The organism is Exiguobacterium sp. s59 (genome assembly GCF_018617475.1).
In the GTDB taxonomy this organism is placed as follows: Bacteria; Bacillota; Bacilli; order Exiguobacteriales; family Exiguobacteriaceae; genus Exiguobacterium; species Exiguobacterium aestuarii.
Genome location: NZ_JACSKG010000004.1, coordinates 288,358 through 401,187, shown reverse-complemented (window position 1 = coordinate 401,187; position 112,830 = coordinate 288,358). Strand labels below are relative to the sequence as shown.

Here is a 112,830-nt window from a genome sequence, read left to right as displayed (position 1 = left end):
TCCAGCGAGAGTGACGTTATCTCGCTCGATATGTAGCCCTACGATGGAAGACGATCGTTTTCGAATGCTCGCGGTCGCAATGGATAAAAAGAAGAAAGCGGAGTTAAAGAAACGATTCTCGTTCGGAAAACCACAAGTAGTGTACGGGTTGATGTTCATTACGTTTTTAGTCATGTGGCTGGCTGAATCCGTCGGTTCGACGCTCGATCCGAACACTTTGATTGCATTCGGTGCGAAAGTGAACCCACTCATCGACGAGGGGGAGTGGTGGCGGTTGATTACGCCGATGTTTTTGCATATCGGATGGTTTCACTTTGCCATCAATATGTTTGCGCTCTGGTCACTTGGTCCGCTCGTTGAACGGATGTATGGGTCGATCCGGTTTTTTATCATATACGTGGTTGGTGGCATTCTAGCGACGACGGCATCGTATGCGTTCAGTGAATCGATTTCAGCCGGGGCATCAGGAGCATTATTTGGTCTGGTCGGCGCGCTACTCTATTTTGGACTTCGTGATCGCTCCCTCTTTATGAAGACGCTCGGACCTCCGCTGTTTATTATGTTAGGATTAAATGTGGGACTTGCGTTTGTACTAGGCGCGAGTTTGGACCACTTCGCGCATGCGGGTGGGTTACTTGGTGGATTCGTCGTCTCTGGGGTCGTCGGATTGCCCGATGAAAAAAATCGCAAGCAACGTATCTTATTTTCTGTGCTCGCGACCGTGTTATTTGGTCTACTATATGGGTACGGTTCTTGGTAAGGAGAGAATATGATGATTGATACACTGAAAACATTAGTTGAAATTCCAAGTCCGTCTGGTATGACGGAGGAGGCGATTCGTTTTGCAGAAAAAGAGCTTCAGTCAATCGGTGTCAAAACGTCTCGGCTACATAAAGGGGCATTACTGGCCACATTCCCGGGTCGTTCGAAGGAGGCGCGTCTATTGACGGCGCATGTCGATACACTTGGAGCGATGGTCAAGGACATTTTGCCAAGTGGACGCCTACGACTCACTCAAGTTGGAGGGTACGCTTGGACGGCAATTGAAGGTGAGAACTGTCTCGTTCATCGTGAGGAAGGCGAGGCAATCGAAGGGACCATCCTCATCCATCAATCGAGTGTGCATGTCTATAAAGACACGAATTCTGCAGAGCGCTCTCCATCAAACATTGAAGTTCGGTTGGATGAGAAAGTTCATTCTCGTGAAGATGTGACGGCACTTGGAATCGAAATCGGTGACTTTGTATCATTTGATCCACGATTCAAGGTGACGACTTCCGGATACGTGAAATCACGTCATTTGGATGATAAAGCATCCGTAGCTATTTTATTAGACTTGGCTAAAGATTTGGTTAGCTACGACCTGCCTCACCCGGTTCACTTCTTGATTTCGAATTATGAAGAAGTTGGATTCGGGGGCAATGCAGGCATTCCGGAAGAGGTTGTGGAATACATTGCCGTCGACATGGGAGCGCTCGGAGATGGTCAACATTCAGATGAATATACAGTCTCAATTTGTGCCAAAGATTCATCTGGACCATATGACATCAATCTTCGCAGAAAGTTTACCTCATTATGTAAGGAGCATGACATTGCATATAAGGTAGATATCTATCCTTATTATGGATCGGATGCATCGGCTGCCATTCGCGCAGGCTACGATGTAAAGCATGCTTTGATTGGTCCAGGGATTGAGTCGAGTCATAGCTATGAACGGACACATGTGTCATCTATGGAAGCGACAAGAGAATTGTTAAATCGTTATGTCCAGTCCACGATGGAGGAAGAAGCATGAAAAACTTTTATGATGTCCAACAGTTTTTAAAGTCGTTCGGAACCATTATTTATATCGGGGAACGGGATGCAGAAATCTCACTGATGATGATGGAACTCGACGAGTTGTATGAGGGGGGCATCATCGAACAGCGTGTTTATGACACAGCGAAAATCATTTTGACCCACGAATTAAAAAATTCAACAGATTGACAGAAATCCCCTTAGTGCAAAGGGTTGCACTAAGGGGATAATAGTGTACACTATTCAATGAAAGCGATTTAGTTGAGATGAGGAGTGAACGGTATGAAATGGTTATTAGGAATCGACATCGGTGGTACAACGGTGAAGATGGCTGTTTTAGACATGAATGGCATCATTTCTGATAAGTGGGAAGTTAAAACGGATATTCGAGAAAACGGTGTACATATTCCAAAAGACATCGCAGCCTCATTTGAAACGTATTTAGAGACATCAGGGAAGAAAAAAGAAGATTTCGCAGGTGCAGGAATCGGGGCACCTGGATTCATTAGTTTCACAGAGGGTGTTGTCGAATATTCACCGAACATCGGGTGGAAAGATTTCGCACTCGTGAGTGAATTCGAAAAGGCGGTCGGTCTTCCGGCAGTCCTCGAAAACGATGCGAATGCTGCTGCCCTCGGTGAAATGTGGAAGGGTGCCGGAGAAGGTGCATCAGAACTACTCGCCATCACGCTCGGAACAGGCGTCGGTGGAGGCGTCATTACGAACGGGAACATCGTTCATGGTACGGCTGGAATGGCCGGAGAAATCGGTCATATTACCGTCGAGCGAGATGAGGCGAAAGCAGTGAAATGTGGTTGTGGTCGTCTAGGGTGTATCGAAACGATTGCCTCTGCGACAGGTATTTCTCGTTTAGCCCTCCAAAAACGAAAAAATCAACATACTACATTGAACGAATTGAAAGAAGTAACGGCACGTGACGTGTTTGAAGCATATAAAGCCGGAGACACGATAGCGACAGAAGTCATCGATGAGATGACAGAATACCTCGGATTGACGATTTCGAATATCGCAAACACGCTCAACCCGAAAATGATCGTCATCGGTGGTGGCGTCTCAAAAGCGGGTGCAGCATTGCTTGAACCGCTTGATGCTCAGTTCAAGCGCTTTGCGCTCGAACGTGTATATGAGTCGACGTCGTTTAAAATTGCTGAACTCGAAAATGATGCCGGTGTGATTGGATGTGCTTGGCTCGCACGCAAACACTTCCTTCCGACTCGCGTATAAAACGGACACGTCTGCACATTGCAGGCGTGTTTTCTTGTGGGAAAGGGTATGGGATATTGTAAAATTTGTAACGTCACAGTTGATTTTTTATTAAAAAAGGGGTAAGATTTGGACTTGATACTGGACGTGTACTATTCATATTGAATTGTACAACGATTGAACAAATATAAAAAAATAATGGCTAATAAAAACATGCCGAAAACTGAAAAGAGGAGGAGACCGTCAGATGAATTCATCTCAACGCTTCTCGAAGCTATCGACGAGACTGAACGATACGGTCCGCGCTTCGTTTCAAGAATATCGTCTATTTTGGATTTTTACGTTATTGCTTTGGACGAAGACGTATATCGTCTATCAATTTTTCTTTAACATTCCGATTGAAAATACCGCGCAAGCCTTTATCTTGCTGATCAGCCCGATCAGCTCGACACTATTCCTGTTTGCCTTTCATTTCTTCTTTAAAGGAAACAAACAAAAATGGGTGCTCTACACACTTTATGCGCTCGCCTCATTCATCTTGTTTGCGGATGCCGTGTACTATCGTGAATTCACGGACTATTTAACAATGCCAGTCATTATGCAACCTTCGAACATGGAGACGTTGTCGACATCGTTCACATCACTTCTTGAATGGAAAGACTTAATCATTCTTGGCGATGTATTCGTCTTACCATTTATCTTGTGGCGTATGAACATGAAAGAGAATGCCGCTTCACATAGACGCGCACTCGTCACGTTCGTTGCCGCTGTATCGGTATTCTTGTTCAACCTTTCATTGGCTGAAACAGAACGACCTGAATTGTTGACTCGTTCATTCGACCGTGAATTATTAGTGAAAAACATCGGAACATTTAACTTCCATGTATATGATGCGATGCTTCAAACGAAAACATCTGCTCAAAAAGCGATGGCTGATGAATCTGAGCTCGCAACAATCGAACAGTTCACCCGTCAAAACTATGCTGCACCGAACCCAGATTTGTTTGGTAAGTATAAAGGGAAGAACGTAATTGTTGTTTCGTTTGAATCAGCACAGAATTTCACACATAACATGAAAGCGCCGAACGGTGAATATATCACGCCAAACTTGAACAAGCTGATTGAAGAGTCTCACTATTGGCCAAACTACTACCATACAGTAGGTCAAGGGAAGACATCGGATGCGGAGTTCGCGCTCGATAACTCACTATACGGCTTACCGCGTGGTGCTGTGTACTTTACGAACGCGGATAACGAATATCAAGCACTTCCAGAGTTGATTAAAGAAGATAACTATTATTCGGCCGTATTCCATGCGAACAATAAATCGTTCTGGAACCGTGACCAAATGTATAAAAATATTGGTGTCGACCAATTCTTCGATGAGAAGAGCTACGATCTTGGAAATCCAGAAGACATGACAGAATGGGGTCTCTTAGATGATAGTTTCTTCGAACAATCGATTCCGATGCTTCAAGAATTGCCTGAGCCGTATTATGCGAAGTTCATCACATTGACGAACCACTTCCCATATACGATGCCAAGCGAAGACTATGAACTCGTACCGAAGTTCGAGACAAGTTCAACAACGTTAAACAACTTCCCACAGGCGCTTGCTTATCAAGACTATGCACTCGGTCTCTTCATCGATCAATTGAAAGAGAACGGAATGTGGGATGATACGATTTTTGTCGTATACGGTGACCATTATGGTATCTCGACGAACCACAACAATGCGATGGCAGAGTTGCTCGGTAAGGAAGAGTTGACGCCATATGACGTGGCGAAATTGCAACAAGTACCGTTCGCTGTTCACTTGCCAGGTCAAGACAAAGGTGAAGTGCATGAAACGATCGGAAGTCATGTCGACATGAAACCGACAATCCTGCATTTACTTGGAATTGACACGTCGGACACAATTGGATTCGGGAATGACTTATTCTCTGAAAACCGAAACAGCCGTGCAATCTTCCGAGATGGTACGGTCGTGACCGATGAATATGTGTGGACACAATCGACGTGTTACAATGCTACATCTGGAGAAGTAGTGGAAGACACGACACTTTGTGGCCCAATGACGGAAGAAGCAGAAAAAATCTTACAAATGAATGATGATTTGATTTACTCTGACTTGCTCCGTTTTAAAGAACAAACGAATGAATAACGTAATGACGAACCAAACCACAATGTGATTTGGTTCGTTTTTTTGGTTTTTTCTTAAACAACGTAGAATGTTTATCCTTTAGCACACTTTCATAAAATGTTGATTCGTTTTTAGGCACAAAAAAAGCGACCGAAGTCGCTTGATGATTGCTTGATGCGAATCCATTAACCTGGAATACCACCGTAGATCAACGTGGCAACACCAAAGAATCCGAATACGAGTACAGTTAAACCTGCAACTGCGAGCGGAAAGAATTGGCGTTTTTTGAATGAACGAATCATTCCCCATACAGCCACAATCGCGACGATGACAGAAATCCATCCGAACGGTTCATACAAATGCATGACGAGTTCCCCCTTTAATTATACGTCATGAAATTCATAAAAATTTCACTGAAATATCATTATTATTTTATCCGATTATTGAGGCGCTGTCGAGCAAAGGTTGACATCGATACAATTTTGCCACAATATTGTTTTGAATAAGAGAGGGGGATCAATCACATGCAAGTAAAGAAGATTACGTCTGGCTTAGCGCAAGAGAACGGATATGTTCTTGAAAAAGAAGGGACTGTCATCATCATCGATCCAGGGACGGATGACCCAAGATTTTTCGAGACAATCGATCGCCTCGGAACACCTGCGGCGATTCTGTTGACCCACGCGCATTTCGATCACATCGGGGGGATTGATTCACTCCGTGAACGCTATCAAATCCCTGTGTACGTGCATCGTCTTGAGAGCGATTGGTTGATTGATGGAGAAAAGAACGGTGCAACAGCCTTCAATCTTCCTGTACCTGCGATGAAACGGGCAGAGAAAGTATACGAAGGTGATCAGTTGGTCATCGGCGATTTCACATTCCATCTATATCACACTCCAGGTCATTCTCCTGGTAGTGTCGTATTATATTTGGCGGATGAAGGTATTGCATTTTGTGGGGACTTGATATTTAAACAATCAGTCGGTCGTACCGATTTATTCGGAGGCGATCAGGCGACGTTAATGGGATCCATTGAACGAATGAAGCACGTGATGCCGGGTGCGACGGTCCTTTACCCAGGTCACGGGCCAAAGACGACGCTTGAGGAAGAAAAGCAAACGAATCCATTCTTCAAGCAATAAAAAAGATTGTCTCCGACGAGACAATCTTTTTTACATTTGGAAGTTGCTCCAATACGTAAAGACAACGAAGAAAATTGTCAAATACGCGCCGAAGACGTATACATATGTTTTTTCAGTAAGCTTTAAGTAGCCAAGTGCAACGAAGAAAATCGTTTGTGCTAAGAAGACAAGTCCCATAACGATAAAGTCACCAGTATGTTCACTACTACTTTGGTCGCCGCCTAGTGCGCCTACGAAAGCAAGTGCCGCCACTAGCCCAGTCCAGAAGCCTAGGACACGAAACATTCTTGCCATGTTAATCCCCCCATACGTGCATTATTCCATTCTCATTCACTATTTTACCAACACATTCGAAAAAATGCTATGGAAACGTGAGAATTGAGCAAAATAATCGTGAAAAATATGTGAAATCAATACGGAAAATAAACTTGTACAAAATTTATAAAAAAGTTGTACAAAATATGTACAAACGGGGTATAAGAGATGTATAATCAACTTATACAAAATGAGCGAATTGAAAAGTTGAAATGAGGAGGAACATAAAATGGCATCAGAATTAATGTTTTACACGTACCCGAGCTGTACTTCTTGCCGGAAGACGAAAGCGTTTTTACAGGAACAAGAGCTTCAAGTGAGTGAACGTCACATTTTCAGAGATGCACCAACTGTTGACGAATTATTACAACTCCTTGCGATTAGTGAAGAAGGTGTCGATTCATTATTGGCTACGAGAAGCCAAGCTTTCAAACAACTCGACGTTGATGTGGAAGATTTGAAGTTGAGTGAGCTCCTCAAACTAATGAGCGAAAATCCGAAGTTGTTAAAACGTCCAATTTTAACGGATGGAAAAGAAGTGATTGTCGGATATGACAAAGTTTCAATTGAAACATATGCCCGTCGTCATCATGTCGTTTCGACACAAGTTTCATAATACAAGTCCACTTTAAACAAGGTGGGCTTTTTTTTATGCTTTTCTCGAGGTGAACGAGATGAAACAACTCATTGAACAACTGATGATTGTGGCTCGAGATGCAGGAGCGAGCGATCTCCATTTTATTCCGAGCGCCGATGGAGTGAAGATCCAGATCCGGTCAGATATGAAGCTGCTTGAACTGCAGTCGATGGATGTAGAGCAATACGATCGTCTCACGCTTCACATGCGATATTGGTGTTCATTGCCGGACACGAACCAACGTGTGCCGCAGTCAGGCGTGTACGAACTCGATCAGGAAGTCATCCGAGTTACATTTCTCCCTTCATTCGAACAGACATTGATGTCTTGGAGGATCCCGAATCAAGCGTTTGAGCTTCATCGGTTATTACGACCTAGAGATGTTGAGCGGTTCCAAGAAATGACTGCATCGCGCACCGGCTTGTTGTTGATTGGCGGGGCTACTGGGGCGGGCAAGACGACGATGTTGTACGCCTTATTGAATTATTTAAAGCGGGAGCGGATCGTCACGATTGAAAATCCTCCAGAACAAAAAATTGATGGAGTGATCCAACTTGAAGTGAATGCAAAAGCAGGATTGAACCATCGACAGTTGCTGAAAGAAACGTTACGTGCCGACCCTGACATCATTGTAATAGGGGAAGTGCGGACGGAAGAAGAGCTGATTGTCGCCTATGATGCTGCTCTCAGTGGGCACTTGACGATTACTACGTTTCACACTGCGACAATTCAAGATGGGGAGAAGCGGATCGAACAATTGCTCGGGAAAACATCTGTGAAAAGGCATTGGTGTGTACTTACGCGTGATCAGGAGGTGACTTGTGAATGGGCAACGCTTCAGTAAATCCACCAATTCAATTGATTCACCGTTTTCTACGTCTCCAGTCTCGAGGTGTTTCGTTAAAAGCCACAATGGAAACGCTCGAATATCATGAAAAAGGAAGTAGGAAAATTGATGTGCAACAGATGAGGGCGCGTCTTGAAACGGGCACAAGTTTAGCAGACGTATTCTCGCAAATCATCACGAATCGACAAATGCAAGAAATATTGATGACAGCCGAACGGAATGGCCGATTTATGGATGGGTTATCTCAAGTCGTTTTAGTTTTGGAAATGCGAATGCGATTGAAGGAGGAATTGAAGCGACTCATTCGATATCCTTTGATCATTTTCTTTATCCTCCTCGGTCTTGGAATGGTTTATGCGTTGTATATTTTTCCGAAACTGATGGGTATGGTCGATGTCTCCACGTATGATGGAGCAGGTTCGCTTTTACTATCGAAGTGGTTCTTTCCAGCGCTATTCTCTATTTTCGTGATCCTAGGTATCATCGTTTACGTGTTATATCGACAAGGTGTTGAGCTACCGTTTTACATATGGAACCGTGGTAAGACACTCTATTTAACGTATGTATTTGTCAGTGAGTTGTCGTTGCTCCAACAAACTGAGACGAACATTAGGCAAATCATCAGTCGGCTCGCCAATGAGAGAGGGGAGATGGCTGAAATGGCAAATCGGATTCACAATCGCTTATCTGACGGGGAAGGGATTGAAATGGCGGTCAAAAGTGAACGGTTTATCGACCATGAAGTGGTCAGTTTGTTAGGGGTGGGATCGATGAGCGGGGAACTTGGTGAATTGATGTCGCTCCATCGAGAGCTCGTATTTGAAGAGATGGAGCAGTATAGTCGCCGATTGATTGAAAAGGTAGAACCGGCACTATATGGGGTGCTCAGTGTGATGGTCGCCACTTTATTCTATACGCTCTACTTACCGGTAAAACTCATTATGGCTCAATTATGAAAGGGGACATTTATATGAAGGAAGAACAAGGATTCACTCTCGTTGAGATGGCTGCAGTCTTACTCATTATCTCGATTTTACTATTATTGCTCGTCCCAACGCTGACAGAAGGAAAGTCACGTGCAGACCAGGTGAGTTGTGAGGGGAGTGTACGCATCGTGGAGTCAGAAATCAATTTACACTATGCCGAACATAAATCGTATCCCGCCACATTAGAAGTGATTGAGCGTGCCTCTTCATCAGATCCGCTCGTTTATAGTTGTCAATCGTCAGCCTACCTGTATTCTCCACTCGATGGTTCACTTAAAAAACAATGAAAGGCTATACGTTAGTTGAGATGGCGTGGGTCCTTGTGATCATCTCGTTCTTACTACTAATCAGTAGTCCTGTTGTAAAGCCTTTTGAGCGACTAGAACTATATGATTTTACGGATACGTTAGTGACAAATATTCAAGAAGCGGGGCAATATCCATATATATCGGAAAACGGAAGTTGTGTGCCGAAATTAATTTGGGTGTCGAAACAACAAAGATACTTGATCATGTGTGGAATGACTTTAGTGCGGAGGGTGGACGTACCGAAAGGGATCGATGTATATCTTCCGACTAATAATACAATCACCTTCTCTCAGGCCACGGCTTCCTATGCAGGGCAGTGGAAATTTGTAAGTGGAAAAACATCCGTACTTTTAAAATTTCGGCTCGGAACATATGAACCGGAGGTGATCATCCATGAAGGTGGATGAGACAGGATTTTCATTATGGGAGGTGAGTGTGAGCCTAGCGGTCGTGATGGGCTGGGTACTCATTCTGACATCGTTTGTCACAGAAGGGAATAATCAAGTCGCAAGGTTGCGTGATACCTTGTTTATCTATGAACGATTACAAGGAGAGGTGCTGCTTGAAGCCACTGAACCAACTGGGCGTGAAGAAGTGTGTGAAAAGGGTTTTTGCTTACCGACGCTTTGATTCGGGGTTTACTATGATAGAAATGACTGTAGTGTTATTGATTCTCCCCATCTTTTTATTATTGTTAGTCGAACTGCTTGCGCTCGGTCAACACCTTTACGAACAACCGAAATGGGATCACCATACGACCCCTCAACTCATTGTGCGTCGTTTGCAGAACAGCAAAAATTGTCGCGTCGATGCAGGACGATTGAGAGGTGATTTTCTTAAAACTGATGAAGAAATATGGTCATGGACGATTAAACAATTGAATGGAAACCTAGTCATGGTTGGAGACGAAGGAGGGAACTTGTTATTTTTAAGAGGAATCGATCAGTATCGCGTCGAAACGGTCGGTATAGGGTTTCGTATCTCTTGGACCGATTCGTCTTTCGAGAGGGAGCGGTACGTCATGTGTATGAACGAGGATTCTTTCTAATCACCACTTTGACAATCGTCGTATGGTTACTTGGTGCCGCACTATTTTGGTATACTGATGTAGAACGAACGACGAGACGAATCTCGGATGAAATTCTAGCCATACGTTTTGAATCCCATTTGTTATTGGCGAAAGAACGCTGTGGCAATCAACCAGTAACACTTAACAAACCGACGGGCACTGTGACGTGTCGTCCGATTGCACCGAATCGAGCGGAAGTGGAGATGGTGTTAAAATCTGGTGAACGTCATAGAGAGGTGATTGCTTATGAATAAGAAACCGTTTTATATCGTGGGATTTATGGGTACAGGTAAGTCTACCTTATTCACTTTTATTAGAGAATTTGGTGAAGTCGTGGACCTTGACCGGGAAATCGAAACCATAGTTGGAACCGATATCGCTACATATTTTGACCGATATGGGGAGTCGGCGTTCCGTGATGCGGAAACAAAAGTGCTTCAGGGGATAGATGTTGACTTTGTTCTCACGGGTGGTGGTATTGTCGAGCGCTCTGAAAACATACGTTGGATGCGCGAACATGGCAAAATCATTCATTTAGATTTACCATTTGAGGAATGTTGGGCACGGATTAAAGATTCTAATCGGCCGCTTGTTAGAAAAGGGGAGTCGGAAGTTCGAGCGTTATACAATCGACGGGTCACGCTTTATCAAGAAGCGGATGAGAAGGTTGATGCGTCCCAAGCACCTCGTTGTATTGCAGAACAGATTATCCGAATGAAGGAGGGGAAAGCATGATTTGGATTAACCTTGCAATTCTTGTACTGTCCATTATCGGACTTGCCGTATATGGCTATTTGTTATTCAAAAAACAGCTGAAGCCGACGTTTGGGAGATTGAATCGATTAACGGAACGATTCAAGATTCGTGCCGACGTCATTAACCAACAAGTCACTGAAATCAAAGAGCATGTGGATGCAGTCAATCGATCAATCACTCAAATCAAAGATTTCGGCATCAAGGCGAAAGATGAATCAATTGAGTTGAAACAGGCTGCAGTTGGGCTGACACATGAAATTAAACGGACAGCGGGAATCGAACGCTCTGACGTTTCCACAGAGACAAAAATATGAAATAATGAGGATGAAAACGTTTTCGTTTTTCATCCTTTTTCTTTTTCGCTTTTTTCACTATGCAGAAAGAATAAAACTTGTTAAAGTGGAATGGAAAACGAAAGATTTCAAAAACAAAAGCATTTTATGTTCGGGATTGGGGGATATTATGGAAAAGGTTACTTTGAAACGTACGCCTTTGTTCGATTTGATTGAACCGAAGGCGAAGATGGTTGATTTTGCGGGATTCGAAATGCCGATTATGTTCTCTTCGATTAAAGAAGAACATCAGGCTGTACGTCAAAACGTGGGGATGTTTGATGTATCTCACATGGGAGAAATTCGGATTGAAGGCCCGAATGCTTTAGAACAAGTGCAGAATCTTGTGACGAATGACGTATCAAAGATTAAAGTTGGTCAAGCTCAGTACAATCTTCTCTGTCTTGAAAATGGTGGCGTAGTGGATGACCTACTAGTCTATCGGTTAGATGAAGATGCTTATTGGCTCGTCGTCAATGCCTCGAATATCGAAAAAGATGAGGCGCACATCCGTAAATTTGTCTCTGGTGACGTCACCGTGACGAATGAATCTGACGAATACGGTCAAATTGCCATTCAAGGTCCAAATGCGGAAACTGTTCTACAATCCATTACGAATGTGGCGCTTGACGAAATCGGCTTCTTTAAATTCATGAACGGAGATGTGGCGGGCGTAGCTTCAATCATCTCGCGTAGCGGTTATACAGGAGAAGACGGATTTGAAATCTATGCGCGGGCAGAAGGCATCTCGGCAATCTGGGAAGCGCTTGAAGAAAAAGGTGTCACACCTTGTGGATTAGGTTCACGAGATACGCTTCGATTTGAAGCTTGCCTCCCGCTTTATGGACATGAACTAGATGAAACAGTCACTCCATTCGAAGCGAACCTTAATTTTGCGGTTAAATTAGACACTGACTTTATTGGAAAAGAAGCGCTCGCCCAACAAAAAGAAAATATCCCGAACCGGATGGTGGGCTTGAAATTACTTGGTCGTGGAATTGCACGTCAAGGAGCACAAGTTGAAATTGATGGGAATGTGGTTGGTGTCGTTACTACTGGTACGATGCCTCCGACGGTGAACGAGTCGATTGCATGGGCGCGTGTTGATGCACGCTATAAAGATGAAGAGCAATTTGTCATCGACATCCGCGGCAAAAAGATTGAAGCCGAGCGCGTACCGACACCTTTCTATAAACGATCGAAATGAAACAGGGGGATTCAGAATGAACAGAATGGAATTTCGTTATTTACCGATGACCGAACAAGATGAGCGAGACATGCTACAAACGATTGGAGTCGATTCTATCGAAGGTTTGCTTGCGGATATCCCAGAGTCGCTTCGTGAAAAAGCGTCACTTGCAGCAATCGGCTCGCCACTTCCGGAAGTCGATCTCGTTCGTCATATGACGAAATTAGCGGACAAAAACAAGCACACGAAATCTTACCCAAGTTTCCTTGGAGCAGGGATGTATGATCATCTCTCACCGACCGTGATGAACCATATGCTTTTACGTTCTGAATTCTATACGGCGTATACGCCATATCAACCTGAAATCTCACAAGGTGAGCTTCAGGCGATGTTCGAGTTCCAAACGATGATTTGTGAGTTGACTGGAATGGACGTCGCAAACTCGTCGATGTATGACGGAATCACGGCTCTTGCTGAAGCAACTTATTTAGCGAGTGCACAGACGAAGAAAAAACGTGTTGTCGTTTCCGGGGCGGTGCATCCTGAAGCGAAAGATGTCATTCGCACGTATGCGGATGGACCTGGACTTTCTGTCGAGTATACAAATGTAACAGACGGGGTAACGGATGTGTCGGACCTCGATTTGACAGATGCATCGTGTCTCGTCGTACAATATCCGAACTTTTATGGTCGCATTGAAGACTTGGAGCAATTGGCGAAGCAAGCACATGATGCAGGTGCGCTCTTCGTTGTCTCAAGTAACCCGCTTGCGCTAGGCATTTTGGAATCGCCGGGTGCCCTTGGAGCGGACATTACGGTTGGAGATGCTCAACCTTTCGGGATTCCACAAAGTTTTGGTGGACCGTCTTGTGGATATTTCGCAGTGAAAAAGTCGTTGATGCGTAAACTACCTGGTCGACTTGTTGGACAGACAGTCGATGAAGATGGGAAACGTGGGTTCGTTTTAACGCTTCAAGCACGTGAACAACATATCCGTCGTGATAAAGCGACATCAAACATCTGTTCGAACCAAGCACTTAACGCGCTGGCGGCTTCCATCACGATGTCTGCTTTAGGGAAATACGGAATTCGTGATATGGCCGTTCGAAATATTCAAACTGCCCATTATATGAAAGAGGCCTTAAAGACGGCAGGATTCAAAATCGTTGATGAAGGTCCGATGTTTAATGAATTCGTTGTCGATTTTGCTCGCGATGCAGAAGAAGTATCACGTCACTTGCTTGAACATGGAATGATTGGTGGCCTTCCGCTTGGGGCATATGAAGCGGAGCGTCAGTCACAGATGCTAGTATGTGCGACGGAGTTGCGTACAAAAGAAGAGATTGATCAGTTTGTCGAAGTGGTCGGGGGGATGAAATGATGCAACACGAACAAACACTTATTTTTGAAGTATCACGTGAAGGACGAACAGGATATAACTTACCGACGCCAACCGTTCCGGAAGTAGACCTCGAGTCATTACTACCAGCGACGATGATTCGGAAAGAAGTGGCTGAACTTCCTGAAGTGTCTGAACTCGATGTCGTTCGCCATTACACGGCGCTCTCTACTCGAAACCATGGGGTAGATTCAGGGTTTTATCCACTCGGTTCTTGTACGATGAAATATAACCCGAAAGTGAACGAGGATATGGCGCGTCTTCCGGGATTTGCGCATATTCATCCACTGCAACCGGTCGAGACGATTCAAGGTGCACTTGAATTGATGGTCGACTTACAAGAACAACTTGCCGAAATCACGGGTATGGACGAAGTGACATTGCAACCTGCGGCAGGAGCACATGGGGAATGGACGGGCCTCATGTTGATCAAAGCATTCCACGAACGGAATGGCGATACGGCTCGTACGAAAGTACTCGTTCCAGACTCGGCACACGGAACGAATCCGGCTTCTGCCGTTGTCGCTGGATTTGAGACGGTAACAGTCAAGTCAGATGAGCGTGGTCTTGTTGACTTGGATGATTTGAAAGCGAAAGTTGGCGCGGATACGGCTGCCCTCATGCTGACGAACCCGAACACACTCGGTTTATTCGAGGCGGATATCCTCGAGATTTCTAAAGTGGTTCACGAAGCTGGCGGAAAGCTCTATTATGACGGCGCGAACTCAAACGCGATTCTTGGAATCGCACGTCCTGGAGACATGGGCTTTGACGTCGTTCACTTGAACCTGCATAAGACGTTCACTGGTCCTCACGGTGGTGGTGGTCCGGGTTCAGGTCCGGTTGGCGTGAAACGTGATTTGATTCCGTTCTTGCCGACACCAATCGTCACGAAGACTGATGAAGGATTTGGCTTGGACTACGATCGACCACTCTCGATTGGTCGAATTAAGCCGTTCTATGGAAACTTTGGGATCAATGTTCGAGCATACAGCTACATTAAGACGATGGGCGCAGAAGGTTTGACACGCGTATCTCGTGAAGCCGTGCTCAATGCGAACTATATGTTTGCCCGATTGAAAGATGCCTTCGATGTGCCATACGATACGTATTGCAAACATGAATTTGTCTTGTCAGGCAAACGACAAAAGGCACTTGGTGTTCGCACGCTTGATATCGCGAAGCGCCTGCTCGACTTTGGTTACCACCCACCAACAATTTACTTCCCGTTGAATGTGGAAGAATGTATCATGGTTGAACCGACTGAAACCGAATCGAAAGAAACGCTTGATGCGTTCTGCGATGCGATGCTTCAGATTGCGAAAGAAGCGGAAGAAAATCCAGAAATCGTACAGACGGCTCCACATACGACGGTCGTTAAACGCATGGATGAGACGCTTGCTGCTCGTAAACCAGTCTTAAAATATGAACGTCGTGAGGCGTCATCAGTGAAATAAAAAGAGCGGGTCGATTTGAATCGACCCGCCATTTTTTATGCTTTTTTAATCTTGCCTTTCCAGTTCTTGAAGCCGCCATCAAGCATATAGATATTATTGTATCCGTTCTTCATGAGAAGTTTTGCAGCCTGGTTAGAGCGTGAACTTCCTTGGCAGTAGATCAAGATTGGTTGGTCTTTACGTAATTCTTTCATGCGCATCTTCAATTGACCGACCGGGATGTTTCGTGCACCGACGATGTGACCACCCTTATATTCATTCGGTTCACGTACGTCAATCAATTGTCCTTTGCGGAGTGAAGCGCGGAATTCTTCTTGTTTCATTTTTTTCAACCCGCGAGCTGGCATGAAGCGCCATACGATGTAGGCGATCAAGGCAACCCATAGGAGGATGACGAGGATTGTTTCAATTCCCATAGATGTTCTTCCCTTCTCTTTCAAAGTTACCATATCTCATTATAATGAATTTAAGGTCACGAGACAATGATTGACTGACTGAATCGGAGCTATCCCTTTCGATTTCAGGTTAGTTAGGATAAAATATAAAGTGGAAACCGGAACATTAGGGGAGGTCGTGCCCATGCCGACACCGAGTATGGAAGATTATTTAGAACGCATTTATTTACTCATGTCAGAAAAAGGATACGCACGTGTTTCTGACATCGCTGAACATTTAGGGGTTCATCCCTCCTCAGTCACCAAAATGGTTCAAAAATTGGACCGTGAAGAATATCTCGTGTATGAAAAATATCGAGGTCTCATGCTTACGAAAAAAGGTCAAAAAGTAGGAAAACGATTAGTCGAGCGCCATGCGATGCTCGAGTCTTTTTTACGTCTGATTGGAGTCGACGAAGCAGATGTATACGAAGATGTCGAAGGGATCGAGCATCATCTCAGTTCAAACACGCTCGATTGTATGACGCAGTTTGTGGAATTTTTTGAAGACAAGCCAGAACTGATGGATCAATTCAGAGAATTTCGTGAACAAGAGCGAGCTGCGGAAGAATAACATACTAAAAAAACGTCAATGTAAACGATTGACGTTTTTTTATAGGGTATATCCACCTTAAATACGAACGAAAATAACATTTTATTGTGTAATGTATAACTTTTTACATAAAATATGATAAGATAAATCGTGGATTCAGGAAATAGGGGGTGACGGCGAACATTCGCCGAACTGATGGATATTCAAATTAAAGGTAAGCTGTTTGATGAACAGCAAATTCGAGATCGGGTACAAGAATTAGCAGAAGAAATTGAGAAAGATGCAAATGGGACTCCTATTGTCATCGTTGCAGTTTTAAAAGGGTCAATGGTGTTTGCTTCTGATTTAATGCGTTATATGAAAGGAAGTGTACAGCTCGACACGGTCGCGACGTCTTCATATGGGAAAAAGACTGTTTCGAGTGGCAGTGTACAACTTCGTAAAGACCTTGACTTGGATGTGGAAGGGAAATATGTTGTCATCATAGAAGACATCATCGATACAGGGCAGACATTGAAGTTCTTATGCAAGCATATGGAGCTTCATCAACCAAAACAAATAAAAATCTGTACGCTCCTCGATAAACCGGCACGCCGTCTCGTACAATTGGACGCAGATTATGTCGGCTTTGAAATCCCTGATGAGTTTGTTATCGGGTATGGGATCGACTATGCGGAACAGTATCGTAACTTACCATACATCGGGTATGTGGAGACAACATAAAAGGAGCGCCGCGGCGCTCCTTTTACATGTTTGCTTTCTTTTTCTTCTTCCCTTTTTTCCCCTCGATTACCGTAAGGTGTGGGGGATTGCTCCGATGTACGTTCGAGCGTTTCGACAACTTCGTGACGTTCGAACCCGGTTTTCTATTCTTCTTATTCTTTGTGGCCGCAGATGGTTTAACTTGAGGACCACGGTTACCTTGCATCCGTTTTTTAGAGGCTTGTGCGGTTTTACGATAGCGCATGTCCTCTGGGGACATACGACGCCCGATGAAAACGCGATAGATCACATAAAAGACTAACCCGAATATCCCGATGAACAATAATTGTCTAAATAAGCGACCTGGATCGGTGGCAAGCATATGCCCGACCCCTATGAAGCCTAGGATAAACACGATTGTTGCAGCGATCGAACCTACTCTTTGTCTGATCATGGTGCTTCCTCCTCTTATCCCTCTCTATGAATGACCGATTCTCCTAACTCTTTACGTTCCCATGTCTCAAATGCTTCGATTGCGACTTGGATCTGTTCATCGCTTGGTTCCCGAGTTGTCAATAACTGGAGAGACAGACCTGGCTTGCCTAGGAAAGACAGAAAGCGATGTTCACGGAAACGATTGGTGAATTGAAGGACTTCAAATGAGATTCCGATGACGACAGGTAAGAGCGCGATTCGGCTGACGAGTCGTAGCCAAAGTGGATCGATTGGGACGATCATATACACGCCAATCCCGACAAAGACGGTGAACAAAATAAAGCTCGACCCGCAACGGTAATGAAGACGTGAGCTTTGACGAACTTGTTCGACCGTGATTGGACGTCCGGACTCATAACAGTTGATGACCTTGTGTTCAGCTCCGTGATATTGGAAGACGCGCTTGATGAGTGGCGTCAACGAAATCAAATAGAGGTAACTGAGCAACAATACTAATTTTATTCCCCCTTCAAGGAGGTTTTGAACCACGTGTCCAGAAAATAACGGCACATCTCGAAACATTGCGGCAAGAAGTGCTGGAGTCACGTTGAAAATCAACTTGCCGAAGACGTAAGAGATCACACCGATGATTGCAATGAAGGCGATCATCCAGATGCTCTGCTTCTGTTCCTCGTTTGTGCTGACATCTTCACTCGGGTCGACATCATATCGGTCGCTTGCAAAGTTCATATGCGCCGATCCGTTCTTTAGTGATTCATAAAGCGCGACAATCCCTCTGAGAAACGGTACTTTTTTTAATGATTGGACCCATGGGACGAGGATTCGCGCTTGTTCGAACGTTTCGATGGAACCGTCTTTTCGCCGAATGGCGGATGCGCTCTCGGAGCGGCCTTGGAACATGACGCCTTCCACGAGTGCCTGTCCTCCGACAGGAATGGTTGGTTTAGAATTCATTCACTTTCCTCGATTCTTACAGAGTTGTACTTGAATTATACCGTGTTTTATCAAAAAAACGAAAGTGCGGAAGGCTCGATTCACGTTCTTTCGAGAAATTTGTTACAATAGATAAGACTTGACGAACGAGGGGGAAGAAGATTGCGGATTTTAGTATTGAATGGACCGAATTTAAATTTACTCGGTCGCCGTGAGCCGGACGTGTATGGGGACGTGTCGTTAAAAGGCTTAGCTGCCGAATTGATGCTCGCTGCACCGGAAGAAGTCGAACTTACGTTCAAACAATCGAATCACGAGGGAGAATTGATTGACGCGTTACATGATGCCTATGAGTATGAAGGTGTCATTTTAAATGCGGGTGCTTATACGCACACATCGATCGCGATTCGAGATGCCATATCCGCCATCGCTGCCCCGGTCGTTGAAGTACATATCTCGAACGTGCATGCCCGAGAGGCGTTTCGCCACGAGTCGAAACTCGCAGGCGTATGTTTAGGTGTCATTACCGGGTTTGGGCTCACCAGCTACACGTTGGCACTGCATGCACTAATCGAACATTGGAGGAATCGACATGATTGAACGCGTAAACAAACTGCAAGCACAGTTAGAGGCAAACGAGATTGACGCATTGCTCGTTACAAAACGTGAGAATATTCGTTATTTATCTGGTTTCACCGGATCAAGCGGTGTCATCGTCATCACGGCGAAATCGGCAAGCTTCATCACAGATTTCCGTTACACGGAACAAGCGAACGATCAAGTAAACGGATTCGACATCATCGAACTCGATACATCACTCATTAAATCGGTGGCAGATGTAGTGACGCGTGAGTCAATCACACGACTTGGGATCGAACAGGACGCGATGACGGTCGGTCAATATCGCACGTATGAAAAAGAAGTGGATGCAAATCTTGTCGAGACATCTGGAATCGTGGAAAAACTGCGCTTGATTAAGGATGAATCAGAGATTAAGATTATGAAGGAAGCTGCGGCAATCGCTGATGCGGCATACGCACATATCCAGACGTTCATCCGTCCTGGTCGCACTGAAAGAGAAGTCGCGAACGAACTTGAAATGTTCATGCGCTCTAAAGGTGCTGATTCATCATCGTTCGATATGATTGTCGCCTCTGGTCTTCGCTCGGCACTTCCGCACGGAGTTGCGAGCGATAAAGTCATCGAATCAGGTGAACTTGTCACACTCGATTTTGGTGCATACTACAAAGGGTACTGCTCAGATATTACGCGTACTCTCGCAGTCGGTCCGATCTCGGACGAGTTGCGTCAAATTTATGATACAGTCCTTCGTGCCCAACTTGCTGGTGTCGAAGGGACACGCGCTGGCATTACAGGGATTGAAGCTGATGCATTGACGCGAGACATCATCAAAGAAGCGGGATATGGCGAATACTTCGGTCACTCGACGGGTCATGGTCTCGGTATGGAAGTGCATGAGGCGCCAGGTTTATCTTTCCGCTCGGAAACTGTACTCGAACCTGGAATGGTCGTCACGATTGAGCCGGGTATTTACATCAACGGTGTCGGCGGTTGCCGAATTGAGGACGATGTCGTCATTACGGAAGACGGATGCTACCGTCTGACGCAGTCGCCAAAAGAATTAATTACGATCGAGGCTTGAGTCTCGTCTGAATTTAGGAGGAAATCAACATGGTATCAGTTAACGATTTAAAAACAGGATTGACAGTCAAAACGTCTGACGGTTCGATTTGGCAAGTCATCGAATTCCAACATGTAAAACCAGGTAAAGGTGCGGCATTCGTACGTACGAAAATGCGTAACTTGCGCAACGGAGCGATTCAAGAGACGACGTTCCGTGGTGGAGAGAAAATCGAACGTGCGCATATCGAACGTAAGCGTATGCAATACCTCTATCCAATGGGTGACACGTATGTCTTCATGGATAATGAATCGTACGAGCAACTTGAGTTGACGAGCGAACAAGTGAAAGCAGCGCTTCCTTACTTGCTCGAAAACATGGAAGTTAGCATCGCAGACTACAATGGCGAGATTCTTGGAATCGAGCTTCCGACAAGCGTCGTGTTAACAATTATCGAAGCAGACCCGGGCGTCAAAGGGGACACAGCATCGAACGTGAAGAAAAACGCGACAGTCGAAACAGGACATGTCATTCAAGTACCACTTTTCATCGAACCAGGTGAAAAAGTGACAGTCGATACACGTACTGGAGAATTCATGGGTCGTTACAACGGTTAATCAGACAGAGTGTTCATTCGAATGAATGAGCGCTCTTTTTTTCTCGTTGCATTCATTGGTCTGACCAGTTATAGTGAAGAGGAGATTAGTACCAGGTATAAACAGGGGGTAAGAAAGATGCAAATCGATCAAATTAAAGAGCTCATTCAACTGTTGGACCAGTCTTCGGTCCATGAAATGGAGCTTGAAACATCTGATTTCAAACTGTCATTAAAGAAAGAAGCGCAAGCGGTCATGAGCGCGCCAGTGATGCAGACACAAGCAATCGCACCACCTGCGCCTGCTCCTCAAGTAGAAGAAAACACAGAACAATCGGCGCCAGAAAAAGCGTCTTATCGTACAATCACGTCTCCGATGGTCGGAACATTTTACTCACGTCCAGCTCCGGATAAGGAAGCCTTCGTCAACGTAGGTGATCGAGTGGAGTCGGGGCAAATCGTCTGTATTTTAGAGGCGATGAAACTGTTTAACGATGTGGAAGCGGAAATCAGTGGCGAAATCGTCGAAGTGCTCGTCGCCGATGGCGATCTCGTCGAATTCGGTCAACCGCTCTTCAGCGTGAAGTGAGGTCGTTATGAAATTATTAATCGCTAACCGCGGAGAAATCGCGGTTCGGATCATACGTGCAGCAAAAGAATTGAATATTCCGACGGTCGCCGTCTTTTCGGAAGCAGATCGTGAAGCGTTACATGTCCATTTGGCTGATGAGGCGTACTGTATCGGACCAAACCCATCAAAAGACTCGTATTTGAATATTCCAAACATCTTATCGGTCGCCTGCGCCGTAGACGCGACGATGGTGCATCCGGGATATGGCTTTTTAGCTGAAAACGCAGAATTTGCCGAGATGTGTGAGGCGTGTGGCATCCAATTCGTCGGTCCAAGTAGCTATGCCATTCGTAAAATGGGAATCAAAGACGAGGCGAAACGAACGATGATTGAGTCAGGTGTCCCGGTCGTCCCAGGTTCTAGCGGTGTCGTCACAGATGAAGAGGCAGTCGAACTCGCACGCGAGATGGGCTATCCGGTCATCATTAAGGCGACGGCAGGTGGCGGTGGACGCGGTATTCGTGTCGCCCGCGACGAAGATGAACTTATTCAAGGTTTGATTGCGACGCGCAAAGAGGCGAAGCAGGCGTTCGGTAACGGAGACGTCTATCTTGAGAAATTTATCGAGTCGTTCCGTCACGTTGAAGTGCAGGTCCTCGCTGACCAATTCGGGAACGTGATTCATCTAGGGGAACGCGACTGCACAATTCAACGACGTATGCAAAAACTCGTTGAAGAGGCACCGTCACCTGCGATTGACGAAACTACTCGTCGATTGATGGGAGATGCGGCCGTCAAGGCGGCGAAAGCGATTCAATATTCTGGAGCAGGGACAATCGAGTTCATCTACGTTCCGGAATCGAATGAATTTTATTTCATGGAAATGAATACGCGGATTCAAGTCGAGCACCCCGTCACGGAGATGATCACCGGCTTTGATCTCGTGCAAGCACAACTCGAGGTGGCGCTCGGACATCCGCTCGCCATCTCACAAGAAGACATCACCTTCTCCGGGCATTCGATTGAATGCCGAATTAACGCCGAAGATCCATTCATGGATTTCCGTCCAATGGCGGGGAAAATCGATCAGTATATCGTTCCCGGCGGTATGGGTGTTCGGGTGGATAGCGGTCTCTATGCAGGAGCGATGATTCCTCCGTTTTATGACTCGATGGTCGCCAAGTTGATTGTGCACGCACCGACGCGTGACGAGGCGATTTTGAAGATGTTGCGCGCTTTGGACGAGTTTACGGTTTCAGGAATCAAAACGACGATTCCGTTCCATCAGCAAGTCATGGCACACGAGCAGTTCCGAATCGGCACATTCGACACGAAATTTGTCGAAAAAGAAATGTCATTGGCGAAATAACAACAACCAGGAAGCCCGAACATTATTTCGGCTTCCTGGTTTTTTGTACTGAATTTATGAGTGCTTTATGCTAAACTATCACAATGAAAGCATGTAAAAGGAGAGTAACTGAATGAAACGTCATGAAGCACGAGAGAAAGCGATTCAAACGCTTTTTCAAATCGAAGTATCTAAATTAGAGGTAGACGAAGCAATCGAGTTTGCGTTGGACGGTGAAGAGTCGGATCCGTTTTACGAACAACTCGTCACAGGAACGCTAGAGCATCAAGAGGATATCGACGCCTTACTCGTCGATAACTTGAAAAACTGGCGCTTGGATCGTCTAGGAAATGTGGAACGCACGATTTTACGAATGGCGACGTTCGAATTGTTGTATGTCGAAACGATTCCGGAGAACGTTACCATCAACGAGGCAGTCGAACTCGCGAAAGCGTTCGGAGACGAAGAAGCCGGTAAGCTCGTGAATGGCGTACTCGGCAACATCATTAAAGAAGACTAAAAAATAGAGATAAGACACCAGACCAACTACAGAAAAACCTAAAGACAACGGGGGATGAGAGAGATGGCAGTAGTGATCGACGGGAAACAAGTGGCAGCATCATATCGAGAAACGTTAAAAGAGCGTGTGACAGAACTTCGCGCACGCGGCATCGTACCGAAATTGAAAGTAGTATTGATTGGGGATGACCCTGCAAGTCATAGCTATGTACGCGGGAAAGAACGGGCGGCACAGGAAATCGGGATTGATTCACAAGTGCTCCGTTTTGATGAAACGATTAGCGAGAAAGAATTACTCGACTTGATTGACTTGATGAATGAGGATGAGGAAGTTCACGGGATTCTCGTGCAACTCCCACTACCAAAACAGATCGACGAATCACGAGTCATCATGCGCATTTCTCCTGAAAAGGATGTAGACGGGTTCCACCCGGAGAACGTCGGGAAGATGATGCTCGGTCTGGACACATTGCTGCCATGTACACCTCACGGCATCTTGCATCTCGCAAAGACACAAACTGAGATCGCTGGGAAGCATGTTGTCGTTGTCGGGCGCAGTCAAATCGTAGGAAAACCAGTTGGCATGCTGTTCTTGAATGAATCCGCTACGGTCACGTATTGTCACTCGAAAACAGATGACCTAGGAGCCATGACTCGACAAGCTGACATTTTAATTGTCGCGGTTGGACGTGCAGGGCTTGTAACAGCGGACATGGTCAAACCTGGAGCGCTCGTCATCGACGTCGGCGTCAATCGTGTCGAAGGGCGTCTCGTTGGTGACGTCGATTATGAGGCTGTAAAAGAAAAGGCGAGTGCGATTACGCCGGTTCCTGGCGGTGTCGGTCCGATGACCATCACGATGCTCATGCATAACACGGTCGAGGTAGCGTCACGTGGCTAATCCACTTCCGGTCTCCGAAGTTGTCCGATATGTGAAACGGCAACTCGATGATGATGTATTGCTTCGACAAGTCGCGGTCATCGGTGAGATTTCAAATTTCAAACGCTATTCCTCCGGACACTGTTATTTCACCTTGAAAGATGATGTGTCTCGGATGAAAGCCGTGATGTTTTCTCGAGATGCGAAACAACTTCAGTTCGAACCGAAAGACGGGATGAAGGTCATCGCTGTCTCGAGAGTGACGATGTATGAAGCGACCGGGGATGTACAACTGTACGTTGAACTGATGCGCCAAGATGGCATCGGCTTGTTATATGAACGGTATGAAGCTAGAAAACGTGAACTTGAGGAAAAAGGTTGGTTTGATGCAGAACAGAAACAACCCCTTCCGACGTTTCCGGAGCGCATTGGAATTGTCACATCTCCAAAAGGTGCAGCGCTACATGATATCGCGACCACGCTTCGGCGTCGGGCGCCCCATGTTGCCATCACATTTGCCCCTGTAGCCGTACAAGGTGAGATGGCTGCCCCGCAAGTGGCTTCTGCCATTCGCTGGATGAATGAACGGACCGACTGTGATGTGCTGATCGTCGGTCGCGGTGGTGGCTCGATTGAAGAATTGTGGGCGTTTAATGAAGATGTCGTGATAGATGCCATCTATGCATCGACGATCCCAATCATTTCTGCTGTCGGGCACGAGACAGACTATACACTTTCTGATTTTGTCGCAGATGTTCGGGCTGCTACCCCAACAGCGGCGGCAGAACTCGCTACAGCGATGATCGACGCACAGCGGAAAGATGTAGAACGTTTGGATAATCATCTGCACAAAGCCGTCAGAATTCAACTCGATGATTCACGGACTCGTGTAGAACGTATGATTAACAGTTATGGGTTGAAATCACCACGATATACGATTTCTCAGAAACGAGAGCGGTTTGCCCAGTCAGAAATACGGCTCGAGCAAGGAATGAAACGACACCTCACCGAAGCCACGCATCAACTCCGTCAGTTATCACAACAGCTTGATGTGAAGCGGTTCTCAAAAGAATTGTCTAAGCAAGGTGAGCAGGTCAATCAAATGGTCGATCGACTCCGTCGGACAAAACCGATAGAACAGTCAAAGCAACAATTTGCACAACAGGTTGGAAGATTGCATGCGGTCAGCCCGCTCGCCGTCTTATCACGAGGCTATACGTTTATCGAACAAAACGGGGCATACGTGCAAAATGTGAAAGAATTACGCGATGGGAACATCTCGATTCGTTTTCGGGACGGTCATGCTGTCGCTGAAGTGAAGGAGAGGATTGTTGGTGACGAAACAAGAACAGACGTTTGAAGCAGCGCTTGAACGACTTGAACAGATTGTCGCGCAACTCGAAACCGGTGATGTGCCGCTAGAAGAAGCGATGACTTTATATGAAGAAGGTGTCCGGTTATCTGCTTTGTGCCAGACAAAACTCTCGGCCGCTGAAAAGAAGATGGACGAAATTCTAGAGCTAGATGGCACCCTGCGTGAAAAAGGAGGGTCCTCATGAACCGAACGGATGACTTGAACAAGTGGAAGCGAACTGTCGAAGAATCGATGCGTTTGCTCATTGAGGCGAGTGATATGCCAACGCGGCTTCGCGATGCGATGTCATATTCCTTAGAAGCGGGCGGGAAACGAATTCGTCCTGCACTCGTCTATGCTGTTCTTGAAACATACGGTGTACCACTCGAACGAGGGAATGAGGTTGCGGCGGCACTCGAAATGGTCCATACATATTCGCTGATTCATGACGATTTACCGGCGATGGATGATGATGACCTTCGCCGAGGTCGTCCGACGAATCACCGACAGTTTGATGAGGCGACTGCAATTTTAGCGGGTGACGCGCTTCTGACAGATGCGTTTCGTATTCTCGCACACATGTCGCTCCCTGCCGTAGAAAAAGTTAAAATCATCGAGGCTTTCGGTCTAGCAGCCGGTAGCTCAGGTATGGTCGGCGGTCAGCTGGACGATATGCTCGCTGAAAAGCGAAATGACGTCACGTTACAGGAACTTCAATCCATTCATGAGCGGAAGACCGGAGCCCTTCTTGTCTATGCACTTGAAGCGGGTGGGATCCTTGCCGGCGTATCGGAAGAAGATCGGTCCCAATTAAAACAGTTCGGTCGTCACCTCGGCATTGCGTTTCAGATTCAAGACGATATTTTGGATGTCGTCGGAGATGAACAGACAATCGGGAAACGTGTCGGTTCGGATGAAGAGAATGAAAAAACGACATATCCGAAATTACTCGGATTGGACGGAGCGAAGCGTGCGCTCGATGCAGAAGTTGAGGCGGCGACCTTTGCAATCGAGTCGCTCTCAACTCCAGCTCCCCTGTTATTGGACTTGTTGGCGTTTGTAGTGAAACGAAATCATTGACCTCTGGTGACACGATGAGCACATCGTGTCACCTTTGTTTTGGGGAATGTGTGGCATCTACCGTCACATTCTTGTAAAATGTAAGGTACGAATCAGTAAAATGTGAGGAGAAAGGATGGTCATTATGGACTTGACATCCATTCAAGACCCGTCATTCCTGAAAAGGATGTCTGTAACCGAACTCGAATCACTCGGCTCAGACATTAGACGATTCTTGATTGAAAAATTGGCAGTGACGGGAGGGCATTTGGCGCCAAACTTAGGAGTTGTGGAGTTGACGCTAGCCTTGCACCGTGTATTTGACAGTCCGAAAGACCAACTTGTATGGGACGTCGGTCATCAGGCGTATGTTCATAAAATTTTGACAGGACGTACGAGCCAGTTTGATACCCTTCGACAATACAATGGGTTATGTGGCTTCCCAAAACGTTGTGAGAGTGAACATGATGTGTGGGAAACCGGGCATAGTTCGACTTCGCTTTCAGCAGCTATGGGGATTGCGATCGCGAATGAATTAAAAAGCCGTGCGAACGACCGTGCCATCGCAATCATTGGCGATGGGGCATTGACTGGAGGAATGGCGCTCGAGGCATTGAACCATATCGGTGCCGAGAAGCAAAATGTCATTGTCATCTTGAACGATAATGAGATGTCGATTGCACCGAATGTCGGGGCGATGCATAATATGCTCGGCCGAATCCGTGCTTCGCGTAAATTGAAACACGCGCGTGAAGAGATGGAATCCATTATTAAACACATTCCACTCGTCGGCAACTCACTCGAACGGAGTGGGGAGCGAGTGAAAGATTTATTAAAATCCGCACTCATTCCGGGCACGTTCTTTGAAGAACTCGGCTTCACTTATTTCGGACCGACTGACGGCCACGATTTGAAAGACTTACTTGAAACACTTGAGTATGCGAAAAAAATCGATGGACCTGTTCTCGTTCACGTCATCACGAAAAAAGGGAAGGGTTATCGTCCCGCTGAGTTAGACGGTGTCGGAACATGGCACGGATTAGGACCTTATAAAATCGAGTCAGGTGAAGTGATTAAAGGGAAACCGAAAGGCCCGAGCTACTCGAAAGTCGTTGCCGAGACAATCACGAAAGTGGCAGAAACGGATGAGCGCGTCACATTGATCACGCCGGCAATGAGTGTCGGGTCAAAACTCGACTGTTTCACGAAGAAATTCCCGGAACGCATGTTTGACGTCGGGATTGCCGAACAACATGCGGTAACACTTGCAGGTGGTCAGGCGACACAAGGACTAAAACCGGTCGTCTCGATCTATTCGACGTTCTTCCAACGCGCGTATGACCAACTCGTCCATGACATTTGTCGTCAAAATCTAAACGTCGTGTTCACAATCGACCGTTCAGGACTTGTTGGAGCAGACGGAGAGACACACCAAGGTGTATTCGATATCGCTTTCATGCGTCACGTACCGAACATTCGAATCTTGATGGCGAAAGATGAAGAAGAGTTGCAACAACTCGTTTATTCAGCGCTTCGCTATGATGGTGGACCGATTGCAATCCGTTTCCCGCGTGGGGAAGGGATTGGCGTACCAATGAGTGATACGCTCCAAGAAATCTCTCTTGATGATTGGGAAGTCGAGGCAGAAGGGACAGATGTCGCGATTCTGACGTTCGGACCACAAGTTCAAGACGCTTTGGAAGTACGTTCATTGTTAGAAGGCAAGCTCAGTGTACGCGTCATCAATTGTCGCACGATTAAGCCGCTCGATGATGCAATGCTCGCCTCTTTATATGCAGAAGGCATTCCGCTCGTGACGCTTGAGGAAGCGGCGCTCGCAGGTGGTTTTGGGAGCAGTGTGCTCGAACATGCGAATGAAGCAGGAGCGTTCCCGCGGATTCAACGTCTCGGGATTCCGGACCGGTATATCGAGCACGGTGGTGTCAATCAACTCTTAGAAGAGATTGGTCTCCGACCAAACCAAATGGCAGAATCGATTGAACGGTTCGTCATGGAGACAAATCGACAGAATGTGTGAGGGATTATGGAAAAAAGAACGAAAACAAGATTAGATGTACTACTCGTCGAACGCGGACTCGCTGAAACACGAGAGAAGGCGAAACGTTCTGTCATGGCCGGTCTCGTCTACAGTGGGACCGAGCGCCTAGACAAGGCGGGCGATAAAGTGTTTGACGATATCCCTCTTGAAGTGAAAGGTCAAGTGCTTCCGTATGTCGGACGAGGAGGACTGAAACTCGAGAAAGCACTACAAGTGTTCCCCCTCGACGTCGAAGGACGTGTTGGGATTGATATCGGCTCCTCTACCGGAGGATTTACAGACTGTGCACTTCAAAACGGTGCGACGCAAATGTATGCGGTCGATGTCGGATACAATCAGTTGGCCTGGAAGCTTCGGAGCGATGATCGAGTCGTTGTCATGGAGCGGATGAACTTCCGTCATGCAACAGCCGATCAATTCCCAACCAAGCCAGATTTTGCGACGATTGATGTTTCTTTCATCTCACTTCGTCTCATGTTGCCACCTCTTAAAGAAATTCTAAAGCAGGACGGTGTCGTCATGGCCCTCGTAAAACCTCAATTCGAAGCCGGTAAAGCCGACGTTGGCAAAAAGGGGATTGTGCGGGATCGTGATGTGCATGAGCGTGTGGCGAGCGATATGGTTCGCTATTTCGCATCGGAAGGGTTCTTTGTCGAAGGACTGGATTACTCCCCGATTACGGGTGGAGATGGAAACATTGAGTTCCTGTTATTCGCCCGTTATACGGGAGTAGGGGGCGTCACGCCATCACTCCGAGTCGAAGATGTTGTGGATGCGGCCCACGCCAAATTAAAAGGGTAAGCGATGGCTACAGACAGATTTGTCTGTAGCTTTTTATGATTGTAGAAGAAGAGATGGAGAATGGTGGAAATCACCTCTGGAATGCTAGACCTTTTTTCGACAATACTTTAGAATGATAATGTGTATGTGAAACGAAGAATGAGGTGTCAGCGCTTATGAATAAAGGACAGCGATTGATTAAAATTCGAGACATCGTGACGAATCGTGAAATCGAAACGCAAGATGAACTAGTAGACGAGCTTCGTCGTTTAGGGTATCCCGTCACACAGGCTACTGTATCTCGGGATATTAAAGAGTTACATTTGGTCAAAGTACCTTTGAACGATGGGCGATACAAATACAGCTTGCCTGCGGATCAGCGCTTTAACCCATACGGTAAAATGAAGCGCATCCTCAGTGACAGTTTCGTCTCAGTCGATTCAGCTCAAAACTTGGTCGTCATGAAAGTGTTACCTGGTAATGCGGATGCGATTGGTGTCTTGATTGATCATCTATCATGGGATGAATTGATTGGAACGGTTTGTGGAGATGACACAATTCTCATGATTGCTCGCGATGAGGACAAAGCGAAGCAGATTATTGATCGACTACTCGGAATGTTATGAGGTGAAAGTACGTATGTTAGCAGAACTATCAATCAAACAGTTTGCGATTATCGACGAATTAAACATTCCGTTTAATCGGGGCATGACCGTTCTTACAGGTGAGACGGGTGCAGGTAAATCGATTTTGTTAGATGCGATTGGGTTGCTTGTTGGAGGACGTGGGTCGAGTGAGTTCGTTCGTTATGGTCAGGATAAGGCCGAAATCGAAGGGATGTTCATGGTGGAATCGGATCATCCGGTGATTGAGGCGGCTGAACAATACGGCATCGAAATCGAAGATGGGACAGTCATTTTGCGCCGAGACTTACATAGTAGCGGGAAAAGTGTCTGTCGTGTGAATGGGAAGATGATGCCACTCTCGACGTTGAGAGAATTCGGACGACTTCTCGTGGATATTCATGGACAGCATGAACACCAACACTTGATGGACTCAGAATTTCACTTAGGCATTCTCGACCATTTTGCCGAAAAAGAAGTCGGGCCACTATTAGAGGAGTATCAGACAGCTTATGCAGCCTGGAAACAAGTCGCAGATGAACTGAAACGACTCAGTCAAAGTGAACAAGAGCTCGCGCAACGAATGGATTTGTTATCGTTCCAAACGAAAGAAATTGAGGCAGCTGAGTTAAAAGCAGGGGAAGAACAGGCGCTGACAGAAGAACGTGATGAACTGGCTAACTTCGAACGGATTCATCAACATATTCGTCTGTCTTATGAGGCAGTCGCGGAAGAGTCGAATGGGCTTGACCATATCGGGGTCGCGATGCGTGAAATGGAAGAAGCATCTCAATTATCCTCATCCCTCGCATCTGTATCAGAAACGATTTCAAATGCTTATTATTTACTCGAAGATGCGAAGTTTCAGTTGCGTGATCAACTAGACTCACTCGAGTTCGATCCAATTCGTTTAGATGAAATCGAGTCGCGTCTGGCATTGTTCCAACAGTTAAAACGAAAATATGGAACGACAATTGAAGAAGTCATCGCTTATGGAGAGCAAGTATCTGACGAGTTGAAGTCGATGACGAATCGAGAGGAACTTCTTCAAACTTTGTCAGAGGATCTCGTCCGATTAGAAAAAGTTGCAAAAGAGGCGGGTACAAGACTGTCCGCGGCTCGTAAAGAGGCGGCCGAGTCTCTTCAACACGCCATCCACCGAGAACTAAAAGAACTGTATATGGAAAAAACGGCGTTTGAAGTTCGATTCCGAACGACGACACTAAAACAAGACGGTCTTGACGACGTCGAATTTTATATGATGACGAACGTCGGAGAACCTTTCAAACCACTGGCGAAAGTGGCTTCAGGTGGAGAACTTTCCCGGGTCATGTTAGCCCTTAAGTCAATTTTCTCCCGAACGGTTGGTGTCGCATCGATTATCTTCGATGAAGTTGATACAGGAGTATCTGGACGCGTCGCCCAAGCGATGGGAGAAAAAATCTTCCGTTTGTCTGTCGGTTCACAAGTACTGTGTATCACGCATTTGGCACAAGTCGCTGCGATGGCGGATCAACATCTTTACATCACCAAGACGGAGACGAATGATCGGACGAAGACGAATGTTGCCACTCTCGACCGAGAGAGCCGAATTGACGAGCTCGGCCGAATGATCGCAGGTATACAAATGACCGACTTGACGAAGCAACATGTGGAAGAGTTGCTCGAAATGTCACAGCAAGTAAAACAGAAGTTCATCAAAGGAGTGTCATAAGTGATTACATTATGTATTGCGGACGACAATCGAGAAATCGTCGATTTGTTGAGCCGACAACTAGAATCTGAGCCTGATCTCCGTGTCGTTGGAACAGCGCACGATGGTGAAGCGTGCTTGGATGTCGTCAAGACACACCAACCGGATGTACTCTTACTCGACATAATCATGCCTCATTTGGATGGAATCGGAGTCTTGCAACGTCTACATGAAGAACTCGGTGATGATAAGCCGGAAGTGATCATGTTGAGTGCATTTGGAAAAGATGAAGTGACGAAACAAGCGGTTCAATTAGGTGCCTCTTACTTTCTCGTCAAACCGTTCAATATTCAACAATTGTTAACGAAAATTCGTGAACTGTCGGACGGTGCTAATCGCGAGTTTGAAGGAATGTCTCCAGATGAAATTGAAATTTCGCTCTTGCTCCAACAACTTGGGATCTCTCCTCGAATCAAAGGATTCAAATATATCCGCCAAGCCGTCATCTATGTGCGCGAGCGTCAAGATTTGCTTGGATTGATCACCAAGGAATTATATCCGATGGTGGCAAAAGAGCATGATACGACTTCATCACGTGTGGAACGGGCGATGCGTCACGCGATCAAGACAGCATGGGAGAATGGAATGCGCGACCATGAGATGTTTGAAGGGCGACCTGAGCGTGAACGTAGTCCAAAGAACTCGGAGTTCATTTCATATTTCGTCACGTACTTGTCGTTTAAAAGTAATTGAATCTTTAAAGGTGGACTAAGTCATCAAATGACTTAGTCCTTTTTTTAAAATAATCAATAAAAAATTTTATTTACTTTATGAAAGAAAGCGCTTGCAAAACCGTCGTACTTTGTTATAATAAAGGTGTACCAAGTTACTTGGACAAGCGTCAGATGAACGCTTTTCAATCTTGTTCCGGAGCAATGTTTGAAGAAACAAAATCATCTCGGTTCGCTATCCGACAATAGCTCAGAGGTGGGAACGACATCTCAAGTCGTTAATGTCCCGACGTGAGGTCGCGACAGTCGCTCATTTGCGAGACGATTCTATCATCAACTCGAAGCTAGGGGTTGATATAGGAAAAACAAATCGTTCAGTTAACCAAAAGGAGTGTTGTCAACCGTTGAACAGTTTATGGCAAGCGTTCGACTTCACGATGGATGGTTGGACATGATCCGATAATAAAAAAAAGTTAGTAACTCGAATGGAAATGTTCCGTTCACGCAAGACGGCAGTTACTAAAGTTCTTTCATACTTCTTCATTAAGAAGACGTTGGATATCATGTCAAAGGAAGTAAAGCAGTTGGAAAGGAGATCATCCGTAGTGATCACAATTCAATACGAATAAAAGGTTCCGCACTTGAAATGAAGTCAAGTTAGGGAACCTTTTTTTTGTGTGCTTATGAGTCGAGTCGTTGAACTTTTCCTGTTTTTTTGTCGCGGTTAAATATATAGCCAGCTACAAATCCGATCCCGCCCATGGCGAGCAGAAGTCCGAAAGTCCCCTGCAACATGGAGGCGGCAGCGAGTGAATCAATCCATGTGAACGGTGCGCTCGTCTTCAAAAAGAAGCTGTCGCGAAGCAATTTGATTCCGTAAACACCTAATAAACCAGGGACGATTAAGATTAGAAGCGCGATGAAACGCATGCAATCTCCTCCTTTACCATACATTATTTTAACAGAAATCTGTTCATTCCACACTGTCTATTTTTAGGCGGCTTGCGCATCATGGTGGGATTCAGTAGCATGAAGAAGAGAAGAGAGAAAGATGGGGGAATTCGTATGAATAAACGATTGATGATTGTCGGTGCGGGCAAAGGAGGGACGGAAGTCTTGAACATGTTGATGGACTCCCCGCTCGCGACGATCGTTGCGGTCGTCGACTCCGATGCATCGGCTGAAGGGATTGCCCTCGCCAAAAGTTATGGCATCGCCGTGACGGACGATTGGACGAAATATGCAGAGGTAGCATTAGACTTTGTTATTGAGACGACAGGGCAGCATCAAACGTTCGAAGAGTTGAAAGATCATTACAAAGATGCGGTTGTGTTGCCGGGAGAATTTATTCGAATCGTTGTCGAGCGATTGAAACAAAATCAACAGATGCTTGAAGCAATCATCGAATGTACGAGTGAGGCGATCTCGGTAGCCGATCATCACGGCAATACGATATTGATCAATCCGTCATATACCCGGTTGACGGGATTTAAAAAAGAGGACGTCGTTGATAAGCCTGCCACGGCCGATATCGGTATGCAGGAGAGTGTGCATCTGAAAGTTCTATCGACGGGTCAAGGTGTCCGAGATATTCGGATGCAAATCGGGGCGACGCGACGTGACATACTTGTGAATGCAGAACCGATCATCGTAGAGGGGAAATTGAGAGGTTCGGTCGGCGTCATCCGTGATGTGTCTCAAATCCGTGCACTTCGTGATGAATTGCAAGAAGCGAAAACACGTATTCGAAATTTAGAAGCTAAATATCAATTTGCTGATATTATCGCAACGAGTGATACGATGCGATTTGTCATCGATCAAGCAAAATTGGCAGCGGTGACACCAGTTACGGTATTGATTCGTGGAGAATCGGGAACAGGAAAAGAACTGTTTGCCCACGCTATCCACGGAGAATCTCCACGAAAATTTAAAAAGTTCATCCGAGTAAATTGTGCGGCCATCTCGCCTACGCTTCTCGAAAGTGAATTGTTCGGTTATGAAGATGGTGCATTTAGTGGTGCAAAGCGTGGTGGGAAGACGGGTTACTTCGAGGAGGCGGATGGTGGATCGCTCTTTTTGGACGAAATCGGAGAATTGCCACTCGATGTCCAAGTAAAACTCCTTCGTGTCCTTCAAGAAAATGAGATTGTGCGAGTCGGGGGGACAACGGCGATTCCAATTGATGTCCGCATCATAGCCGCAACGAATGCGGATCTTGAACAAAAAGTGGCGGACGGAACATTTCGTGAAGATTTATACTATCGAATCAACCGGATGCCCATCCATATCCCGCCACTTCGAGAAAGGTTAAATGAACTCGAGGCACTCTGTGACCGCATCGTTCGAAAGTTGAATCAAGAGTATGGCCGAAGTGTACAAGGGGTAGATGAAGATGCGTTGACTCTGTTGAAAAGTCAGCATTGGAAGGGGAATGTCCGCGAACTTGAAAATGTGATTGGTCGCGCAATGATTTATATGGCGAACACGGAACAACAGATTGCTCCACATCACTTACAATTATCACCTCGTACACCGAGCCAGAAAGTCGTCGAGTCTGGAACACTTCATGAAGCCGTGGCGAAATATGAACGTGATTTGATTGAACGAACGATTGAAGAAGCCGGTGGGAATAAGTCAGAAGCTGCCCGGCGGTTAAAAATTTCAATCCGGACTTTATATAATAAATTAGATGCCATGCAATAAAGTGCATGCAATTATATGCACACTAAGCAATTATGTGCATGGCTTCCCGCTTTATAAAGCGCTTACAATTTAGGAAACAAACTTGCTTATGGTATAGTGTAGAGTGCAAGGGGGGACAACGATGAATTTTGAACGGATGCTGACAAACGCAAAACAACTTGAGGGTTGTACAGTATCCATTGCGGGGGCAGCGGACGAAGAGGTCATTCGAGCCGTAAAACTCGCTACGGATCATGGATTGTCACGATTCATTTTATTTGGTGAAGCTCGGGAAATCCGAAAGTTATGTGAACAGTATGGAATCGACGAGTCAGCCGTCGATATTTTACATGCAAAAGGTGACGTTGAGATTGCGAGACGTGCCGCACTAGCCGTAAAAAACAAAGAGGCAGATGTGCTCATGAAGGGGATGGTGTCGACATCGACATTCATGAAAGCCGTCCTTAATCGGGAGGCAGGCCTTCGTACGAAACGAACGCTCAGTCATATCGCGCTATTTCAGATTCCGAATCGGGAAAAATTGATCGGTGTGACCGACGCCGCAATCCATATCGCGCCGACGCTCGAAGAAAAAGTAGAAATCATTCATAATGCGGTAGAAGCGATGCATGACATCGGTTACGTATCGCCTAAAGTCGCAGCGATCGGAGCTGTTGAAGTTGTCAATCCGCAAATGAATGCGACGCTCGATGCCGCATTGCTCAGTCAAATGAATCGTAGAGGACAAATCAAAGGCTGTATCGTAGATGGACCGCTCGCCCTTGATAATGCAGTCGACATGGTCGCAGCGAAACAAAAAGGAATCAATAGTGAAGTAGCAGGGCAAGCTGATTTATTAGTCGTGCCATACATAGAGGTCGGCAACGTCCTTTATAAATCAATCATGTATTTCGCAGAGGCGAGCGTAGCGGCGATTGTCGTTGGCGCGTCAGCCCCTGTCGTATTGACGAGTCGTGCCGATACAGCGGAGGCGAAACTTTATTCTCTCGCATTCGCATTGTTACATGCTAAAAACTAATCGTACTTAACAGGAGGAACTGATCATGATGGAAACAAACACAGAACCACGCTTCCGTATTTTTGACGTCTTACAATCTGAGGATTACGAACAAATCGTATTTTGCCAAGACCAAGCGTCTGGACTAAAAGCAATCATTGCGATTCACGATACAACTCTTGGTCCTGCACTCGGTGGGCTTCGCATGTGGAACTATGAGTCAGAGCAAGAGGCACTCACAGATGTCTTACGTCTCGCTAAAGGAATGACGTATAAAAATGCGGCCGCCGGTCTCAACCTCGGTGGTGGGAAGGCTGTCATCATCGGAAATGCCAAGACGGATAAATCGGAAGCCCTCTTCCGTGCATTCGGTCGATACGTACAATCACTCAGCGGACGTTACATTACAGCTGAAGATGTGAACACAACGGTCGCTGATATGGACTTCATCCATATGGAGACAGACTATGTAACGGGTGTGAGCCCAGCGTTCGGTTCAAGCGGGAACCCTTCACCGGTGACAGCTTATGGTGTCTATCGCGGTATGAAGGCGGCTGCGAAATGGAAGTTTGGGACAGACTCTCTCGCTGGAAAGACGGTTGCAGTGCAAGGTGTCGGAAACGTAGCCTACAACTTATGCCGCCACCTTCATGAAGAGGGTGCACATTTGATCGTGACGGACATCAACGAAGAAGCGCTCAAACGTGCAGAAGCAGACTTTGGTGCGACGGTTGTTAAACCAGATGAGATTTATGGGGTCGAGTGTGACATTTTCGCTCCATGTGCACTCGGTGCAGTCATCAATGACAAAACGATTCCACAGTTGAAAGCGCAAATCGTCGCTGGTGCCGCGAATAACCAATTGGCTGAAGATCGTCACGGGGATGTGCTTGACGAGAACGGCATCCTCTACGCACCAGATTTCGTCATCAACGCTGGTGGTGTCATCAACGTCGCGGACGAACTCGAAGGATACAATCGCGAACGCGCAATGAAAAAGGTCGAACTCATCTATGACAACATGATGCGTGTCTTTGAAATCGCAGAGCGTGACGGCGTACCGACGCATGTGGCGGCTGACAAGATGGCAGAAGAACGTATTCATATGATGTCTCGTTCACGTAGTCAGTTCCTCAAAGTCGAAAAAAGCATTCTAGGGAGACGCTAAGATGACAAAACGGCTAATTCTTGCGATCAACCCAGGGTCGACTTCGACGAAAGTTGGATTGTTTGATGGGAAGGAAGAAGTGCTGACACGTACGGTCCGTCACGAGATGGACGTGACCGGTCTCAGCCTTCCTGAGCAGTTACCTCATCGTGAGCAAGAAGTACGTGCCTTGTTAGAAGAGACTGGCATCGCGGTCAATGACTTGACCGCGGTCGTCGGTCGTGGTGGATTGCTCGCACCGATGACGTCAGGGACATATACCGTTAACGAGCTGATGCAAGAAGACTTGACGAGCGGTCGCTTCGGGATGCATGCTTCGAACCTCGGGGGATTGATTGCATCAAAAATTGGTGAGAACGAAGGAATCCCGAGCTTTATCGTTGACCCGGTTGTTGTCGATGAGATGCATGAATTGGCAAGGAAGACTGGGATGGCTGAGATCAATCGCCGTAGTATTTTCCATGCCTTAAATCAAAAAGCAGTCGCTAAACGTTTTGCGGCCGAAAATGGAAGCGATTACAATGAGCTGAATTTGATAGTCGCTCACCTCGGCGGCGGGATCACAGTCGGCGCTCATTCACTTGGTCGCGTCATTGATGTAAATAACGGACTTGATGGTGACGGACCGCTTGCGCCAGAACGAGCGGGCTCAATTCCTGTTGGACAGGTAGTAGAACTATGTTATAGTACCAGGTATAAAGAATCGGAAATGAAAAAGAAAATTGTCGGTCAAGGTGGTTTGTTCGCGCATCTCGGTACGTTTGATGCGATTGAGATTGAGCAACGGATGGAATCAGGAGACGATGAGGCGAGACTCCTTTATGAAACGATGGCTTATCGTGTCGCACAAGAGATTTCAAAACATGGTGCGACGCTCAGTGGTCAGGTGGATGCCATCTTATTGACAGGTGGAATCGCCTATTCAGAATGGCTAACAGACAAGATTAAAGAGCGTGTCTCTTTCCTTGCGCCGGTTCACGTCTATCCGGGCGAAGATGAATTGAAAGCCTTGGCAGAAGGTGCGCTTCGCGTCATCGAGAAGGAAGAGGCCGCAAAAGAATATGAGGGGGATACACATGGCACGAGAATTTGATGTTGTCGTCATCGGCGGAGGACCAGGAGGATATGTGGCTGCAATCAAAGCGGCGCAGGCTGGTAAAACTGTCGCAATCGTTGAGGCGAGAAAATTAGGCGGCACCTGCTTACATAGAGGATGCATCCCGACGAAAGCTCTTTTAAAAGCTGCCCATGTCTATCAAACGGCGAAACAAGGTGCAACGTACGGCGTAGAAACGGGAGATGTGACGTTTAACATGGAACGGGCACAAACGTATAAGCGCGATCTCGTGGCCGGCCTTGAAAAAGGAATTGAGCATTTGATGAAACAAGGAAAGATTGAAGTGTTTCGCGGGAAAGCTTCGATTCTCGGACCGAGTATCTTCTCGCCACAACCAGGGACCGTTTCTGTTGAAGACGAAAACGGAGAGTCAGAACTTATCTTGCCGAACCAATTGATTATCGCAACAGGTTCGATTCCACGTGAACTTCCTGGGTTGCCATTCGATCATGAGCGGATTTTGAACTCGGACGATCTCCTCAATTTTGAAACGCTTCCTGAATCGATTGCGATTGTCGGCGGCGGTGTCATCGGAGTCGAATGGGCGTCCATGCTCGTCGATTTAGATGTGAATGTAACGTTGATTGAAGTTGGAGATCGTTTACTCCCACTTGAGGACAAGGCGGTCTCTCGCGAAGTGGAACGCTTATTGAAGAAGCGCGGCGTCCGTGTGAAGAAAAGCGTGACAGTCGATGCCGAACGAACGTTAGTTCATGAAGATGCAGTGGAGCTTGCTGTAGGTGAAGAAACGTTGAAGGTAGACTGTGTGCTCGTCTCGGTTGGCCGAGTCGCAAATACGGAAGACTTAGGACTTCAAAACACGTCCATCGTCGTGGAAAACGGAATTATTCAAGTCGATAGCCAGTATCGTACGAAAGAACGTCATATTTTCGCGATCGGAGACTGCATCGGGAAGTTACAACTTGCCCACGTCGCGTCTGCCGAAGGAGTGAAGGCGGTCGAAACGATTCTTGGGCTTGAGCCGACACCACTCGATTACATGCTTATCCCGCGTTGCGTATATAGCGTCCCAGAAGTTGCATCGGTTGGCTTGACAGAGGAAGCGGCAAAAGATGCCGGACATGATGTGAAGACAGGGACTTATCGTTTCAACGGTCTCGGGAAAGCACGAATTGAAGGGCAAGCCGACGGGTTCGTCAAACTTATTTCGGACAAAGAAACAGACGACCTTCTCGGTGTTCATATCGTCGGTCCAAAAGCGACTGAACTGATCACTGAAGGTGGACTGGCACTCGTCTTGAACGCGACTGCTTGGGAGATGGGGCAACTTGTACACCCACACCCTGCATTAAGCGAAGCCTTCCAGGAGGCAGCACTCGCTGTCGATGGATTACCGATTCACGCCTAAGGAGGAACAAGGATGGAACAGATGACTGTGAACTCATATGAAGAGCTTGGATTAACTAAACAAGATTTATTGGCGATGTACGAAACGATGGTGCGTGCGCGTAAAATCGATGAACGCATGTGGAAGTTGAACCGTGCCGGGAAAATCCCGTTCGTCGTCTCGTGTCAAGGACAAGAGGCAGCGCAGGTCGGTGCAGCGTTCGCCTTAGAAAAAGGAATTGACTACGTCTTGCCTTATTATCGTGACGTGGCGGTCGTCCTTCACTTCGGCCAAACATCAAGAGACTTGATGCTGTCGGCATTTGCGAAAGCGGAAGACCCAAACTCAGGCGGTCGTCAGATGCCTGGTCACTTCGGCTCGAAAGAGCATCGGATCGTGACAGGTTCATCTCCGGTCACGACCCAAGTCCCTCATGCGGTTGGAATCGCACTTGCTGCGAAGATGAAAAAGGAAGAACTCGTCACGTTCGTTTCGTTCGGTGAAGGTTCTTCTAACCAAGGTGATTTCCATGAAGGCGCAAACTTTGCAGGTGTCCATAAGTTGCCGGTCATCTTGTTCTGTGAGAACAACAAATATGCGATCTCCGTCCCACTTTCAAAACAGTTGGCGTGTGAGCGCGTATCAGACCGTGCAAAAGGTTACGGAATGCCTGGCGTGACAGTCGACGGGACAGATCCGATTGCCGTATACGCGGTCGTGAAGGAAGCGCGTGAACGTGCCCTTCGTGGAGAAGGACCGACGCTGATTGAAGCAGAAGTCGAACGTCTCGTGCCTCACTCATCAGATGATGACGATAAAGCATACCGTTCAGCCGAAGAATTGGCAGGATTAAAAGAACGGGACGGCATTCAAATGTTCCGTCAACGACTTGTGAACGATGGAATCGCAACAGCGGATATTCTTTCTGAAATCGATGCGAAAATCGATCTTGAAGTAAATGAAGCGACGACTTATGCGGACAAAGCACCATACGCATCGCCTGAATCTGCATTGGATTACGTCTACGAGGAGGAAAAATGATGAAAACGTTTATCGAAGCGATCAATGAAGCGATTCATGAAGAAATGGAGCGCGACGAGAACGTCTTCGTCGTCGGAGAAGACGTCGGCGTACGTGGTGGTGTATTCCGTGCCACACAAGGACTGATTGAAAAGTATGGAGAAGACCGTGTCATCGACGCACCGCTCGCTGAGAGCGCAATCGCAGGTGTTGGGGTCGGGGCTGCTATGTACGGGATGCGACCGATTGCAGAAATGCAATTCGCTGACTTTATCATGCCGGCAGTGAACCAAATCGTATCAGAAGCTGCTAAAATTCGATATCGTTCCAACAACGACTGGACGTGTCCGATGGTCATCCGTGCGCCTTTCGGTGGTGGTATTCACGGTGCACTCTATCACTCACAGTCTGTCGAGGCGATGTTCAGTTCGACGCCTGGTCTCAAAGTCGTCATTCCATCAGACCCAGTTGATGCAAAAGGATTGTTGAAGGCAGCAATCCGTTCGAACGACCCTGTCCTCTTCTTTGAACATAAGCGCGCCTATCGTCTATTAAAAGCAGACTTGCCGACGGACGAATACACGGTTGAAATCGGTAAAGCAGCTGTCAAACGTGAAGGGGACGATATCACAATCATCACATACGGTCTTTGCGTCCATATGGCTCAAGAAGCCGCGAAAACACTTGAAGAAGAAGGTATCAGCACGCACATCCTTGACCTTCGTACAGTTTATCCGCTTGATCAGGACGCAATCATTGAGTCAGTCAAGAAAACGGGTAAGGTGTTACTCGTGACAGAGGACAACAAAGAAGGAAGTATCATCGGAGAAGTTGCGGCGATTATTGCAGAGAAAGCGCTCTTTGAGCTCGATGCACCGATTGAACGCTTAGCAGGTCCTGATGTGCCGGCTATGCCTTATGCACCACCGATGGAAAAATTCTTTATCGTATCCCCAGAAAAAATTGCCGAGCGGGCCCGTCAGCTCGCCGCGTTTTAAGGAGGCGTCTCCATGGAACAAACGATTAAAATGCCCCAACTCGGTGAGAGTGTAACGGAAGGCACGATTACGACCTATCTCGTCAAGCCGGGCGACCGTGTGGAAGAATATGAACCACTCGCCGAAGTCATGACGGACAAAGTCACTGCAGAAATTCCGGCAACGAGCGCTGGTGTCGTGAAAGAATTCCTCATTCCAGAAGGTGAGACGGTCAGTGTCGGGACGCCTGTACTGACGATGGAAGTCGAGAGCGCAGAGGAAGCTGCGGCTGAGACGAAGACGGAGCCGGTCGCCGAAACTGCACCACCAGAGCCGGTTGCAGCGAAGCAAGCTGTCGCGACCGTTCCGAAAAAACAGAGTGGAAACGGTCGTTACTCGCCTGCGGTCATCCGACTCGCCAATGAGAATAATATCGATTTGAATGAATTGAGCGGAAGCGGTCTAGGCGGACGGATCACGCGGAAAGATATTCTTCGTTACTTATCAGAAGGGCGCCCGGCATCGACTCCTGAGCAAGCGACACAAGCACCTGTCCAGGAGACGATGGTACAAACGAAAATGGACGTTCCGACTGAAGCGCCAAGTCCTGCCGTCGAACCTTCACAACCAGTTGCTTCGACTTCTACAGGACGATACGAAACGATTCCGACAGCTGGTGTGCGTCAAGCGATTGCGAACAATATGGTCCGCTCGAAGCATGAGGCGCCACACGCATGGCTCATGATTGAAGTCGATGTGACGAACCTCGTCGAGGCGCGTGCGAAATTGAAAGATGAGTTTATGAAACGGGAAGGTGTCAAATTGACATTCATGCCATTCTTCATGAAAGCGGCCATCGAGGCGCTGAAGAAGTATCCGATGATGAACTCGGAATGGGCAGGTGATCACATCAAAGTGCACCAAGACATTCATCTGTCTGTGGCTGTCGCGGCAAATGAGGCACTCTACGTACCGGTCATTCGTCAAGCGGATGAGAAGAACATCAAAGGCCTTGCCGTGGCCCTTCAAGATGTGGCGTCACGTGCGCGTGAGAACCGTTTGAAAGCTGAAGAGATGCGTGGTGGGACGTTCACCATCAACAACACGGGTGCGTTTGGTTCAATCCAATCGGCACCAATCTTGAACTACCCGCAAGCGGCAATCTTATCGGTCGAATCAATCGTGAAACGTCCGGTCTGGATGAATGGCATGTTTGCGGCACGCGACATGGTCAACCTTTGTATGTCGGTCGACCATCGTGTCCTCGACGGTCTCGTCGCAGGTCAGTTCTTGCAAGCGATCAAGCAGTCACTCGAGTCAATCGACCCGAACACGTATACAGTCTATTGATGTATTAAAAATGGAGGCGCTCCTAGTGGGGCGCCTCCATTTTTCATGAGTTATAGCCAATGAATAGCGTGAAGAAGAAACTTGCAGCTGAGATAAGTAAGAGAAGGAACGACATGGACATGCCCATGATGACGAGTCCTTTGGAGAATCGTTGTTTGGTTTTGTAGAGCGCATACGCAAACATGAGACTGAATATGCCGAGCGTCGTGAATAGCGTCAGAGGGATTGCTCGGTCGTAAAGAAGGTGAAGTATATCCAATGGTAAGTCGTCCTTTCTAGTCTTGCACTTTCTCGAATTGTCGTTGATGGACGCGATCCATCGATTTGATGGTCACAACAAACACGAGAAGGAACATCCAGTATACGAAGGTATAGTCTAAGGCAAATTCGGGAACCCCATCATGTCTGACCGAAGAAATCCAGAGAAGAACGAGTGAGGCTGGAAAATGAAACAGTAAAACAAAATATGGAACGAACTTTATGAAGGATCGGGCATTCGCAGACGGATTGCGTATGATGAAGATCGCAATCATACCGATGAAAAATCCGATGCCACCAAGCGTGAAGAAAGCGAGCGAATCAGACGTGCTAGTCTCTAAAATGGGCAAAGCAAGAATCGTAAGACCGAGACTCCCGATTAAGATACAGACGAATAAAATGACGTCACCTCCCGAAAGTTTTTGACTCCCTATAATAATTGTAAGATATTGGATGTAAGAGTTCAACGTCTAAAAAAACACGCCATTTCGATGAATGACGTGTCAGTAAGTTCCTTAAATCGATTGTTCAATCATCGATTCGATGTCTCGACGAACTTCAGCTGCCGACAAGCGCGCAGCATCATAGCGTACACGATGTGTCGATTCGTCCGTCCCCGTCAAGTCCGCAAACAGACTACCGAGATCATGGACGCTGCGATCGACTTGGATGAGCAATTCGATCGCGTCCTTGTCTTGTAAGATGACGACTTCGACCTCATCTAACTGACGACCGAAACGCGAACCGTTCGCAGAATACTCGAGTTCTTGTGCAATCGGAAGACGACCTGAACGATGACGTGCCGGGAGCATCTCTGTATCAGCCTTCTTCAGACGGAAACCGAGCTCGTCCATCGCATCTAAAATGACTTGTTGTGCCGCGTTCGGTTGAACGGTAATCGCATCTTCATCTTTCGGATCTACGGCTTGGGCGATATCGAGTCCTGTCTCAATCCATGATTTCGATTGGCTCACAGAGAGTGGCGTATTGAATGGAACGTTGACTGTGAATGGGATTTCTTTCACTTCCCCGGGACCAATCATGAACGGTGCTTCATTCAACAAGATTTTTTCAATCGTGAACGTCGAGTATGTCGACTTGTCGTTGACTTCGTGTTTATACAGCGTGTTGAAGAAAAGATAGATGCTGTCGACTGATTGTTCGACCGAACCACCTTCGATATGGACGACCCCATTGAGTTCTCCACCAGGCGTACAGTGGCTCTCATTCAGGCGTGTATCCACTTTTGCGGCACCAATTCCGATTGATGATAAAATCTTTTTAAACATATGTGTATCCTCCTTTGACGTAACGTCGTCTTCGTGTAATAGTATGTACGGACAGGTGAAACAATATGTTTCAAAATTTCTAAAAAAGGATTGAATCCATTGGAATATAAAGCGTTACAAGAGCGTCTAGAAGACGTGATCCAATCAAATCATCTCGTGTCGGCGACAATCAGTCAACCCCGTCAAAAATCAAGTGATCTCAAACGGGTCAAATTGAAACCGGTCATGCTTCGGAATGCGTATCATATCCAGTTCGAGTACCAGTATGAACGGGTCATGAATCATAAAAATCTGACACCGGATGAAGCCGTGACAGAATTGTTCGAACTTCTCGAAACGTTTAGACAAGGACAGTTCCAACTAAAGGAATCTGACCTCCAATTCCAGTTATCGAAAAAGTTCAAAGTGACATTGAAAGAAAAGCAGACGGCACAAAAAGAAATCCAGTTGAGCCATAATCGGGAGAAGCAATATGTACTCCCGCTCGATGAGCCGGTCCCGTTCTTGATTCGACTTGGCATCCAATCGAGTGACGGCAAAGTGAAGCGACAAAAGTACGACAAATTCAAACAAATCAATCGTTTCCTTGAATTCATTGAGGATTCGCTCAAACATTTACCGACAGACCGGACCGTTAGAATTTTGGACTTCGGTTCAGGGAAGTCGTACCTGACGTTTGCGCTCTATCACTTCCTTCATGAGATGAAAGGGTATGACGTGCATATCACTGGACTCGATTTGAAGAAAGAAGTTATCGAAGAGTGCGCGTCAATCGCAAAAGATTTGGGATATGAACGGCTTGAGTTTTTAGTCGGGGACATCAATGAGTATGAAGGAGAGACGGCTGTCGATATGGTCGTGACCCTACATGCTTGTGATGTGGCGACAGACATGGCGTTAGCACGTGCCGTCCGCTGGGGGGCGAAAGTCATTTTGAGCGTCCCTTGCTGTCAAAAGGAATTGAATCGCCAACTGCAAGCACCTAATTTAGACGTGATGCTTCAACATGGGTTGATTAAAGAGCGGTTCGCTTCGCTCGCGACCGATTCGATTCGGGCTGAACTCCTCGGACTTGTCGGCTATGATGCACAATTGCTTGAGTTCATCGATCTTGAGCATACGCCAAAGAATATTATGATTCGTGCCTATTTGACGAATCGTAAGGCGAGTGCCGAGACGAAAGCACGTTACCTCGCCTTTAAACAAATGTTACAGGCAGATCCATTCTTAGAACGGGAATTGAGCGATAGACTTGTCCTCGGGGTAGAACAAGACGTAAAATAAGAGAGTACAGACGAAATGTCGAAAGGGGAAACAACATGGATTTTCAATTATATTTTCAAGATGTAGTCGAACAAGCACGTAACGAAGTACGTGCTGCAGGATACACAGAGCTCACGACACCGGAAGAAGTAGACGGAGCACTGAAAAAAGAAGGAAAGACACTTGTACTCGTTAACTCGGTATGTGGTTGTGCAGGCGGAATCGCTCGTCCGGCAGCTGCTTACGTAAACAAGATGGAAGGCACCAAGCCTGATCATTTCGTAACCGTGTTTGCAGGTCAAGACCGTGAAGCGACAGATCGTGCACGCGAATATTTCGAAGGATACGCACCGTCTTCACCTTCGATTGCTCTCCTCGAGGATGGAAACATCGTGACGATGGTAGAGCGCAGTGAAATCGAGTCCTCAACGGCTGAAGAACTCGTCGACCAATTGCAAACATTGTTCGATATTTATTTCGCATAATCAAGCATCGGCGCAAAGGCACTGCCTTTGCGCTTTTGTGAAAAGGGGCAGTGTATATGGAACCAGTCATCAAAATTATGACGGAGGCAGAGTATATGATTGCCCTGTCACGCGGTGAAATCAATGAGCCGTCACTTCAATCGGAAGGGACAATCAAATGTTGCACACCGCAGCAAATCGGTAAGGTCGTCAAATCGTCCTATCCAGGAGAAGCAGTCGTCCTCGTCTCCCTTCACGTCAATCGACTAGGACAGTTGTTACATTATGAGTTAGATGAGGATGGAGAGCGCTATCCGCACGTGTATAGCGCCATCCCGATGTCTTCAGTCAAACAGGTCCAACCTTACGGGTCTCGCGACAACGGAACGGTCACTTATTTCGCTTTCGAGCGAATGTGACCTTCTTTTTTTTAATAAATTGCATGAATATACTTTACAAGTAATAATTATGTGTATATAGTGGTTGAAGACACAAGTCGGACAACTGATGTGTCATAGAACAGTTGAGCTACGTTCACACATATGTCATAATTTTGTTAAAGTTCTGATAATTATCATTCAACTACGAAAGGGAGATGAAGATGAAAAAAGGTTTTCTAGCATTATGTTTAGCAGGACTTGCCGCGTTCTCAGTCGCATGTGGGGCAGACGTGAACGAAGGAGGATCGACATCGACCGATGGTGAGGATGACAAAGTCATCGTCATGGGTACGAGTGCCGATTACTTCCCGTATGAATTCGTCGACACAGCGAACGGCGACGAAATCGTCGGATTTGATATCGACATCGCCAAAAAAGTGGCGGAAAACATGGGATATGAATTGAAAATTGAAGATATGGACTTCGGAAGCTTGCTCGGAGCACTCAACGCGGGTCGTGTCGACTTCGTCATGGCTGGTATGACACCGACGGAAGAGCGTAAAGAGAATGCCGATTTCTCGGATATCTATTTCACAGCGGTGAACTTGATCTTGTCGAAAGATGATTCTCTCCAATCACTTGAAGACTTGAAAGGCAAAAAGATTGGTGTTCAGCTCGGTTCAATCCAAGAAGGAATCGCACAGGACCAAATCACTGACGCTGAAATCGTCTCATTGAACAAGATTCCTGAGATCATCCAAGAAATCAAGACGGGACGTATTGACGCAATGGTCATCGAAGATACGGTCGCGAAGAAATACCTCGAGCAAGACAGCGAATTGACAACGTTCGAAATCGTAGACGAAGAAGAAGCAGGATCTGCTGCTGCCTTCCGTAAAGACGATGAGCTCCGTGATCAATTCAACGAAGAGTTGAAAAAGATGATCGACAGTGGAGAAATCGAAGAGTTAGCACAAAAATGGTTTGAAGAAGAGGCTGCACCAGCCGAATAATGAATCGTACGAGGCTGACTGAAGATGAATCGGTCAGCCCTTTTTTAGGAGGAACTTACAATGGATTTTAGCCGGATTTATGATTCTATCCCTTACATACTTGAAGGGATTCCAGTCATGTTCCAAGTGGTCATCGTTTCGGCATTGATCGGGATCTCACTTGGGATTGTCGTGGCAACACTAAAGATTGTCCCAAATCGTTTCATCAACTTTATTGGGCATGCGTATACGGCAGTGTTCCGTGGGACACCGCTCATCTTACAACTCGCCATTATTCACTTCGGATTACCGCAATTGACCGGCTATATCACGACACCGTATCAATCAGCGGTCATCGCTTTCTCATTAAACTCAGGAGCGTATATTTCTGAGATTATCCGGGCCGGTATTCAAGCGGTCGATAAAGGGCAATGGGAAGCCTCTGATGCTTTAGGTGTTCCATATGTAAAACAATTACGTTCAATCATCTTGCCACAGGCGTTCAAGAATATCTTGCCTGCCCTCGTCAACGAGATGATTACATTGACGAAAGAGTCGGCCCTCGTTTCGACGGTCGGGGTACTCGACATCATGCGCCGTGCACAGATTGTCGGTGGGCAGAAGGCGATCTACTTCGAACCGCTTCTATTCGCCGGTGTGATATACTTTACGATAGTGATGATCTTGACGTATCTTGGACAACGTCTAGAAAAACGGTTAAGAAAGAGTGATGGAAGATGATCGAAGTAAAAGACCTACACAAACAATTTGGTGACTTAGAAGTACTGAAGGGGATCACGACGACGATTGAACGTGGTGAAGTGGTCGCCGTCATCGGACCGTCTGGGTCTGGTAAATCGACATTTCTGCGTTGCTTGAACATGCTAGAAATCCCGACAAGCGGGACGGTCAGTGTGGATGGGTTCGAACTCACGAAAAAAGGGGCGAACGTTGCGAAGGCGCGCCAAAATATCGGGATGGTATTCCAACAGTTTAATCTGTTCCCGCACATGAGCGTATTGGACAATTTGACGTACGCACCAGTCAACGTTTTGAAAGTAAGCAAGACTGAAGCATTCGAGCGCGCAAAAAAATTGCTGGAACGTGTTGGGCTCTCTGAGAAAATCGACGCCTATCCGAGCCAACTCTCGGGTGGACAAAAACAACGTGTCGCCATCGCGCGTGCGTTAGCGATGGAACCGAACGTCATGTTGTTCGATGAGCCGACTTCGGCACTTGACCCAGAGATGGTCAACGAAGTACTTGATGTCATGAAAGGGTTGGCTGAGACCGGAATGACGATGGTTGTCGTCACACACGAAATGGGGTTTGCTCGTGAAGTGGCAGACCGCGTTCTCTTCCTTGATGAAGGAATTTTGATGGAAGAAGGAAAACCGGCCGATTTGTTGTTAAATCCCCAGACCGATCGTGCGAAACGTTTCTTAGAAAAAGTGTTGTAATCTGAACTTACGAAGGAAGGATGAATACACGTGAAAATCACCTATTATGGACATGCGACTGTTGGATTTGAGATTGATGGCGTAAACGTGTTGATCGATCCATTTTTGACGAGTAACCCTCATACGGAAGTAGACCCTTCTACACTGCGACCAGACTATTTGTTGCTCACCCACGCTCATTTTGATCATATCGAAGATGTCGAGTTGATTGCGAAAGAGACAGGGGCAACGATTGTGGCGACGCATGAGCTCGCGACCTATTATGAGAAGAAAGGCTTTTCTGTACATGGAATGAATATCGGTGGTGGACACGCCTTCCCATTCGGGCGCGTCACGATGACGCAAGCCTTCCATAGTTCGAGTTTTGACATGGGGGACACACCGATCTATATGGGAATGCCGGCCGGATTCATCATCGAGACGAATGAGTTGACGCTCTATCACGCAGGAGACACGAGTCTTTTCTCCGATATGAAGATGTACGGAGAACGTTTTGAAATCGATGTCGCTTTCCTTCCAATCGGTGATAACTTCACGATGGGACCTGCAGACGCGTTAGATGCGGCCCAGTGGCTACAAGCAAAACGAGTCGTCCCAATCCACTTCGATACGTTCCCACCGATTAAGCAGGATGCTCAGGCGTTTTGTGACCAGTTACATCGTCGCGGTCTTCTAATTGAACCGAACACGACAATTGAGATTTAAATATGGAGATGATTCAGACGACGAAGCAGTTCGTCGAACAGATTCATGAAAACGACCATTCAGGGCATGACAGCGCTCATATTGAGCGTGTCGTTCGACTGGTGGAGCGCTTGATGGAGGATGAGCCTGTCGACAAGACAGTGCTCATCCTTGCTGCGTATCTACATGACGTGGAAGACCATAAGCTTGGTCGACCGAAAGGGCTCGTCAAACAACATCTGAATGCTATCGACATCACTGATGAGCAAGCAAACTTGGTGCTGACCTTAATCGATGAAGTCTCTTTCTCAAAAGGAAGAGAGCCTACGACCCGCGAAAGTGAAATTTTACAAGATGCCGACCGATTAGACGCAATCGGAGCAATCGGTATTGCTCGCACGTTCCAATTCGCCGGTTCTCGCGGAACACCGCTCGATTTGTCGGAAGAGAGTGCCATTCAACATTTTCATGATAAATTGTTGAAGTTGGCGTCGATGATGCATACCGCAAAGGCGAAACAGTTAGCGATGTCACGTCATGCGTTCATGCAACAGTTTCTAGAGCAGTTTCACGAAGAGTGGGATGGCGTGGATAATTGAAAGGACGACCGAGATACATGTCTCGGTCGTCCTTTTGATTAGAATGGATGTTTATTCAGCCAATGACCGCCATCAAGAGAGATACAATCTCCATTTAAATAGCGCATCTCGTCAGAAGCAATCCAGTAAGCCAAGTCAGCGATTTCTTCCGGTGTCCCGAAGCGTCCGAGTGGAACGTTCCGACGAATCCGCTCTACTTCTTTCACGTGAGACACGAGTTTTTCCGCACCGCCTGTCCGTTCAATCGGTCCTGGACTGATGGCGTTGACTCGAGCCCCAAATTGATAGCCCCATTCAACAGCGAGCGTTCTCGTTAAATTGAGGACGCCGGCTTTCGCTGCCGCACTCGGTGCCACACCAGGTCCTGCCTGCCATGCATACGAGGCGACCATATTAATGATTGAGCCGCCACGTAGTTCTTCTGCCTCCCAATGTTTCCCGAGTACATGGGTGCAGTTGAATGTTCCGTTCAAGACGATGTCAATGACACTTGACCAACCGTTCGGTGACAAATCGAGTGTCGGACAGACGAAGTTACCTGCCGCGTTATTAACGAGCGCGTGGACTGGACCGTAAGCGGATGCGATGTCAGCGAGTGCTTGAGCGCATCCTTCATAGTCACGAACATCATGTTGCACACTCATCGCCTGACCTGCTTCGATTGCGTTCAGTTCGTTCATCGCTTCTAGTAGTCGTTCCTCGTTTCGACCACTGATGGCCACATTCCATCCTTCTTGCTTAAATTTTAAGGCCATCGCTTTCCCCATACCAGACGATCCTCCGGTAATCCAAATCGTTTTCATATTGATTCCCCCTCAAAAATGAATAGTCGTTCATTTTACTTATTCGTCTTCTAATTTAAAATTCCTTCAATGAGATATCGTTTGATGTTGAATCATTTCTTCGACAAGAAGCGTATATAGAATATGATACGATTGAAGTGAGTGAGATGACGTCAATCCAATGGAAGGTGTAGATGAGACATGAAGCGAATGTTAGGGATAACTATTTTCAGTCTTATAATTGTGATGGCGCTTATCTTTACGAATATGAAAGATGCTGATGATTCGTCCGCACCGTTTGAAAAGGTGACGAATTCTCAAGTCGAAACTAAGACCGTTCCTGAAATGACTGTGGGAGATTTGAAAGATATCTTATCTGATTCCCAACGAGATGTGGCCCCCCAAATTAATAACGATTTCGAACGGAAATTGGCAGAACGTTTGTACGTGGAGATGAAAATGTTTGATGAAAGTATTGATGTGAACAAATTGATAACACGCGCTGCAGAGCAAGCGGATTTCGAGCGTGCTTGGTTGGCGTATGCGCAAGATCGGTATGGAATCGTAGTAACAGATGAAGAAGTCGATGTTTGGATTGAAAATGGACCGGATGCGGAGATAGTCGAGTTACAGAGACGGTATGCCGAGGCAAAAGAAATGAGTGTGTATGAGCTGAATCATGGTTATGATCGCGATCAATACATGAAATGGGTCGTATGGGAAAAATTGATTCCAATCATCACGGAACGGTATGGAGAGTCAAGTGAGCAAGTGCTCGACAACAATCGACTCATCGAGCTTTACGAGGATGAAGTCAAGGGCACTCTATAAATAAATAATACGTGAATCAGCCCGACTCATTTGAGCCGGGCTACTGTTCATTGGATTTGTTTTAACTGTTTCAAGCCGAGTTCACGATCGATTGAATACATCGTACCGGCGACTTTCTCGCCCCAGTATGGGTCTGACGCGTAAAAGATATTGATCCCTTCTTGCTTGTTCCCCGGGTAGTCTCCGCGTGCGTATGGACCTTTTACATATTTCGTGGCGAACAATTCGGCAGCCGCATCAACGCTCGCTTCAATCGTTTCAAACGATGTTGCGTTTCCGCTCGGGTCGTCATCGGTCGCTCGAAATCCAAATAAGTTACGTTTTTCTCGAGCAATGTCGGACGTTCCAAATTTCGACTCATGACCGGCTACGGCGAGTAAGAATAACGCATTGATGCCATACGTTTCTTCTGCCTGTTTGAAAGCATCCCCCTCTCCGGCGAGTGGGGAGTCGATGGATTGTAAATACTGATCAAATGCTTTGGCGGAATACGGTGTTGTTGATTGAATCGAAGCGAATTGATAGGGAGAGTCGAAGACGTCCCGGACGCGTTCCGTGTAGAAACGCTCTTCTGAACGCTTCTCTGTCGGTCCAACGAGGAACGTGCCGGCGAGATTTGCATTCGCCTCGACCGAGTGATACACATCCCCATCCCGAATCTCATAATAGCCGCGTCTCTCTACGACAGCTTCTGGGAACAATGCCATCTGATCTGGCTTTACATAGACGTCTGCGCCTGAGATGCGTACTTTCAAGTGGTCATCGCCTCGCTCGAGCAGTTGTAGTCTCGTACCGCCAGCGACATAGGACTGACGTTTTTTGAACGATTGATCTTCATATAGGTTCGTGATCGCATCGCTCGGTGTCACGACTACACCAGTTCCTGTGAAGTCGAGGACTTCTCCTGAAGGAGAGAATAAGGTGCGGTTGTTTCCAGCCGCCATGTATCGTTTTGCTTCAGTAAGGGATTCGAACGATCTCGTGACACGGTCTCCGTTCGTGACGGTTTCGACGGTGTACGAGTCAGGACGTTCGGACTGGATCCATAAAAATGCGGCGATGGCAATACTGAGTGTCGCGACCATCGGCCAAAGTGTACGTTTTTTCTTTCGTTTCAATCAGATCACTTCCAAACTTTTGAATTGCCAAACGAGTTGATTTAGTCAACAATTTGATGGAGAAGGGGGAAATCAGTATGAAAATTGGAACGCGGACGTTAAAGACCGCGGTCGCAGCGGGTATCGCAATGCTCATTTCCGAGACGATTCATCTTGATTATTTTGTATTTGCAGCCATTATCGCTATTTTGAGTATTCAAGAGACTCGGAAAAAATCCATTCGCGCTTCGTATGAGCGTGTCATGGCGAGTCTTCTCGCCATTGGGATGGGTGCCGCGATGTTTACGTTACTCGGTTATTCACCGGTGACGCTCACACTTTATTTTGTCATCTTCATTCCACTCGTACAACAATTGAAACTGCAAGATGGGCTCATTACAAGTGTCGTCATCTTGACGCACCTTTATACCGAGGCGCAATTTTCGCTCGAATTGTTCATCAATGAGTTATTACTCATCGCTATCGGTGTCGGTGTCGGACTTGTCGTCAACATGTATATGCCGACGCTCGACCGTGAAATCGAACGAATCAAAGACAATATCGACCGTTCGCTCGCCGTACTCTTTTACGATGTGGCAGCATGTGTAGAGACAGGTGTGTATAATAACCATTCGATGATGCTGATCAAGACGAGGGACTATTTGAAAGAAGGGAAAGATTTGGCCCTTCGGCGTATGGGTAACTCGATCGGAAAACGGAATGAAGATATGGACTATCTCTACTTCCGAATGCGAGAGCGACAATACGATATTTTGAAACGCGTCGCTGACAACGCCAGAGAGATTACGATGGTCGTCAATGAAGCAAAGCCTGTTGCCACATTTTTGCGTCGCGTCGGGGACCACGTGAATGAACAAGCGGATGCTTCGGTCTTTCTGCAAGAACTTGAAGAGATGATTGAGCACTATCGAAAAAACGTACCTCTCCCCACGACACGTGAAGAATTTGAGGTACGCTCATCCTTGTTGAATATTTTGTCGGATGTGAAAAGTTATTTGATCTTGAAAGAGCGTTATATTTTGCTCTTAAAAGAACATGGTCATGCTCGAGAGAAACGTGCTGATCAAAAAGATTGAGACGATGACGATGACGCCGATTTGAATGATGCGTTGTCGTCTTTTTTGCTTTTTCTTCATAACTTGCCTCCATGTACGTGTTTGCCATCATTGTACAGAATGGAAAAGATTCGTGCAATCTAAGGGAGTTTGTTATAATGGTCAAGAAATGTTTGGATGGAGGGATGTTGTTTATGGTAAACGAGACACGAGTGCTCGACACATTTTTAGGATTGGTTGGCATCGATTCAGAAACGAAAGAAGAGGCTGTCATCTGTGAACATTTGAAAGCAGTGTTCACAGAGCTTGGTTGCGACGTCTATGAGGACGATGCATCAACAAAGACAGCGCACTCTGGTAATAACTTGATCATCACGTTGCCTGCAACGAAAGAGAATGTCGATCCGATTTACTTCACGGCTCACATGGACACGGTGACTCCTGGTAAGGGAATCAAAACGAGCATCAAAGACGGATACGTCGTGACAGACGGGACGACAATTCTCGGAGCGGATGACAAGACTGGCCTCACGGCGATGATCGAACTCGTTCGCGTGTTGAACGAAAAACAGATTCCACACGGACAAATCCAATTCGTCATCACGGTAGGGGAAGAATCAGGACTCGTCGGGGCGAAAGTCTTGGATTTATCAAAAATCGATGCGAAGTTTGGTTTTGCACTTGACTCGGACGGCCCGGTCGGTGACATCATCGTCGCAGCACCGACACAAGCGAAAGTAAATGCGAAAATTTACGGGAAGACGGCCCATGCAGGTGTCGCTCCAGAGAAGGGTATTTCAGCGATTCAAATCGCAGCGAAAGCCATCGCGAAGATGCCACTCGGTCGAATCGATGAAGAGACAACGGCAAATATCGGTCGCTTCGAAGGGGGACGTGCCACAAACATCGTGTGTGACTACGTCGAAGTACTCGCTGAGGCCCGTTCGCTCATTCACGAGAAGATGGAAAAGCAGGCGGAAACGATGAAACAAGCCTATATCGAAGTGGCGGAGTCGTTTGGTGGTCGTGCTGAAGTCGACATCGACATCATGTATCCAGGATTCAAGTTTGAAGAAGGTGACGAAGTCGTCGAGGTCGCGAAACGTGCGGCGGCGACAATCGGACGTCCGACACGAATCTTACACTCAGGCGGCGGTTCGGATGCGAACGTGATCGCCGGTGGTGGGATCCCGACGGTCAACTTGGCGGTTGGTTATGAAGAAATTCACACGACGAACGAACGCATGCCTCTTGAAGAGTTATACAAACTCGTCGAGTATGTCGTCACAATCGTTGAAGAAGTTGCATCACCTAAGAAATAAAAAAGAGCCGACCATTCGTCGGCTCTTCGTATGTGTTCGTACTCGTTATGCTGCGAACTCCAGAGACTCTAAAATCAACTCGTCTGTGCAATGAAGTTCGATCGCTATGTCGTGAATGCGGATAGAGGTGCCTTGTTCCTGTTGGTGCAAGCGATTCATCAAAGCTGCGCGATCTCGAATCGTCTCGTAAATTGATTCGGGTTGTTCTGCCTTGGTCATCACAAATCACATCCTTTTCAGCGATTACCACAAGTATAGCATGGAACGGACTTGAAGAAAGGACTAAATTATTTATGAAGTTACAGTTTTTAGGAACTGGATCAGGTATGCCATCAAAGCAGCGAAACGTGTCAGGTCTCGCACTCGTCTTACCTAAAGTCACCTGGTTGATTGACTGTGGAGAAGGTACGCAACATCAGATGCTCTACACGAAAGTCAAACCACGAAAAGTGACGGCGGTATGGGTGACGCATTTGCACGGCGACCATGTTTTCGGATTACCTGGATTTTTATCGACACGTTCAGCACTGGATGGAACGGAACCCCTCACGGTTTATGGACCAAAAGGATTGAAAAAGTGGCTTGAAGCGACGCTTCGTGTCACGGGTTCTCATCTCGGTTATGAGCTGAATGTCATCGAGTTTACGGATGGAGACACATTTGAACAAGACGGTCACATCATCACTGTGCGAAAATTAGAGCACCGTTTCCCATCTTACGGTTTTCGAATTCAAGGACCTGAAAAGCCAGGGACTCTTTGCGTTGATCGAGTGAGAGCACTCGGGATTCCGAGTGGACCGATCTATAAAACAATCAAAGAAGAAGAACGGTTTGAATATGAAGGAAAATGGTACGACTCTAAAGAATACGTCACTGAACCGACTCCGGGTAAAGTCGTCGCCATTCTCGGAGATACGACCCCTTGTGAAAACGCTCGGATTTTAGCAGAAGGTGCGAACCTTCTCATCCATGAAGCAACATTTATGGAAAGTGAACAGCCGCTCGCGCGGAAATATGGTCACTCGACGACGCGTGAGGCTACAACGCTTGCGAAGGCGTCTGCTGTCAATCAATTGATTGTCACGCATATTTCAGCTCGTTATGTCGGGCGAGAGGAAGAGTTTGAGCAAGAGGTCGTATCGGACTTTCCGTCGAGTATAGTTGCGACCGACTTTTTAGAATATACAGTGGGGGATTGATGTGACCATTCAACTCTATGTGTGGGCAGCGTTCTTAGTAATCAGCATCTTGTTAGGTGTTCGATTGAACCAGTTAAAAGAGCCGGAAGCCAATTTCTTTCCGAAGTTCTTATTCTATTCACTGCTTGGGATCGTTTCGTTTCCAATCGGCGGTTTTCATATCCCAATCGGGTTTTTATTGTCTTTTTTATTCTTCCCGAAACAGAATAGTCGCTATAAATGGTATGGAGCACTTTTAGGATTCTTCTTCTTTATCGTCTTATTATTCGTACCGTTATTTGACCAATCTGGATTTCGTACAGAATCCCAGCAAATCGGTGCTGTTTCCGTCACGGATGAGTCATTCGATGAGATGACGGAGAAGGTATTGCAACGAATCAATAGTGATTCAATCAAGCTAGACCGAGGTAAGCTTCAAATTGATCGGGAAGGGAACGTCCAAACGATTGAGTATTTACTGATGGTCGAGCGAGCCGAATCGTTCCAGCAAATTCGCGTGACATATGGAGAGGGACAACTTTCCTATGAACAAGTCGATGAACTACGAATAGAATCGGGACAGGCGTTTTTTGAAAAGCTCGTCGAGTTCGATCATATGTTATCGACATTGAGAGGACCGTCATGGGAAGAGTACACAGATGTCGTCGCCGCGCCGATTTTACAACTCTCTTATGATGGGCTTTACGACATGTATACGTTCGAAAACGAGTCGATGCTTATGATCAACCGAGACGATGAACTCGTTAAGTTTTGGCTGCAGCGCGAACCGGTCCTTGCTAACAGTATCCAGCTCGTCGGACTGACGCAGGAGGGCCGTAGTACAGGCGAGCGCTATGCGATTCTATATAATTATTCGATACACCAACGAGAGGATTTGACAGATCAATGAAACCGTATGTAACCATTACTCTATTAGCTACGGCGCTACTTGCCGGATGTGGCGGGGAAGAAGCGCAGCAAGAATCGTGTGGTGTAAGTCCGACCATCTCCGTCTATAACGCAGCGACCGAAGAAACACTTTATCAAGAGAAAAGTGTTTGCTTAGAAGAAGATGCGACCGTGCTCGATGCGTTGAAAGCAACAGGACTCGACCTTGAAGTGACAGGGAGTGGTGACATGTCTTACGTAACGGCAATTGAAGGAATTGAAGAAAAATCAGAAGGACAATCGTCAGGATGGGTATTTGCTTTTAACGGTGCTCCGGGAGATGAGGGAGCGGGCGCAAAAGAAGTAGAGTCGACGGATGTCATTCAATGGCGGTTCGAAGAAGATGCATTGGCTTTCTTCGAATGAGGCAGATTGGGAGCGGAGACATCCTGTCACGCTCCTTTTCTATCTACTCTGTCATTTATATGTGCTGATGAATGTTGAAACAACCACGTTTTTCGTGATAGGGCTTGTTCTTCTGCTCCTCATCGAGCGTCGTTTCCCTTGGACGATGTTATCTGTACTTGTTGCATTCGGAATCATTTCGATTTTACCCATACTCATTGGTTGGGAGATTTCTTTTACGTACATATGGCGTCAGATTTTAAAATTAGCCGCTTTTCTACTCGGCATGTTATGGATTTCTCGAATCATTCGTCTCGAACGATTGCTCCCACTCTTATCGAACTTCCCCCGCTCGTCCTCACTCTTATACGGTGCATGGGCACTCATCCCGGCATTGGAGCAGGCGGTACGTCAGGCAATCAGAAGTCATCCGAAAGCGTCTTGGCGAGACGCGGTCCAAATTGGTATTGAGCGACAGCAAGATGAGCCGAAGTTCGCGGTCGAACCAATGCGACGCTTTCGTATAGAGGATTTTTTCCAAATCGTGCTCATTGGAGCCATTTGTTCGCTTTCCCTTCATCTGTTTATCGGACTTTGGCTCATCTATCCATATCTCACGAAAGGAGGGGTGCGTGATGCAATGGTTATCATACGTTGACGGTTCGTTCGAACGATTCGTAGAACGATATCGCCCCCGCGTGATCGAAATGAATCAATCTTTCTCAGGAAAGGTTGGACACCTATTATCGAGTGTTGATCCATTTCGTGGGGCGGAAATTGCGACGCTTTTACAAATCGATGCGCTTTATCCGAAGCGATTTGATGCGTGTTCAAGCGGGGAACAACAAATTGTGCGGGTCGCCTATGCCTTGTTAGATCGACCAGATTCAATCGTCCTCATCGAACCGTTTCGACATTTAGATTCATTTCGAAGAGAACATTTAAAGATATTGCTCCGTCGGATCTCCGGAATCGGTGTACAAATCGGTTATACCGAGCGGGCAAAAGAATCTTCGGACGAGATGACGTTCACCTTCAATGAATCGACGACGCTACCTTCCATCGATGCAACCGACGTGTCTTATCGACATCCTCTTCAAGCGACGTATGCGATTGATCATGTGACGGTCCAGATGAATGAGCCTGGAATCACGGTCATTGTCGGGACAAACGGGAGTGGGAAGTCGACATTCCTCGAACTGTTGGCCAGAAGCAGACGACCGCTCCAAGGACGGGTGAAGCGCGGGGAGCGGGCGGTCTACCTTCCTGCCGACCCAGAAGTTGGACCGTTCCCGAAAGCCGAGAAGAGAAGGATCGCTCAACTTCAATCTGTCCTACACGATCCGTCGGGCGTTCTTCTACTCGATGAACCTACTGTCGATTTGACAAGAGGAGAGCGTGACGCGTTTCTCGACGCATTGCAACAGAAGGCGAAGTCAGCCCTTGTGGTCTGTGCGACACATGATATGGAGCTGATTCAGACTGCGACAGATGTGATTTATCTAGCGAACGGTCAAATCGTCTTTCAAGGAGATCGCATCCTTTTCCAAGATCGGAGCACGCTATGGTCACATACGTCCTCGCCATCCTGATTGCAATTGTCGTTCTGTATCGGTTCGAAAAATCTTCCACCCCGATTCAACCGCTCGTTCAACTGTTAGCACTTGCGGTCATCGGTCGCTGGCTCTTCATGACGATTCCAAATGTCCAACCGACGACGGCCATCATCATGTTGACCGCTTTACTGATCGGCTTGAACGGGGCAGCCATCCTTTCGCTCTTTGTCCCGATTCTGTCAGGACTTTTGCTCGGAATTGGTCCGTTCGTGTTCTATCAATTTTTAGGATGGCTTCTCGTCGTAATGCTCGTTCATTTATTTCGTCCGATTCTAATGAAGTCAACAGTCCTCTTCTTGATCCTCGGTTTGCTATCTGGATTCCTGTATGGATGGACCACAAATTTGGCATTCATTGAAGTGGTCGGCATGGATGTCGTGAAGTTGTTGTTGCTTAGCTTTCCATTTGATTTTGCTCATGGGATTTCTAACGTCGTCTTTTTAATCATGATTCGTCCATTATTTGAGCGCATATTCCTTCATCAACTTGGGTAAATATACAATATTCCTATCATGTTGAGTGAGGTGAACGACGGATGAGTGCCTATGTCAATATCACTGAAGTCGGTATGTTTCTACTCGTAGGGTTGTTGTTTATCCTGTTAAACCTTGTTTTGTTAGTAAAGCGTTATACGAGAGCCCGTTTTGCGATGCTGAGCATCCTTGCGGCGAGCGTTTGGCCGGCATTGATGATTGTTCTATCCGTAGAGCAATTGAGTGTGATCAATCAATTGACCTCTGGTGAATGGACGCTAGATGCTGCCCTCGCGTGGGGAGTCGTCCTCTCGACAGCGCTCATGACGATCATTCCGGCAGGTGTCTTTTTATATCGGCTCGTGACCATTTCACGATTACATTCTGAACATTAAAAGGAGCGACCGTCGCCGGGCGCTCCTTTTTTTATGTCGTTGATTCAGCGGCATTGCCGTCTGTCGGTTTTTGAACGCGGCGCAAGACTTCAAGACTGAGAGCGCGTGGCATCAGCTTGGCGAACCCGACTAATAACTGGTTCGAGAGACCTGGTACGATGACGCGCTTATTATTCATGACCCCTTTATAGCCAAAGAAGGCGACGAGGTGTGAAGGCATTTTCGAGAAGGATAATTCACTCCCAGCACGATCAAAGAAGTTCGTATCTGTCGGCCCAGGGCAAAGGACACTGACGTGGACACCGCTTCCTTTCACTTCTGCATGTAACGCCTCGGTAATTGAGAGTACATAAGCCTTCGTCGCATAGTATACAGCCATATACGGACCAGGTTGGAATGCGGCGACGGATGCGACATTCAATACATAACCATGGTCTCGTTCAAGCATACCGGGAAGATAGGCTTTCGTCAGTTCGGTCAACGTATTGACGTTCAATCGGACCTCGTCCGCCTCTGTCTCAGCATCAAGGTCGGCAAATGCTCCTGCCGTGCCGAACCCTGCATTGTTGATCAAAAAGTCGACGGTCAGTCCAGCCTCATCAATCATTTTAGTCAAGCGGGATGCTGCGTCATGCTTTGCCAAATCAAGCGCGAAGACGTGGACGTTGATTCGATATCTCGTTTCAAGTACTTTTTTTAGTTCGTGTAAGCGTGGCTCGTTTCGCGATACGAGAATACAGTCGTATCCGTCTCGAGCGGCGAGTACGGCCAAGTCTAAACCGATTCCCATCGAGGCACCGGTGATTAAAGCTGTCTTTGACAACGTGATCCACTCCTTTTAAGAAAAGTCATACATTGTTACTGAATTCTTCACGAGTTGTTAAAATCCTGCCCCGTTTGCACATTCAATCCTATGCTAAAGTATAGCAAGAAAATGTGATTAGACTCACAAAGTAGGGAGAAGAATAATGATGATGATTCAGCTCGTCACTACGGCGCAAAGCGTCGAACAAGCAGAAGCGTTAATTAAAGCGGGTACGGACCGATTATATATTGGGAATTCACGGTTCGGATTACGTCAAAAAGGAGACTGGACGATCGATGCTGTGAGAGAAGTCACACAACTTGCCCATCGGTATGGAAAAGAAGTGACGGTGGCCGTCAATAACTTGATGCATAACGACCACATTCAAGAATTGCCTGACTATTTACAAGCGTTGAAAGCGATTGGAGTCGATGATGTGACAGCTGGAGATCCCGGGGCTATCCGTCTGATTCGTCAAGCGAAAATCCCATACTGGTACGATGCTCAAACACTCGTCACGTCCTCCAAACAGATTCAGTTCTGGGCAAAGCGTGAGGCAATCGGGGCGGTTGTCGCGCGAGAAGTCACGCTTGAGGAGTTGGTTTTGATTCAACAACAAATCGGACTCCCGGTAGAAGTACAAGTATACGGTCCGACATGTATCCATCATTCGAAGCGACCGCTCGTGACGAACTATTTCAATGAGCTCGGGCGTCCCTCTGAAGAGGCAAAACAACGTGAGTTTTATATGAGTGAACCGGCAGATGCGTCGAGTCGTTATCCCATCTATGAGGACGAGAATGGTACACATATTTTCTCAGAAGATTTGACGCTCATGGCGCAGTTGCCGACATTAGTCAAACATGGCCTTCACACATGGAAACTCGACGGGTGGCACGCGGGAGAACAGTTCGTTGAGATTGTGCAGTTGTTTACCATCGCACGGGCGAATCTGTTGAACGGTCAATTCGACCGAATCGAGATGGAGCATCGCCTTAAAGAATTACAACCGGAAGCGTTTCGACTCGGTACGGGATTATTGTTACGCAAACCAGAAGAGATCAAGTGAGGGATCAAGATGAAACAACGTCCAGAATTATTAGCGCCAGCAGGAAACTTAGAGAAATTGAAGATGGCAATCCATTATGGTGCCGATGCGGTCTATATCGGCGGGCAACAGTTCGGGTTACGTTCGCGTGCCGGTAACTTTAGTTATGACGAGATGCGTGAAGGTGTGGCTTTTGCACATGCTCGCGGTGCAAAAGTATATGTCGCCGCAAACATGGTGACGCATGAAGGGGATATCGAGGGAGCGGGTGACTTCTTCCGCACGCTCCGTGACATCGGGATTGACGCGGTCATCGTCTCTGACCCTGCAATGATTGAGACATGTCTATCTGAGGCGGAAGGTTTGCCGGTTCATCTATCGACACAAGCTTCCGCGACGAACTATGAGACGCTTCGCTTTTGGAAAGAAGAAGGGCTCGAACGAGTTGTGTTGGCCCGTGAAGTATCGATGGATGAAATAGTGCAGATGAAACAAGAAGTCGATGTCGAGATCGAGACGTTTGTCCATGGGGCGATGTGTATCTCATACTCAGGACGTTGTACGCTGTCGAATCATATGACGTTGCGTGATGCCAATCGAGGTGGGTGTGCCCAGTCGTGCCGTTGGAAATATGGTTTCTTCGAAGAGGGAGATCTCTTGACGGAAGAGATGGAAGCACGAGATGAAGAACCGTTCTCTATGAGTTCTGTCGATTTATCGATGGTCCGACATGTTCCTGACTTGGTCGACGCGGGAGTCGACAGCTTGAAAGTCGAGGGACGGATGAAATCGATCCATTACGTCGCAACCGTCTGTAACGTCTATCGCCAGGTGATTGACGCATATTGTGAAGACCCTGAGAACTTCGTGTTTGATCCGGCGTGGGAAGAAGAAATTTGGAAAGCAGCACAGCGAGAACTGGCGAGTGGATTCTATTACGGGATCCCGACCGAAAAGGAGCAATTGTTCGGAAAACCCCGTTCGATTCCTCAATACGCTTTTGCAGCTCGTGTGATCTCATACGATGAGGCGAGCGGGATGGCGACAATCGAGCAACGTAACCACTTCTCCATCGGCGAAGAAGTTGAATTTTTTGGACCAGGATTCGTCCGTTTCTCCCAAGTCATCGAGACGATTGAAGATGTAGACGGTCAGCCGCTTCAGTCTGCCAACCAAGCGATGATGACCATTCGAGTTAAAGTGGACGAGCCCGTCGCGACCGATTTCATCATGCGCAAGCGAAAAGGCGTCCCGGCACGCATTCTCGTCTGACACATCCATCGAGCCAACATAGTCGCCCGAACCATTCAATCCTGCTACCCTAGAAGGTAGAGACGGAGGGATGGAAGGATGAACCAAAATACGGAGCAATTGCGGACAGAGCCCATCGGCCGACTCCTATTCAAATTATCGCTACCTGCGATGATCGGGATGCTCGTGACGGCGCTCTACAACATCATTGATACGATTTTTGTCGCCCGAGGCATTGGCGCTTCGGCCGTCGCGGCCATCGGGATTGCGTTTCCTATACAGATGATCTTAATGGCCGTGTCGAGTGCCGTCGGTCTCGGTGGCGCCTCCATCAGTTCTAGGAAGTTAGGAAGAGGAGACGATGCCGGGGCGGCTGTCACGTTTTTGAATGTGCTCGTCCTCGTCGGTCTGTTCGCGGCGCTCGCCGTCAGTTCCGCCTTCTTTATGCTAGATGAGATTTTAATGGTGTTCGGAGCGACGTCCGAGATTATGGAGCTCAGTCGACAGTACTTATCGGTTGTATTGATTAGTTCACCGTTCTTTATGTTCACACTTGCTTCAAGTGCGATGGTTCGTGCTGAAGGACAGGCGCCTTATCAAATGAAGGTCATGTTGACGACCGTCCTCGTCAATCTCGTGACGACGCCCCTGTTCATTTTTACGTTCGACTGGGGAATGTACGGGGCAGCTACTTCGACGGCACTCGCCCAAGTCGTTGGTTCCGTATTGATGCTTCGATTCTTCTTCGCACGAAAACCAAAAACGGAACTGCGCTTCAAATGGCGACAGTTCCGGATACGATTTGATGAGATGAAAGAGATCATGGCAATCGGCTCCTCTTCGTTCATCATGATGGTGTCTCAATCGATTTTATTCGTCGGCGTCAACGTGATGCTCGGAACGTACGGTGGGACGGAGGAGCTGGCGATTTTCGCCATCATCAATAAATTTATGGCGCTCGTCGGTATGCCAATCATGGGGATTGTCCAAGGGATGCAACCGATTGTTGGATATAACTATGGTGCCGAGCGATTTGACCGTATGCGTGAAACCATTTGGACGGCGATGCGAGCAGGAATTGCGATTGCTGTGATCATTTGGCTCATCTTGCAGTTGTTCCCGAATACGTTGATGGGGTGGTTCTCGACAGATGAGGCATTAATCGCAGGAGGCGTAACGGCGATTCACATTTTGTTCGCGGTCTCGTTTTTACCGAGTGTTCAAATGCTCGTCAACGGGATATATCAATCTCTTGGGAAAGCACGGGTCGCCATGTTCTTGTCCCTTTCGCGTCAGACGCTCTATACGATTCCGCTCGTCTTCATTCTCCCATCGTTCTTCGGGGTATTTGGGGTATGGCTGGCGTTTCCGATTGCTGATGCGATGACGTTTTTAACGGCGGTCGCCTTGGCGTTCTGGGATCGTAAATTGTTGTTCCGTCCTTCAGAAGAGGATGCGGAGACGCATGAAGCTAATCCGAAAGCAACAAACTTATAATCAAATCATCAAACGTCCGCTCGTGTCGAGCGGGCGTCTTCTTTTAGGAACAAATAAATCCCTCCAAGTAAGACGATGGCTCCGAGCCATTGAAATGGACCGAGACGCTCACCAAAGAAGGCGTACCCGAAAAGCATTCCCCACAATGCCTCCCCGAGAATCGTGATACTGACAACAGTGGCACTGACTCGGGCTAAAGCGTAATTGAATAGATTGTGCCCCAATATCGTCGGGAAGAAGGCGAGGGCAAGGAAATACCACCAGTTGACGGTTTCAAAGTCGGTGAATGTCGTCCCGCGAACGAGGAGCATGAAGCAAAGGACGACCGTCGCGACGAGATAGACGCTAAAGGAATATGTATTCGTATTCATCGATGTCCGCACATGTTGGCCGACAAGCCAGTATCCCGCGATCAGGAGTGCGGCAATTAGCGCGAGCAGATCTCCGAACAGTGCTTCCCGTCCAAGTTGAATATCACCAGCAGCGACAAGCATACCTCCGAGGACGGCAACGAGCGCGTATGCCAATCCTTTTCGAGTCGGATTCTTTTTAAAGATCAACGCATTTCCAATCAAAACGAAAATCGGACTTGAGGTGACGAAGAGTGTTGAACTGGCGACCGTCGTATAATCGAGAGATAAAAACCAAAGCCAAAAGTGAAACGCGAGCAATGTTCCGCTCAGTAACAAGGCATATCGTGTCATGAGTCGAGTGGTGATAAGTGATTTGAAATCGACGAACGGGAGTAGCATAAGACACGTGATCAGCATGCGGTAAAACGCAGCCGTCTCGGCTGGAGCGGACGTCCATTTGACGAACAAAACGCTCGTCGACAAGAAAAAGACAGCGGCGAATAAAATGAGATAAGACATGACGACACTCCTTCACATATGTATATTCTCTGTTAATCATATCGGAAAACAGCCGCGAGGCAAGACATGATTCATGAATCACAAACAAATGCTCCCCTTTCGCGGTGTCCATCCTTGACTTGGTATAGTAAAATACATAAGAAGAAGCAATCTAACCACGTACGTCTTGCCATAAAACTTAAGGCGAAGTAAGGAGTTCTTATGAGACTAATCATCGCGGAGAAGCCATCACAAGCTCAGAAGTTGGCGGCTCCCTACCCATCTAAAAAAAGAAAAGATGAGATTGAAATCTCACCTTGCTCACGTTTCCCAGAAGGAGCAATCGTCGTCTGGGCGGTCGGTCACCTGTGCGAACTACAGGAACCTTCACACTATCGTCCGGAATGGAAGTCATGGAAATATGAGGCGCTTCCGATTGTTCCAGAGCGTTTTGATTATCGGATCTCAAAAGGAAAATCAAAACCGTTTTATGCCATAAAAAAATGGTTACACGACCGTTCCATCACAGACGTGATTATCGCTTCGGATGCTGAAAGGGAAGGAGAAGCGATTGTTCGCTTAATTCTTCGACTCGCAGGCAACAATAAACCGTTAGCACGGCTATGGATCTCGAGTCTGACGGAGCAAGCGGTCGATCGTGGATTCTCGCAACTGTTGCCGGGTGAGCAAACCGTCCCTTACTATCATGAAGCGATGAGCAGAGCATGTGCCGACTGGCTCGTCGGAATGAACGCCTCGCGTGCGTACACGACCTTGTTGAAAACGATTGGAATTGAGGACGTGTTCTCGCTCGGTCGTGTTCAGACTCCGACACTCGCCTTGATCGTCAATCGCGAACGCGAGATCAAGCAGTTCGTACCAGAACCGTACTTTGAAGTCGAGGCGACTCTCGCGAAAGGTCGAGGCACATTCAAAGCGAAATATACAGTCGGGAAGACGACGAAGTTAAAAACACGTGAGGAAGCAGACGCGGTCGTCAAACGCGCTTCTGGAACCGCAATCGTGAAAACGATTGATAAAGAAGAAAAAGTGGAGCACCCCCCATTTTGGTTCAGTTTATCCGGGCTTCAAGCCGAAGCGGGAAAACGGTTCGGTTTCGGGGCGAAAAAGACGCTTGATATCGCTCAAAAGCTCTATACGAAAGGTTGGATCAGTTACCCGCGGACGGATTCAGGTTTCGTCACTCCAGATGAAGCGACGCTATTCCCTCAGACGAAAGCGAGACTACTGAAGTCTGCTGCCTATGCTGGACTTCGCGATGTCTTAACCGAAGACCCGTCTAAGAATCGTCGGTACGTCAATGCGAAAAAGGTCAGTGACCACTACGCCATCATTCCGACTGAAGCATGTGGTGACGTCGCCCGACTCAGTGGAGACGAGTCAAAACTGTACGATTTGATCAACCGACGTTTCCTTGCCGCATTCGCACCTGCGGCAATGCTTGAGAAGACGACAGTTGATTTGATTGATGGGAGCGACATGTATCGGGCAAAAGGGACCGTCGTCGTGAGTCCCGGCTATCGTCAAGTCGTCGAGATGAAATCAAAAGATGTCGAACTTCCTGCGTTGACTCTCGGTGAAGAGGTAAAAGAAAAGAAAGTCGAAGTGTTGTCGAAACAGACAGAGCCACCGAAACGGTATACCGAAGGGGCGCTCATTATGGCGATGAAGGTCGCCGGAAAACAGCTCGATGATGAAGGGTTGATTCATATCATGAAAGAAGTAGAAGGTCTCGGCACTGAGGCGACACGTGCTAACATTATCGATGGATTGAAGAAACGGGGCTATGTCCAACTTCAGAAAAAAGAGCTCGTCCCAACAGACAAAGGTCGTCTACTGATTGACGTGCTTGGGGACAGTATTTTAGCATCGCCCGTTATGACAGCGAAATGGGAGAAACGACTTCACGAAATCGGACAGGCATCTGCATCTGCTGCTGAATTCATTGAACAGGCCAAGAAGATGTCGATTCATTTGGTCGAAGAAGCAAAGTCACGGGTCGAAGCGGCAAACCCAGAAGGCTATACGATTGAGGCGAAGCGTTACGGCAAGAAGGGGACGACTCGACCGAAGGCGTCGTTCGGGGTTTGTCCGAATTGTGGTAAAGGCCTTGTTGAACATCCGAAGTTCATCGGCTGCAGCGGTTACCGGGAAGGCTGTCGTTTCACGGTCTCGAAACAGGTGCTCGGCGTAGGCCTCGTCAAAGATGAGTTGAAGCAAATGATCAATGGCGGTCAATCAAACGTGCATACGTTCAAAAAAGGCGAGAAGACGTTCAATGCTTCTCTATATCTTGAAAAAGGTACGTTACGATTCGAGTTCAAATAAAAGAAGGGTCGCGAATTAGAGCGGCCCTTCTGTTTTGTCAGTCGTTTCTTTTTTCTGGTCGTCCTCGATGCGACGATTGATTTCGTCATAGTCGAGAACGATATCGTCTTTGTTATCTTTATAGGCATATCCTTTTTGGATGACGACGATGGACGCGATGAGGACGAGTAAAATAATCAAACCGCTGACGGCAAATATCCAGGCCATAAGAACCCCTCACTTTCTCTCTTCAGTATGCCAAATAGTAAGCCAGTTCTTCAACTAGAATGAACAAACGGCAATTTCGTCTGATAAATGAAAAGATATGGTACAATACGATGTAGAACATTATGTAGAGAAGGAAGGGATAGACATGGCGATTTTGATTGTGGATGACGAACCGGTCAATACACTCGTTCTCGAGCAATTGCTTCACCAACACGACTATGAGACGGTCTCGGTCTCGAGCGGGGAAGAGGCACTCGACTTATTGATTGCCCCACAAGCCGCATCGCTGTATGATCTCGTCCTGTTGGATGTCGAGATGCCTGGAATTTCTGGGATTGAGACATGTAAACGAATTCGTCAGATGGCTGATTATGAAGAAATGCCAGTCATCATGGTTTCGGGTCGTACAGATGAAAAGCAGATTGCAGAAGGACTAGATGCAGGAGCGTCAGATTATACGACGAAACCGATCAAAGTGACGGAGCTACTCGCGCGAATCCGCTCTGCTCTCCGCTATAAAGCGGCCGTCGATGAGCGAAAAATTTATGAGGCCCGTCTTCAATACGATTTGGATCTTGCGCAAAAAATTCAACAAAGTGCACTTACACCACCGATCAGTAATGAAGAGATTGACGTACGTGCCCTCTATTTGCCATCAAAAAAATTGGCAGGGGATATGTATGCATGGTTCCAGGTCGCACCGGACCGATATGGCGTCATCATCTTTGATGTCATGGGACATGGGGTCTCTTCTGCACTCATCACGATGGGAATTCGTTCGATCTTACCGGGACTTGTCGGAAATGTGCAATATCCGGTGGACGTCATGACGGAGTTAAATCGTCAGATGACGTTCTTGTTCTCAGGTGATGATATGCATAGTTATTTTACAGCGGTGTATTGCTATATCGATACAACGAAGCGTCGAATCGAATATGTGAATGCGGGCCATCCGCCAGTCATTGTGTCGTCAAAAGAAGGAAACTGTCGTCTTGAGACGACCGGCGTACCAGTCGGCATGTTCGAAGAACCGAACTATGAGTCGAAAGAGATTGATATTACGACGGATATGACACTTCACATGTACACGGACGGGCTGATGGAATGTTACAGCAAAGATATCGATGATGGGATTCGTTGGCTTGAGAAAGATGTTGGCACGTACGGTCTCGACTATAGCCGTCACGTCGCAGAGCAACTCGTACCGAAAATTGAAATTGAGGATGACCTTTGTCTCGTCACGGTCAAAATCACATAAGAAAGAGCCTGACGTATGATGCGTCAGGCTCTTGTTCGTTAGAAATATCGCTTTCGCCATAGGATGTAAAAGGCGAGACCAGAAAATCCGATCATCATAGCAATCGCCATGATGAAACCGAACGGCTGTCCTTCCCATGGGACTTGCACGTTCATCCCGAAGATTCCAGAAATCATCGTCGGAATACTTAGGACGATGGTGATTGACGCCAAGAACTTCATGACGAAGTTGACGTTGTTCGAGATAATTGACCCGAATGCTTCCATCTTAATGCTAATGATGTCGTTATAGATCGACGCCATTTCCATAGCCTGGCGGTGTTCGACGAAGACGTCTTCTAACAGTTCTTCATCTTCTTCATGTTTCTCCAAACTTGGTGTCTTGACGATTCGGTCTAAGACGCTATCGTTTGCTTTCAAAGATGTCATGAAGTAGACGAGGGATTTCTGAAGATTCATCAATTGAAAGATTTCTTGGTTTCGCATTGAACGTTGTAGTTCCTGTTCAAGTTCGTCCATTCTTCGGTCGATTTGTCGCAAAAAGCGTAAGTACGTCATACTTACCCGATGTAAAATCTGAAAGACGAAACGACTTCGATAGTTCGTCCGGAACAGTCGTGCTTTGCCGTTTGCGAACAAGTTCAGGACGTCTAATTCGCGAGAGCAGACGGTGATGAAATGTCGTCCGGTCACGATGATACCGAGCGGGATCGTATTGTAGGCTCGACCTGTATCATCTTCCTCCACATATGGGACGTCAATGATCATTAGAAGTCCTTCATCATCTTTTTCAAAACGCGGTTTTTCTTCAATATCAAGTGGGTCATATACAAAGTCTTCTGGAATGCCGGACGCCTCGATGACTTGATCGGCCTCATCTTTTGTCGGATTCACGAGTTGAATCCAGCTTCCTTTATCAAAGTCTTCGATTTCATCCACATGGCCTGATGCGTCAGTACGGTAAATCGTCAGCATGCATCTTCCTCCTACCTTAACTCAATCTTATTATAGGTAGCCAAAAAGAAGAGTGCAATCCAAAGCAGGAGTTTTTTTGTTTTCTCCCGAAAACGTGTTACAGTGAAAGGGAACGATTGGATATCGTTTATTGAGGAGGGGTTACATTGACAAGAATGCCCGAAGATGCTCTGTTCAATGAAGATAAATTAGCGGAGCTCCACCAAATCGCAAATGGAAACATGGAATTTTTAAATAAAATTGCAACCACATATATTAAGCAGTTCGAGGCGAAATATCCTGAACTACAAGCAGCTGTCGAGTCGAATGATTATTCACAAGTCGAACAACTCGCTCATTTACTAAAAGGAGCGTCTTATTCCGTCGGCTTGGAACAGACAGCGCTTCTTTTTCATGACCTTGAAGTTGCGGGCGAGAATGCACATCTTGATGGAGCAAATGAAACCCTTGCGACAATCGAGTCACACAGTAAGCGGTTTTTAATTGAATGGAACAATCATTTTGAACAGTTGACGTAAAAAAGTTTGCGACCGAGGAGTCGCAAACTTTTTTTGTTACCCTACAAATTCGTCGAGCGTCGCAATCAAGATCCCGATTTCGGGTTTCGTGATTTGGGCGTTGGCACCGACGGCCTCCCCCTTATGCTTCAAGTCATCTGAGATGAGAGAAGAGAAGATGATAATCGGAAGGGAAGCATAACGATCCATCTCCCGAAGGCGTTTTGTTAAATGGAGTCCGTCCATCTGTGGCATCTCGATGTCCGTGATGAGAAGGTCGCATTCCGCCCCATCTTGTTCGAACGCATCAAGCGCTTCCTTCCCGTTGTTGAAGACGGTCGTATTGAAGTAGCCCGCATCATCCAACGTATCGAGGATGAGGGAGCGGAGCATTTCAGAGTCTTCAGCAAGCCAAATGTTTTTGTTCGATCGCTCACGAGCACCGAGGCGTTTGACGGATTCGCGGGCCATGATGTCTTTACGAGAAAGCTCGAGTGCGATTCGTTCATAATCGAGTAAGATGATCATTTGGTCACCTGTTTTGACGACACCGTTCGTGATTCCTTGGACGCCGCGTGCAAGATCAGAAGGCGTGTCAATTTGCTCCCACGAGATGCGTTTAATCTCAGTCACTTGGTCGACACGAAGTACTGATTTTTCGCCGTTAAATTCACAGACGATCAAGCGATCGTCACTACCGACCTCACGTGGGTGATTGATGACCATCGGAAGATCGATGACGGTCATGACCTCGCCACGTAATTCGATGAGTCCCATAATTGCCTCTGGTGTACCCGGTAGAGGTGTCAACGGAAGCATCGTGATGATTTCACGTACTTTCATGACGTTGATGCCGAATAAGAACGGTCCGGCTTGGAAGATGACGATTTCAAGTTCGTTCGTCCCAGCCTCAAGTAAAATATTATGATCAGTGCTCAATGGTTGTCCCTCCTATTTCACGTACTCTCTTCTTTACTATCGGTCTCGAAGCATCAAATCTATAGTGAAAAGTTATCGAACTCTCGTCAGAATTCACAAAAAGTTTCATAGTAACCGTTTACATCTTATAAACTGAATCGTTATAGTTGTCCAATGCAAAAAAATCTGCATACAATGGGGTTGGCAACGAGATATTACAGCTTACTCAGGAGGCAGATAGAGATGATGAGTATGAACACATATCCATATTTATTGAATGGTCAATGGCAGGAATCTTCAAGTCAGGAGACGATTGAACTCGTTTCACCATATAAAGACGAAGTCGTAGGTCGCGTTCAGGCGATGTCACGCGACGAAGTCGACGAAGCCATTCATGGCGCAAAACGTGCACAACAAGAATGGGCGGCGCTTCCGGTCAACAAGCGCGCTGAATTGTTGTATGCATGGGCAGAAAAACTCGAAGAACGCGTTGATGAGATCGGTCAAATCATCATGCAAGAAGTCGGGAAAAACTTGAACGACGCAAAAAAAGAAGTCGTTCGTACAGCTGAAATCATCCGCTACACTGCGGAAGAAGGTATTCGTTTCAACGGTGGATTCATGCAAGGAGATTCGTTCCCAGGTGGTTCGAAAAACAAGATGGCCATCATCAAGAAAGAAGCACTTGGTGTCGTTCTCGCGATTTCACCGTTCAACTACCCGGTCAACTTGGCAGCGGCGAAAATTGCGCCGGCTCTCGTCACGGGTAATGCGGTCGTCTTCAAACCGGCAACTCAAGGTGCAATCAGTGGAATCAAGATGGTGGAAGCCCTTCATGATGCAGGACTTCCAAAAGGTCTCTTAAATCTCGTGACAGGACGCGGTTCGGTCATCGGAGATTATTTGACGTCTCACCCAGGGATTGACATGATCACATTCACAGGTGGAACAGGTACAGGTCAACACTTGTCGCAACAAGCATCTATGGTACCGGTCGTGCTCGAACTCGGTGGAAAAGACCCTGCACTTGTCCTTGAAGATGCAGATTTGACACTCGCGGCAGATCAAATCGTCAGTGGTGCGTTTTCATATTCAGGTCAACGTTGTACAGCGATCAAGCGTGTATTCGTTCTTGAAGAACAAGCAGATGAACTTGTCGCTATGTTGAAAGAACGCGTCGCGAAACTTTCAGTCGGATCTCCTGAAGAGAACAGTTTCATCGTTCCTTTAGTCGATGCGAAGACGACGGATTACGTTCAAGGTTTGATTGACGATGCGGTCAATAAAAAGGCGACGGTCGTTCACGGGAACGAACGTGAAGGAAACCTTATTTATCCGACATTGCTCGATCACGTGACGACAGACATGCGTGTCGCCTGGGAAGAACCGTTCGGACCAGTCCTTCCTGTCATCCGAGTGAAATCACTCGACGAGATGATTGAATTGACGAACGAATCTGAGTTCGGTCTTCAAGCGAGTGTCTTCACACAAAACGTGAACAGCGCCTTCACTGTTGCTGACAAGTTAGAAGTCGGTACGGTCCAAGTGAACGGGCGCACAGAACGTGGCCCAGACCACTTCCCGTTCATCGGTGTGAAACAATCGGGACTCGGCGTTCAAGGGATTGGACGTAGCCTCGAGACGATGACGCGTGACAAAGTGACGGTCATCAACCTATAAGAATCAAATTTCGTGAGGGGGAGACATCCCCCTCTTTTTTGTTTGATTGAAAACGCATCTTTCAGACGGGTATAATGGAGAAAGACAGGAAGAAGGGATGGTGATGACGTGGCGGACTGGATTTCAAGCCAACTGGCAAGACTCGATATTCCGACACCGTTCGAAGTTGGAAACGTGAACGTATATATCGTTGAACATATGAACCGCTTTTTTATGGTCGACTGTGGACCAGATACGGAAGAAGCGTGGACATCATTGAATCAGCAACTTGAAGAGCTTGAACTATCGTTGTCTGACATCGACTTTTTATTTTTGACACATCATCATGCCGATCATGCAGGGCAGGCGTGGCGACTTCGCGACGCATCAATTCCCGTGTACGGGCACGAGAAGCTCGTTCGATACTTAGAACAGACCCCAAATTTTTTAAAGCGGGGCAACCACTTTTTACATGAACTGGCCCTCTCGTTCGGCGCACCAGAGCAACTCGTGGAAAAATTGCCAGATTATCGGGAAGCGTTACGTTGGATCGGACCGACGACCGTCACGATGACATTCAGTGACGGACAAGCCGTGACATCGGACGGGGCGTGGCAGACAATCCATTTGCCGGGACATGCGAGCGACCAGCTCGGGCTGATAGGTCCTGGTGGAGTCTTAATCGCGGGAGATCACTTGATTGATAAAGTCGAACCGAATCCCCTCATCGAACAGCCATATGATGATGAAGGATTTGCCTCACCGGTCATTCTCTATATCGATTCGCTCAAAAAATTGCGCGGAATCGATTTAAAACTTGTCGTCAGTGGGCACGGTGAACCGATTCATCATCCGAACGATTTGATTGAGAGTCGAATTCGTCAGCGGTATGAGCGAAGTGAACAATTGCTCGCCGATTGGGAAGATGGTCTCAGTGTGTTTGACTGGTCGATGAAATTATATGGAAGAAAGATGCGAAGCGGTTTGCCGCTTGTCTTTAGCGAAGTGTTCGCAAGACTCAGTTTACTTGAGGAACGTGGCGACATCGAAAGGCGTCGAGATAACCAAAAATGGATTTATACAAAGAAAGAAGCGATGTCATGAAACGGGTAGTCATTACAGGTGCGTCAAGCGGGCTCGGTGCCGCATTGGCGCATTCTTTTTATGAACAAGGATATAACGTATTGTTGATTGGAAGAAATGAAGATCGATTAAAAACGATTGCGACGACGTGCGAGGGAGACTGGATATGCGCAGATGTCACGAAGTCGGAAGCTCTCGTAAATGAGGTAATCGAACGATTCGGGAAGTTTGATGTATGGGTCAACAATGCAGGGATGGCCGAATTTGATTTCGTAACGGATCAATCAACCGATGTGATGGAAGAGACGATGCGTGTAAATGCGGTCGCCCCGATGCTATTGTCGAGAGATGCTGCCAATGTGTTAGAGCGTGGAGGCGTCATCGTAAATATTTGTTCGCAAGCAGGGAAAGTGCCGACACCGAAGTCCGCCGTCTACGCCGGTTCAAAGGCAGCACTCTTGCAATTCTCGAATGCATTGCGATTAGAATTGAAGCCACGTGGAATCCATGTCATGACCGTCAACCCGGGACCGATTGCCACGCCGTTCTTCGATCGAGCCGATAAGAGTGGTACATATGCCCATAGTGTTCAAGGTATTATGCTCGATCCGAAGCGCTTGGCAGACGCAATCGTCAACGGGAGTCGCAAACGTAAACGCGAAATTAATGCCCCTTGGTGGATGAACGTTGGGGCGAATGTGTACGCAATCTGCCCAAACATGTTCGAAATGCTCGCAAAACGGGGATTTGAGAAAAAGTAAAAAGGGGGAGAACGATGAAGAAATGGAGAATCTTGCTCGCAACGTGTATGCTCGCGTTTGTTGCAGCATGTGGGAATGAAGAACAGGTCGAGTTCTCGGACTCATTTGAAGCGGCGACCGAGTCCGCAAAAGGGTCGACCGTCAATCTATATATGTGGGGTGGAGACGAGGGAATTAACAGCTACATTGATGACTACGTCGCCCCTCGCCTTGAGGAATCTTATGAAGTCGAATTGAATCGTGTCGCGATGGATACGGCCGAATTCATTCGACAGCTCTCACTCGATCAAAAAGCGGATCGAGAGGTCGGGACGATCGATGTCGTCTGGATTAATGGCGATAATTTCCGAAATGCGAAAGAAGCTAAACTTTTGCGTGACGGATTGATGGAACGTATCCCAAACGCCAAATTGTTGAATGAGACGGCTCAACAATCAGATGCCGGCACGCCGACGGATGATTTGGAACTCGCATGGGGAAATGTACAGTTTATCTTGCATTATGACGCAGCGAAAGTCGATGATCCTCCGGAATCGTTTGAAGAATTACGTCGCTGGACCGAAGACAACCCAGGTCGTTTCACGTATCCTGAAGTCACCGATTTCACCGGCAATGCATTCGTTCGCCATCTTTTATATGAACGTTATGGAGATGAGTTAGACAAAAATGCAACCATTGAGGAGTCGTTCTGGGATGACTTGAAAGCTTGGTCACCGAACTTATGGAAAGAAGGACAGACGTATCCGAAGACGCTCGAGCAACTCGATCAGTTATATGCATCCGGAGATGTTTGGATGACGATGGGATTCAATGAGCGCCGAGCCGAAGCGGAAGTGAAGGAAGGCATCTTCCCGAAAGAGACACGTGCCCTCGTCTTAGATCACTCGATTGCCTCGACGCACTTTTTGGCAATCCCGTTCAATGCTCCTAATCCGGATGGGGCACTCGTCCTCATTCAAGAATTATTGTCGCCTGAAGCACAGCTCGTCAAACAAGGACCTGACTATTGGGGAGATGGGACATCGCTCGATTTGACGAAGCTTGACGAGCGAGACCAGCAAGCGTTCGAAGAACTTGGAGATGGCGTGACGTATCCGGATCCAGAACAGTTACTCGAACGTTCGATTCCAGATTACGGACCAGACGTGATCGATACCGTCCGCGAGGAATGGCCACGTGTTGCGAAGTAGTGTCGCGTTAACAATTCTCGTATCCCTTTTGCCACTCGCCGCCCTCGTCTTTTTAGGGGTCGAATCGATCGGGACGGATTGGCGCGTGCTGTTGTCGGATGAGACGTGGCGAGATAGCCTATTCACGACATTTTATGTCGTCAGTGTGTCGACAGTCCTATCACTCATCCTCGGAACGTGGTTCGCGCGAACGGTCGTTAAAAAGGGATGGCACCTCACATCGACCATACTGAAAGTCCCGATGTTCGTCCCACATATCGCAGCTGCCTATTTGTTTTGGCTATTGTTTAGCGGGTCGGGCGGTATCGGCTGGATTGAAGCGAACGAGCGAAATTATGCGACGGTCATCCTCACGTACATATGGAAGGAGACACCGTTTGTTTTCCTAATGATGCTCGGGACGTATGAACAGTTGAATCGGAGTTATGTAGAGACGGCGAAGACACTCCAACTCTCACCACTTGACCAGTTTAAACATGGGGAGCTCCCGTTTTTGATTAAACCGTTGCTCGATTCGACATGGATTCTAGTCGCCTTTATCTCGTTCGCATACGAGGTGCCGGCATTACTTGGTGTGACCTATCCGAAACTACTTGGCGTGCTCGCATATGAACGACTGTCTACGGGACTATATTTGGAGGCGACCGAGCCATACGCGGTAGCGCTCGTGTGGACATGTCTAGTCGGAATCGGCGTATTCACGACTTACTTCTTCACCGCATCCGTTCGGAGACGGATTGAACGGGGGGTGAGACGATGATTCGTCAAGTGCTCATCATCTCACTGGTCTTAATCCCATTCGTCAGTCTGTTTTTAGCGATTCCGGCAATCGAATTTGAAAACAGAGAAGCCATTTTTCATTCGATTGGACTAATCGTCCTATTATCCGCGATCAACGTGTGGCTCGCGACGGCATTTGCCTGGTGGCTCTTATGGACAGAATCGAAATGGCGGTATATTTTGGAATGGCTTGTATTTTTACCGTTGTTCATTCCGATGCTTGCTACACTATTTGGTCTGTATCTCATCTTGGCAGAAGCTGGACTGATTGGAACGTATATCGGTGTCTCGCTTGGCTTGCTCGTCGTGACGTTACCCTATTCGATTCGTCTTGCCTATAACGGAATGGCCGTCATCGGTCGTCCACTTTTAGAACAGGCACAATTATTGCCGATGAGACGACGCTTCATTTACGTGTTGTTTCCGCTCTTCTCTCGAACAATGAGAACAATCGCCTTATTCACGACCGTCATTTTGCTAAGCCAATTTGCGCTCATCCAGCTGATTGGCGCTGGGTTGATTCCGACGGTGACGACAGAACTATATCAATCTTATGCCGGAAACAATCTGAGCCTCGCGCTCTCAAACACATGGATGCTCATCTTTTTCCCCGTATTGATCTACTTCCTGCTCTCAGGATGGAGTCGGTGGATGGTGCGCATGCTGAAAGGACGTCTGCAATGAATTTGAATGTAATAGCGATACGGAAACAATTTGGAACAAGACAAATACTAGATAGTGTAGATTTTGAGGTTCAGCCTCATGATATTCATGCAATTGTCGGGGTGAGTGGCTCAGGCAAGTCGACGATTTTACGAATTATCGCAGGGTTAGAGACGACTGATGGGGGAGACGTATTGTGGAATAATCGATCTTTGCTTAATATCCCGGCACACAAGCGACGCGTGACGATGCTATCGCAGTCTGCTTTGTTGTTTCCTCATCTGACGGTAGGAGAAAATGTCACGCTCGCGACACGTAGCCGTTCACGTAAACAAGCAGAAGAGTGGTTACAAGTCGTTCGCCTTGGTGACCGTTACGATGCCGAGATACACGAACTGTCTGGTGGCGAGCAGCAACGCGTCAGTCTCGCGCGAGCGCTAGCGGCAGAACCAGAACTTCTTTTACTGGATGAACCGTTCACAAACTTAGACCCAAAATTAAAAGTCGACCTGCAGCGCTTTATTCGTGATTTAGTGAAAGAACTCAAACTCACAGCGATTCTGGTCACCCATGACCGGGAAGAGGCGATGCTCATGGCAGACCGAGTGACGTTACTCGAATCAGGCGAAGTGACGAGGACAGGAACAGTCGAGCAATTATACGACACCGCACCTGGCTTCGGAGATTTTGTGATGCTTGAGGGCGAACTGCGTCCGTTGGCTGAAGTCGAAGTATCTGAAACGGCCGGTGAACCGGTGCAACTGATGAAAAAAATTTATCGGTTCGGTCAGTGCTTCGGTGAATATCATTTTGAGGATGGACGGTCGGTCATGTTATCGACGGAAGAATCGTTCCAAATCGGAATGATGTATCGAATCAAACGAAAGGAGGGATAATATGCTCGATACGTACGGAAGTCGTTACGTACAACCTGTCATAGAACGAGGGGCGGATCGACTGCTCAAGTGGAACTTTACACCGAATGAAGTGACAATCCTTGGTGGAATGATAGGAGTCTCAACAGGAATCTTTATTTATAATGACATGCACTGGACTGCCGTCATCTTATTGTGGCTCTCTGGTTTGTTTGATGTATTAGACGGGACGATGGCCCGAAAATCTAAAACGAGTGGTTTTGGAACGGTACTCGACCTCGTGTTAGACCGGTTTGTCGAACTATCGGTCGTGATTGCCCTCGCACTTCGTTACCCGGAATATATGCCAATCTTTCTAATATTGATTGCCTCGTTCGTCATTGCGATGACACTATTTTTAGCTGTCGGGGCAAGTAGTTCAAGGAAATCGGAAAAGACGTTTTATTATCAACCAGGAATCATCGAACGAACAGAATGTTTCATCTTATTCACATTGATGATTCTCTTCCCGAACTGGGTTGGTGGAATCGCACTCATCTTTTTGTTGCTTGAAGTGATGACGATTACACAACGTTTCATTGAGGCGCGGAGGATTTTGCGATGAAACCAACATTAGTGTTGGCAGGACTTGGTCACGGTCAACTTGAGATTCTTGATCGTTTAGAGGAGATTCAAGAGCACTACGAAGTTCGATTCATCGGAGGAAGACAGACGGTGTATACCGGTGCGTTTCCACAAGTCATTGCGAAACTGATGCCGACCGCCACTGTGAGGCCACCTCAACTCAAACCGGTCGCAGAACGAGTCATCTCGATTGATCCTCGCGAGCAGACCGTACAAACGGAAAAGGGGGCGATTCACTACGATCAACTCGTGCTCGCGACGGGTGCAAAAAGCAGGGGAATTGGGACACCACTTAAACCGATGACACAAGCTCTACTCGAACAGATCGATTTGAGTCAGGAAGTGACAATCGTCGGTGGGGGGAAGGCCGGGGTGGAATTGGCGTTCACTTGCGCTCGGACGAAGAACGTGACGCTATATGCAAAACGGATCTTGCCAGAGGCGCCGGCTCACACTAGAAAACAAATCGAACGTCTTTTAGTGAAGTCAGGCATCATGGTCGTGAAGCAACAGCTTCATGAAGACTCATCAGAAGGACTATTACTAGATGCGACTAGTGTTGTTCCCCTAGAATGGTGGGCTGAGTCCGGACTCGCAAAACCAGACATGTTCATCGAGACGGATGCGTATTTGCGTCATGACCAGTTCAGAACGATTTATGTGACCGGAGACATGGCATCTAATTTGAATGGGGGTGTCGATGCTGTCAGGTCGGGGCGTTATGTCGCCAAGCGGTTACTCGGTGAAACGACCCGACCTTTTCGGAAGCGTCAATCGTTGAATATTTTATTGACGACATCAGGACATGCATTGTTGACATTCGGACGATTCACGTGGCATGGACGACTTCCATATTATTTGAAGCGATTCATCGACTCGCGATATGTGCGTCATTATAATTAGTGGATGGTGAGATGTTTCATTCACTCGGCAAATAACCGATCACTTCGTTTGATTCAGGATCGACGAGCACGTGTGGAATTTCAATCGTGCGCTGCGAATCAGTTGGAAATGTGATGAGCCAAGCGTGTGTTTCTTTAAATTGTGAGTCGAGTAGCTCATAACGATCATCGACCTTGATCGATTGAATCGTGGCTTGTTTTGAATCTTCATTTACCGGCAGCCAATCCATCTGCTCCAAAAATAAAACGGCACTTTTGATGGCGTCCGCTTCATCATCAGAATATGTAGATGACGAAGTCGATGGGTGCATACAACCGGTTAACATCAAAATGGTCAAACATAACCCTGTGAAAAAGCGAGTACTTGTCATATTCATTCACCACTCTCGTTTGGATATTTCTTACAGTATAATCGAGAATGACAGATGCGTGTACAAAAAATCCTGCAGCTGAATGGTCTGCAGGAATCAGGTCATGCTTGAATCGTATCGAGGAATGAACGGATTTGCATCTCCGTCTTGGCGTTCGCCGAGTGGAGGTGTTCTTGTTTTACCCCGTCTTTATAATAAAGAAGTGAAGGGATGCCGCGAACTTCTTGTGCATCAGATAATTCTGGGAGTGCGTCGCGGTCGACGACATGCCAGTTAAACTGTGGATAGTCTTTGACGAGCTCGTCAACATACATGTCCAGACGTTTGCAGTCCGGGCACCATGATGTGGTGAAGACCACCATTCCATGATCTTTAGTAGCTTCGTCAAATTGTTGTGATGAATGAATCGGTTGCATAGACAACTCTCCTTTCTTCTATCTATTTTGTCGGGTTTTAAACGAGTCGTCAACAGATTGGCATTCTCGAATCCATAGAAGAATGTGATACACTTATAAAAATAGCATGATAAGGAAAAGGTGATGGATATGGCGTTACGTCACGCATTGCTCGGGTTATTGACCCATCAGCCTGCGACCGGGTACGCCCTGAACGCGACGTTCAAGGCGCAGATGATTCATTTTTGGAACGCACATCATACACAGATTTATCGGGAACTGTTAAAGATGGAAGAAGATGCACTTGTCTCAGCGGAGCATATTTCGCAACAGGAGTTGCCAGATAAGAAAATATATTCGATCACGGATCAAGGACGTGAAGAGTTGATCAATTGGCTTCGTCAACCGACATCGTTTCAACCAAAAATGAAAGATGAGAATCTGTTGCGAGTCAGTTTGCTTCAATTGTTACCGGTCGAAGAAGCAGTTCGATATATCGAAGAGACAAAAGCCCATCACGAACAAGTCGCTCAACAAATTCGGATGTTTCAGGAAGAACATCAATCCGATGAAGATACGCTCGGCTATTTGTTAACGAGTGAATATGCGATTCGGATGATGGAAAACTATGCCGGATGGGCAGACTGGGCGATTGAACAGATTAAAGCGCGTAATGAAAAACACGTGACCTGAACAGCTCAGGTCACGTGTTTTGTATAAGGATGAATCGGTAGACGGGCGAGTAGTCGGTCTAGCACTTCTTCATCGACTTCAGTCTCGAATGCGCGAATTGTCTCCTTCAACTGCTTGACTGAAGAGGCACCGGGCAAGACGACGTCACAGAACCGTTTCGCGGCTGCGAGTGCATACGCCTGAATCGGTTTAGGCATCATCGCCAATTCACTTGGAAGTTCCTCTTTTCGCCACGCCTCGAATCCTTTATCGCCTAAACGTGTCTCCCATTCATCTGTCAAGAGTCCTTTGGCAAGGACGCCGCGACCGACGATGGGAATCGACGTCTCAAGCGTTTCTGGTCGTCGGTCAAGAAGTGAATATGGCGTCATGAGTACATCGAGAGTACCTGACTCGATCCAATAGTTGATGACATTCGGTCGAATCGATGAGAGTCCGATTTGTCGGATGAGACCATCGCGCTTTTGTTTTTGTGCCCATTCAATCGTTGCGTCGAGGTTATCCTCAAGCGTACCGCCGTGAATATAATATAAATCGAGATAATCTGTTTGCAATCGTTCGAGCGATCCGTGTAACGCTTCCTCTAAGTAGGATGGATTAGGATTCCAGCGCATGCCGTCCTCGGTCAGTTCGTTTCCGCCTTTACTCGCTAAAAAAAGGTGTTTTCGTTCCTGACCTAACGTTTCCCCGATCACGCGCTCGACAGCTTGTCGTGCATAGACATCTGCTGTATCGATATGGCGAATACCGGACTGAATCGCAGTCTCCAGAATTTTCTTCGCCTCAGTCTCTCCATGCTTCAAAATCGTCATCGTTCCGAGTCCGAGTTCACTCATATGGATTCCTCCTTGTTCGAAATGTTGGTTTGACTCATAATCAGAGTATATCGAAAAGTGAGGAGTAATCATATGGAAGAAAAAACGATTGAGCGGGAAGTCATCTATCAAGGTAAGATTTTCGATGTGGAAAAGCACGTCGTCTCCCTTCCGAATGGAAACACGTCTGTGCGTGAACTCGTCTATCACAATGGGGCCGTCGCCGTGCTCGTCATCGATGAATCGGACAACATCGTCATGGTGGAGCAGTATCGTAAGGCGTTCGAGTCGATGTCACTTGAAATCCCTGCCGGAAAACTCGAAAAGGGAGAAGATCCGGTGGCGAGTGCCGAACGTGAATTAGCAGAAGAGACCGGATATTCGGCAGAGTCGCTTGAAAAAATCTTTTCTTTCTACGGGGCACCAGGTTTTTGCAGTGAACGCGTCGATGTCTTTGTCGCAAAGGGATTATCAGCTGGCGAGATGAATTTAGATGAAGATGAATTTTTAAATGTGAAACGTTATAGCTTTGATGAGGTCGTCGATTTGCTAGACAGAGGGATCATCACTGATGCGAAGACAATCATGGCGATTCAATGGTGGCAATTGTCCAGATTAAAATAATTCTAATCTAAATTTTTATATGGTAAACTTACATAGTAATGATTTTAAATTGAAAATTGATTAAAACTTCGGTATGCTTTGTGTAGTGAACTATGTAAAGAGGGGGCGCCTTATGGAAACGCGAATTGAACGAATTAAACAGCAATTGAGCGCCAAAGGATATAAATTGACACCACAACGTGAATCGACGGTTCGCATCTTACTTGAGAATGAGAGTGACCATTTGAGTGCGGAGAACGTCTTTATGCTCGTCAAGAGCATCGCACCAGAAATCGGACTCGCCACAGTATATCGAACACTCGAGTTACTGACCGAGCTTGGTGTCGTGGATAAAGTCAATTTCGGCGACGGGGTCGCACGCTTTGACTTGCGTCCGGAAGGCGCGAATCATTCGCACCACCATCTCGTCTGTGTCGAATGCGGATCGGTCGAGGAAATCATGGAAGACTTGCTCGTCGATGTCGAGAAAAAAGTCGAGAGCAAATACGAATTTCTCATTAAAGACCATCGCTTGACGTTTCATGGCATCTGTAAAGTATGCCAAGCAAAAGGCGTCACGCTTGAAGGTCATAAAGCAGTCATCAACGGTTAATCTTACATGCAAACCATCCTTGAATGAGGATGGTTTTTTGTTGTACTCATAAGAAAAAATAGTCACGGTTATTTTGTCACAAAAAAGTGATTAAAAAATGAGGTCAGACATCTTCACAACAGTTTACATAAGTGATATGCTGTAAGCGTATTCAGGTGAAACGAGGAAGGAGGAGGGTATGATGCGTTCGCATATCGAGTCATTTCTTCAGTACATGACGGTTGAAAAGCGGATGTCCGCAAACACGAGACAGGCGTATGCGAGCGATTTGACGCAGTACGCATCGACCTTGACCCAGTTGGGGGTGGAAGATTGGAACGATGTGACGCGTTCCCATATCGTCAAACATATCGAAGAACTGTCACAGGCTGGTCGTGCCTCGTCGTCGTTAAGACGGGCCGTCAGTTCAATCCGGATGTTCCATCATCATCTAAAAATGACTGGGGTCACAACGACCGATCCATCTCTTTATCTAGAGTCGCCAAAAGCAGAGAAACACCTTCCCGATACTTGGTCGCAAGGGGAAGTAGAACGTCTCTTGGATAGTGTACCGACATCCGATCCGCTCTCGCTTCGAGACCGGGCGATGCTCGAGCTACTATATGGGACAGGAATGCGGGTCAGTGAACTTTTAGGTCTTGATTTGGATGATTTGCAGTTCGAATTGGGGTATCTACAATGTGAAGGGAAAGGCGAGCGCGCTCGAATCATTCCGGTCTCGTCCGTCGCGCAAGGGTTTGTCGAGCGATATATTCAACAAGCTCGTAACGGTCTTGGCGGCAGAGAAACCGAAGCGCTCTTTTTAAACGGCAGAGGAGGACGGCTCAGTCGTCAAGGATTTTGGAAGATGATCAAACGACGTGCCAAGCTTGCTGGAATCGACAAGGAGATCACACCTCACGTACTCCGTCATTCCTTTGCGACACACTTACTCGAGAACGGTGCGGACTTACGTGCCATTCAACAGATGCTCGGTCATGCGGATTTAGCGACGACGCAAGTGTACACACACGTCAATAAGTCGCGGTTACATGATGTGTATCGCAAGCATCACCCTCGTGCCTAGACACCGAAAAGGAGGAATTTTTTGTGAAGAAGTTTAAACGTATATTCTTAGTCGTCATGGACTCGGTTGGGATCGGTGAAGCACCGGATGCCGAACAGTTCGGTGACAAAGGGGCGGACACGCTCGGACATATCGCTCGTGAGCATAACGGGTTGAACATGCCGAACATGGGAAAACTCGGACTCGCGAACATAAAGCCGATTCAAGGGATCGACGCATCGGAGACACCGAGTGCATACGGTCGTATGGAAGAAATCTCGGCTGGTAAAGATACGATGACAGGTCACTGGGAAATCATGGGCCTTCATATCGAGACACCGTTCCGTGTCTTTGAAGAGTTTCCGGATGATTTAATTCATCGTCTTGAAGAGTTCAGTGGCCGTAAAGTGATCGGGAACAAACCGGCATCGGGGACAGCTATCTTAGACGAGCTCGGCGAAGAACATGTCGAGACAGGTGCGCTCATCGTTTATACATCTGCAGACTCGGTTCTACAAATCGCTGCACATGAAGAAATCGTGCCGATCGACGAGTTGTACCGGATTTGTGAATACGCGCGTGAAATCACACGTGAAGATCCATATATGCTCGGCCGCATTATCGCTCGTCCGTTCATCGGTACGCCAGGTGCTTGGGTACGTACGGCAAATCGTCATGACTACGCACTCAAACCTTTTGGTAAGACAGTCATGAACACGCTTGAAGAAGCAGGGAAAGATGTGATCGCCCTCGGCAAAATCAGTGATATCTACGATGGCGAAGGCGTGACGAAAGCAATCCGTACGAAATCGAACATGGACGGGATGGACAAGTTGGTCGATTCCCTCGAGGAAGACTTCGAAGGACTTTGCTTCTTGAACTTGGTAGACTTTGACGCTTTGTTCGGTCATCGTCGTGATCCTGAAGGCTATGCGATTGCCCTTGAAGAATACGATGCTCGTCTACCAGAAGTAATGGAACGTCTTCGTGAAGACGATTTACTCATCATCACTGCGGACCATGGGAACGATCCAGTACACGCTGGAACTGATCACACACGTGAATACGTCCCGCTCATCGTTCATCACAATGGAGCGAAAGCAGTTGATTTAGGCATTCGTGCTACGTTCGCAGATATCGGTGCGACAGTGGCTGACAACTTTGACGTTGAAACACCATCAAACGGAAAGAGTTTCTTAAACGAAATTTGAGGAGGCAACATTCATGGTAAATTGGAACGAAACAAAAGCGTTTTTGCAGGAGCGTATGGGTGATACACCAGAAATCGGACTTATTCTCGGGTCAGGTCTTGGGGTCCTTGCGGACGAAATTGAGAACCCGGTTGCAATCCCTTACGAGGAGATTCCGCACTTCCCGGTATCAACCGTCGAAGGACATGCAGGACAACTCGTGTTCGGGGAACTTGAAGGAAAGCACGTCGTCGCGATGCAAGGACGGTTCCACTTCTATGAAGGATACTCGATGGAACAAGTGACGTTCCCGGTTCGTGTCCTCAAATTGATTGGTGTCGAGACACTCATCGTCACGAACGCTGCGGGCGCTTGTAACGAGTCGTTCAACCCTGGAGATTTGATGATTATCACAGATCACATCAACTTCTTCGGAACGAGCCCACTCATTGGGAAAAATGCGAGCGAATTCGGAACGCGCTTCCCAGATATGTCGGAAGCGTATGATAAAGAACTCGTGAAATTGACAGAGCGCGTTGCTTCAGACCTCGGTCTCTCCGTACAAAAAGGGGTTTACTTCGGGAACACGGGTCCGACTTACGAGACGCCAGCCGAAGTAAAAATGGCACGTCTTCTCGGTGGCGATGTCGTCGGAATGTCGACGGTCCCAGAAGTCATCGTTGCACGTCACTCTGATATGCGCGTCCTTGGGATTTCGTGTGTATCGAACATGGCAGCTGGTATATTAGATCAACCACTTAACCATGAAGAAGTCATTGAAACGACAGAACGTGTTCGTCAAGACTTCCTTTCACTCGTTCGCGGCACGATTAAAAGTATGTAAGTAACTTATTTCTAGGAGGACGACAGCTATGCGTATGGTCGATTTGATTTTGAAAAAACGTAACGGTGGAGAATTGAACGAAGAGGAGATTCGCTTCGTCGTGGAAGGGTTTACGAACGAAACGATCCCTGACTATCAGATGTCGGCATTGTCGATGGCCATCTACTTCAATGGGATGACTGAAAACGAGACGGCAGCCTTGACGATGGAAATGGTGAAGTCAGGCGATACGATCGACCTTTCGAACATCGAAGGGAAGAAAGTCGATAAACACTCAACGGGCGGAGTCGGTGACAAGATCAGCTTGATTGTCGCACCACTCGTTGCGTCAATCGGAATTCCAGTTGCAAAAATGAGTGGTCGTGGTCTCGGTCATACAGGTGGTACGATCGATAAACTCGAATCATTCCCAGGCTTTAACGTCGAATTGACAGAAGAACAATTCACAAAACAAGTAAACGACATCAAGATGTCGATTATCGGTCAAACAGGGAACTTGACGCCTGCGGACAAACGTCTCTATGCACTCCGTGATGTAACGGCTACGGTTGAGTCGATTCCGCTCATCGCGAGCTCGATCATGTCGAAAAAGATTGCGGCTGGAGCTGACAGTATTGTCCTCGACGTCAAGACGGGTTCTGGTGCGTTCATGAAGTCGTTCGATGATGCGAAAGCTCTTGCAGAAGAGATGGTCGCAATCGGGAAGAATGTCGGTCGGAAGACAGTCGCTGTCATCACAGACATGGACCAACCACTCGGGTTTGAAATCGGGAATGCAAACGAAGTGAAAGAAGCAATTGAAGTCCTCTCGGGCAAAGAAGTAGAAGACTTGAAAACAATCGCACTCACAATCGCAGGACACATGGCCGTACTTGGTGAGTTTTATCCGACGTTCGAAGAAGCGTATGCAGACCTTGAAAAACGGATTGCTGACGGTCATGCCCTCGAGGTGTTCCGTAAGTTCGTCGAAGCACAAGGTGGAGATTCGTCACTCGTCGATGACGTGACAAAATTACCACAAGCATCATTTGAGACGACGTTCGTCGCAAAAGAAGCGGGTTACGTCGAATCGATCATTGCTGACGAAGTCGGTGTCGCTGCGATGCTCCTCGGAGCTGGTCGGGCGACGAAGGAAGATAAAATCGATTTCGCGGCAGGTATCACGCTCGAGAAGAAAGTCGGCGACCGTGTCGAGGCGGGCGATGTGATCGCTGTACTCCGCTCGAACATCGAAGACATGTCTTCAGCAGTCGAACGTTTAGATCACGCGTACACGATTGGTGCGACAAAACCAGAAGCACGTCCGCTCGTTCACGCTGTCATTCAATAAGGCAGAACGTCTGTTTCCACAAAAAAAGTGGAGACAGACGTGTTTTTTTGATAAGATGGGTAATGTGAGTGTAAAACAGTAGGATACATATTTTGATAAAGGGGTTGCTTGAAACATGAAAAAAGGTTCTATGAAACTTGAAAACGGCGAAATGATTGAATTTGATTTATTCCACAACGAGGCGCCGATTACAGTCGAAAACTTCGAAAAGCTTGCAAACAGCGGATTTTATAACGGATTGACGTTCCACCGTGTCATTCCTGGTTTCGTCAGCCAAGGCGGTTGCCCACAAGGAACAGGAATGGGTGGCGCAGGTTACACGATTCCGTGTGAGACGTCGACATCTTTCCCACACAAACACGAAGCGGGATCACTCTCGATGGCACACGCTGGACGTAACACAGGATCTTCACAGTTCTTCATCGTCCATGAGCCACAACCACACTTGGACGGTGTCCACACAGTGTTCGGTAAAGTGACATCTGGTCTTGAGCACGCCGTCAAACTTCGTCAAGGAACGAAGATGGCAGAAGTGAAGGTTTGGGACGAGAATTGATTTTTGCCTGAAGGTTATGGCACAATGAACCATGTCTCTCACGTCTTCACACCGTGAAACTTGAATGACTAAAGGTGGTGAACCCAGCGATGCTGGTCAAATATAAACGTTCTTATGAAAAGACGGCGATGGGTCTACTCGCATTTTCATGCAGTGACAAATCTCCGCTTAGCTTGCTTGAACTCGTCCGATTGTACGACGAGGAGGAGTCGAAGTTCCTCTATTTGTGGAAAGTCGATGAAGACTTCGTTGGCATCATTGGAATGGAGCAACAAGGAACGACGATGGTCATCGACCATATCGCCTTGTCGCCATCATTCCGTGGCGAGAAACGTTCTTACGAGCTTCTAGACGAGGTGAGAAACGTACTTCCACTTGATTTGACGTTAACCGGTACAGGCAAGACGGGCGATTTATTGGATAAATGGAATCAATTAGTCGTCTGACGATAAAAACCCCCGCAATCACGAAGCGTGACTGCGGGGGTTTTACATGTTGCAGAGTGCGATCACGACAACACGGTAAATGAGGTGAATTCATGAATCGAGTAACAATCGAAGAATTGATTAATCGATTGGAGCAAGTGCTCAGGCATGAACGGACGAGAGAAGAAATCTCTGACTGGGCATATCAGTGGATGGAACAATATGAAAATATAGATGGTTTTGATTGGACAGCTTCCGACGAAGTGGTTTGGTCCTGCTTACAAACAATCTATGGCATGGATTTACTTGAAACACCTTCCCGATATTTACATGATCAGAGCGATCTCGAGGATTGGTTGATAAAGTTCGAGAAGGTGAAAAAGATCTTTATTGATCACAAAAAGAATCCGTGTTGAAGCTTGACGTCAAGTTCTCGTGCGTTGCCGTTCTAAAAGTGCCAACTCCCGTTCTGTGATGACGTCACTACGGTCGCGATGCAAATGCTTATGAACCAATTCCTCGAACGACAGGTCCGTCGTCGGGAACGTCGGTTTCAATGATTCGACCGTCTCACGAACGTTTTGTGTTAAGGGAAGCGTCGTCTGTAGCGGCCATTCATCAAGTTGGGAGATGAACGAATCGACATCAAGTCCAAGCTCACTTAAAAAAGGGGCAGCGACGTCGATCTTTCGACGTAAGAGTCGCAAGCTTTTTTTCGCACCGATGAGATTGTCTCGCCGAAGATGATAGTGAATGACAGCGTATTGGATGAGTGCCGCATAGCCATGGTGACGACGGTCGTCCGCCTGCCACGCCTCTTCTAAAACCTCATGACATTCGAAATAATCGGCATGACATTCAAAAAGCAACGTATAATGAATAAAAGGGGTCATGAATCAATTTTCTCCTTTCGTGTCCACGGTGTTATAAAACATGTTATACTAAAGCGCAAAAATGTAAAATGGCAGGTGTCTCTATGGAAGCCTATAACGTTAAAATCGATACGTTCGAAGGTCCACTCGACCTGTTGCTCCATTTGATCGGAAAAATGGAGATTGATATCGTCGACATTTCCGTGGCAGAAGTCACTGACCAGTATGTCGGCTATATTCGCACGATGCAAAAATTTGAACTCGACGTGGCCAGTGAATACTTGGTCATGGCGGCGACGTTGCTCCAGTTAAAGAGTAAACAGTTACTACCGCCTGTTCAGGTCGAGGATGAAGATGTCCCAGACTTCAGCGAAGAACCGACGCGTGAGGGACTCATTCGTCAATTGATTGAATACAAAGCATATAAAGAAGCAGTCGTTTTCATGCGTGAGCAGGAAGAACATCGTCTTGAACTGTATACGCGACCGGGAGAAGATTTGACGAACTACATGTCAGAAGAAGTGTCAAAATATGACGGACCGCTCAACTTCTCGGATCTTCTCCACGCCTATTCCAAAATGATTGAGCGAAAGCGTTGGAAAGAGCGGCGCAAAAAGACGATCAAACGTGAAGAGCGAACTCTTGAAGAACAGATGACAAGACTTCATGAACATGTGTCCTCAACACGACAAACTTCGTTTTTCGCCTTTTTTGTAGAACGACCGAACGTCTCGGATCTCGTGGTAACGTTTATGGCGCTTCTTGAGCTGATCAAGCTACGGGTCGTCGAAACGAAGCAACTTGACCAAGACATTCAAATCTCGTTCATCGAATCATCAAAGAAAGGGGATGAAGCGGTTGCTGTCTTATGAAACGATTATTGAAGGATTATTGTTTGTCGTCGGCGACGAAGGAATGGAAGTCCGTGCGCTCGCGGAGACGCTCGATATTTCAGAGGCTGCTGCGAGAGAACAGCTCAGTAAATTAGAAGCTTCTTTCAAAACTTCGAACCGCCCGTTCCAACTGATGGAGTCGGCAGGCGTGTACAAACTCGTGACCGTTCCGGAAGTGTCCCCATACATTCAAAAATATGTTGGGACGATGGCCGAGCAGGCACTTTCACGCGCGGCAATGGAGACGCTCGTCATCATCGCCTATAAGCAACCGGTCACGCGAGCGGATATCGAGGAGATTCGTGGCGTCAAAGTAGAGCGAGTCATTCATACGCTATTGTCAAAAGGGTTGATTGAATCGGCAGGCCGTGCAAAAACGATTGGTCGTGCGAAGTTGTATCGCACGACAGAGCATTTCCTCGACCATTTCGGATTTAATTCGCTCGAGGAACTACCACCATTAACATTTGAGGATGAACTGACAGACGAAGGCGATTTGTTCTTCGGTCAGGAATCACCGAAGCAAGAAGAGAGATTGGAGAAGGATTAATCATATGGAACGTTTGCAAAAAGTAATCGCACAAGCGGGGGTCGCCTCGCGTCGAAAAGCAGAAGAAATGATTTTGGATGGTCGCGTTCGCGTCAACGGAAAAGTAGTACGTGAACTCGGGACGAAGGTCGGACCGAAGTCAGAGATCGAGGTTGACGGCGTCAAAATCGAACAAGAAGAGCATGTCTACTACTTACTCTACAAACCGAGTGGCTATGTGTCGACGGTAGATGATGATAAAGGACGTAAAGTGATCACAGACCTCGTACCACCAGGCGCGCGTGTTTTCCCGGTCGGACGTCTTGACTATAACACGACAGGACTCATCATCTTGACGAACGATGGAGAGTTCTCGAACATGATGACCCACCCGAAATATAAAATCCAAAAGCGCTATGTGGCAAAAGTGAAGAATATCCCATCTTATTTGGCAATCAAACAACTTGAGTCAGGCGTTCAGCTCGATGACGGATTTAAAACGGGTAGCGCGAAAGTGAAAATGAAGTCTGTGGACCAGAAAAAGAACACGGCAATTCTTGAAATCGTCATCTCGGAAGGACATAATCGTCAAATCCGTCGCATGGTCGAGGCAATCGGTTCGGAGGTCATCAAATTGAAGCGTGAACAATTCGGTTTCTTGACGCTCGACGGTCTCAACACAGGCGATTGGCGTGAACTCTCGCATAAGGAAATCAGTAAACTTCGTGAACTTGCGAACCCGACTGTTCCACCGAAACCACGAGGCAAAAAGAAGAAAAAATAACAACAAAAAATCGTCCTGAAATAGGATGATTTTTTTGATTGTGTAGATTGTGTGACAAAAAAATGAAAAAAGTCTGTTAATGTGCGTTTTTAATGTTTTTTCAGTACAATAGCAACTGAAGGATGGTGTGAAAACGATGACAAAAGATCAAAACAAAGACGACCGGATGGAACAAGCGGTCGCGAAAAAGAAAAAGAGGTCATTTTGGCGCTTGATGATTATGACGGTCGTTCTCTTTGCGGGAGCCATCACCGTCATGCAATTGTTCGACCAAGCCGGTAATGACGGACGGATCGAGGCAGGGGACGAGGCACCGAATTTCAAACTCGTTACACTCGACGGTTCGACCCTTTACGAACGTGAAAACTACGAAGGGAAAGGCATGCTTCTTAACTTCTGGGGTACATTCTGTGAACCGTGTAAGAAAGAGATGCCAGTCGTTCAAGAAAATTACGCAACACTTCAAGATATGGGCGTCGATTTTTGGGCGGTGAATGTCGGTGAAACGCCGCTTCGTGTCGATAACTTTATTAACGACCTAGGTGTCGGTCTTGACTATCCAATCTTGATGGACACGAAGAGCGAAGTCGAGAAAGCCTATGGCATTTATAATTTACCTGTCACATTCGTCATCGATGGTGAAGGGAATGTAATTGAAAAGTATGAAGGTGAACTCACGAAAGAGAAATTGATGGAGCTAGCCGAGAAGTCATTGTAAGCGAACGGGGGACGCACAGATGCTAGATATGAAATATGAAGGCGCTGATTTACGGTCGAAGCGTCGTCCAAAATCGGTCATTGACCGGGTGTGGAACTTCTTCGCATCGGTCAAAGTGGGATTGTGGTTGATTGCGCTGATTATTGTCGGTTCAGCAATCGGGACGATCTTCCCGCAAGAAATGTATATCCCACAACAGTTGCCTCCAGAACAATATTATTTGGAGGAGTACGGGACGCCAGGTTCGATTTATTATGCACTTGGATTCCATAACCTATACACATCTTGGTGGTATATCGGTCTCATCGTCATGTTGACACTCTCACTCATCGTCGTATCGATTGACCGTGGAGTCCCGCTCTATAAAGCGCTCAAGAACCAACCAGTTAGACGGACAGAACGCTTTATGAAAGGACAACGACTCTTCGGACAAGGCGAAGGGACGGAAGCACAAATTGATGAGATGGAAGCTTCGCTCAAGAAAAAACGCTACAATGTCAAACGGGATGGAGATGCCTTATTGGCGGAAAAACACCGTTTTGGTCGTTGGGGTCCATACGTGAACCACGTTGGTCTCGTCATCTTTTTCCTCGGGGCGATGCTCCGTGTATTCCCAGCATTCCATACGGATACGCTTGAATGGGTGCGTGAAGGAGATACAGTTTCGTTAGAGGCGACTGATGGAGAGTACTACTTACGGAATGACCAGTTTATTCTGGAGATGTATGACCCGGAAAATAACGAGGAAGATGCGAAATTCGCAGCTGCCATTGAAAAAGCAGGAGCCGTACCGAAAAATTATGAGACGGAACTGACATTATTTAAGAAAACGGGAACGAACGAGGACGGATCGCCGCAACTCGAACAAGTCGATGTCGGTTCGACGAAAGTCAACCACCCTTTTAAGTTCGAAAAATATGAAGTGTATCAAGAGCAATACTCAAGTCGTCCGGAGTTTTTGTCGATGTCGTTCATGCTCGCCGATAAACAGACAGGTGACGAGTATGGACCGTTCAAGGTCGACCTCGAGAATCCAGAAAAATCGTATGACTTGAATGGCGTCACAGTCACTTTGAAAGACTTGTATCCTGATTTCGAAGTGAAGGACGGACAACCGAACACGAAATCACCACGTGCCCTGAATCCTGCCTTCTTCTTCAATGTCGAATCACCAGAAGGTGAAACAGAGTCAAACTTGATCGGTATTCGTCTCAACGTCGCCGATGAGGAGAACCGCTATGAGGTGCAATTCGCTGGTACAGAGATGGCAAGTACGAGCGGTCTACGTGTTAAGAGTGACTCCACGTATCCGATTCTGATTGTCGGTGCGACAATCTTCATGATTGGTATTGTGATGGGGATGTATTGGCCGCATCGACGCGTCTGGATTCGTCGTCACGAAGATGAGGTGCTCGTCGCAGGATTTACGAATAAAAACCCGTCCTCGCTCCGACGAGAGGTTTCGCCGTTACTAGAACAGACCGGTTTACCGATGTGGGAAGACCAGGCGAGATTCACTTCGAAGCCGGAAAACGAGTCAACAGATGAAAGAGGGGAATCTTGATGGAATGGATTGAATGGAGCAGCCGTATGCTGTTTATCGCGTTCTTCCTATACGCAATCTCGACGGTTCTCTTTACAATTGCCGTTAGTGGTATGCGTAAGGATCGGAACGTCAACCGTGTCGCCTATGGGAAGTATGCCTTCATCTTAGCGATTATCGGATTTGTCGCCCAAATGACATATTTCTTTATGCGTTGGGCAGGTGTCGGCTATGCGCCGGTATCAAACTTATATGAATATACGACATTCTTCGGCATGATGATGGTGCTCGGGTTTCTTGTCGTATACGGGATTTATAAAAATGATGTACTCGGATTGTTCGCGATGCCGGTGGCGTTACTCGTCATCGCATTCGCCTCGATGTTCTCGAGTGAAGTCGCACCGCTCATTCCTGCACTTAACAGTGTATGGTTAAAAATTCACGTTACGACGGCAGCGCTCGGACAAGGGATTTTGGCAATCAGCTTTGCGTCAGGTCTCATTTTCTTATTGAATGAGACATCGATGAAAGAACAGTCTAAATCACGGACTTGGCTTGAAGTGACGATGTTCGTACTCATGTGTACGCTCGGGTTTATCATCGTGTCGATGCTCTTTAAAGGAATCGGTGCTGGTGGTGTCGTCGAATTTACGAATGACCGTGGCCAGGCCGAGACGTATGAATACCTCATGCCAATCCTATTCGTACCAGAAGGGGCGCAACTGTTGTCGGGCGCGAGCGGTTTGTCGCTTGAATTGCCGAACTGGATCAATACGCTTAAATTAAACACACTCATCTGGTCCGTCATCGGTGGTGTCGTCATTTATGCATTGCTCCGATTCGTCATTTTGCGCAAACGAATCGCCGAAGCGCTTCAACCGCTTGCGAAAAAAGTCGATCTTGATCTCGCAGATGAGATTAGCTACCGTTCAGTCGCAATCGGGTTACCCGTCTTTATTCTCGGAGGATTGATCTTCGCGATGATTTGGGCACAGATTGCTTGGAACCGTTTCTGGGGCTGGGACCCGAAAGAAGTATGGGCCCTCATTACGATGCTTATTTATATTTACTACTTGCATATGCGCATTCAGCGTGGCTGGACCGGAACGAAAGCGGCATGGTTATGTGTAGGTGGTTTTGCCATCATCATGTTCAACCTTGTCTTTGTTAACTTGGTCATCGCCGGTCTTCATTCATATGCATGACGCGAAAGAAGTCACAATTGTGACTTCTTTTTCATTTGGTCCATCAAATCATCGTTGTGAAGCGAAATAATAGAGTGGTATAGTTATGGCAGGGAGTGGAATGTTCACAATTGTGCAACATTCGCTACAACTCGTAATGGGTCTTAGGAGGGTTTCAAGTATGGCTGAGAAAACGAAGATTTTAGTAGTCGATGACGAAGAGAGAATTCGCCGACTTTTGAAAATGTACTTAGAACGCGAACAATATGTGATTGAAGAAGCCGTCAATGGAGAAGAGGCGCTTGCCCTTGCTCTTGAGAATGAATATGACGTCATCCTGCTCGATTTGATGATGCCGAAGATGGATGGTGTCGAAGTGTGTACAGAACTTCGGAAAACGAAAGCGACACCGGTCATCATGCTCACGGCGAAAGGTGAAGAAATTGATCGTGTCCAAGGATTTGAAGTCGGAGCAGACGATTATATCGTCAAACCATTCAGTCCTCGTGAAGTCGTCCTTCGCGTCAAGGCGCTCCTTCGTCGCTCTGGCTCGACTAAGTTCATGCAGACGAGTGAGAAATCGAAAGATTTGATCGTATTCCCACATTTGACGATCGACAATGATGCTCACCGTGTCACGGTCGATGGGGAGGAGATTGCGCTCACACCGAAAGAGTATGAACTACTGTTTTTCCTTGCGAAGCAAGTCGATAAAGTCTTTTCACGTGAACAGTTATTGAAAGAAGTATGGAACTATGAATTTTTCGGAGACCTTCGGACCGTCGATACGCATGTGAAACGTCTTCGTGAGAAATTGAATCGTGTCTCACCGGATGCGGCTCATATGATCACGACCGTATGGGGTGTCGGGTACAAGTTCGAAGCTGCGAGTGAATGATGATTCGTCGAAACAGCATCGTCACGAAACTGTGGCTGACGATTCTCGTTTTGGTCAGTGTCATCTTATTCATCGTCTCGGTATTGATGCTTGAATTTTTCAATTCTTTTCACATCGACCAAGAGCGTGGTCATCTCGCAAAACTGGGGGGACAGGTTCAGTCGGTATTGTTGAATGAAGGTGATACGTCCCAGACGATCGATCAAATCATCGAAGTATATGGTGCGAATTATATATTAGAAAACGGTACTGTACGATCGAACTTTGGGAATGAAGTGGACGGGCTGATGGTCGAATTGGAACGTCAAGATTGGGAATCCTATCAGGCGGTCGGTGAGACGGCCATTGGCAATTTCTCTTCATTTGATGATCAAGCCGCACTTGCTTACCGGACGACGTTCTCATTATCGACCGGTCAATATACGCTCTACTTATTCGAACCGCTCGATGCGATCTCGAGTGCGAATGCCGGTGCTCGAACGATTATTCTTTGGACGGTCGCTTCGGCCATCATCGTGACGACTGTATTTGCCTTCTTCTTATCGACACGAATCACGGCACCGCTTCGAGCGATGCGAGATGCGGTCAATAAGACGGGGGAAGGTCAATTTGACTTGCGTCTTGAGACGAAGACACGAGACGAAATCGGAGAACTCGCCGCTTCCTTCAACGCAATGAGTAGTCAACTGGCGAAATATGTCGATGCGTTAGACCGAGAACGGCTGCAACTTGCCTCCATCCTTCGATCGATGGCGGACGGCGTCATCACGCTCGATCGTCATGCCAACGTGATCGTCACGAATCCGCAGGCTAGTCCATTACTTCAAGACGGCCAGCCACATGAAGTTGTTCTGTCACTCTATGAAGAAGTGATGGAAGGGACGGCAGAGAAGACGATTGAAGTGAAACAAGATGACCGTTATTATACGTTGACGGTCACGCCGCTCATCGGAGAAGACGATTTTGAGGGGGCCGTCGTTGTCATTCGTGACACATCTGAAAGTCATCGTCTCGATAAGATGCGGACCGACTTCGTTGCAAATATTAGTCATGAACTTCGGACACCGCTCGTGACGCTACAAGGTTATTCAGAGGCGATTATCGATGGGATGACAGAGAGTGACGAGGCGACGAAAGAGTTTGCATCGATCATTTATGATGAATCACTTCGACTTGCACGTCTCGTCAACGACTTGCTTGATTTAGCTCGCATTGAATCGGGTAAAGAAACGATGCACTTCACTTCGTTCGATATCGGTGACTTCCTTCCACGTGTCATGCGGAAATTCAATCAAATGGCAGCTGAGAAAGAGATTCGATTACAGACGGATGTACCACATCGACTGATGGAGGCAGACGGAGACCGACTCGAGCAAGTGTTCACGAACTTGATCGGTAACGCGATTGCCCATACCGATTCCGGAGAAATTCGAATCGAGGCGACTGAAGGAACTGACGGATTACAGATTCGATTGACCGACACGGGTCACGGTATCCCGAAAGAAGACTTACCGTTCGTGTTCGAGCGATTTTATAAAGCTGACAAGGCGCGAACGAGTGGATCGAAGACGGGTACGGGGATTGGTCTCGCCATCGTGAAGAACGTGGTCGATGCCCATCATGGGACGGTCAGCGTATCGAGTACACTTGGTGTCGGAACGACGTTTGAGATTTACTTACCATTTGAACAACCACACAATACATAATGGTGACTCGTCTGAGTCACCATTTGTGGCATTTTGAGGGGGGAGCCGAATGAAACGATATACACGCACGGGTGACACGGGTGAAACGTCTTTGATTGGGAGCCGTGTCGACAAACATCATCCTCAAATCGAAGCGATGGGACTTCTCGATGAATTGAACAGTCACATCGGATTGGCGATTGCGCATCAGACCGACACGTCGCTCCGCGAACAGTTGACGAAGATTCAACACGACCTGTTCGACCTCGGGTCAGAGCTGATGTATACGGATTCGCCTCCAAAAACAGTCGACTTGTCGATTGTGACGGAACTTGAGCGATGGATGGACGAATGGGAGAAGTCTTGTCCGGAACTCGTTCGGTTCATCTTACCAGGAGGAAGCGTGGAGTCGGCGAGCTTGCATGTGGCACGTTCCGTTTGCCGTCGTGTCGAACGGGATTTGACAGCACTCGGTGTCGCTGACCGACAGCTCCCATATTTCAACCGATTGAGTGACTATTTGTTTACGGTCGCACGTTATGCGAATGTTGCCGCTGGCGTACCAGACCAAGAATATGCACGCGGCGCTGCCGTGTTTCAACCAAAACGAAAAAAGGAGTGATCGGCTGATGAAAGGAATCGAACAGTTCCAACATCAATTGCACTACTCGGTCTATCCGACCAAAAAATTTAAAACGACGACGTGCCTCGTCTCGTTTGCGGCTCCGCTGTCTGAAGACACGGTGGCAGACCGAGCACTACTTCCATTTATCATGGAAAAATCGACGGAAGCATATCCATCCATTGAATTATTTCACACACCGCTAGAAGATTTGTACGATACAAACCTTTACGCAGGTGCATCAAAAATTGGCAAAGAGCATGTCATTCAATTTCAGCTCGAAGTCGTCAATGACCATCTCGTCGGAGAAGACGTTCTTAGTCAGGCGATTCAATTGCTCGAAGAAGTACTGTTGCGTCCGAACGTCTATGACGGCGCGTTTCAACCGCTCATTGTGGAGCAAGAACGTCGATTGCAGCGCCAGCGAATCGAATCCGTCTATGATGACAAGATGCGCTTCGCCCAGCAGCGTCTACAAGAGATGCTCGGAGGCGAACTCGCCATCCCTTCACTCGGAACGCTCGAACAGCTCGACCATGTCACACCGAAATCGCTTTTCGATGCATATCAATCGATGATTCAAAACGACCGCGTCGACATTTATGTCGTTGGTGATGTCGACCGTGCACAGGTCGAACAGGCATTCAACCCGCTCGAATCGCTCGGGACGCGTCAACCGCGACGTTTACCTGAACCGAGTCGAGGAGAATTCAAGCGCTTAGAAGAACATCAAAACATCAAACAAAGTAAACTTCATCTCGCCTATGCGCTTGATGTCGACCCTCGCACAGAAGATGCGATTCGTATGCAAGTCGTGAACGGATTGTTCGGGGGCTTCCCGCATTCGAAGCTGTTCATGAACGTCCGTGAAAAGGAAAGCTTGGCATACTACGCCGCTTCGCAGTACAGTTCGCTTAGTCGAAAGCTATTCGTCTATGCAGGAATCGATGCATCGAATCAGCAGAAGACCGAACAAATCATCGAAGAACAATTGAAAGCTCTTCAGGCGGGTGAGTTTGAGGACGAGACGTTGCAACAGACGAAAGAACTGTTATTCCACCAACGTCGTCAGCTAGGAGATAGTCCACGCCAGTTGATTGGGTGGATGAGTGGCGCAGACATACGGCCGTTTTCGCTCGATGAAGAGGTTGCGATCATCGAAAATACGACACGCGACCATGTCATTGCGCTTGCGAATGAGATCACGCTCGAAGCTGTCTATTGCTTGAAAGGAGGAGAAGCATGAAACTAGATTTCCCAAACGTTGGAGAGACATTACATCACCACGTTCTTGATAACGGCCTCTCCGTATATTTATTGAAGAAGACTGGATATGAAAAAACATTCGCGACGTTCACGACGAAATACGGTTCAATTGATCGTCGCTTCAAATTAGAGGATTGGATAGAGGTACCAGACGGCATTGCTCACTTCTTAGAGCATAAAATGTTCGAGAAAGAAGATGGCGACGTCTTCCAGCAGTTCGGCCGCCAAGGAGCATCGGCGAACGCCTTCACTTCATTCACGCGGACGGCCTACTTGTTCGGCGCGACATCGAACGTCCCGGAAAATGTTCAAACACTACTCAATTTCGTTCAGGAACCATACTTCACGAAAGAGTCGGTAGAGAAAGAGAAAGGCATTATCGGTCAGGAGATTCAAATGTATCAAGACAATCCGGGATGGCGTCTTTATTTCGGATTGATTGAAGCGATGTATGTGACACATCCAGTCAAAATCGATATCGCCGGTACAATCGAATCGATTTCAAAAATCACCGCAGAAGATTTGTATACGTGTCATCGGGCGTTCTATCACCCTAGCAACATGGCGTTGTTCGTAGTCGGGAACATCGAGCCAGATGAGATGCTCGAACTGATTCAAAGCAATCAGGCCGCAAAATCATTTGACGCACCACCGTTGAGTGCTCGTGAGACGATAGATGAACCGGCCACGGTTCGTCTATCAGAGCGCGTCATTGAGATGGACGTCTCGGTCCCGAAAGTGATGATTGGCTATAAAGATGTCCCGCAAGCAGGGGAAGCCGGCCTCAAACAAGAGTTGACGGTGGAACTCCTCATGCATGCACTCTTCGACACGACAGCCCCGCTCTACACGGAACTGTATGCGGAAGGTTTGATTGATGATGCGTTCTCATTTGACTATACGTCAGAAGAATCATTCGCTTTTGCCGCCTTGTCGATGGAAACGTCTCAAGTCGATGCCTTTGTCGAGCGTGTCACGAGTGCATTAGAACGTCCACTCGAGCTCAATCAAGAAACGCTCGATCGTAAGAAGCGGATGATGCAAGGGCAATTTTTAAAAGCGTTGAATTCACCAGAGTTTATTGCGAACCAGTTCTCACGCTATGCCCTCAATGATGGAAACTTGTTTGAGATTCCGAATTTGATTGATGCGATTACATTAGATGAACTTTACGAATCATACGAGCGTTTGTTCCGCCGCGAACAACGTACGGTATGTGTCGTCAAAAAGCCATGAAGACGTTGATTGTTGGAGCGAGCGGTGCCATTGGACGTGCCGTCTCGCTCGCTTTTCGTGAAGACCATCTTCTCCTGCATGCGAATCAAGGTCATGTAACGATCAGTCGCATGATTGAGTCGGAAAGGTTACAGGCGGAAATCGTCACTTGTGACTTATCCGACCGTGAAGCAGTAGAGAAATGGATAAAGTCGATTGATACCGTTGATCGAATCATTTATGTAGCAGGCCACGCGGTACATGGTCTCGTCGTCGACCAATCGATTGATGAGCTGGACCATCTCTATGAGGTGCATGTACGCGCCATGGTTCGATTGATTCAAGCCACCGTAGCCTGTAAACCGTATGACCATCCACTCGATATCGTCATTGTCTCGAGTGTTTGGGGCGAAGTCGGAGCAGCGGCTGAAGTATTTTACTCTACGGTCAAGGCGGCTCAAATCGGGTTCGTTAAAGCGTTCGCGCGTGAAGCGGGACCGTTCCATGTTCGGATCAATGCCGTGACGCCAGGGTGGATTGATACGCCAATGAATGATACGGTAGAAGAGTCGAAACAAACCGTGATGGACGACATTCCTCTTGGACGTCTAGGTTCCACTGAGGACGTGGCGAAGACGATTCGTTTTTTATGTTCACCGGATGCTTCATATATGACTGGCACCGTGTTGCGCATTGATGGCGGTTGGCAATGATCTCGGCATGATGCAGAAACCAGTTCTTTTCAATTCTTCTAAAATAATTTAAAATAGGCTAGGTAGCAAACTCGCTCGAAAGGATGGTTGAGGATGGAACATAAATTCGAAGAGTGGTATCTCGAGTATGAATTGTGTCAAAATCGACCGGGTATCCTTGGAGACATCGCGTCTCTCATGGGGATGCTTCAAATCTCCATCGTCACCATTAACGGCGTCGACCTCCAGCGTCGAGGCATGTTGCTCAAAGCTCCTGCAGCTGATCACGTCCATCGACTCGAGCATATTTTAAAACGAATGGAAGCCATCGCCGTGATCAAGTTGCGTCGCCCGAAGTTACGGGACCGAATTGCGATTCGACACGGGAGATACATCGACCATGACAGTGATGATAAGAAAACGTTCCGTTTCGTCCGAGAAGACTTAGGGATTCTCGTAGATTTTGTCGCAGAGCTGATGAAAGAAGAGCGTCATCTGTTGATTGGCGTACGGGGAAACCCGCGTGTCGGCAAGACAGAGTCAATTGTCGCAGCAAGTGTGTGTGCGAACAAACGGTGGCTATTCTTGTCATCGACACTGATGAAACAGACCGTCCGGACCTCTTTATTTGAAGAAGAGCGTGAAGGTGATCATGTATACATAATCGATGGAGCTGTCTCTACGCGTACGATGGATGAGCGACATCGTCAACTGATCCGTGAGGTTATGCGGTTGCCTGCCGTAAAAGTCATTGAACACCCAGACCTTTACGTCCGAAACACCGATTGCGTGTACGAAGACTTTGATTATATTATTGAATTGAGAAACAATCCGGATGAGACAATCATCATCCCACAAGAAACACATCGTGAGTCAGAATGGTTTGAATAATTATGTGAATGGAAGGTGTGGACCCCTGTGACAGAACTAGGGACTTTTTTGAAACAAAAGCGTGAGGAGAGCGGATTAACGCTCGACCAAATCCAGCAGACGACGAAGATTCAAAAGCGCTATATCATCGCGATCGAGGAAGGTGATTACAAAAATCTCCCTGGCTCTTTCTATGCACGGGCGTTCATTAAAACGTATGCGGAGTCACTCGGTCTCGATGTGGATGAATTATATGAGACATACGCTAAAGACCTACCAAAAATCGAAGCACAACCCTCCGTTCAACTTTCTCGGAAAAAGACGTATTCAAAAGCGTCAGAGTCGACAAGTCGGGTGTCGAGATGGGTTCCGAAAGTACTGCTTGCCCTCACGGTATTCTTGCTCATTACAGCAGTTTATTTTGCGGTGAGAAGTATCGACTTCGGCGGACAAGAAGCGAGTCCGGCCGAGCCGCCGAGTTCTGGTGTCACAGTCGACCAGAATGAAGACGTCCCGGCGGATGAACCAGCCGAGGAGAAACCGGCTTCTGAGGAGCCGGCTGAAGAAGAACCGCCAGTAGAGTCTGGTCCGATTGCGGTAACAGAATCGAACGGTGCGGACATCACTTATGAGATAGCGACGAGTGATAAGCTGTCGACCGAGATTTATGTGAAAGAATCACCAGCCTCATATGTCGGTGTTCGTGATACTTCACTAGAAGGTCCGTTCCTTGCTCCTGAGTATCCGAACCAATCGAAACAGAACCCGATTGTCATTGAAGACGCTGAAACGGATACGCTACGTATCCGAATCGGACTAATCGCAGGTGTTGAGAAAATCGTCGTCAACGGTCGCGAGCTCGAGCTTCAAGAGTCTCCGGTCACACAAAATATTTTTGTAAAGAGAGTCGACGCAGAATAAGTCGACTCTCCTTCTAAGAGGAGGCGTTCTACATGAACCTACCTAACCGATTGACGATGCTACGCGTGGTCTTGATCCCCGTATTCGTCGTCTTACTCGCTGTTGATTTTGATTGGGGAAACATCGCCTTTTTAGGTGCTGATATCCCACTTCACCAATTTATCGCTGGTGTCATCTTTACCATCGCGGCCATTACAGACTGGTTGGACGGTCACTTGGCGCGAAAACACAATTTGGTCACGAACTTCGGGAAATTTATGGACCCGCTTGCGGACAAGTTACTCGTTACAGCGGCACTCGTGTTGCTCGTCGAGATGGACCTCGTTGCCGCATGGGTGGTTGTCGTGATTCTTTCTCGTGAGTTTGCGGTCACAGGTCTACGACTAGTCGCTGCCGACGAAGGGATTGTCGTTGCGGCAGGTAAGTCGGGCAAAGCAAAAACATGGGTGCAATTGTTCGCCATCATTTTCTTACTATTCGGTAATCCGATTTTCAGCTATGTCGGTATCCCGTTCGGGGAATGGGCGATGTGGTTGGCACTCGCACTAACGATTTACTCCGGAGCCGAGTATTTCGCACAAAACTACAAGATTATTGTGAAGTCGATGTAAGTCGACAGAGACGAGTTGGTTGATCTAGCTCGTCTTTTTTTTGAAGTCGAGGAGGAAATAAGATGAAACGAGCCGAAATCATTGCGGTAGGAAGCGAGTTGCTCTTAGGGGAAATCGTCAATACAAATGCGAGTTACATATCGGAACAACTATCGAAATACGGTGTCTCCGTCCTGTATCATCAAGTTGTCGGCGATAACGCGGAACGGATGCGTGAGACGTTTGAGATGGCGCGTCGTCGTTCAGACCTCGTAATCGTCACAGGTGGGCTCGGGCCGACGGCAGATGATGTCACGAAGACGGTCCTTTCAGATTTGCTTGAGCGCCCGATTGTACGAGATGAAGCAGCATTTCATACGATTCAACAATTCCTTCGTTCACGTAACCGTGAGATGAATGAAGGGGACGCTCGTCAGGCGGATGTCTTGGCTGGTGCTGATGTTTTACAAAATCCGGTCGGTCTCGCTCCTGGGATGTGGATTGAAGGGGAGACGACGTGGATGCTCCTACCAGGTGTGCCTCGTGAAATGCGAGCGCTCGTCGATGTGACGTTTCCAAAAAAGTTTTCAGGCGCGACGCTCGTCTCGGAATCGCTACGATTTTATGAGATTGGAGAATCTGCACTCGATGATGCCGTTAAAGACTTATTGAACGGATCGAATCCGACCGTTGCACCATATGCCGAAACGGGAGAGGCGAGACTGCGAATCAGTGCTCGTGCGATTAATGAGACGGCTGCAAGAGCGATGATCCAGGAAATGAAAGCTGAAATTTTAAGTCGCGTCGGTTCTTATTATTTCGGATCGGATGATGAGACGATTGCCTCATACCTCGTGCAATCATTGACACGTCATCATCAAACACTCGCAATCGCCGAATCGTTGACCGGTGGAGAAGTTCAGTCGATGATTACATCGACCCCGGGAGCATCGGCTGTCTTTTTAGGTGGTGTCGTTACCTATTCAGATGAGCTAAAAAATAGGTATTTGGGGGTTGCTCTTGATACAATTGAACAACACTCAGTCGTCTCAAAAGAAGTTGCTTATGAGATGGTAGATGGATTAGCCGATCAAACGAATGCGGACTACGCACTCTCCTATACAGGTGAAGCCGGACCGACCTCGAGCTCGGGACGTCCTGTCGGTACGGTATATATCGGCGTGAAGACGCCGAGAGGAATCGAGGTCATCGAACGGATGTATCCGCACCAAGAACGTAACGTCATCCGGATGCGAGCTGCGAAAGATGGGTTATGGGCATTGATTCAACGAATGAAAAAAGGCGAATAAATGTTCGTAAAAAACTTGTGTATCGCTATATGTTCACGTATAATGAAAGTATCAATTAAAGGAGGCTCATTTATCTATGAGTGATCGTAAACAAGCGTTAGAAATGGCATTACGCCAAATTGAGAAACAATTCGGTAAAGGCTCGATTATGCGCCTTGGTGAAAATACAGACCAGCAAGTATCGGTCATCCCTTCTGGGTCTATTGCCCTCGACGTCGCACTTGGAGCGGGTGGATATCCACGCGGTCGTGTCATTGAAGTGTACGGACCAGAATCTTCAGGTAAGACGACTGTTGCCCTTCATGCGATTGCAGAAGTTCAAAAGCGTGGTGGTCAAGCTGCATTCGTCGATGCTGAGCACGCACTCGATCCAAAGTATGCGAAAAATCTTGGCGTCAACATTGATGAGTTGTTACTCTCTCAACCAGATACAGGGGAACAAGCGCTAGAGATCGCTGAAGCGCTCGTTCGTTCGGGAGCAGTTGATATCCTCGTTGTCGACTCGGTTGCGGCACTCGTACCGAAAGCCGAAATCGAAGGGGAAATGGGAGACTCGCACGTCGGTCTTCAAGCTCGTTTGATGTCACAGGCTCTTCGTAAATTGTCTGGTGCAACGAACAAGTCGAAAACGATTGTCATCTTCATCAACCAAATCCGTGAGAAAATTGGGATTATGTTCGGTAACCCAGAAACGACACCTGGTGGTCGTGCCTTGAAGTTCTACTCTTCAGTACGTCTCGAAGTACGTCGTGCGGAGACACTCAAGCAAGGTCAAGACATGGTCGGGAACCGTACGAAGATCAAGATTGTAAAAAACAAGATCGCACCACCTTTCAAGACGGCGGAAGTCGACATCATGTACGGTGAAGGGATCTCACGTGAAGGGGAACTCATCGACATCGGTGCAGACCTCGATATCGTGCAAAAGAGCGGTGCTTGGTACTCGTTCAATGAGGAACGTCTCGGTCAAGGTCGTGAAAACGCGAAGCAATACATGAAAGAAAATCCAGCAATCGCTGCTGAGGTGGAACGACAAATTCGTGACCACTACGGCTTGAACGGCGAAAAAACGGTCACAGTTGAAGGGGAAGATGACGAAGTTCTCTCGCTTCTTGATGACGAATAAGTATACGGTCTCACTCGAAATCATTCGAGTGAGATTTTTTTAGTATAATTTTTTAGGCAATTGGTAGTTCTATCCTGTCCGTGCATTGCATTCTCCTGCTTAAATAAGTACAATAAAGTTATGCGCGGGCTTGCCTGCGTTACTCACTTATTAAAAAAATAAAATAACCTTGCGAAAGGGAGGTGAACATGATGGAATGGCAATATATGCTTATTCTGATCCTCCTTTTGCCGATAGCTTTTGTTGCAGGTTTTTTTGTGCGTAAATCGATCGCCGAAGCGAAGATTCAAGGTGCCGAGACGGAAGCGACCAAGATTGTAGAGCAAGCAAAACAACAATCGGAAGCGATGCAAAAAGAAGCACGGCTTGAAGTAAAAGAAGAGATGATTCAACTTCGTAATGAGACGGAACAAGAATTACGTGAACGTCGCGAAGACCAGAAAGTGAAAGAGAATCGCCTCGTTCAAAAAGAAGAGCTTCTCGACCGCAAAGCAGACATGCTCGAGCGGAAAGAAGATTCGCTGGATGAACAGGAACGCGGGCTCGAAAAACGCAAGCGTGAAGCAGAAATGCTCGAAAGCAAAGTGGAGGAACTATACGAAGAGGCACGCCAAGAACTTGTACGCGTGGCATCCCTCTCGAAAGATGAAGCACGTACCATCATCATGGACGAAGCGAAGCAGGAAGCGCTTCACGATGCTGCTCTCCTTCAAAAAGAAATCGAGCAAAAAGCAAAACAAGAAGCGGATAAAAAAGCGAAACACCTCTTATCTCTCACGATGCAACGATACGCTGCTGAACATGTCGCGGAGACGACGGTATCCGTTGTCAACTTACCGAGTGATGAGATGAAAGGTCGCATCATCGGGCGTGAAGGACGTAACATCCGTACGCTTGAGACGTTGACTGGGATTGACCTCATCATTGATGACACACCAGAAGCTGTCATTTTGTCAGGTTTCGACCCGGTTCGCCGTGAAATCGCAAAAATGACGCTTGAAAAACTCGTTCAAGACGGTCGGATTCACCCGGCTCGAATTGAAGAGATGGTTGAGAAGTCTCGTCGTGAAGTGGACGAACGCATTCGGGAATACGGGGAAGAGGCTACTTTCGAAGCCGGTATTCACGGACTTCATCCAGACCTCGTCAAGACGCTCGGTCGCATGCGCTATCGTACGAGTTACGGTCAGAACGTCTTGTCTCACTCGGTCGAGGTGGCACACCTTGCCGGGATGATGGCAGCGGAACTCGGTGAGGACGTCACGCTCGCGAAGCGGGCTGGACTCTTACACGATATCGGGAAAGCGATTGACCACGAAGTCGAAGGCAGTCACGTCGAGATCGGTGTAGAGCTCGCGACGAAGTACAAAGAGCATCCGGTCGTCATCAATTCGATTGCTTCCCATCACGGGGACGTCGAAGCGACATCAACGATTGCGGTACTTGTTGCAGCGGCTGACGCATTGTCAGCGGCTCGCCCAGGGGCCCGTCAAGAGACACTTGAAAGCTACATTCGCCGTCTCGAGCGACTCGAGTCGATTTGTGAGTCGTTTGAAGGTGTCGAGAAATCGTATGCGATTCAAGCAGGACGCGAAGTCCGTATTATCGTTCGCCCAGATGTCGTCGACGATGTCGTCGCTGGTAAGATGGCACGCGATATTTGTAAACGAATCGAGGATGAGCTTGACTATCCTGGACAAATTAAAGTGACGGTCATTCGTGAAACACGTTCCGTCGATTATGCGAAGTAAACAAAGCGGAGAATTTCTCCGCTTTTTCTGTTTGAGGGAGGATTTTATATGAAAATTTTATTTATCGGTGATGTGGTCGGTAAACCAGGTCGAGATATTTTAAGCAATCAGATTGGACGATTGAAAGACAAATACAATCCGACGTTCATGCTCGTGAACGGGGAGAACGCGGCCAATGGGCGCGGCATCACGAAAAAGATTTATCAACAGTTTTTAGAGCTCGGCTTTCATGGAGTGACGATGGGGAACCATACGTGGGATAATCGCGACATCTTTGATTGGATTGACGATGCCGACCGAATCGTCCGCCCGGCCAACTATCCTGACGGAACTCCTGGAGTCGGGGTGATGAAATTGAAGCAGAATGGGAAGAAACTTGCCGTGATCAACGTCATGGGTAATGTGTTCTTACCATCTCTCGACTGCCCGTTCCGTACTGTCGATCGTCTCATCGAAGAAGTGCGAGACGAGGTCGATGCGATCTTCGTTGATGTTCACGCTGAGGCGACAAGTGAGAAGATTGCGATGGGTTATCATCTTGACGGGCGTGCCCAAGTCGTCGTCGGGACGCACACACACGTACAGACCGCAGATGAGCGTGTTCTGCCGAACGGAACGGCCTATATTACAGACGTTGGGATGACCGGCCCGCTTGACGGGGTGCTCGGAATGGATGCGTCGGTCGTTTTAAAAAAATTTATGACACAACTCCCAGTTCGGTTTGAAGTTGCCGAGGGACGGGAACAACTTAATGGAGTTTTCATTACAATCGATGATCAGACGAAACGAGCGACAAAAATCGAACGAATACACCTAGATGATCAGACCGTCTGGTTTGATTGAACAACCTACCCGAGGGGGAAACAAGAATGGACGTACTCAAAGTTTCGGCAAAATCGAACCCTAACTCCGTTGCGGGTGCTTTAGCGGGTGTGCTACGTGAAAAAGGAACGTGTGAGATACAGGCGATTGGGGCAGGTGCACTGAATCAGTCCATCAAAGCCGTCGCGATCGCCAGAGGCTTCGTCGCGCCAAGCGGTCTCGATTTGATTTGCATTCCAGCCTTTACCGATATTATGATTGACGGAGAGGAACGCACTGCCATCAAGCTCATCATCGAGCCACGGTGAGCGGTCGGGACATAGGTCCTATTCTTGTGAAGAGGAGCCATCGGCGCGGATGGCTCCTCTTTTTATGGTGAAGTCAAAGGAGTGATTAAGGTGTTGCAGTTATATATTGTCAGACATGGGCAGACAGAGTGGAATAAAGAAGGACGTCTACAAGGGCGACAGAATTCGCAGTTAACGAGTGAGGGGGTACTGAATGCGGAAAAGTTAGGTAACAGACTTCGAACGATTAAATTCGAGTCTGTTTATGTGAGCCCAAGTGGTCGAGCCGTTCAAACGTTAGAAGCGATGAACGTATCTTTAGATACACCTGTACATATCTTAGATGACTTGAATGAAATCTCATTTGGTGATTGGGAAGGGAAGGCAGAGCATGAAATCGAACGAATGGATGTATTCGAAACTTTTTGGTCAAATCCAAGTCAATATGATCCTCAATCGAATCAAGGGGAAGAACTGATAGCTTTTACGAGTCGTATTTCGAAAGTGATTCATCAAATCATTCAGTCGAACGAACACGGCAATGTTCTGATTGTGACACACGGAATGGTGATTCAGGCAATATTGAGGGAAGTGCGACAAGTCAATCTGTCCGAATTGTGGTTCGATGACGAAATCGAAGGAACGAGCTTATCGATTATTGAGTTTTCAACGCAAGGATTTAAAGAAATGCTGATTGGAGACACCTCCCATCAACTGAGTGGAACATATTAAGACTAGACATCAGAAGAATGTCATAAAAAAATCATGATGCATCTTCTCAGTTTCGTCATTTTATGACAAGATGATAAAGAACGTATCGTTCGATCATAAGAGACAAGAGGGGGACGTTTTCAATGGAACAACTCGTGTCAACCACAGAGACGGAAACAACGACACCAGTAATGAAAGCGATTCAAAAACACACGGCCGGGTTTGGGGCAAAGCTAGTCGAAGTACCCGTTCCGACACCGGGACCTGGAGAGGTACTCATTCAAGTCAAAGCGACATCGATTTGCGGGACCGATGTCCACATCTATGAGTGGGATGAGTGGTCACAGAGCCGCGTTAAACCACCGTACGTATTCGGTCATGAGTTTTCGGGAGAAGTCGTGGCACTCGGGGAAGGGACGAAGCGCATCAAAGTCGGACAGACAGTGTCCGCTGAGACGCATATCGTCTGTCATCAATGTAAACAATGCTTACGTGGACAATATCACATCTGTAAAAACACAAAAATCATTGGTGTGGATACGCAAGGCTGTTTCGCAGAATATGTCGTCATGCCTGAAGAGAACCTTTGGGTGAACCCGGAAACGATGCCGGCAAAACTCGCATCCATTCAAGAACCGCTCGGAAACGCGGTGCATACTGTGCTAGCGAGTGACGTATCCGCCAAATCGGTCGCCATCGTCGGATGTGGACCAATCGGTCTCATGGCAGTCGGCGTTGCCAAAGCAGCTGGCGCGAGTCGCGTTTATGCGATTGATGTCAACCCGTATCGTTTGAAACTTGCTGAAGAGATGGGAGCGGATGTCGTCATCAACAGCTTAGAAGAGAATCCGCTCGAATTAATCGAACGCGAAACAGATGGAGATGGAATCGACGTCGTCTGTGAGATGAGCGGACATCCAATCGCCATCGACCAAGCGTTCAAAATGGTCACGGCAGGTGGGGACGTTAACGTCTTGTCACTTCCAGCTCGTCCGGTCGCCATCGACCTCACACGGGATGTCGTCTTTAAAGGCGTCCGTGTACAAGGCATCACGGGACGTAAGATGTACGAGACGTGGGGCCAAGTCTCGACGATGCTCGCGACGGGTCAATTGAATGTCGAACCAATCATCACACACGTCTTCAAGCTTGAAGAGTTTGAAAAAGGATTCGAACTCATGCGGGCAGGGAAATGTGGAAAGGTCGTCTTACTACCATAAAGGGGGAAACAACATGGCATTTGAACATATTACAGAAGCAATCAATGAGATGAAAGAACAAGGGACGTTCCGTAAGCTCGTCCCGCTCGAATCGGCACAAGGGAACGAAGTGACAATCGACGGGAAATCACTCGTCCAGTTGTCATCAAACAACTATCTCGGACTTGCGAACCATCCGCGATTAAAACAAGCGGCAGTTGAAGCGGTCGAACAGTACGGTGCGGGAACAGGATCGGTTCGGACGATTGCCGGTACGTTCGAGATGCACGAAGCATTTGAGCGCGAACTTGCAGAGTTCAAACATACAGAAGCATCACTCGTCTTCCAATCAGGATTCGCGACGAACCTCGGGGTCTTGTCTGCACTTCTCGGACCAGAGGATGTCGTCATCAGTGACGCACTCAACCATGCGTCGATTATCGACGGGATTCGTCTTACGAAAGCAGCGCGACGCATTTATAAGCACGTCGACCTTGAAGACTTGGAGAAGGCGTTAAAAGAGACACAAGATTATCGGACACGTCTCGTCGTAACGGACGGTGTGTTCTCGATGGACGGGAACATCGCACCACTTCCAGCGA

Annotated in this window: 131 protein-coding genes (2 of these 131 cut by a window edge); 110 read left to right on the top strand and 21 right to left on the bottom strand. The window is 47.3% G+C overall.

Annotated features, from left to right (window positions below):
- The 5 genes from KNO91_RS10285 to KNO91_RS10265 form a co-directional block, all read left to right on the top strand.
- On the top strand, positions 1 to 760 hold the 3' portion of the coding sequence (locus KNO91_RS10285; RefSeq protein WP_371816660.1) for a rhomboid family intramembrane serine protease. 290 nt of this gene lie to the left of the window's left edge; 760 of the gene's 1,050 nt are visible here — the last part of the coding sequence; the start codon falls outside the window, past its left edge; it ends in the stop codon at positions 758 to 760.
- A 12-nt stretch (positions 761 to 772) separates the two neighbouring features.
- Positions 773 to 1,795 carry a M42 family metallopeptidase gene (locus KNO91_RS10280; protein WP_214794651.1) on the top strand — a complete coding sequence of 341 codons (1,023 nt, stop codon included), beginning with the start codon at positions 773 to 775 and terminating at the stop codon, positions 1,793 to 1,795.
- Positions 1,792 to 1,986, top strand: a complete 195-nt coding sequence (locus KNO91_RS10275; RefSeq protein ID WP_012726602.1) for a YqgQ family protein — start codon at positions 1,792 to 1,794, stop codon at positions 1,984 to 1,986. The genes KNO91_RS10280 and KNO91_RS10275 overlap by 4 nt, the downstream gene beginning before the upstream one ends.
- A gap of 93 nt (positions 1,987 to 2,079) precedes the next feature.
- On the top strand, positions 2,080 to 3,042 hold the full coding sequence (locus KNO91_RS10270; RefSeq protein ID WP_214794653.1) for an ROK family glucokinase: 963 nt from the start codon (positions 2,080 to 2,082) through the stop codon (positions 3,040 to 3,042).
- Positions 3,043 to 3,268: 226 nt separating this feature from the next.
- The gene (locus KNO91_RS10265) at positions 3,269 to 5,185 is read left to right on the top strand and encodes an LTA synthase family protein (protein WP_214794655.1); all 1,917 of its coding nucleotides are present in this window, start codon (positions 3,269 to 3,271) and stop codon (positions 5,183 to 5,185) included.
- 164 nt (positions 5,186 to 5,349) lie between these two features.
- On the opposite strand, the gene KNO91_RS10260 is transcribed toward KNO91_RS10265, so the two are convergent.
- The gene (locus tag KNO91_RS10260; protein ID WP_074033323.1) at positions 5,350 to 5,529 is read right to left on the bottom strand and encodes a DUF2759 domain-containing protein; all 180 of its coding nucleotides are present in this window, start codon (positions 5,527 to 5,529) and stop codon (positions 5,350 to 5,352) included.
- Between the two features lie 159 nt (positions 5,530 to 5,688).
- Here KNO91_RS10260 and KNO91_RS10255 point away from each other — a divergent pair, with 159 nt between their 5' ends.
- Complete coding sequence (locus KNO91_RS10255) at positions 5,689 to 6,309, top strand: MBL fold metallo-hydrolase (RefSeq protein ID WP_214794657.1); 621 nt, start codon at positions 5,689 to 5,691, stop codon at positions 6,307 to 6,309.
- Between the two features lie 30 nt (positions 6,310 to 6,339).
- On the opposite strand, the gene KNO91_RS10250 is transcribed toward KNO91_RS10255, so the two are convergent.
- On the bottom strand, positions 6,340 to 6,603 hold the full coding sequence (locus tag KNO91_RS10250) for a DUF2626 domain-containing protein (protein ID WP_012726597.1): 264 nt from the start codon (positions 6,601 to 6,603) through the stop codon (positions 6,340 to 6,342).
- A gap of 250 nt (positions 6,604 to 6,853) precedes the next feature.
- Between KNO91_RS10250 and KNO91_RS10245 the strand changes: the two genes are divergently transcribed.
- The 12 genes from KNO91_RS10245 to gcvPB all read left to right on the top strand — a co-directional run bounded on the left by KNO91_RS10245 (position 6,854) and on the right by gcvPB (position 15,604).
- Entirely contained in the window at positions 6,854 to 7,240 is a 387-nt protein-coding gene (locus KNO91_RS10245; RefSeq protein WP_074033321.1) for a Spx/MgsR family RNA polymerase-binding regulatory protein, read from the top strand.
- A 58-nt stretch (positions 7,241 to 7,298) separates the two neighbouring features.
- Entirely contained in the window at positions 7,299 to 8,105 is an 807-nt protein-coding gene (locus tag KNO91_RS10240; RefSeq protein WP_214794659.1) for an ATPase, T2SS/T4P/T4SS family, read from the top strand.
- Complete coding sequence (locus KNO91_RS10235) at positions 8,087 to 9,064, top strand: type II secretion system F family protein (RefSeq protein WP_214817815.1); 978 nt, start codon at positions 8,087 to 8,089, stop codon at positions 9,062 to 9,064. Before KNO91_RS10240 ends, KNO91_RS10235 begins: the two co-directional genes overlap by 19 nt.
- A gap of 14 nt (positions 9,065 to 9,078) precedes the next feature.
- Positions 9,079 to 9,381, top strand: a complete 303-nt coding sequence (locus tag KNO91_RS10230) for a prepilin-type N-terminal cleavage/methylation domain-containing protein (RefSeq protein ID WP_214787486.1) — start codon at positions 9,079 to 9,081, stop codon at positions 9,379 to 9,381.
- 414 nt (positions 9,382 to 9,795) lie between these two features.
- Positions 9,796 to 10,032: a hypothetical protein gene (locus tag KNO91_RS10225; protein ID WP_214794663.1), complete on the top strand. Its 237-nt coding sequence runs from the start codon at positions 9,796 to 9,798 to the stop codon at positions 10,030 to 10,032.
- Positions 9,938 to 10,450 carry a prepilin-type N-terminal cleavage/methylation domain-containing protein gene (locus tag KNO91_RS10220; protein WP_256441829.1) on the top strand — a complete coding sequence of 171 codons (513 nt, stop codon included), beginning with the start codon at positions 9,938 to 9,940 and terminating at the stop codon, positions 10,448 to 10,450. The genes KNO91_RS10225 and KNO91_RS10220 overlap by 95 nt, the downstream gene beginning before the upstream one ends.
- An 8-nt stretch (positions 10,451 to 10,458) precedes the next feature.
- Positions 10,459 to 10,725, top strand: a complete 267-nt coding sequence (locus KNO91_RS10215) for a hypothetical protein (RefSeq protein ID WP_214817811.1) — start codon at positions 10,459 to 10,461, stop codon at positions 10,723 to 10,725.
- A complete protein-coding gene (locus KNO91_RS10210; protein WP_214794669.1) occupies positions 10,718 to 11,206 on the top strand; it encodes a shikimate kinase in 489 nt (162 codons plus the stop codon). Before KNO91_RS10215 ends, KNO91_RS10210 begins: the two co-directional genes overlap by 8 nt.
- Entirely contained in the window at positions 11,203 to 11,541 is a 339-nt protein-coding gene (locus tag KNO91_RS10205) for a hypothetical protein (RefSeq protein ID WP_214794671.1), read from the top strand. Before KNO91_RS10210 ends, KNO91_RS10205 begins: the two co-directional genes overlap by 4 nt.
- A 148-nt stretch (positions 11,542 to 11,689) precedes the next feature.
- Complete coding sequence (gcvT, locus tag KNO91_RS10200) at positions 11,690 to 12,766, top strand: glycine cleavage system aminomethyltransferase GcvT (protein WP_214794673.1); 1,077 nt, start codon at positions 11,690 to 11,692, stop codon at positions 12,764 to 12,766.
- Between the two features lie 25 nt (positions 12,767 to 12,791).
- Complete coding sequence (gcvPA, locus tag KNO91_RS10195; protein ID WP_214817848.1) at positions 12,792 to 14,129, top strand: aminomethyl-transferring glycine dehydrogenase subunit GcvPA; 1,338 nt, start codon at positions 12,792 to 12,794, stop codon at positions 14,127 to 14,129.
- The gene (gene gcvPB / locus KNO91_RS10190) at positions 14,129 to 15,604 is read left to right on the top strand and encodes an aminomethyl-transferring glycine dehydrogenase subunit GcvPB (RefSeq protein ID WP_371816659.1); all 1,476 of its coding nucleotides are present in this window, start codon (positions 14,129 to 14,131) and stop codon (positions 15,602 to 15,604) included. Before gcvPA ends, gcvPB begins: the two co-directional genes overlap by 1 nt.
- 35 nt (positions 15,605 to 15,639) lie before the next feature.
- Here the strand turns inward: gcvPB and KNO91_RS10185 are convergent, their stop codons facing one another.
- Complete coding sequence (locus tag KNO91_RS10185) at positions 15,640 to 16,020, bottom strand: rhodanese-like domain-containing protein (RefSeq protein ID WP_214787500.1); 381 nt, start codon at positions 16,018 to 16,020, stop codon at positions 15,640 to 15,642.
- A 163-nt stretch (positions 16,021 to 16,183) separates the two neighbouring features.
- Here KNO91_RS10185 and mntR point away from each other — a divergent pair, with 163 nt between their 5' ends.
- Positions 16,184 to 16,612, top strand: coding sequence for a transcriptional regulator MntR (gene mntR, locus KNO91_RS10180; protein WP_074033309.1), 429 nt, complete (start codon positions 16,184 to 16,186; stop codon positions 16,610 to 16,612).
- A 174-nt stretch (positions 16,613 to 16,786) separates the two neighbouring features.
- Positions 16,787 to 17,314: a hypoxanthine phosphoribosyltransferase gene (gene hpt / locus KNO91_RS10175; protein WP_214817809.1), complete on the top strand. Its 528-nt coding sequence runs from the start codon at positions 16,787 to 16,789 to the stop codon at positions 17,312 to 17,314.
- 22 nt (positions 17,315 to 17,336) lie between these two features.
- Here hpt and KNO91_RS10170 read toward each other — a convergent pair whose 3' ends face one another.
- Positions 17,337 to 17,747, bottom strand: coding sequence for an SA1362 family protein (locus KNO91_RS10170; RefSeq protein WP_214794677.1), 411 nt, complete (start codon positions 17,745 to 17,747; stop codon positions 17,337 to 17,339).
- A gap of 14 nt (positions 17,748 to 17,761) precedes the next feature.
- Complete coding sequence (locus KNO91_RS10165; protein ID WP_214817807.1) at positions 17,762 to 18,703, bottom strand: DUF1385 domain-containing protein; 942 nt, start codon at positions 18,701 to 18,703, stop codon at positions 17,762 to 17,764.
- A gap of 141 nt (positions 18,704 to 18,844) precedes the next feature.
- On the opposite strand from KNO91_RS10165, the gene aroQ reads away from it, so the two are divergent.
- From aroQ to KNO91_RS10085, 16 genes are all read left to right on the top strand, one after another.
- The gene (aroQ, locus tag KNO91_RS10160) at positions 18,845 to 19,282 is read left to right on the top strand and encodes a type II 3-dehydroquinate dehydratase (RefSeq protein ID WP_214794679.1); all 438 of its coding nucleotides are present in this window, start codon (positions 18,845 to 18,847) and stop codon (positions 19,280 to 19,282) included.
- Positions 19,278 to 20,345 (top strand): M24 family metallopeptidase, encoded by a 1,068-nt coding sequence (locus KNO91_RS10155; protein ID WP_312846164.1) that lies wholly within the window; start codon positions 19,278 to 19,280, stop codon positions 20,343 to 20,345. Before aroQ ends, KNO91_RS10155 begins: the two co-directional genes overlap by 5 nt.
- Positions 20,346 to 20,374: 29 nt before the next feature.
- Entirely contained in the window at positions 20,375 to 20,941 is a 567-nt protein-coding gene (gene efp / locus KNO91_RS10150; RefSeq protein ID WP_214692975.1) for an elongation factor P, read from the top strand.
- A 117-nt stretch (positions 20,942 to 21,058) separates the two neighbouring features.
- Positions 21,059 to 21,508, top strand: coding sequence for an acetyl-CoA carboxylase biotin carboxyl carrier protein (gene accB / locus KNO91_RS10145; RefSeq protein ID WP_214787512.1), 450 nt, complete (start codon positions 21,059 to 21,061; stop codon positions 21,506 to 21,508).
- Between the two features lie 7 nt (positions 21,509 to 21,515).
- A complete protein-coding gene (gene accC / locus KNO91_RS10140; protein WP_214794681.1) occupies positions 21,516 to 22,859 on the top strand; it encodes an acetyl-CoA carboxylase biotin carboxylase subunit in 1,344 nt (447 codons plus the stop codon).
- Positions 22,860 to 22,971: 112 nt separating this feature from the next.
- On the top strand, positions 22,972 to 23,358 hold the full coding sequence (gene nusB / locus KNO91_RS10135; protein ID WP_214794683.1) for a transcription antitermination factor NusB: 387 nt from the start codon (positions 22,972 to 22,974) through the stop codon (positions 23,356 to 23,358).
- Between the two features lie 63 nt (positions 23,359 to 23,421).
- Positions 23,422 to 24,258 carry a bifunctional methylenetetrahydrofolate dehydrogenase/methenyltetrahydrofolate cyclohydrolase FolD gene (gene folD / locus KNO91_RS10130; protein ID WP_214787518.1) on the top strand — a complete coding sequence of 279 codons (837 nt, stop codon included), beginning with the start codon at positions 23,422 to 23,424 and terminating at the stop codon, positions 24,256 to 24,258.
- On the top strand, positions 24,251 to 25,597 hold the full coding sequence (xseA, locus tag KNO91_RS10125; protein ID WP_214817804.1) for an exodeoxyribonuclease VII large subunit: 1,347 nt from the start codon (positions 24,251 to 24,253) through the stop codon (positions 25,595 to 25,597). Before folD ends, xseA begins: the two co-directional genes overlap by 8 nt.
- On the top strand, positions 25,572 to 25,796 hold the full coding sequence (gene xseB / locus KNO91_RS10120; RefSeq protein WP_214787522.1) for an exodeoxyribonuclease VII small subunit: 225 nt from the start codon (positions 25,572 to 25,574) through the stop codon (positions 25,794 to 25,796). The genes xseA and xseB overlap by 26 nt, the downstream gene beginning before the upstream one ends.
- Positions 25,793 to 26,671 carry a polyprenyl synthetase family protein gene (locus tag KNO91_RS10115; protein WP_214787524.1) on the top strand — a complete coding sequence of 293 codons (879 nt, stop codon included), beginning with the start codon at positions 25,793 to 25,795 and terminating at the stop codon, positions 26,669 to 26,671. The genes xseB and KNO91_RS10115 overlap by 4 nt, the downstream gene beginning before the upstream one ends.
- 124 nt (positions 26,672 to 26,795) lie before the next feature.
- Complete coding sequence (dxs, locus tag KNO91_RS10110; RefSeq protein WP_214794687.1) at positions 26,796 to 28,688, top strand: 1-deoxy-D-xylulose-5-phosphate synthase; 1,893 nt, start codon at positions 26,796 to 26,798, stop codon at positions 28,686 to 28,688.
- A gap of 6 nt (positions 28,689 to 28,694) precedes the next feature.
- Positions 28,695 to 29,510, top strand: a complete 816-nt coding sequence (locus KNO91_RS10105) for a TlyA family RNA methyltransferase (protein ID WP_214817802.1) — start codon at positions 28,695 to 28,697, stop codon at positions 29,508 to 29,510.
- A gap of 155 nt (positions 29,511 to 29,665) precedes the next feature.
- Positions 29,666 to 30,115 (top strand): transcriptional regulator AhrC/ArgR, encoded by a 450-nt coding sequence (gene ahrC, locus KNO91_RS10100; protein WP_214787530.1) that lies wholly within the window; start codon positions 29,666 to 29,668, stop codon positions 30,113 to 30,115.
- 13 nt (positions 30,116 to 30,128) lie between these two features.
- Positions 30,129 to 31,826, top strand: coding sequence for a DNA repair protein RecN (gene recN, locus KNO91_RS10095; protein ID WP_214787532.1), 1,698 nt, complete (start codon positions 30,129 to 30,131; stop codon positions 31,824 to 31,826).
- A complete protein-coding gene (spo0A, locus tag KNO91_RS10090) occupies positions 31,827 to 32,558 on the top strand; it encodes a sporulation transcription factor Spo0A (RefSeq protein WP_214794691.1) in 732 nt (243 codons plus the stop codon).
- A 259-nt stretch (positions 32,559 to 32,817) separates the two neighbouring features.
- Positions 32,818 to 32,991: a hypothetical protein gene (locus tag KNO91_RS10085; RefSeq protein WP_214817799.1), complete on the top strand. Its 174-nt coding sequence runs from the start codon at positions 32,818 to 32,820 to the stop codon at positions 32,989 to 32,991.
- Between the two features lie 226 nt (positions 32,992 to 33,217).
- On the opposite strand, the gene KNO91_RS10080 is transcribed toward KNO91_RS10085, so the two are convergent.
- On the bottom strand, positions 33,218 to 33,466 hold the full coding sequence (locus KNO91_RS10080; protein ID WP_214787536.1) for a DUF2627 domain-containing protein: 249 nt from the start codon (positions 33,464 to 33,466) through the stop codon (positions 33,218 to 33,220).
- 135 nt (positions 33,467 to 33,601) lie between these two features.
- On the opposite strand from KNO91_RS10080, the gene KNO91_RS10075 reads away from it, so the two are divergent.
- The 8 genes from KNO91_RS10075 to KNO91_RS10040 all read left to right on the top strand — a co-directional run bounded on the left by KNO91_RS10075 (position 33,602) and on the right by KNO91_RS10040 (position 43,216).
- The gene (locus tag KNO91_RS10075) at positions 33,602 to 35,239 is read left to right on the top strand and encodes a sigma 54-interacting transcriptional regulator (protein WP_214794693.1); all 1,638 of its coding nucleotides are present in this window, start codon (positions 33,602 to 33,604) and stop codon (positions 35,237 to 35,239) included.
- Positions 35,240 to 35,360: 121 nt separating this feature from the next.
- Positions 35,361 to 36,257, top strand: a complete 897-nt coding sequence (gene yqiS, locus KNO91_RS10070) for a phosphate butyryltransferase (RefSeq protein WP_214794695.1) — start codon at positions 35,361 to 35,363, stop codon at positions 36,255 to 36,257.
- Positions 36,258 to 36,282: 25 nt separating this feature from the next.
- On the top strand, positions 36,283 to 37,404 hold the full coding sequence (locus tag KNO91_RS10065; protein ID WP_214787544.1) for a Glu/Leu/Phe/Val family dehydrogenase: 1,122 nt from the start codon (positions 36,283 to 36,285) through the stop codon (positions 37,402 to 37,404).
- Position 37,405: 1 nt separating this feature from the next.
- On the top strand, positions 37,406 to 38,497 hold the full coding sequence (gene buk / locus KNO91_RS10060; protein WP_214794697.1) for a butyrate kinase: 1,092 nt from the start codon (positions 37,406 to 37,408) through the stop codon (positions 38,495 to 38,497).
- The gene (lpdA, locus tag KNO91_RS10055; RefSeq protein ID WP_214794699.1) at positions 38,481 to 39,890 is read left to right on the top strand and encodes a dihydrolipoyl dehydrogenase; all 1,410 of its coding nucleotides are present in this window, start codon (positions 38,481 to 38,483) and stop codon (positions 39,888 to 39,890) included. Before buk ends, lpdA begins: the two co-directional genes overlap by 17 nt.
- A 12-nt stretch (positions 39,891 to 39,902) precedes the next feature.
- Positions 39,903 to 40,910: a thiamine pyrophosphate-dependent dehydrogenase E1 component subunit alpha gene (locus tag KNO91_RS10050; RefSeq protein WP_371816658.1), complete on the top strand. Its 1,008-nt coding sequence runs from the start codon at positions 39,903 to 39,905 to the stop codon at positions 40,908 to 40,910.
- Positions 40,910 to 41,887, top strand: a complete 978-nt coding sequence (locus tag KNO91_RS10045; protein ID WP_214782433.1) for an alpha-ketoacid dehydrogenase subunit beta — start codon at positions 40,910 to 40,912, stop codon at positions 41,885 to 41,887. Before KNO91_RS10050 ends, KNO91_RS10045 begins: the two co-directional genes overlap by 1 nt.
- 12 nt (positions 41,888 to 41,899) lie before the next feature.
- Complete coding sequence (locus KNO91_RS10040) at positions 41,900 to 43,216, top strand: dihydrolipoamide acetyltransferase family protein (protein ID WP_214817796.1); 1,317 nt, start codon at positions 41,900 to 41,902, stop codon at positions 43,214 to 43,216.
- A 43-nt stretch (positions 43,217 to 43,259) separates the two neighbouring features.
- Here the strand turns inward: KNO91_RS10040 and KNO91_RS10035 are convergent, their stop codons facing one another.
- The 3 genes from KNO91_RS10035 to KNO91_RS10025 are packed head-to-tail and all read right to left on the bottom strand — an operon-like array spanning position 43,260 to position 44,763.
- Positions 43,260 to 43,475, bottom strand: a complete 216-nt coding sequence (locus KNO91_RS10035; RefSeq protein ID WP_214787548.1) for a hypothetical protein — start codon at positions 43,473 to 43,475, stop codon at positions 43,260 to 43,262.
- A gap of 16 nt (positions 43,476 to 43,491) precedes the next feature.
- A complete protein-coding gene (locus KNO91_RS10030) occupies positions 43,492 to 43,941 on the bottom strand; it encodes a hypothetical protein (protein ID WP_214817793.1) in 450 nt (149 codons plus the stop codon).
- Between the two features lie 48 nt (positions 43,942 to 43,989).
- The gene (locus tag KNO91_RS10025) at positions 43,990 to 44,763 is read right to left on the bottom strand and encodes a sporulation protein (protein ID WP_214817790.1); all 774 of its coding nucleotides are present in this window, start codon (positions 44,761 to 44,763) and stop codon (positions 43,990 to 43,992) included.
- A gap of 99 nt (positions 44,764 to 44,862) precedes the next feature.
- Between KNO91_RS10025 and KNO91_RS10020 the strand changes: the two genes are divergently transcribed.
- From KNO91_RS10020 to KNO91_RS09985, 8 genes are all read left to right on the top strand, one after another.
- A complete protein-coding gene (locus KNO91_RS10020; protein WP_214817846.1) occupies positions 44,863 to 46,047 on the top strand; it encodes a class I SAM-dependent methyltransferase in 1,185 nt (394 codons plus the stop codon).
- Positions 46,048 to 46,082: 35 nt separating this feature from the next.
- On the top strand, positions 46,083 to 46,511 hold the full coding sequence (locus KNO91_RS10015; RefSeq protein ID WP_214787554.1) for a BrxA/BrxB family bacilliredoxin: 429 nt from the start codon (positions 46,083 to 46,085) through the stop codon (positions 46,509 to 46,511).
- Positions 46,512 to 46,567: 56 nt separating this feature from the next.
- The gene (locus KNO91_RS10010; RefSeq protein ID WP_214794712.1) at positions 46,568 to 46,909 is read left to right on the top strand and encodes a DUF952 domain-containing protein; all 342 of its coding nucleotides are present in this window, start codon (positions 46,568 to 46,570) and stop codon (positions 46,907 to 46,909) included.
- A gap of 182 nt (positions 46,910 to 47,091) precedes the next feature.
- The gene (locus KNO91_RS10005; protein ID WP_012726549.1) at positions 47,092 to 47,883 is read left to right on the top strand and encodes a transporter substrate-binding domain-containing protein; all 792 of its coding nucleotides are present in this window, start codon (positions 47,092 to 47,094) and stop codon (positions 47,881 to 47,883) included.
- A gap of 60 nt (positions 47,884 to 47,943) precedes the next feature.
- Complete coding sequence (locus KNO91_RS10000; RefSeq protein WP_214787558.1) at positions 47,944 to 48,603, top strand: amino acid ABC transporter permease; 660 nt, start codon at positions 47,944 to 47,946, stop codon at positions 48,601 to 48,603.
- Positions 48,600 to 49,322 (top strand): amino acid ABC transporter ATP-binding protein, encoded by a 723-nt coding sequence (locus KNO91_RS09995; protein WP_214817787.1) that lies wholly within the window; start codon positions 48,600 to 48,602, stop codon positions 49,320 to 49,322. The genes KNO91_RS10000 and KNO91_RS09995 overlap by 4 nt, the downstream gene beginning before the upstream one ends.
- A gap of 30 nt (positions 49,323 to 49,352) precedes the next feature.
- Positions 49,353 to 50,027 carry a metal-dependent hydrolase gene (locus tag KNO91_RS09990; protein WP_214748101.1) on the top strand — a complete coding sequence of 225 codons (675 nt, stop codon included), beginning with the start codon at positions 49,353 to 49,355 and terminating at the stop codon, positions 50,025 to 50,027.
- Between the two features lie 2 nt (positions 50,028 to 50,029).
- Positions 50,030 to 50,605 carry an HD domain-containing protein gene (locus KNO91_RS09985; RefSeq protein ID WP_214817785.1) on the top strand — a complete coding sequence of 192 codons (576 nt, stop codon included), beginning with the start codon at positions 50,030 to 50,032 and terminating at the stop codon, positions 50,603 to 50,605.
- A 38-nt stretch (positions 50,606 to 50,643) separates the two neighbouring features.
- On the opposite strand, the gene fadH is transcribed toward KNO91_RS09985, so the two are convergent.
- Positions 50,644 to 51,408: a 2,4-dienoyl-CoA reductase gene (fadH, locus tag KNO91_RS09980; protein ID WP_214794716.1), complete on the bottom strand. Its 765-nt coding sequence runs from the start codon at positions 51,406 to 51,408 to the stop codon at positions 50,644 to 50,646.
- Positions 51,409 to 51,654: 246 nt separating this feature from the next.
- Between fadH and KNO91_RS09975 the strand changes: the two genes are divergently transcribed.
- Positions 51,655 to 52,218 (top strand): hypothetical protein, encoded by a 564-nt coding sequence (locus KNO91_RS09975; RefSeq protein ID WP_214817783.1) that lies wholly within the window; start codon positions 51,655 to 51,657, stop codon positions 52,216 to 52,218.
- A 47-nt stretch (positions 52,219 to 52,265) separates the two neighbouring features.
- On the opposite strand, the gene KNO91_RS09970 is transcribed toward KNO91_RS09975, so the two are convergent.
- Entirely contained in the window at positions 52,266 to 53,336 is a 1,071-nt protein-coding gene (locus KNO91_RS09970) for an N-acetylglucosaminidase (RefSeq protein WP_251126611.1), read from the bottom strand.
- 77 nt (positions 53,337 to 53,413) lie between these two features.
- Between KNO91_RS09970 and KNO91_RS09965 the strand changes: the two genes are divergently transcribed.
- Both KNO91_RS09965 and KNO91_RS09960 read left to right on the top strand, forming a co-directional pair.
- Positions 53,414 to 54,412 carry an aromatic acid exporter family protein gene (locus tag KNO91_RS09965; protein WP_214794720.1) on the top strand — a complete coding sequence of 333 codons (999 nt, stop codon included), beginning with the start codon at positions 53,414 to 53,416 and terminating at the stop codon, positions 54,410 to 54,412.
- Between the two features lie 173 nt (positions 54,413 to 54,585).
- Complete coding sequence (locus KNO91_RS09960; RefSeq protein WP_214787570.1) at positions 54,586 to 55,713, top strand: M20/M25/M40 family metallo-hydrolase; 1,128 nt, start codon at positions 54,586 to 54,588, stop codon at positions 55,711 to 55,713.
- 45 nt (positions 55,714 to 55,758) lie between these two features.
- On the opposite strand, the gene KNO91_RS09955 is transcribed toward KNO91_RS09960, so the two are convergent.
- Positions 55,759 to 55,932 (bottom strand): hypothetical protein, encoded by a 174-nt coding sequence (locus KNO91_RS09955; protein WP_214692882.1) that lies wholly within the window; start codon positions 55,930 to 55,932, stop codon positions 55,759 to 55,761.
- A gap of 74 nt (positions 55,933 to 56,006) precedes the next feature.
- Here KNO91_RS09955 and rnz point away from each other — a divergent pair, with 74 nt between their 5' ends.
- From rnz to KNO91_RS09920, 7 genes are read left to right on the top strand one after another with little or no spacing between them, the layout of a single operon-like run.
- A complete protein-coding gene (gene rnz / locus KNO91_RS09950) occupies positions 56,007 to 56,912 on the top strand; it encodes a ribonuclease Z (protein ID WP_214817782.1) in 906 nt (301 codons plus the stop codon).
- Position 56,913: 1 nt separating this feature from the next.
- The gene (locus KNO91_RS09945; protein ID WP_214787574.1) at positions 56,914 to 57,801 is read left to right on the top strand and encodes a hypothetical protein; all 888 of its coding nucleotides are present in this window, start codon (positions 56,914 to 56,916) and stop codon (positions 57,799 to 57,801) included.
- Complete coding sequence (locus tag KNO91_RS09940; RefSeq protein ID WP_214817781.1) at positions 57,798 to 58,205, top strand: DUF4430 domain-containing protein; 408 nt, start codon at positions 57,798 to 57,800, stop codon at positions 58,203 to 58,205. The genes KNO91_RS09945 and KNO91_RS09940 overlap by 4 nt, the downstream gene beginning before the upstream one ends.
- Positions 58,183 to 58,842 carry a hypothetical protein gene (locus KNO91_RS09935; RefSeq protein WP_214817780.1) on the top strand — a complete coding sequence of 220 codons (660 nt, stop codon included), beginning with the start codon at positions 58,183 to 58,185 and terminating at the stop codon, positions 58,840 to 58,842. Before KNO91_RS09940 ends, KNO91_RS09935 begins: the two co-directional genes overlap by 23 nt.
- Positions 58,820 to 59,776, top strand: a complete 957-nt coding sequence (locus KNO91_RS09930) for an ATP-binding cassette domain-containing protein (RefSeq protein WP_214817778.1) — start codon at positions 58,820 to 58,822, stop codon at positions 59,774 to 59,776. The genes KNO91_RS09935 and KNO91_RS09930 overlap by 23 nt, the downstream gene beginning before the upstream one ends.
- Positions 59,749 to 60,294: a hypothetical protein gene (locus KNO91_RS09925; protein WP_214817776.1), complete on the top strand. Its 546-nt coding sequence runs from the start codon at positions 59,749 to 59,751 to the stop codon at positions 60,292 to 60,294. The genes KNO91_RS09930 and KNO91_RS09925 overlap by 28 nt, the downstream gene beginning before the upstream one ends.
- 41 nt (positions 60,295 to 60,335) lie before the next feature.
- Positions 60,336 to 60,668: a hypothetical protein gene (locus tag KNO91_RS09920; protein WP_214817774.1), complete on the top strand. Its 333-nt coding sequence runs from the start codon at positions 60,336 to 60,338 to the stop codon at positions 60,666 to 60,668.
- Positions 60,669 to 60,699: 31 nt separating this feature from the next.
- Here KNO91_RS09920 and KNO91_RS09915 read toward each other — a convergent pair whose 3' ends face one another.
- On the bottom strand, positions 60,700 to 61,491 hold the full coding sequence (locus KNO91_RS09915) for an SDR family NAD(P)-dependent oxidoreductase (protein ID WP_251126610.1): 792 nt from the start codon (positions 61,489 to 61,491) through the stop codon (positions 60,700 to 60,702).
- Positions 61,492 to 61,639: 148 nt separating this feature from the next.
- On the opposite strand from KNO91_RS09915, the gene KNO91_RS09910 reads away from it, so the two are divergent.
- The 3 genes from KNO91_RS09910 (at position 61,640) to KNO91_RS09900 (ending at position 65,269) form a co-directional block, all read left to right on the top strand.
- Positions 61,640 to 62,542, top strand: a complete 903-nt coding sequence (locus KNO91_RS09910; protein ID WP_214817842.1) for a peptidase U32 family protein — start codon at positions 61,640 to 61,642, stop codon at positions 62,540 to 62,542.
- Between the two features lie 9 nt (positions 62,543 to 62,551).
- Entirely contained in the window at positions 62,552 to 63,793 is a 1,242-nt protein-coding gene (locus KNO91_RS09905; protein ID WP_214817771.1) for a peptidase U32 family protein, read from the top strand.
- Between the two features lie 78 nt (positions 63,794 to 63,871).
- The gene (locus KNO91_RS09900; RefSeq protein ID WP_214817769.1) at positions 63,872 to 65,269 is read left to right on the top strand and encodes an MATE family efflux transporter; all 1,398 of its coding nucleotides are present in this window, start codon (positions 63,872 to 63,874) and stop codon (positions 65,267 to 65,269) included.
- Positions 65,270 to 65,277: 8 nt separating this feature from the next.
- On the opposite strand, the gene KNO91_RS09895 is transcribed toward KNO91_RS09900, so the two are convergent.
- Entirely contained in the window at positions 65,278 to 66,141 is an 864-nt protein-coding gene (locus KNO91_RS09895) for a DMT family transporter (RefSeq protein ID WP_074033262.1), read from the bottom strand.
- A gap of 201 nt (positions 66,142 to 66,342) precedes the next feature.
- Here KNO91_RS09895 and KNO91_RS09890 point away from each other — a divergent pair, with 201 nt between their 5' ends.
- Entirely contained in the window at positions 66,343 to 68,469 is a 2,127-nt protein-coding gene (locus KNO91_RS09890) for a DNA topoisomerase III (protein WP_214817768.1), read from the top strand.
- Positions 68,470 to 68,484: 15 nt separating this feature from the next.
- Here KNO91_RS09890 and ytzI read toward each other — a convergent pair whose 3' ends face one another.
- Positions 68,485 to 68,676, bottom strand: coding sequence for a YtzI protein (gene ytzI, locus KNO91_RS09885; protein WP_214787593.1), 192 nt, complete (start codon positions 68,674 to 68,676; stop codon positions 68,485 to 68,487).
- A 145-nt stretch (positions 68,677 to 68,821) separates the two neighbouring features.
- On the opposite strand from ytzI, the gene KNO91_RS09880 reads away from it, so the two are divergent.
- Entirely contained in the window at positions 68,822 to 69,934 is a 1,113-nt protein-coding gene (locus tag KNO91_RS09880; protein WP_214817766.1) for a PP2C family protein-serine/threonine phosphatase, read from the top strand.
- Positions 69,935 to 69,972: 38 nt separating this feature from the next.
- Here KNO91_RS09880 and KNO91_RS09875 read toward each other — a convergent pair whose 3' ends face one another.
- Positions 69,973 to 70,908 (bottom strand): magnesium transporter CorA family protein, encoded by a 936-nt coding sequence (locus KNO91_RS09875; protein ID WP_214787597.1) that lies wholly within the window; start codon positions 70,906 to 70,908, stop codon positions 69,973 to 69,975.
- Between the two features lie 155 nt (positions 70,909 to 71,063).
- Between KNO91_RS09875 and KNO91_RS09870 the strand changes: the two genes are divergently transcribed.
- A complete protein-coding gene (locus KNO91_RS09870) occupies positions 71,064 to 71,426 on the top strand; it encodes an Hpt domain-containing protein (RefSeq protein WP_251126628.1) in 363 nt (120 codons plus the stop codon).
- A 36-nt stretch (positions 71,427 to 71,462) separates the two neighbouring features.
- On the opposite strand, the gene KNO91_RS09865 is transcribed toward KNO91_RS09870, so the two are convergent.
- A complete protein-coding gene (locus KNO91_RS09865; protein WP_214794737.1) occupies positions 71,463 to 72,344 on the bottom strand; it encodes a chemotaxis protein CheV in 882 nt (293 codons plus the stop codon).
- Positions 72,345 to 72,566: 222 nt separating this feature from the next.
- Here KNO91_RS09865 and KNO91_RS09860 point away from each other — a divergent pair, with 222 nt between their 5' ends.
- From KNO91_RS09860 to KNO91_RS09820, 9 genes are all read left to right on the top strand, one after another.
- On the top strand, positions 72,567 to 74,003 hold the full coding sequence (locus tag KNO91_RS09860) for an NADP-dependent glyceraldehyde-3-phosphate dehydrogenase (RefSeq protein WP_214794739.1): 1,437 nt from the start codon (positions 72,567 to 72,569) through the stop codon (positions 74,001 to 74,003).
- 108 nt (positions 74,004 to 74,111) lie between these two features.
- A complete protein-coding gene (locus KNO91_RS09855; RefSeq protein WP_214794741.1) occupies positions 74,112 to 75,086 on the top strand; it encodes an MBL fold metallo-hydrolase in 975 nt (324 codons plus the stop codon).
- Positions 75,083 to 75,826 carry an SDR family NAD(P)-dependent oxidoreductase gene (locus tag KNO91_RS09850; protein WP_214817764.1) on the top strand — a complete coding sequence of 248 codons (744 nt, stop codon included), beginning with the start codon at positions 75,083 to 75,085 and terminating at the stop codon, positions 75,824 to 75,826. The genes KNO91_RS09855 and KNO91_RS09850 overlap by 4 nt, the downstream gene beginning before the upstream one ends.
- A gap of 14 nt (positions 75,827 to 75,840) precedes the next feature.
- Positions 75,841 to 77,016: an ABC transporter substrate-binding protein gene (locus KNO91_RS09845; protein WP_214794745.1), complete on the top strand. Its 1,176-nt coding sequence runs from the start codon at positions 75,841 to 75,843 to the stop codon at positions 77,014 to 77,016.
- Positions 77,003 to 77,776, top strand: a complete 774-nt coding sequence (locus KNO91_RS09840) for an ABC transporter permease (protein ID WP_214794747.1) — start codon at positions 77,003 to 77,005, stop codon at positions 77,774 to 77,776. Before KNO91_RS09845 ends, KNO91_RS09840 begins: the two co-directional genes overlap by 14 nt.
- The gene (locus KNO91_RS09835; protein ID WP_214794749.1) at positions 77,773 to 78,480 is read left to right on the top strand and encodes an ABC transporter permease subunit; all 708 of its coding nucleotides are present in this window, start codon (positions 77,773 to 77,775) and stop codon (positions 78,478 to 78,480) included. Before KNO91_RS09840 ends, KNO91_RS09835 begins: the two co-directional genes overlap by 4 nt.
- Complete coding sequence (locus KNO91_RS09830; RefSeq protein WP_371816657.1) at positions 78,435 to 79,355, top strand: ABC transporter ATP-binding protein; 921 nt, start codon at positions 78,435 to 78,437, stop codon at positions 79,353 to 79,355. The genes KNO91_RS09835 and KNO91_RS09830 overlap by 46 nt, the downstream gene beginning before the upstream one ends.
- A 1-nt stretch (position 79,356) precedes the next feature.
- The gene (locus KNO91_RS09825; protein ID WP_214794753.1) at positions 79,357 to 79,938 is read left to right on the top strand and encodes a CDP-alcohol phosphatidyltransferase family protein; all 582 of its coding nucleotides are present in this window, start codon (positions 79,357 to 79,359) and stop codon (positions 79,936 to 79,938) included.
- Entirely contained in the window at positions 79,935 to 80,861 is a 927-nt protein-coding gene (locus KNO91_RS09820; protein ID WP_214817762.1) for an NAD(P)/FAD-dependent oxidoreductase, read from the top strand. The genes KNO91_RS09825 and KNO91_RS09820 overlap by 4 nt, the downstream gene beginning before the upstream one ends.
- A 16-nt stretch (positions 80,862 to 80,877) precedes the next feature.
- On the opposite strand, the gene KNO91_RS09815 is transcribed toward KNO91_RS09820, so the two are convergent.
- Together KNO91_RS09815 and KNO91_RS09810 are read right to left on the bottom strand one after the other, a co-directional pair.
- Complete coding sequence (locus KNO91_RS09815; protein ID WP_214817761.1) at positions 80,878 to 81,171, bottom strand: hypothetical protein; 294 nt, start codon at positions 81,169 to 81,171, stop codon at positions 80,878 to 80,880.
- Between the two features lie 161 nt (positions 81,172 to 81,332).
- On the bottom strand, positions 81,333 to 81,647 hold the full coding sequence (locus tag KNO91_RS09810) for a thioredoxin family protein (RefSeq protein WP_214817760.1): 315 nt from the start codon (positions 81,645 to 81,647) through the stop codon (positions 81,333 to 81,335).
- 129 nt (positions 81,648 to 81,776) lie between these two features.
- Here KNO91_RS09810 and KNO91_RS09805 point away from each other — a divergent pair, with 129 nt between their 5' ends.
- Complete coding sequence (locus KNO91_RS09805) at positions 81,777 to 82,319, top strand: PadR family transcriptional regulator (protein ID WP_214787625.1); 543 nt, start codon at positions 81,777 to 81,779, stop codon at positions 82,317 to 82,319.
- A 5-nt stretch (positions 82,320 to 82,324) separates the two neighbouring features.
- Here the strand turns inward: KNO91_RS09805 and KNO91_RS09800 are convergent, their stop codons facing one another.
- Positions 82,325 to 83,155, bottom strand: coding sequence for an aldo/keto reductase (locus tag KNO91_RS09800; RefSeq protein ID WP_214817759.1), 831 nt, complete (start codon positions 83,153 to 83,155; stop codon positions 82,325 to 82,327).
- A gap of 72 nt (positions 83,156 to 83,227) precedes the next feature.
- Between KNO91_RS09800 and KNO91_RS09795 the strand changes: the two genes are divergently transcribed.
- From KNO91_RS09795 to KNO91_RS09755, 9 genes are all read left to right on the top strand, one after another.
- Positions 83,228 to 83,758: an NUDIX hydrolase gene (locus KNO91_RS09795; protein WP_214787629.1), complete on the top strand. Its 531-nt coding sequence runs from the start codon at positions 83,228 to 83,230 to the stop codon at positions 83,756 to 83,758.
- A gap of 112 nt (positions 83,759 to 83,870) precedes the next feature.
- Positions 83,871 to 84,350 carry a ferric iron uptake transcriptional regulator gene (gene fur / locus KNO91_RS09790; protein ID WP_012726507.1) on the top strand — a complete coding sequence of 160 codons (480 nt, stop codon included), beginning with the start codon at positions 83,871 to 83,873 and terminating at the stop codon, positions 84,348 to 84,350.
- Positions 84,351 to 84,531: 181 nt separating this feature from the next.
- A complete protein-coding gene (gene xerD / locus KNO91_RS09785; RefSeq protein WP_214787632.1) occupies positions 84,532 to 85,416 on the top strand; it encodes a site-specific tyrosine recombinase XerD in 885 nt (294 codons plus the stop codon).
- 23 nt (positions 85,417 to 85,439) lie between these two features.
- Positions 85,440 to 86,606: a phosphopentomutase gene (gene deoB / locus KNO91_RS09780; RefSeq protein WP_214794761.1), complete on the top strand. Its 1,167-nt coding sequence runs from the start codon at positions 85,440 to 85,442 to the stop codon at positions 86,604 to 86,606.
- Between the two features lie 13 nt (positions 86,607 to 86,619).
- Positions 86,620 to 87,429, top strand: a complete 810-nt coding sequence (locus KNO91_RS09775) for a purine-nucleoside phosphorylase (RefSeq protein WP_214817758.1) — start codon at positions 86,620 to 86,622, stop codon at positions 87,427 to 87,429.
- Positions 87,430 to 87,457: 28 nt separating this feature from the next.
- Positions 87,458 to 88,759: a pyrimidine-nucleoside phosphorylase gene (locus KNO91_RS09770; RefSeq protein WP_214794763.1), complete on the top strand. Its 1,302-nt coding sequence runs from the start codon at positions 87,458 to 87,460 to the stop codon at positions 88,757 to 88,759.
- A 115-nt stretch (positions 88,760 to 88,874) separates the two neighbouring features.
- Positions 88,875 to 89,315, top strand: a complete 441-nt coding sequence (locus KNO91_RS09765; RefSeq protein ID WP_214787641.1) for a peptidylprolyl isomerase — start codon at positions 88,875 to 88,877, stop codon at positions 89,313 to 89,315.
- Between the two features lie 89 nt (positions 89,316 to 89,404).
- Positions 89,405 to 89,761 carry a GNAT family N-acetyltransferase gene (locus KNO91_RS09760; protein ID WP_214787644.1) on the top strand — a complete coding sequence of 119 codons (357 nt, stop codon included), beginning with the start codon at positions 89,405 to 89,407 and terminating at the stop codon, positions 89,759 to 89,761.
- A gap of 92 nt (positions 89,762 to 89,853) precedes the next feature.
- Positions 89,854 to 90,156 carry a hypothetical protein gene (locus tag KNO91_RS09755; protein ID WP_214817757.1) on the top strand — a complete coding sequence of 101 codons (303 nt, stop codon included), beginning with the start codon at positions 89,854 to 89,856 and terminating at the stop codon, positions 90,154 to 90,156.
- Positions 90,157 to 90,165: 9 nt separating this feature from the next.
- On the opposite strand, the gene KNO91_RS09750 is transcribed toward KNO91_RS09755, so the two are convergent.
- Positions 90,166 to 90,633, bottom strand: coding sequence for a DUF309 domain-containing protein (locus KNO91_RS09750; RefSeq protein WP_214794767.1), 468 nt, complete (start codon positions 90,631 to 90,633; stop codon positions 90,166 to 90,168).
- Between the two features lie 83 nt (positions 90,634 to 90,716).
- Here KNO91_RS09750 and KNO91_RS09745 point away from each other — a divergent pair, with 83 nt between their 5' ends.
- From KNO91_RS09745 to KNO91_RS09635, 23 genes are all read left to right on the top strand, one after another.
- On the top strand, positions 90,717 to 91,484 hold the full coding sequence (locus KNO91_RS09745) for a segregation/condensation protein A (protein ID WP_214692804.1): 768 nt from the start codon (positions 90,717 to 90,719) through the stop codon (positions 91,482 to 91,484).
- Entirely contained in the window at positions 91,462 to 92,055 is a 594-nt protein-coding gene (scpB, locus tag KNO91_RS09740) for an SMC-Scp complex subunit ScpB (protein WP_214787650.1), read from the top strand. The genes KNO91_RS09745 and scpB overlap by 23 nt, the downstream gene beginning before the upstream one ends.
- 4 nt (positions 92,056 to 92,059) lie before the next feature.
- Positions 92,060 to 92,818: a pseudouridine synthase gene (locus tag KNO91_RS09735; RefSeq protein ID WP_214787653.1), complete on the top strand. Its 759-nt coding sequence runs from the start codon at positions 92,060 to 92,062 to the stop codon at positions 92,816 to 92,818.
- A 136-nt stretch (positions 92,819 to 92,954) separates the two neighbouring features.
- On the top strand, positions 92,955 to 93,536 hold the full coding sequence (locus tag KNO91_RS09730) for a redoxin domain-containing protein (protein WP_214794769.1): 582 nt from the start codon (positions 92,955 to 92,957) through the stop codon (positions 93,534 to 93,536).
- 19 nt (positions 93,537 to 93,555) lie between these two features.
- Positions 93,556 to 95,100, top strand: a complete 1,545-nt coding sequence (gene resB / locus KNO91_RS09725) for a cytochrome c biogenesis protein ResB (protein ID WP_214787659.1) — start codon at positions 93,556 to 93,558, stop codon at positions 95,098 to 95,100.
- A complete protein-coding gene (ccsB, locus tag KNO91_RS09720) occupies positions 95,100 to 96,284 on the top strand; it encodes a c-type cytochrome biogenesis protein CcsB (protein ID WP_214794771.1) in 1,185 nt (394 codons plus the stop codon). The genes resB and ccsB overlap by 1 nt, the downstream gene beginning before the upstream one ends.
- Positions 96,285 to 96,444: 160 nt before the next feature.
- Positions 96,445 to 97,161 carry a response regulator transcription factor gene (locus KNO91_RS09715; RefSeq protein WP_026825821.1) on the top strand — a complete coding sequence of 239 codons (717 nt, stop codon included), beginning with the start codon at positions 96,445 to 96,447 and terminating at the stop codon, positions 97,159 to 97,161.
- A complete protein-coding gene (locus KNO91_RS09710) occupies positions 97,161 to 98,867 on the top strand; it encodes a sensor histidine kinase (protein WP_251126609.1) in 1,707 nt (568 codons plus the stop codon). The genes KNO91_RS09715 and KNO91_RS09710 overlap by 1 nt, the downstream gene beginning before the upstream one ends.
- 49 nt (positions 98,868 to 98,916) lie before the next feature.
- A complete protein-coding gene (locus tag KNO91_RS09705) occupies positions 98,917 to 99,468 on the top strand; it encodes a cob(I)yrinic acid a,c-diamide adenosyltransferase (RefSeq protein ID WP_214817756.1) in 552 nt (183 codons plus the stop codon).
- A 7-nt stretch (positions 99,469 to 99,475) separates the two neighbouring features.
- Positions 99,476 to 100,714: an EF-P 5-aminopentanol modification-associated protein YfmF gene (gene yfmF, locus KNO91_RS09700; protein ID WP_214794777.1), complete on the top strand. Its 1,239-nt coding sequence runs from the start codon at positions 99,476 to 99,478 to the stop codon at positions 100,712 to 100,714.
- Positions 100,711 to 101,970 carry an EF-P 5-aminopentanol modification-associated protein YfmH gene (yfmH, locus tag KNO91_RS09695; protein ID WP_214817754.1) on the top strand — a complete coding sequence of 420 codons (1,260 nt, stop codon included), beginning with the start codon at positions 100,711 to 100,713 and terminating at the stop codon, positions 101,968 to 101,970. Before yfmF ends, yfmH begins: the two co-directional genes overlap by 4 nt.
- Positions 101,967 to 102,662, top strand: a complete 696-nt coding sequence (gene ymfI / locus KNO91_RS09690; protein ID WP_214817752.1) for an elongation factor P 5-aminopentanone reductase — start codon at positions 101,967 to 101,969, stop codon at positions 102,660 to 102,662. Before yfmH ends, ymfI begins: the two co-directional genes overlap by 4 nt.
- 93 nt (positions 102,663 to 102,755) lie before the next feature.
- Positions 102,756 to 103,532, top strand: coding sequence for a YmfK family protein (locus KNO91_RS09685; protein ID WP_012726484.1), 777 nt, complete (start codon positions 102,756 to 102,758; stop codon positions 103,530 to 103,532).
- Positions 103,533 to 103,559: 27 nt separating this feature from the next.
- Positions 103,560 to 104,432, top strand: coding sequence for a helix-turn-helix domain-containing protein (locus KNO91_RS09680; RefSeq protein WP_214817749.1), 873 nt, complete (start codon positions 103,560 to 103,562; stop codon positions 104,430 to 104,432).
- 32 nt (positions 104,433 to 104,464) lie between these two features.
- Complete coding sequence (gene pgsA, locus KNO91_RS09675; RefSeq protein WP_214787682.1) at positions 104,465 to 105,043, top strand: CDP-diacylglycerol--glycerol-3-phosphate 3-phosphatidyltransferase; 579 nt, start codon at positions 104,465 to 104,467, stop codon at positions 105,041 to 105,043.
- A gap of 62 nt (positions 105,044 to 105,105) precedes the next feature.
- A complete protein-coding gene (locus tag KNO91_RS09670; protein ID WP_214817747.1) occupies positions 105,106 to 106,332 on the top strand; it encodes a competence/damage-inducible protein A in 1,227 nt (408 codons plus the stop codon).
- A 76-nt stretch (positions 106,333 to 106,408) separates the two neighbouring features.
- Entirely contained in the window at positions 106,409 to 107,458 is a 1,050-nt protein-coding gene (gene recA, locus KNO91_RS09665) for a recombinase RecA (RefSeq protein ID WP_074033216.1), read from the top strand.
- A 191-nt stretch (positions 107,459 to 107,649) separates the two neighbouring features.
- A complete protein-coding gene (rny, locus tag KNO91_RS09660) occupies positions 107,650 to 109,209 on the top strand; it encodes a ribonuclease Y (protein WP_198930002.1) in 1,560 nt (519 codons plus the stop codon).
- A 48-nt stretch (positions 109,210 to 109,257) separates the two neighbouring features.
- Entirely contained in the window at positions 109,258 to 110,052 is a 795-nt protein-coding gene (locus KNO91_RS09655; RefSeq protein ID WP_214787687.1) for a TIGR00282 family metallophosphoesterase, read from the top strand.
- Between the two features lie 26 nt (positions 110,053 to 110,078).
- Positions 110,079 to 110,339: a stage V sporulation protein S gene (locus tag KNO91_RS09650; protein WP_012726477.1), complete on the top strand. Its 261-nt coding sequence runs from the start codon at positions 110,079 to 110,081 to the stop codon at positions 110,337 to 110,339.
- Between the two features lie 90 nt (positions 110,340 to 110,429).
- Positions 110,430 to 111,050: a histidine phosphatase family protein gene (locus KNO91_RS09645; RefSeq protein WP_214787690.1), complete on the top strand. Its 621-nt coding sequence runs from the start codon at positions 110,430 to 110,432 to the stop codon at positions 111,048 to 111,050.
- Positions 111,051 to 111,172: 122 nt separating this feature from the next.
- On the top strand, positions 111,173 to 112,249 hold the full coding sequence (gene tdh, locus KNO91_RS09640; RefSeq protein ID WP_214787693.1) for an L-threonine 3-dehydrogenase: 1,077 nt from the start codon (positions 111,173 to 111,175) through the stop codon (positions 112,247 to 112,249).
- Positions 112,250 to 112,262: 13 nt separating this feature from the next.
- Positions 112,263 to 112,830: the 5' end (the start) of a glycine C-acetyltransferase gene (locus KNO91_RS09635; RefSeq protein ID WP_214787695.1), read on the top strand. 614 nt of this gene lie beyond the right edge of the window; 568 of the gene's 1,182 nt are visible here — the first part of the coding sequence; the start codon lies at positions 112,263 to 112,265; the stop codon falls past the right edge of the window.

Excerpts from the sequence above, each read along its gene's own strand:
- KNO91_RS10280 (WP_214794651.1), top strand. The coding sequence starts at position 773 with ATGATTGATACACTGAAAACATTAGTTGAAATTCCAAGTCCGTCTGGT.
- KNO91_RS10275 (WP_012726602.1), top strand. The coding sequence starts at position 1,792 with ATGAAAAACTTTTATGATGTCCAACAGTTTTTAAAGTCGTTCGGAACC.
- KNO91_RS10270 (WP_214794653.1), top strand. The coding sequence starts at position 2,080 with ATGAAATGGTTATTAGGAATCGACATCGGTGGTACAACGGTGAAGATG.
- KNO91_RS10265 (WP_214794655.1), top strand. The coding sequence starts at position 3,269 with ATGAATTCATCTCAACGCTTCTCGAAGCTATCGACGAGACTGAACGAT.
- KNO91_RS10260 (WP_074033323.1), bottom strand. The coding sequence starts at position 5,529 with ATGCATTTGTATGAACCGTTCGGATGGATTTCTGTCATCGTCGCGATT.
- KNO91_RS10255 (WP_214794657.1), top strand. The coding sequence starts at position 5,689 with ATGCAAGTAAAGAAGATTACGTCTGGCTTAGCGCAAGAGAACGGATAT.
- KNO91_RS10250 (WP_012726597.1), bottom strand. The coding sequence starts at position 6,603 with ATGGCAAGAATGTTTCGTGTCCTAGGCTTCTGGACTGGGCTAGTGGCG.
- KNO91_RS10245 (WP_074033321.1), top strand. The coding sequence starts at position 6,854 with ATGGCATCAGAATTAATGTTTTACACGTACCCGAGCTGTACTTCTTGC.
- KNO91_RS10240 (WP_214794659.1), top strand. The coding sequence starts at position 7,299 with ATGAAACAACTCATTGAACAACTGATGATTGTGGCTCGAGATGCAGGA.
- KNO91_RS10235 (WP_214817815.1), top strand. The coding sequence starts at position 8,087 with ATGGGCAACGCTTCAGTAAATCCACCAATTCAATTGATTCACCGTTTT.
- KNO91_RS10230 (WP_214787486.1), top strand. The coding sequence starts at position 9,079 with ATGAAGGAAGAACAAGGATTCACTCTCGTTGAGATGGCTGCAGTCTTA.
- KNO91_RS10225 (WP_214794663.1), top strand. The coding sequence starts at position 9,796 with ATGAAGGTGGATGAGACAGGATTTTCATTATGGGAGGTGAGTGTGAGC.
- KNO91_RS10220 (WP_256441829.1), top strand. The coding sequence starts at position 9,938 with ATGAACGATTACAAGGAGAGGTGCTGCTTGAAGCCACTGAACCAACTG.
- KNO91_RS10210 (WP_214794669.1), top strand. The coding sequence starts at position 10,718 with ATGAATAAGAAACCGTTTTATATCGTGGGATTTATGGGTACAGGTAAG.
- KNO91_RS10205 (WP_214794671.1), top strand. The coding sequence starts at position 11,203 with ATGATTTGGATTAACCTTGCAATTCTTGTACTGTCCATTATCGGACTT.
- gcvT (WP_214794673.1), top strand. The coding sequence starts at position 11,690 with ATGGAAAAGGTTACTTTGAAACGTACGCCTTTGTTCGATTTGATTGAA.
- gcvPA (WP_214817848.1), top strand. The coding sequence starts at position 12,792 with ATGGAATTTCGTTATTTACCGATGACCGAACAAGATGAGCGAGACATG.
- gcvPB (WP_371816659.1), top strand. The coding sequence starts at position 14,129 with ATGCAACACGAACAAACACTTATTTTTGAAGTATCACGTGAAGGACGA.
- KNO91_RS10185 (WP_214787500.1), bottom strand. The coding sequence starts at position 16,020 with ATGGGAATTGAAACAATCCTCGTCATCCTCCTATGGGTTGCCTTGATC.
- mntR (WP_074033309.1), top strand. The coding sequence starts at position 16,184 with ATGCCGACACCGAGTATGGAAGATTATTTAGAACGCATTTATTTACTC.
- hpt (WP_214817809.1), top strand. The coding sequence starts at position 16,787 with ATGGATATTCAAATTAAAGGTAAGCTGTTTGATGAACAGCAAATTCGA.
- KNO91_RS10170 (WP_214794677.1), bottom strand. The coding sequence starts at position 17,747 with ATGATCAGACAAAGAGTAGGTTCGATCGCTGCAACAATCGTGTTTATC.
- KNO91_RS10165 (WP_214817807.1), bottom strand. The coding sequence starts at position 18,703 with ATGAATTCTAAACCAACCATTCCTGTCGGAGGACAGGCACTCGTGGAA.
- efp (WP_214692975.1), top strand. The coding sequence starts at position 20,375 with ATGGTATCAGTTAACGATTTAAAAACAGGATTGACAGTCAAAACGTCT.
- accB (WP_214787512.1), top strand. The coding sequence starts at position 21,059 with ATGCAAATCGATCAAATTAAAGAGCTCATTCAACTGTTGGACCAGTCT.
- accC (WP_214794681.1), top strand. The coding sequence starts at position 21,516 with ATGAAATTATTAATCGCTAACCGCGGAGAAATCGCGGTTCGGATCATA.
- nusB (WP_214794683.1), top strand. The coding sequence starts at position 22,972 with ATGAAACGTCATGAAGCACGAGAGAAAGCGATTCAAACGCTTTTTCAA.
- folD (WP_214787518.1), top strand. The coding sequence starts at position 23,422 with ATGGCAGTAGTGATCGACGGGAAACAAGTGGCAGCATCATATCGAGAA.
- KNO91_RS10115 (WP_214787524.1), top strand. The coding sequence starts at position 25,793 with ATGAACCGAACGGATGACTTGAACAAGTGGAAGCGAACTGTCGAAGAA.
- dxs (WP_214794687.1), top strand. The coding sequence starts at position 26,796 with ATGGACTTGACATCCATTCAAGACCCGTCATTCCTGAAAAGGATGTCT.
- KNO91_RS10105 (WP_214817802.1), top strand. The coding sequence starts at position 28,695 with ATGGAAAAAAGAACGAAAACAAGATTAGATGTACTACTCGTCGAACGC.
- ahrC (WP_214787530.1), top strand. The coding sequence starts at position 29,666 with ATGAATAAAGGACAGCGATTGATTAAAATTCGAGACATCGTGACGAAT.
- recN (WP_214787532.1), top strand. The coding sequence starts at position 30,129 with ATGTTAGCAGAACTATCAATCAAACAGTTTGCGATTATCGACGAATTA.
- KNO91_RS10085 (WP_214817799.1), top strand. The coding sequence starts at position 32,818 with ATGTCCCGACGTGAGGTCGCGACAGTCGCTCATTTGCGAGACGATTCT.
- KNO91_RS10080 (WP_214787536.1), bottom strand. The coding sequence starts at position 33,466 with ATGCGTTTCATCGCGCTTCTAATCTTAATCGTCCCTGGTTTATTAGGT.
- KNO91_RS10075 (WP_214794693.1), top strand. The coding sequence starts at position 33,602 with ATGAATAAACGATTGATGATTGTCGGTGCGGGCAAAGGAGGGACGGAA.
- yqiS (WP_214794695.1), top strand. The coding sequence starts at position 35,361 with ATGAATTTTGAACGGATGCTGACAAACGCAAAACAACTTGAGGGTTGT.
- KNO91_RS10065 (WP_214787544.1), top strand. The coding sequence starts at position 36,283 with ATGATGGAAACAAACACAGAACCACGCTTCCGTATTTTTGACGTCTTA.
- buk (WP_214794697.1), top strand. The coding sequence starts at position 37,406 with ATGACAAAACGGCTAATTCTTGCGATCAACCCAGGGTCGACTTCGACG.
- lpdA (WP_214794699.1), top strand. The coding sequence starts at position 38,481 with ATGGCACGAGAATTTGATGTTGTCGTCATCGGCGGAGGACCAGGAGGA.
- KNO91_RS10050 (WP_371816658.1), top strand. The coding sequence starts at position 39,903 with ATGGAACAGATGACTGTGAACTCATATGAAGAGCTTGGATTAACTAAA.
- KNO91_RS10045 (WP_214782433.1), top strand. The coding sequence starts at position 40,910 with ATGAAAACGTTTATCGAAGCGATCAATGAAGCGATTCATGAAGAAATG.
- KNO91_RS10040 (WP_214817796.1), top strand. The coding sequence starts at position 41,900 with ATGGAACAAACGATTAAAATGCCCCAACTCGGTGAGAGTGTAACGGAA.
- KNO91_RS10025 (WP_214817790.1), bottom strand. The coding sequence starts at position 44,763 with ATGTTTAAAAAGATTTTATCATCAATCGGAATTGGTGCCGCAAAAGTG.
- KNO91_RS10015 (WP_214787554.1), top strand. The coding sequence starts at position 46,083 with ATGGATTTTCAATTATATTTTCAAGATGTAGTCGAACAAGCACGTAAC.
- KNO91_RS10010 (WP_214794712.1), top strand. The coding sequence starts at position 46,568 with ATGGAACCAGTCATCAAAATTATGACGGAGGCAGAGTATATGATTGCC.
- KNO91_RS10005 (WP_012726549.1), top strand. The coding sequence starts at position 47,092 with ATGAAAAAAGGTTTTCTAGCATTATGTTTAGCAGGACTTGCCGCGTTC.
- KNO91_RS10000 (WP_214787558.1), top strand. The coding sequence starts at position 47,944 with ATGGATTTTAGCCGGATTTATGATTCTATCCCTTACATACTTGAAGGG.
- KNO91_RS09995 (WP_214817787.1), top strand. The coding sequence starts at position 48,600 with ATGATCGAAGTAAAAGACCTACACAAACAATTTGGTGACTTAGAAGTA.
- KNO91_RS09985 (WP_214817785.1), top strand. The coding sequence starts at position 50,030 with ATGGAGATGATTCAGACGACGAAGCAGTTCGTCGAACAGATTCATGAA.
- fadH (WP_214794716.1), bottom strand. The coding sequence starts at position 51,408 with ATGAAAACGATTTGGATTACCGGAGGATCGTCTGGTATGGGGAAAGCG.
- KNO91_RS09975 (WP_214817783.1), top strand. The coding sequence starts at position 51,655 with ATGAAAGATGCTGATGATTCGTCCGCACCGTTTGAAAAGGTGACGAAT.
- KNO91_RS09965 (WP_214794720.1), top strand. The coding sequence starts at position 53,414 with ATGAAAATTGGAACGCGGACGTTAAAGACCGCGGTCGCAGCGGGTATC.
- KNO91_RS09960 (WP_214787570.1), top strand. The coding sequence starts at position 54,586 with ATGGTAAACGAGACACGAGTGCTCGACACATTTTTAGGATTGGTTGGC.
- KNO91_RS09955 (WP_214692882.1), bottom strand. The coding sequence starts at position 55,932 with ATGACCAAGGCAGAACAACCCGAATCAATTTACGAGACGATTCGAGAT.
- rnz (WP_214817782.1), top strand. The coding sequence starts at position 56,007 with ATGAAGTTACAGTTTTTAGGAACTGGATCAGGTATGCCATCAAAGCAG.
- KNO91_RS09940 (WP_214817781.1), top strand. The coding sequence starts at position 57,798 with ATGAAACCGTATGTAACCATTACTCTATTAGCTACGGCGCTACTTGCC.
- KNO91_RS09935 (WP_214817780.1), top strand. The coding sequence starts at position 58,183 with ATGCATTGGCTTTCTTCGAATGAGGCAGATTGGGAGCGGAGACATCCT.
- KNO91_RS09930 (WP_214817778.1), top strand. The coding sequence starts at position 58,820 with ATGCAATGGTTATCATACGTTGACGGTTCGTTCGAACGATTCGTAGAA.
- KNO91_RS09925 (WP_214817776.1), top strand. The coding sequence starts at position 59,749 with ATGGTCACATACGTCCTCGCCATCCTGATTGCAATTGTCGTTCTGTAT.
- KNO91_RS09920 (WP_214817774.1), top strand. The coding sequence starts at position 60,336 with ATGAGTGCCTATGTCAATATCACTGAAGTCGGTATGTTTCTACTCGTA.
- KNO91_RS09910 (WP_214817842.1), top strand. The coding sequence starts at position 61,640 with ATGATGATTCAGCTCGTCACTACGGCGCAAAGCGTCGAACAAGCAGAA.
- KNO91_RS09905 (WP_214817771.1), top strand. The coding sequence starts at position 62,552 with ATGAAACAACGTCCAGAATTATTAGCGCCAGCAGGAAACTTAGAGAAA.
- KNO91_RS09900 (WP_214817769.1), top strand. The coding sequence starts at position 63,872 with ATGAACCAAAATACGGAGCAATTGCGGACAGAGCCCATCGGCCGACTC.
- KNO91_RS09895 (WP_074033262.1), bottom strand. The coding sequence starts at position 66,141 with ATGTCTTATCTCATTTTATTCGCCGCTGTCTTTTTCTTGTCGACGAGC.
- KNO91_RS09890 (WP_214817768.1), top strand. The coding sequence starts at position 66,343 with ATGAGACTAATCATCGCGGAGAAGCCATCACAAGCTCAGAAGTTGGCG.
- ytzI (WP_214787593.1), bottom strand. The coding sequence starts at position 68,676 with ATGGCCTGGATATTTGCCGTCAGCGGTTTGATTATTTTACTCGTCCTC.
- KNO91_RS09880 (WP_214817766.1), top strand. The coding sequence starts at position 68,822 with ATGGCGATTTTGATTGTGGATGACGAACCGGTCAATACACTCGTTCTC.
- KNO91_RS09875 (WP_214787597.1), bottom strand. The coding sequence starts at position 70,908 with ATGCTGACGATTTACCGTACTGACGCATCAGGCCATGTGGATGAAATC.
- KNO91_RS09870 (WP_251126628.1), top strand. The coding sequence starts at position 71,064 with ATGCCCGAAGATGCTCTGTTCAATGAAGATAAATTAGCGGAGCTCCAC.
- KNO91_RS09860 (WP_214794739.1), top strand. The coding sequence starts at position 72,567 with ATGATGAGTATGAACACATATCCATATTTATTGAATGGTCAATGGCAG.
- KNO91_RS09850 (WP_214817764.1), top strand. The coding sequence starts at position 75,083 with ATGAAACGGGTAGTCATTACAGGTGCGTCAAGCGGGCTCGGTGCCGCA.
- KNO91_RS09845 (WP_214794745.1), top strand. The coding sequence starts at position 75,841 with ATGAAGAAATGGAGAATCTTGCTCGCAACGTGTATGCTCGCGTTTGTT.
- KNO91_RS09835 (WP_214794749.1), top strand. The coding sequence starts at position 77,773 with ATGATTCGTCAAGTGCTCATCATCTCACTGGTCTTAATCCCATTCGTC.
- KNO91_RS09830 (WP_371816657.1), top strand. The coding sequence starts at position 78,435 with ATGGAGTCGGTGGATGGTGCGCATGCTGAAAGGACGTCTGCAATGAAT.
- KNO91_RS09825 (WP_214794753.1), top strand. The coding sequence starts at position 79,357 with ATGCTCGATACGTACGGAAGTCGTTACGTACAACCTGTCATAGAACGA.
- KNO91_RS09820 (WP_214817762.1), top strand. The coding sequence starts at position 79,935 with ATGAAACCAACATTAGTGTTGGCAGGACTTGGTCACGGTCAACTTGAG.
- KNO91_RS09815 (WP_214817761.1), bottom strand. The coding sequence starts at position 81,171 with ATGCACCCATCGACTTCGTCATCTACATATTCTGATGATGAAGCGGAC.
- KNO91_RS09810 (WP_214817760.1), bottom strand. The coding sequence starts at position 81,647 with ATGCAACCGATTCATTCATCACAACAATTTGACGAAGCTACTAAAGAT.
- KNO91_RS09805 (WP_214787625.1), top strand. The coding sequence starts at position 81,777 with ATGGCGTTACGTCACGCATTGCTCGGGTTATTGACCCATCAGCCTGCG.
- KNO91_RS09800 (WP_214817759.1), bottom strand. The coding sequence starts at position 83,155 with ATGAGTGAACTCGGACTCGGAACGATGACGATTTTGAAGCATGGAGAG.
- KNO91_RS09795 (WP_214787629.1), top strand. The coding sequence starts at position 83,228 with ATGGAAGAAAAAACGATTGAGCGGGAAGTCATCTATCAAGGTAAGATT.
- fur (WP_012726507.1), top strand. The coding sequence starts at position 83,871 with ATGGAAACGCGAATTGAACGAATTAAACAGCAATTGAGCGCCAAAGGA.
- xerD (WP_214787632.1), top strand. The coding sequence starts at position 84,532 with ATGCGTTCGCATATCGAGTCATTTCTTCAGTACATGACGGTTGAAAAG.
- KNO91_RS09775 (WP_214817758.1), top strand. The coding sequence starts at position 86,620 with ATGGTAAATTGGAACGAAACAAAAGCGTTTTTGCAGGAGCGTATGGGT.
- KNO91_RS09770 (WP_214794763.1), top strand. The coding sequence starts at position 87,458 with ATGCGTATGGTCGATTTGATTTTGAAAAAACGTAACGGTGGAGAATTG.
- KNO91_RS09765 (WP_214787641.1), top strand. The coding sequence starts at position 88,875 with ATGAAAAAAGGTTCTATGAAACTTGAAAACGGCGAAATGATTGAATTT.
- KNO91_RS09760 (WP_214787644.1), top strand. The coding sequence starts at position 89,405 with ATGCTGGTCAAATATAAACGTTCTTATGAAAAGACGGCGATGGGTCTA.
- KNO91_RS09755 (WP_214817757.1), top strand. The coding sequence starts at position 89,854 with ATGAATCGAGTAACAATCGAAGAATTGATTAATCGATTGGAGCAAGTG.
- KNO91_RS09750 (WP_214794767.1), bottom strand. The coding sequence starts at position 90,633 with ATGACCCCTTTTATTCATTATACGTTGCTTTTTGAATGTCATGCCGAT.
- KNO91_RS09745 (WP_214692804.1), top strand. The coding sequence starts at position 90,717 with ATGGAAGCCTATAACGTTAAAATCGATACGTTCGAAGGTCCACTCGAC.
- scpB (WP_214787650.1), top strand. The coding sequence starts at position 91,462 with ATGAAGCGGTTGCTGTCTTATGAAACGATTATTGAAGGATTATTGTTT.
- KNO91_RS09735 (WP_214787653.1), top strand. The coding sequence starts at position 92,060 with ATGGAACGTTTGCAAAAAGTAATCGCACAAGCGGGGGTCGCCTCGCGT.
- KNO91_RS09730 (WP_214794769.1), top strand. The coding sequence starts at position 92,955 with ATGACAAAAGATCAAAACAAAGACGACCGGATGGAACAAGCGGTCGCG.
- resB (WP_214787659.1), top strand. The coding sequence starts at position 93,556 with ATGCTAGATATGAAATATGAAGGCGCTGATTTACGGTCGAAGCGTCGT.
- ccsB (WP_214794771.1), top strand. The coding sequence starts at position 95,100 with ATGGAATGGATTGAATGGAGCAGCCGTATGCTGTTTATCGCGTTCTTC.
- KNO91_RS09715 (WP_026825821.1), top strand. The coding sequence starts at position 96,445 with ATGGCTGAGAAAACGAAGATTTTAGTAGTCGATGACGAAGAGAGAATT.
- KNO91_RS09710 (WP_251126609.1), top strand. The coding sequence starts at position 97,161 with ATGATTCGTCGAAACAGCATCGTCACGAAACTGTGGCTGACGATTCTC.
- KNO91_RS09705 (WP_214817756.1), top strand. The coding sequence starts at position 98,917 with ATGAAACGATATACACGCACGGGTGACACGGGTGAAACGTCTTTGATT.
- yfmF (WP_214794777.1), top strand. The coding sequence starts at position 99,476 with ATGAAAGGAATCGAACAGTTCCAACATCAATTGCACTACTCGGTCTAT.
- yfmH (WP_214817754.1), top strand. The coding sequence starts at position 100,711 with ATGAAACTAGATTTCCCAAACGTTGGAGAGACATTACATCACCACGTT.
- ymfI (WP_214817752.1), top strand. The coding sequence starts at position 101,967 with ATGAAGACGTTGATTGTTGGAGCGAGCGGTGCCATTGGACGTGCCGTC.
- KNO91_RS09685 (WP_012726484.1), top strand. The coding sequence starts at position 102,756 with ATGGAACATAAATTCGAAGAGTGGTATCTCGAGTATGAATTGTGTCAA.
- pgsA (WP_214787682.1), top strand. The coding sequence starts at position 104,465 with ATGAACCTACCTAACCGATTGACGATGCTACGCGTGGTCTTGATCCCC.
- KNO91_RS09670 (WP_214817747.1), top strand. The coding sequence starts at position 105,106 with ATGAAACGAGCCGAAATCATTGCGGTAGGAAGCGAGTTGCTCTTAGGG.
- recA (WP_074033216.1), top strand. The coding sequence starts at position 106,409 with ATGAGTGATCGTAAACAAGCGTTAGAAATGGCATTACGCCAAATTGAG.
- rny (WP_198930002.1), top strand. The coding sequence starts at position 107,650 with ATGGAATGGCAATATATGCTTATTCTGATCCTCCTTTTGCCGATAGCT.
- KNO91_RS09655 (WP_214787687.1), top strand. The coding sequence starts at position 109,258 with ATGAAAATTTTATTTATCGGTGATGTGGTCGGTAAACCAGGTCGAGAT.
- KNO91_RS09650 (WP_012726477.1), top strand. The coding sequence starts at position 110,079 with ATGGACGTACTCAAAGTTTCGGCAAAATCGAACCCTAACTCCGTTGCG.
- tdh (WP_214787693.1), top strand. The coding sequence starts at position 111,173 with ATGGAACAACTCGTGTCAACCACAGAGACGGAAACAACGACACCAGTA.